The sequence below is a fragment of the Nocardiopsis sp. JB363 genome (genome assembly GCF_900143625.1).
In the GTDB taxonomy this organism is placed as follows: domain Bacteria; phylum Actinomycetota; class Actinomycetes; order Streptosporangiales; family Streptosporangiaceae; genus Nocardiopsis.
The window spans coordinates 57,672-147,608 of record NZ_FRFF01000140.1 but is presented as its reverse complement, the minus strand read 5'-3'; the positions used below and the strand labels follow the sequence as shown (position 1 = coordinate 147,608).

Sequence of the window (89,937 nt, the reverse complement as noted above, 5' to 3'; positions counted from 1 at the left end):
CCCCACAACCCCAAGAAACACGACCCCAAGAAACACAACCCCAGGCGCCCCACCGCTCACACAAGGATTCAATGGCGTCAAGTACCTGGCCGGCGACCGTTCCGGCCCGCTGACCATCGGCGCGTCTTCGGCCGGTTCCTATACGTCATGGCCTGGAGCGTCACCGCGGGAGAGGGACCCCCGCGGCGAACTCGCCGTGGTGCCACAAGGTCACGTGGGTGGTCGGACGGAACCGTCCTCGGTGCACACCCGACCCCCGGAGCATGGCCTGGGTGGCGCGGGATGTGGTGGCGAAGCGGACGAACTCCCCCGCCACCCCCTCCTCCTGGTCGGTCAGGGTGGTGGCGCCCCAGACCCCCGAGGTCCGCACCGGCGGCCCGCACGGGGTCACCAACCTCCGGGCGGCCAGGTCGTGGCCGATCGCGAAACTCAGGGCCAGGCCGATCCCCGAACCCCGCTTGACCTCCTCCAGGGCGGCGGAGTGGCTGGGGAACACCCTCTGCCGGCACTCCGGGACCCCGATGCGCCGCAGCGCCGCCGGGACCAGGCCGGTGCGGTCGAGCGCGGAGGGGCCGAGCATCCAGGGATACTCGCGCAGGCGTTCGGGTTCGATTCGGCCCCGGGACAGGGGGTGATCGGGCGCCACCACGGTGAGCAGTTGGTACTTGAGCACGCGCCGGGACACCATCCCAGCGGCGAGAAGGTCCGTCTCCGGTGGGATCGGGCCGAGCGCGACGTCGACGGCGCGCTCGCCCAGCAGCTCGACGAACCGGTCCGGGGGGTGCGCGCTCAGCTCGACGTCGAGGTCGTCGGCGCGTCCCACGAACAGCTCGATGAGACCCGGCGCGGCGTGTTCGGCGAACAGGGCGGTGACCGCGATCCGCAGCAGTCGGGTGCCATCGCGGGCCCGGCCGACCTCGCGCAGCGTACGGTCCTGGAGTCCGATGAGTTCGACGGCGCGGCTCGCCAGCCGCAGTCCGCCGGGGGTGAGGGACAGCCCGGAGGAGGTGCGGGAGAACAGGCGGTCGTCGAAGAGCTTACGGAGCTTGCCGACGTGCAGGGACACAGCGGCCTCGGAGACGCACAGTTCCTGGGCGGCGCTCTTGACCGAACCGAGGCGGACCACGGCGGAGAACGCTCTGAGCTGGGCGGGGGTCATGGTGGACCCCCGCCAAGGGAGAGTTCTGAGTCGGAGTACGCCGAGAGGGCGGGGCAGGGCGTCCGGTGCCTGGGGGATGGCATGGCGGCCTTTCGGGCGGGGAGTTGAGGTCAAGCTAGGTGACACCCGATTCCCGGACAAGGGTCTTACGCCCCGAAAGGGGCATCCAGTACCAAGAAACCCATCAACCCCACCCGCGCGGCGTTACTCCTTGGACGCCGTGGCGCCCCACCAGATGTTGATGTCGGAGTTGATCGCCCACCGGTCGATGTCACGCAGCTCCTCCTCGGTGAACTCCGTGGAGTCCACCGCCTTGAGGTTCTGCTCCAATTGCTCGACGCTGGACGCCCCGACGAGCGCGGTCGTCACCGTGCGCGGCCCACGGTCGCGCAGCACCCAGGAGATCGCCATCTGCGCCAGGGTCTGACCGCGTTCGAGAGCGATCCGGTTCAATCCCCGCACCCGATCCAGGACCTCGTCGGTGAGCATGTTGTCCCGCCAGCTGGGCCGCCCCACCCCGGCGCGGGAGCCCGGGGGCACCGAACCGTCCAGGTACCGGTCGGTCAGCAACCCCTGGGCCAGCGGGGAGAACGCCACCACGCCCATCTTCTCGTCCGCGGTGGCCTCCAGCAGACCGTCCTCCACCCAGCGGTTGAGCATCGAGTAGGAGGGCTGGTGCACGACCAGGGGCGTGCCGAGGTCGCGCATGATCGCCGCCGCCTTGCGGGTCAGCGAGGGCCCGTAGGAGGAGATGCCCGCGTACATGGCCCGTCCGGACACCACCGCGTGGTGGAGGGCCAGCATGGTCTCCTCCAGCGGGGTGTCCGGGTCGGGCCGGTGGCTGTAGAAGACGTCGACGTAGTCCAGACCCATCCGCGCCAGGGAACGGTCCAGCGAGGACAGCAGGTACTTGCGCGAGCCGCCCTGCTGGTGCGGTCCGGGACCCATGGTCCAGCCGGCCTTGGTGGTGATCACCAACTCGTCCCGGTAGCGGCCCAGGTCCCGGGCCAGGATCCGGCCGAGGTTCTCCTCGGCGCTTCCCGGCGGCGGACCGTAGTTGTTGGCCAGATCCAGGTGGAAGACGCCCAGGTCGAAGGCGCGGCGCAGGATGCGGCGCTGGTTCTCGAAGCTCCGGTCGTTGCCGAAGTTCTGCCACAGTCCCAGCGACAGCCGGGGCAGTCGCAGCCCACTGTCGCCACAGGAGCGGTACTCCAGGTGCTCGTACCGATCCGTGTCCGCCACGTAGGTGTCCAACGTCCGTTCCCCTTCAGCCGTGTCTTCTCAGCGGTGTCTTCTCAGCCGTGTCGTCACTCGTCGATGGTGAGTTCGCCCATCCGGTCCCAGCCCTCGCCCTCCACGACGCGGCTGACGATCTGCGGGGTCTCGGCCAGCAACGGCTTCATCGAGGCCAGCCCGGCCTTGAAGTGGTCACTGCTGACGTGGGCCTCACCGGCGTCGTCCTTGAACGCCTCGACGAGCACGAACTCGTCGTCGCGCTCGACGCTGCGGGACCACTCGAACCACAGGTTGCCGGGCTCGGCCCGGGTGGCCGCGGTGAATTCGGCGACCTCGTCGAGGAACGTGTCCTTGGCCTCGGGCTTGACCCGGTACTTGACGACGATGAGGATCATCGCGCATCTCCTTCTCTGTGTGCCACGGGGCACGTGGTGATGCCGTGCCCGCGGTGCACCACTCTTTCAGAAGCGGCGCGGACGAGGCCCCCACCGGTCGCCCGGTGGGGTGTTCCTCTCGTCACGGCCGGGATCAGGCGCCGCCGAGGGTGGTGCCCGGGATGCGGGTGGCACGCCACTGGCCGTCCTCGGACTCGCGCACCTCCAGGGCTCCGGCGTCCTCGTCGGAGTGGTCGAGGGTGACGGTGGCGATCTCGGTCTCACCGTCCAGGTCGGTACCGACGGTGATCTCGCCGATCTCGATGGACTCGCTGTCGGGGAGGGTCTGCGCGTAGTCGGGGAACGCGGCGACGCAGTCCTCGCCGTCCTCGCTCTGGGCGATGACGGCGGACTGGGCGGCCTCGTCGATGAGGGCGCAGGCCGCGTCGGCGTCGTCGGAGTTCAGCGCCGCGACGAAACCTTCGGCGACGATCTGGGCGGACGCCTCGGCGTCGCCGCCGGCCGCGTCGGCTGCTTCCGCGGCGCCTTCGTCGGGGCTCTCTTCTTCGCCACCGCAGGCGGACAGGGCCAGGGCCAGTGTCAGGGGCAGGGAGCACAATAGGGCGCGTCGCATGGGGGTGCCTTCCGGGAGCGGGTTCGGTCGACCGGGGGTCGGTCTGGGCGCACCATTGTTACCGCATTCACCCGTTCCGTGACTACTCGCGTCCGAGGACCAGGCAGAACACGGATGCCGCTCTCTCCCCGCCCGGATCCGGTCTTGTCCGAGCCCGACCCCTCTGGTGTGATGGACCTCTGGCGCACAGAGCACGCGCGGGCGTGCCCCGAACGGCTCCGCCGTGCGTCCGCGCCGGAGGTGACATGTCGTATCGACTTCGGGAGGGCGCTCCCGACGCCCTCCGTCCCATAGTCCCCGGCCTGGTCGAGGAAGCCTTGGCGGGGATCCGGCGGCGCGCCGAGACCCACTCCGGTCCCTTGGACGCCGAGCACACCGACCAGATCCGGCGCGCGATCGACACCGCCGTGCACGCGTTCCTGGACCGGATTGAACACGGAAGGGACGCCCCCCGACGGGACTCCCTGCTGCGGACCTTCCGGTCCTTCGGGGCGAGCGAGGCCCGGCAGGGCCGCACCCTGGAGTGCCTGCACACGGGTATGCGCACGTCGGCGGCGGTGGCCTGGCGGCGTCTGGCCCGGACCGAGGCGTTGGACCGCGACCACATGGCCACGCTGGGTGAGGCGCTCTTCGTGTTCCAGGAGGAGATCTCCTCGGCCGCGGCCGAGGGGTACGCGCAGGCGCGCGGGGACGGGGTGGAGGCGTTACGGCGCCGACGGTCCCGGCTGTTGGAGGTGTTGTTGGCCGAGACCGGGACCGAACCGGAGCCGGGTGCGTTGTCGACGTTGGCGCGGGCGGCCCGGTGGCGCATGCCGGAACGGGTGGCCGTGGCGTTGCTGTACGAGGACGATCCGGAAGGCGCGGCTCCGATACCGCCACAGGACGTGCTGATGGACCTGGAACGGTTGGAGCCGTGCGCCCTGATCCCCGACCCGGAGGGGCCGGGACGCCTGCGGTCGTTGGAGCGGTCGTTGCGGGGGTTCGGGGCCGTCCTGGGTCCCACGGTGCCTCTGGAGCAGGCGCATGTGTCCCTGGCGCGCGCCAGGGAGCTCGGCGAGTTGGTGCGGTCGGGCGTGCTGCCGGGGGCCGGTGTGCTGCGGTGGGGCGACCATCTGACGGAACTCCTGCTGTCGCGGGACACCGAACTCATGGCGGCGATGACCCGTACCCGACTGGCGCCGTTGGAGGGCATGCGCGAACAGCAGCGGGACCGGATGGCCGACACGTTGCTGGCGTGGTTGGAGTCGGGGTTCAACGCCAACGAGGCGGCCGAACGGTTGCGCGTCCACCCACAGACGGTGCGGTACCGGATGCGGCAGTTGGAGGAGCTGTTCGGCCCCGGCCTGCGGGAACCCGCCGAACGGTTCGGGTTGGAGCTGGTGCTCCGAGCGCGTCGTCTCCTGGGGCCGTCGGGCGCGGAGTAGGTGGGCCCGGCCCGATACTCGGACATACCGAACGGTCGGGATGTTCTCGTCACACCGATGCGCGTACGAGAACACCCCGACCGGGGATCAGCCTCGCGGTGCGAGCGCGCGGATGATGTCCGTCGGGGCCTGGGAGGGCGGCGCGATCGGCGCGATCACCGGGGTGGTCACTCCGGCCTCCACGTAGGCCTCGATCCGCTCGCGGCAGTACTCGGCCGACCCGTGCACGATGAGGTCGTCGACCACCGAGTCGGGGATCGCCGCGAGCGCGCCCTTGCGGTCGCCCTCGTCCCACGCCTTCCACATGGGATCGAGCTCCTCACGACCCAACCACTCGTGGAACGCTCGGTAGACGGGCACGTTCAGGTACGCGGCGATGGCCCGGCGGCCGATCCCCCGAGCGGTGTCGGGGTCGGTGTCGGGGATGGCGAAGATGCGGGCGACGACCTCCTTGTCCGCACCGAACTCGCGGACGATCGGCGCGACGGTGCGCACGTCCTCGGACGAGAGCCAGTTGATGATGGCTCCGTCGCCCTCGCGGCCGGCCAGACGCAGCATGCCCTGGCGCAGCGCGGCGATCAGGATCGGCGGCTGCTCCGGGGGTACGGCGCCGAGGGTGAAGCCCTTGACCTCGAAGGTGTCGTACTCGGCCTTGACCTTCTGGCCGGTGAGCGCCTCGCGCAGGAAGCGGACGGTGTCGCGGACCTTCTTGTAGGGCTCCTCGAAGGGGATGGAGTTCCAGCGCTGCACGATCACGTTGGAGGAAGTGCCGACCCCCAGCGAGAACCGACCCGGTGCGGCGGCGGCCATGGTGGCGGCGCTCATCGCCAGGGTCGCGGGGCCGCGGGTGTAGACGGGCACGATCGCGGTGCCCAGTCGCAGGCTCGGGGCCCACACACTGGCCAGGGCCAGCGGCGTGAACGCGTCGGTGCCGTTGGCCTCGGCCGACCAGGCATCGGTGTAGCCGAGGTCGGGAAGCTCTTCGAAGAGGGCGCGTTGGTCGTGCAGGGGAATGCCCTCGAAGGGGACGGTGATGCCCCAGCGGTCGGTCATGTCGGCTCCTGTTCGTTCGGATGTGGCACGACCGTACAACGCGGCCCCGGCGCGCTCGGCAGGGTGTCCGCCCCTCACGGGGCGTATGTTCGTCGGTACGAACATCCTCGACGACAAGGAGGCCATCACCGTGGCCATGCCACCCTCCCCCTACGACTTCCTGCCCCGGGTCGCCTCGTTCACCGTCACCAGCGACGACGTGACGGACGGGCGGACCCTGCCCAACGCCCAGGTCAGCGGGATCATGGGCGCCGGGGGCGAGGACGTCTCCCCGCATCTGTCCTGGAGCGGGTTCCCCGAGGGGACGCGGAGCTTCGCCGTCACCTGCCTGGACCCGGACGCGCCCACCGCGAGCGGGTTCTGGCACTGGTCGGTGTGCGACATCCCGGTCGAGGTGACCGAATTGGCGGCCGACGCCGGCAATGGTTCCGGTCTGCCGGAAGGGGCCGTGACCCTGCGCAACGACGCCGGGAGCAACCGCTACATCGGTGCCGCCCCGCCCGCCGGGCACGGGCCGCACCGCTACTTCTTCGTGGTGCACGCCGTGGACGTCCCGAGCCTGGGCATCGACTCCTCCGGGAGCCCCGCCTTCCTCGGCTTCAACCTGTTCTCGCACTCGCTGGGCCGCGCGATCGTCACCCCGGTGTACGAGCAGAAGTGACCCGGAACCCCGGGGCCGTGGGGAGGGCGGGGACGCGCGCGGCGCGTCTTCGCCCTCCGGCCTTTCCGCCCTGGGCCGTTGGGTACACGCGCCAGGGGCCCGTCCGGTTCACTCCGCAACCGGATTCGGCCAAACACGAGCTTTGAGAGGCTCCTCCGGTCTAGTCTCGGCCCATCCCCCTCCCGCACCACTTTCGATTCAGAGGGACGTCTGGAAGGGTCTTCGAACCGGTGGCAAAGCAGTCTTCGAGTATCCCGAGGAAACCCACGGTCGTGGTGACGACGGCGGGTTCGGCCCCTACCCCCGGAACCATCCTGCACCTACGCGAACAGGGATTCCGGGTGGTGGCCACCGACGTGGATCCCACCGCGCCGGGCCTGTACCTGGCCGACCGCGGTCACCTGGTGCCGCCGGGCGACAGCGAGGCCTTCCTCCCCCGTATGCGAGAGCTGTGCGCGCTGGAGGAGGCCGTCGCCGTCATCCCCCTGGTGGACGAGGAACTCGTGTGCATGGGCGAACTGGCCGAGGAGGGGATCGAGGTGCTGCTGCCCCGCCCGGACTTCGTCGCGACCTGTCTGGACAAGTACGTGTTGATGCGGCGCCTGGAGGAGGCGGCGATCGGCGTCCCCCGCACCTGGCGGGCCTCGGAGTGGCCCGCCGACGCGGCCGACCACTCCCCCGGCGGACTCATCATCAAGCCGCGCAGCGGCCGCGGCAGCCGCGGGGTCATGGTCATCGACTCGGCGCGTGACATGGCCCGGGCGGTCTCCGAGAGCGGTTACGCCGCCGACGAGCTGATCGTGCAGGAGCGCATCACCGGAGCGGAGTTCACGGTGTCGGTGGTGGTCTGGCGCGACGGCCGGGTGCAGGCGGTGGTGCCCAAGGAAGTCGTGCTCAAGCAGGGCGTCACCAAGTACGCGGTGAGCCGGCGCAACGCGGAGGTGGCGCGCACCTGCCGGGCGATCCAGACGGCGCTGCGCGCCGATGGCCCGTTCAACGTGCAGCTGTGCCTGGACTCCGAGGGCCGCCCGCGGGTGTTCGAGATCAATCCGCGGTTCTCCTCCACGGCGGCGCTGACCGCGGCGGCCGGGGTCGACGAGATCGCCGGGCTGCTACGCCAGGCCGTGGCCGGGGGTCCTGCGCTGACCGACGAGTGGCGGGAGGGGGTGGCCATGGTGCGGCGGTGGAGCGACGAGTTCCTCAGTGAGCGGGAGTTCACCTCGCACGGCATCTCACCGGCCCCACGGACCATCCGAAACGGCGAGGGTTTCTCGTGCCCTCCGGTGATCCCGGTGCGTGCGCGGTGAGCGGCAGGCATCCTCTCTCGGAGGCCGTGGCCGCCGCGGTCACCGAGGTCGGTTCCCTGTTGCGGGACTGGCGCGAGGACCCGTCGGTGCGCAGCGGCGTGTGGGAGGGCAGCCAGTTCAAGGCCGAGGCCGACGCCATGGCCCATCGGGCGCTGTCCCGGCGGCTGACCGCGATCGACGCGCAGATCCCGGTGGTGAGCGAGGAGGACCCGGATTCGTTGTCGGGTCCGCGCCCGCCGAGGTACTGGCTGATCGACCCGATCGACGGCACCGCCAGCTACGTACACGGGTTCGACGGCTATGTCACCCAGGCGGCGTTGATGATCGGAGAGCGGCCCGAGGTGGCGGCCGTGTTCGCCCCGCATCACCAGGTCCTGTACACGGCCGTGCGCGGCCAGGGCGCCCACCGGGACGGGATCGCGCTGCCCCTGTTGGCTCCGTCGCCGCCCGGCCAGGGGGTGCTCACCGACAACACCTCCGAGCCGACGGGGATCGCCCGGCGGGTGTACGACCACTTCGGCTACGGCGAGTACCTGGAGAGCGGCAGTATCTCGTTGAAGCTGTGCCGGATCGCCGAGGGGGTCGCCCACCTGTTCGTCAAGGACGTTCCGGTGCGCGACTGGGACGTGGCCGCGCCCGCGCTGATCCTGTCCGAGGTGGGCGGTCACCTGACCCGGTTGGACGGTGCGCCCTTCACCTATCGGGGGACCTACGAGCACACCGGTCTGGTGGGCGCGGCCGACCCTGTGACCTGCCGCTCGGTGTCCCACTGGTTGCGCTCCTGACCTGCGGCGATATCGCTCCGGGGGCGGTGCTCGAAAAGCACGCGGAATCGGCCCCTTCGCGCTCTTTCGTGGCCGGGGCGCGACACGTAAAGTGTGGTCACCGACTCGCGCCTTTGGGGGTGGGAAGTGGAGACCCAACGTCTGCCGCTGAACCGGATGCGCGCCTCTGACACAGAACGCGACCTCACCATCGACCGTCTGGCGGTGGCCTATTCCGAAGGCCGACTGGACGACGACGAGTACGAGCGCCGAGTGGGCACGGCGCTGATCGCGGTCCGGGTCGGGGAGCTGCGCTCCCTGACCTCTGATCTGCCCGTTCCCATCGTTCCGGTTCCTCCGCCCCGGTTCCACACCGGGCGGGTCCGCGACCCCCGCCCCGAACCCGCGCACCGGCCACGGCGACTGCCGTGGGCGGAGTGGGGTGCGGAATGGCGCTGGTGGGCGGGGGCCGGAGGGGTGCTCACCGGACTGTGGGGCGCCACCAGCCTGCTCGGCGGCGAACTGATGCTGTACTGGCCGCTGGTGCCCTTGGGCATCTGGGCGGCGGTGCTGCTCGCCTCGACGATCTGGCCGGGTGACACCGAGCCGCCCTGCTGAAGTCCCCGAGGTCAGCCGACAGCGTGCAGCCAGCGCACGGGCGCGCCGTCGCCGGCGTAACGGAAGGGTTCGAGTTCCTCGTCCCATGCCCGGCCGATGAGCCGATCGAGTTCGTCGGCCAGGTCGACACCGTCGGCGGCGGCGGTCGCCATGGCCGCGCGCAGTCGGCCCTCGGGGACGAGGACCTCGCCGGCCGCGCTGGTGACGGCGGTGAACACGCCGAGGTTGGGCGTATAGCTGTAGCGGACGCCGTCACCACCTGGTGACGCGTCCTCGGTCACCTCGAAGCGAAGGCGCTGCCACGCGTTCAAGGCCGAGGCCACCGCTCCGGCGGTGCCCGGCTTCCCCTGCCAGTTCAGCTCGGCACGATGGTTGCCGGGAGCGGCCGGTTGAGCGACCCAGTCGAGTTTCACGGGTACTCCAACAACACCCGCGACCGCCCACTCGACGTGTGGGCACAGCGCCGCGGGCGCGGAGTGGACGTACAAGACGCCACGTGCGGACACCGAACCTCCTGATACGAACGAGTGCGCTTCCCCGACGCCCTCGTATCACGAGAAGGTTACATGCCCACCAGCATGCCTTTTGCCCCATTGTGCCCTATAGGCACTCTGGAAACCATCTCGCACACTGGACTTTTCCAGCGTTCCCCACGCGACCCGCACACCCAGCGATTACCGTGTGCCACAGGCGACGACAGGGAGTCCGATCATAGTGGGAGCGGGTGTGCCAGACCAGCCGCGCGGGGACATCCGCCCCGGTGACCCCCGCCGCAATAGGCCATATTCGGGCACTTCAGGGGATGTATCCCCCGCCTCCGAGCCGGTTCCGGCCACTTCCGGCCCCACCCCTCGCCCCGACGCCGAACTCGTGCTCGCCGCCTGCAACGGCGACGCCGGCGCCTGGGAGGAGATCGTGGATCGTCACCTGCCCACCGTGAACCGCATCGCCCGTTCCTACGGGCTGCCCCGACAGGACCGGGAGGACGCGGTACAGACCGTCTGGCTCAACCTCAACCAGCACCTGCCCGGACTGCGCCACCCCCACCTGCTCAGGGCCTGGCTGGGCCGGGTGACCCGCAGCGTGTGCGGGCGCCAACGCGAGCGGCTGCGGCGACTGGTGCCGGTCGACCCGCACCGACTGGCCGGAGGGGCCACCGTCTCCGACGTCGAAGTCGAGTACCTGCGCAAGGAACGCCATGCCGAGCTGCACCGGGCCATCGACGCGCTGGACCCGACCGACCGACGGGTCGCCCGACAGTACCTGGACGACTCCCCCGACGCCGTGCCCCTTTCCCACCGCACCACCGCCAACGAGCGACGGAACCTGTTCCGCCGGTTGCGCCGCTCCCTCGCCACCACCGACCGAACGAAAGGCGTGCGTGACCCGTGAAAGACACAGAACCCGGGCGGAGTGCGGCGCTGGCCGCCTTCGACCGTTCCCTCGACCGGGCACGTACGGCCTGTACCGTCCTCGATTCCACCCCGTCGCGCGACCCGTCCCGTTCCGAGGCCGTCGCCACCACGACGCTGCGCTTCCACCTCGACGGCCTGCGGGTCGACCTGCGGTTGCGGGCGGACGGGGACCTGAGTTCGCTCTCCGGCCTGGTGATCGGCGACTTCGACCACGTGGAGGTGTGTCTGCGCCGCCCCGAGGAGCGTCTACGCCTGTTCGTGAGGGGCGACGGCGCGTTCCACGCCGAAGGGCTTCGTCGAGGCCCCCTGGCGTTGACCATGGAGCGCCCGGACCGGCTCCCCATGGTCACCGACTGGTTCACGATCTGAATAGGGCCGAACCGAAACCGGGTGTGAGCGTGCCCGAACGACGCGCACTCCGCCACCCTTTGTCGTCATAGGTCCGGTTCGGTCCCACCGCGTTCGTCCACAGGTTGGGCGAGGGCACTCCCCCACGGACCGAACCGCTGCTATCACTGGAGACGAACGCCCCACTGGCGAAAGGCAGCCGGACGTGTTGTCCCCCAGCGCGACGCCCGACACCACCGCGATCCTGATCGCCGCCCGCCCCCTCCTGGCCAGAGTCGCCGACGGGGTCCGGCTGGCCCGTGACGGGCGTTTCGAGGACACCGTCACCTTGTTGGAGGACACCCGGAGCCGGCTGCGCGGTCATCCCGCCGAGGACCTGGCCCCGGTGCTCCCGGGGGTACTCACCGATCTGGGCCTGGCCCAGGCCCTGTGCGGTCGCTTCGGCCCGGCGAGGGACCACCTCCACGCGGCACGCGACCTGGCCGAGAGCCGCGGGCTGCCGTTGCTCGGCACGGTCGCCCGACAGAACGAGGGCTGCCTGACCCTGTATCGCGGGGACGCGCCGGGCGCGATCGTGATCTTCCGCGAACTCGTGCCCCTGGTGCCGGCCGACCGGCAGGAGGCACTGCGCGTGGATCTGGCCGAGGCCCTGCTCTCCGAAGGGCAGGTGGAGGAGGCCGGCCGCACCCTGGCCGAAGCGCCCTGGCCGGAGGGGCCGACCGACACCGCCCGCACCCTGTTGGAGGCCAAACTGCGCCTGTTGGAGGGCGACCACCGGGCGGCGTTGGGGCTGTCCCGCCGGGTCCGACGGCACGTCGGCCGTGGTTCGCCCTGGTACGGCCTGACCAACCGATTGGAACGTCTCGCCGAACGCACCCACCGCGTCCGCCCCCTCGAACGTGCCCGCGAGGCGTTGGAGGTCCGCTCGCCCTCCACCACCGTCCCGGTCACGAGCCCGCACGCCACCCGCGCACTCGACGCCCTCGCCGAACGCCTGCCCGCGCCGGCCCTCGTCGGGCCCGGTTCCGGGCGGGCACCCCTACCTGGCACGTGGCTGGGAGCGGGTTTCGGCGACCCTCACGTGATCCAGGCCGGGTTGGAGGGAGCCCTGGCGGTGGGCGACCCGGCGATCGCCCTGGAATGGGCGGAGCTGACCCGCCCGGAGGTCACGCGGGGCACCCTGGTGACGGCGGCCGGTGGAGTGTCCGGGACCGGCCCGGCCGTGCCCCGACCGAGCGCCCCACGGGGCTCGGTGTCGGAAGGACTGTTCGACACCCTGGGCGACCGGGCGTTCGTGCACTTCGCCAGGGTGGCGGACCAGGCCGTCGCCCTGGTGGCGGTGGCGGGTCGGGTGCGCACCGCGTCCCTGGGTCCACTGTTGCGTCTGCGACGGCTCCTGGCCCGGATGCGGCACGAGTGCGAGGCCACACCCGTCGACGGGGCGACACAGGCCTTGGACGCCGTGGACGAGGCCCTGGTGAATCCGGTGCTGGCGCTGACCGGCGAGCGTCCCCTCGTGGTCACCGGCGCCCCCTACCTGGACGACCCGCCCTGGGGGCTGCTGCCGAGCCTGCGCGGACGACCGGTCACGGTGGTCGCCGGGGCGCGCGCCTGGGCACGAGGACGTCCCCCGCGAGGCGGGCGGGTGCTGTTGGCGGCAGCCACCGAACCGGCCGGAGCGGGCGCGGAGGTCCGCGCGCTGTCCGGCACCTACCCGGGCGCCCGGGTGTTGGAGCGGGCCCGGCGGGACCAGGTCCTGGCGGCGCTCACCGACACCGACACGGCCCATCTGGCCGGGCACGGGCACATCGACGAACGTTCGGCGCTGCTGTCCCGGGTGGAACTGGCCGACGGCCCGTTGCTCGCCCGCGACCTGTTGTGGGCGCCAGCTCCGGCGGCGCTGGTCACCCTGGCCACCTGCTGGGGCGGCCGAGGCTTTCTCACACGCTCGCCCGGTGGCTTCGCGGGCACTCTGCTGGCGCTCGGCACGCACACCGTGGTCGCGAGTCCGTTGCCGGTCTCCGACGAACGCACGGGTGCGGCCATGCGCCTGTTCCACCGCGCGTTGGCCGGTGGTGGTGACGTGTCCGAGGCGGTCGCCGACCACCTCGGACACGTGGGCTTTTGCTGCTACGTCGGCTGAGTCACCAGCCGCGCTCGCCCCATTGGGACAAGTGCGGGCGTTCGGCGCCCAACGTGGTGTCCTTGCCGTGGCCGGGGTAGACCCAGGTGTCGTCGGCCAAGGCTCCGAAGACACGCTCGGAGACGTCGCCGAAGAGGACGCGGAAGTCCTCGTCGGACCAGGTCTTGCCGACTCCTCCCGGGAAGAGGCTGTCCCCGGTGAACAGGTGGGTGTGGCCTTCGGGGTCGTCGTAGCGCAGGGCGATCGAACCGGGTGTGTGCCCGCGCAGGTGGATGACGGTGAGCGCACAGTCCCCGACGCGGACCGTGCTGCCGTGGGTGACGGGTTCGTCGACCGACACAGGGAGTTCGTCGGCGTCGTCGGGGTGGGCGACCGTGCGGGCGCCGGTCTGGCCGATGATCTCGGCCAGGGCCTGCCAGTGATCCTGGTGGCGGTGGGTGGTGACCACGCGGGCCAGTCCGTCCTCACCGATCATCTCCAGGATGCGGTCGGGTTCGGCCGCCGCGTCGATGAGGACCGCCTCCCCCGTGGCGCGGCAGCGCAGGAGGTAGGCGTTGTTGTCCATCGGGCCCACGGCCAGCTTGGTGATCGTCAGTTGCGGTAGTTGTCGCAGGTCGGCGGGGCCGCCGACCCTCGTATCTCCGGAGTAGCTCACCCGACCATTGTGGCCTGTCGTGGCGAGCGGACGCACCCAGGTCGGGTTCAGCGCGCCCAGTGCGGGGGGCGTTTTTCGAAGAAGGCCGTGCGTCCTTCGGCGGCGTCCTCCGCGGCGAAGTACTCGGCGGACAGTTCGCCCATGCGGGTGAACGCCTCGCCCCGACGCTCGGGTGCGGCCTGGGCGCCACCGCTCAGCTCACCGACGAGCGCCTTGGTGCGCGACAGCGCGCGGGGCGCCGCCCCGCGCAGTCCTCGCAGGACCGTGTCCACGGTGTCGTCCATCTCCCGGTCGGGCACGGCCTCGGTGATGAGTCCCGCCTCGGCCGCGGCGGAGGCGTCGAACAGTTCACCGGTGAGGAAGTAGCGACTCAGTTGGCGCGAGTGCACGCGCGCGGACACGGGGATCGAGATGATCGCCGGGACGACACCGATGCGCACCTCGGTGAAGGCGAAGGTGGTGCTCTTGGGGGCCAGGGCGATGTCGGCGGCGGCGACCAGTCCGATGCCGCCGGCTCGGGCCGCCCCGTTGAGCACCGCGACGACGGGTTTGGGGCCGCCCATGATCTGTTCGAAGATCTCGGGTAGTTCCGGGGCTGGTTCGACGGGTTCGCCCGCCAGGGTCGCCGCGATCTCCTTGAGGTCGGCGCCGGCGCAGAACACCGGTCCGTTGCCGGTGAGCACGATGGCGCGCACCTCGTCGTCGGCCATGGCGTCGGAGAGGGCCTTGGAGAGGTCGGTGCGCAGCCGGGCGGAGAGCGCGTTGCGGTTGCGTGGGGAGTCGAGGGTGATCGTGGCGATGGCCCGGTCGACGCTCGACCTCACGAGGGGTGCGTCGGGGGTCGCGGACGGCTGGTTCTGGGTCATCGCGAACTGACCTTTCTCGCATCGGTAGGGGTGAAGCCGGTCACCACAGTTGACCGGAACACACGCTAACCGTCCACCCTCGCCCGGCACCACGCAGGCCCCCGTTCGGACACGGGAGAAAGGGCGGGGACACCGTGGTCCCCGCCCCTCAGGGTCGATTCACCGCCCTCGGGCGGCCAGCGACAGGGCGTCGGAGAAGTGCATCATCGCCTGCACCGCCTCGGCGCCGTCGGCCGCTTCGCTGACCCTCAGGGTGAGCGGTTCGGCGGTGATGGCACCGGTGTAGCCGTGGTCCAGCTCGCAGCTCTCGTCGGCGCAGGAAGCCGGTTCCAGGTCGATGTGGGCGACCGCGCTCCAGTTCACCGACAGGTTGACGCTGAGCACCAGCTCGCTGGGGGTGCTCCCCGGCTTGTACTGGGCCGGGTTGGGCACCACCCGGGTCAGCGCCACCGACTGGACGTTGCCCAGCTGGATGCTGTCGGTCGTGGTGGAGGCGTGCGAGGCGCCGCCCGGCTCGGTCGGTGGGTGCTCGTCGGTGTGGCAGACCACCAGTCGGGTCTCGGTCAGCAGCATCACGGTGATGTGCCGCCGCATCTCCATGGCGGGGTCGAAGGTCGCCTCGTGGTGCACGATGAACGCCTTGGCGTCCTCGTCGCCCAGGACGTCGGCGACCGCGTCGATGACCAGGGCGGGGTAGTACCCGCTCCGTTCGATCTCCAGGCGCCAGTCAGTGGGCACGGCACGTGTTTTCCTCATAGCTCTATCCTGCCCCCTTCCGGTGACACTTCGCGACCGTCGACCGAAAAGCGCGGACCACTGCCGGATCAGAACGTCACCCCGCGCAACCTTCGAGGTCCCGAGTCCGGACGCACGTCGGGTGCCTCCCGCAACCACATGCGCGCGCCCAGGACGTGAGCGCCGGTGGCGTTGACGAGCACCGGGTCCAGGTCCACGTAGCCGATCTCGGGGAAGGCCTCCACCAGACGCGAGACCCGGATGAGGAGTTCCTCCAGGGCCTCCACGTTGGGTTGTTCCGCGAGCGAGGTCGCCCCCGCGGGTAGCCCGAACAGCAGTGGGGCGGCGCGGACCGCGTGGATGAGGTCGGCCGCGTCCATGTCGGTCAGCGGCGCCAACCGGAAGGCGCGGTCGTCGAGGAGTTCGGCGGTGACATCGGCCAGCCCGAAGGAGACCACCGACCCGAAGGACTGGTTGTCCCCGGCCCGGATCACCGTGGGCACCCCGGGCGCGGCCAGGCGCTGGACCACCAGGTCGGCGTCGCCGCCGAAGCGGTCGTACAGCGACAGGTAGGCGCTGCGCACGTCCTCGGGGGTGCGCAGGTCCGCGCGGACGAACGCGCCTCCCGCACGAACCCGCAGGTCCGGGGCGTCGGCCTTGACCACCGCCGGGTAGCCCAGCTCGCCCGCCGCGACCACGGCCTCCTCCGCCGAGTCCACCTTGATGTCGGGGTAGACGGCGATGCCGTAGCAGGACAGCAGTTCGTGGGCGTCCTCGCTGGAGATCGCCGTCTCCTCGTCGTAGCGACGCTCGCCGCCGAACCAGGCGATGTCGCCCTTCTCGGCTCCGACCTTGTCCAGGGCCCGGGTGATGACCGCGCGTGCGCGGGCACCTTCGATGTCGGGCAGCTCGGGGTGCCGACCGGGCTTGCGTTCGCGCCACTGGGCGTACCGGGTGGCGTGGGCCAGGGCGCGCACGGCGTCCTCGGGCGCGGGGTAGGAGGGAACCGACCCGTGCAGGGTCTGGCCCTGGTCCCCGACGTGCCTGAGCTCCTCGGGGATGCCCTGTCGGGCCAGGTAGGTGGTGACGATCGGCTTGTCCGATTCCAGGGCCCGGGCACGCAGCACCTTGGCCACGTCGTCACCGATCGGGTGCAGGGCCGGGACGAACACCACCACGACCGAGTGCACGTCGTCGGCGGCCATGGCCGCCTGTAGGGCGCGGTCGAAGTCCTCGGCGGTGGCCTGCGGTCCCAGGTTCACGGGTTCGTGCGGTTTGAGGCCCTGGCGGACGGCGGCGTCCTTGACCAACAGTTCCAGGGAGTCGGAGTTGCCGATGATGCCCACTCGCGGCCCATCGGGCAACGGCTGGTAGGCGAGCATCTGAGCGGCGTCGAACATCTGGGTGATGTCGTCCACGCGCACCACCCCGGCCTGTTGGAACAGGGAGGTGACCGCGTAGTCGGGCAGGGCCAACCCCCCGGCGGCGTGGCCGGTGGGCGTGGTCCGTGCCGAACCACCGCTGCGCACCGCCACGATCGGCTTCTGCTTGGCCAGGCGCCGGGCCAGCCGGGTGAACTTGCGCGGGTTGCCCAGGGACTCCAGGTACTGCAGGACGACCTTGGTGGCCGGGTCCTCCTGCCAGTACTGCATGAGGTCGTTACCGGACACGTCGGCGCGGTTGCCCGCGGACACGAACGTGGACAGTCCCATGCCCCGGTCGGCGACCCGCTGCAGGATGGCGCGACCCAGCGCGCCGGACTGGGAGAAGAAGCCGATGGGACCCGCCGGGGGCAGGTCCGGGGAGAGGGTGGCGTTGAGGGAGACCGACGCGTCGGTGTTGGCGACGCCCAGGCAGTTGGGGCCCACCACGCGCATGCCGGCGGCGCGGGCGGTGCGCACCAGCTCGTCCTGGCGGGCGCGGCCCTCCTGGCCGATCTCACCGAAACCGGAGCTGACCACGACCAGTCCGTGCACGCCCTTCTCGGCGCACTGTTCGACCACGTCGACGACCGTGTCGGCGCGCACCGCCACCACGGCCAGGTCGACCTGGTCGGGGATGTCCAGGACCGACGGGTAGGCGCGCACGCCCACCACGGCCCTGGCCTCGGGGTGGACCGGATAGACGGGTCCCTGGAACTCACCGCCCAGGAGGTTGCGCAGGGCGGTCTGGCCGATGGTGTGCGCGGTCCGGCTCGCACCGATGACCGCGACCGACTCCGGGAAGAGCAGGCGGGCGATGGAACGCGCCTCGGCACGCTGTTCGCGAGCCCGCATGACCTCTCGGGAGTCGTCGGTGGGCTGGAGGTCCAGGGTGAGCCGGATGACCCCCTCGTCGAAGGTCTGCTGAGCGGTGTACCCCGCCTCACGGAAGACGTTGATCATCCGCCGGTTCTCGGGCAGTACGTCGGCGATGAAGCGACGCACCCCGCGTTCGCGGGCGGCCGCTCCGATGTGTTCGAGCATGACCGAGGCCAGGCCACGGCCCTGGTGACCGTCCTCGACCACGAAGGCGACCTCGGCCTCCTCCGGGGCGACCTTGTCGTAACGCACCACGGAGACGAGGGAGTCGGAGATGGTGGCGACCAGCGCCACGCGCTCCTCGTAGTCGACCGTGGTGAAGCGTTCGACGTCGCGGTTGGACAGTTTGGGGTAGGGCGCGAAGAACCGGTAGTAGATCGTCTCCGGCGAGAGCCGGGCGTGGAACTCGCGCAGTAGGTCGGCGTCGTCAGCGGTGATGGGGCGCAGGTGCGCGGTGCCGCCGTCGGTCAGAACGACGTCGGCTTCCCAGTGTTTCGGGTAGGACTGCACGACTGCGAGACTAGACGACAATCGGTCGGATACGGGGAGAGTCCCCGCCCCCCGGCGGAAAACACCGCCCGATCCTCCCGCTGTGGCGGCACTTTCGGACTGGTTCGCACCCGGGTCCGCGTACCCTGATGCGGTGGGTCGTCCGACCCCGACATCGCCTTGGTGACCGTGTGTCCGGGGCGCTGTCAGTTCGTTACCCGCCCCTGATCGTTAAGCTGTTAACGTCGTGCGGGCACAGGTTCTCAACCCTCGGTGGTGGCTGGCGAAATGACTCGAGTGGTCGTGATCGGTGATCTGATGACCGACGCCGTCGCACGCGCGTTCCACCCATTGGCCAGGGGTAGCGATACCCCCGCCTCGGTGGTCATGTACGGCGGCGGTTCCGGGGCGAACATCGCGGCCTGGTTGTCGGTCGAGGGCACCGAGACCACGTTCGTGGGTCGCCGGGGCTCCGACATCACCGGGCGCACCCGCGAGATGGAACTCATGGGCTATGGCCTGGATTCGCGCATGGTCATGGACCCCGAACGCGTCACCGGCCATTGCGTCGTCATGATCACCCACCGCGGTGACCGGACGATGCTCAGCGACCCGGGCGCCAACGCCCGTCTTCAGCCCGAGGACCTGCCCCGCGACGTGTTCGGCCCCGACGGGCACCTGCACGTGTCCGGCTACACGCTGATCAACTCCGACTCGCGCCGCGCGGCCCGGGTGGCCCTGCGCATGGCCCGCGAGAGCGGCATGTCGATCTCGGTGGACGGCGGCTCGCACGCACCACTGGAGCGCGCGGGCGCGGAGGACTTCCTGGAATGGACCACGGGCGCACGGCTGCTATTCGTCAACGTCGACCAGGCCCGGGTGCTCACCGGTCGAGACGAGCCGGAGGCCGCCGCCAAGGTGCTGACCGCCTGGTTCCCCAACGTCGTGATCAAGCTCGGTGAGGACGGCGGCCTGTGGGCGTCCAAGACCCGTGAGGACTGTGTGACCGCCCCGGCCGAACCGGTGGACCCCTCCCCGGGCTCGGTGGGCGCCGGTGACGCGTTCATCGCCGGGTTCCTGCCCGCGTGGTTGGCCGGACGCCATCCCAAGGAGGCGCTGGGTCGCGCCAGCCGTCTGGCCGCCCGCGCCCTGCACCAGCCTGGCGCCCGCCCCGACCTGGGCGAGGGCCGACCGGTCCGAAGAGGCGCCCCCAGAGGCCAGCGCATCCGCTAGAAGAGGTACTGCCAAGGGCCCCGTGGTCGATGACCGCGGGGCCCTTTAACGCGCGCGGGTTCCGATCAGCCGCCGGTGGTGGCCAGGGTGAGCGGCAGCACCTCCGGTGCTCCGGCGCGGCGCAGCAGGGCGGCGCCGACGGTCAGGCTCCAACCGGTGTCGACCACGTCGTCCACCAGCAGCAGCGGGCCCGGGGTGCTCGCCTGGAGTTCGGCCACTCGTTCCTGGAGTTCCGGGCCGGCGACCAGGGACGTGTAGACCTGTTCCAGGCGCATGGCGCTGTTGTGCCGGCGCGGGCCCGGACCGTTGTCGGTCCGGTAGGACAGCGATCCCAGCGGGACCAGCCTGCCGAGCGAGGACAGCCGGGCGGCCAGGTCCCCCACCAGGGTGGGACGGGTGACGGAGGGCATGGCGACCACCCCGACGGGTCGGTTCTCCCAGCCCCAGGTGGCCAGCACCCGGACCACGCCTTGGAGCATCCGTTCGTCCACGGGTTCGTCCGGGGCGTCCTCGGCCAGGACTCGGCGCAGTTCGTTGCCCCAGCCGATGTCGGTGATCCGGCCGAGCGCGCGCCCCTCGCCCGCCCGCAGGTTCTCGGGGATCTTCCCGGACAGGTCCACGCTCAAAGCGGACATGCCGGTGGGCCACTGACGGCGGGGGGCGACGGGCGTGCCCGGGCGGTCCAGGTGGTCGGCGGCGGCCTTACGGCGGCCGGAGTCCACGTCGGTGGTCCAGTATCGGCCGGTGCACACGTCGCAGCGGCCGCACGCGGTGGCCTCGGGGTCGTCGAGCTGGCGGCGGAGGAACTCCATCCGGCAGGTGTCGGTGGCGATGTAGTCGAGCATGGCGCGCTGTTCGCGCTCTCGGGCGGCGCTCACCTGGGCGTAGCGTTCGGTGTCATAGGTCCACGGCCTCCCGGTGCCGACCCAGCCACCGCGTACCCGCTGCACCGCGCCGTCCACGTCCAGCACCTTGAGCATCTGCTCCAAACGGGTGCGGCGCAGGTCCACCCGGGTCTCCAGGTGGGCGACGGACAGGGGTTTCTCGGCCTCGGCGAGTACGGCGAGGGTCTCGCGAACGGTGTCCTCCGGTGGGAAGGACAGCCCGGCGAAGTACTCCCAGATCTGAACGTCCTCGCGGCCCGGAAGCAGCACCACCTCCGCGCGGTCCACGCCACGTCCGGCACGGCCGACCTGCTGGTAATAGGAGATGGGCGACTGTGGGGCGCCCAGGTGCACCACGAACCCGAGGTCGGGTTTGTCGAAGCCCATGCCCAGGGCGCTGGTGGCGACCAGTGCCTTCACCCGGTTGTCCAGGAGCGCGTCCTCGGCGGCACGACGCTCGTCGGGGTCGGTCCGCCCGGTGTAGGCCAGCACCTTCAGGCCCTGTTCGTTGAGGAAGCGGGCGGTCTCCTCGGCGGCGCTGACGGTGAGGGTGTAGACGATCCCCGAACCGGCGATGTCCGGCAGGTGTTCGGCCAGCCAGCTGAGCCTGGCGGTGGGGTCGGGCAGTTCGGCCACACCCAGGCGCAGGCTCTCACGTTCCAGTGGGCCGCGCAGCACGAGGGTGTCGGCCCGTTCGGCGCCGGCCTGGAGCTGTTCGGCGACGTCGTGGGTGACCCGTTCGTTGGCGGTGGCGGTGGTGGCCAACACCGGGACCCCGTCGGGGAGATCGTGCAGCAGGGAGCGGATGCGGCGGTAGTCGGGGCGGAAGTCGTGCCCCCAGTCGGAGACGCAGTGCGCCTCGTCGATGACGACCAGGCCGGCCCCCGCGGCGAGTTCGGGCAGCACCCGGTCCCGGAACTCTGGGTTGTTGAGCCGTTCGGGGCTGACCAGGAGGACGTCGACCCGCCCCTGAGCGACCTCGGCGTAGGTCTGCTCCCAAGCGGTGGTGTTGGTGCTGTTGATGGTGTGGGCCCTGATCCCGGCGCGTTCGGCGGCGGCGATCTGGTTGCGCATCAGGGCCAGCAGTGGGGAGACGATGACGGTCGGTCCAGCGCCCTCGGCCCGGCGCAGGGCCGTGGCCACGAAGTACACCGCCGACTTGCCCCATCCGGTGCGCTGCACCACCAGGGCGCGGCGGTGCTCGGCGACCAGGGCGTGGATGGCGGTCCACTGGTCCTCGCGCAGGCGGGCGGAGTCACCCGCCAGGGCGCGCAGGTGTTCCTCGGCGCGTTCGCGCAGGGCAGTGGTGTCGGTGGTGGGGTCCGCGGGAGTGGCCATGTCCTCTTTGGTACCAGAGCCGGAGGGGACCCGAGTGGTTGTCCACAGGCCGGAGGCGCGGATGTGGGGAGATAGTCACAGTAAGGAAACTTTTCAGTCGTGTGGCATTGCGCTCCCGCGAAGCGTTCCGAACACTGTCCGTCAGGGCTCATGTCTTCCCCGCAATGGGAGCGCTCCCGCTACGTTCGCGCCCCCACCAGAAGCAAGAAAGGCACACGATGGCACACCCCCGCCACCCCGCTCACGCGCGCCCACGCGGCCGCAGGCTCGGCCTGCTCGCCGTCGCCTCGGCGCTCGTGGTCGGCGGTTCCGCCCTCGCGGTCACCGATGTCGTGACCGGCGGCATCATCCCGGTCTCCGCCGAGGCCGCCGAGGTCCCCATCGGCTCCGGCGGCTACACCGACACCCTCCCCGAGGGCTACTCGGGCCCCTCCGATCTGGACGGCAACCCGGTCTCCCCCAAGGTGACCGACGATTTCGAGGGAGCGGCGCCCACCAACGAGTGGTGGTCCTCGCTCATCTTCCAGCGCTACGCCGACAACCCCCACGGTGAGAACCTCTTCGCCCACCCGCTGAGCTATCTGCCGCATTCCGGCGGTCTGGAAATGGGCTACCCCGACTCCCACCAGCTCGTGGGCGACGACCTCAAGTACGAGTACACCGCCGCCACCGACCTCAGCCTCGGCGTGGCCGGGTTGGACTCCCCCGACACCCGCACCGCCGACCACGGCGACTGGACCGTCACCGCCCACTGGGAGGGCGGCGGCTCCACCCTGCGGGTCACCCTCGGCCAGGGCCTGCCCTTCGCCTACGCCGAAACCTCCGGCGGCGCCGCTGAGGTGACCTTCGAAGGCACCCCCGACATCTGGCACGAGGACGGGTCCACCGTCGGCGCGACCGTCAACGGCCGCCACTACGCCCTGTTCTCTCCCTCCGACGCCCCCTGGACCCTTTCGGGCGACACCCTCACCGCCGACACCGGCGACGACGGGTACTACTCCGTGGCCGTCCTGCCCGACCCCGACGACCTGGACACCTTCGCCCCCTACGCGCACTCCGTCGTCACCGACTCGCTCGTCGAGTACGACTACGACGAGAACGCCGCCGCCCTCACCAGCACCTACAGCCTGACGACCGAGGCGCGCGAGGGCGAGGAGACCGGCTCGCTCATGGCGCTCTACCCGCACCAGTGGGCGAACGTCACCGGCGACCTCACCGACCTGACCTACGCCTCACCACGCGGTGAGATGCGCGTGTCCGAGGGCTCGTCCTTCACCACCGAGCTCACCACCCAGGGCATCATGCCCAGCCTGCCCACGGTGGACAGCGCCGACCACGATCGCCTCGCCACACTCATCGACGAGGTCCTGGCGGAGGAGGAACTCTTCCCCGAGCCCGGTGACACCTACTGGGACGGCAAGGCCATGGGGCGGCTGGCCCAGCTCGTGCCCATCGCCGACTCCATCGGCGACACCGAGGCCCGCGACGAACTCCTCGGCCTGGTCAAGGAACGTCTGGAGGACTGGCTGACCGTCGGCGGCACCCGCCAGTTCCACCACGACGCCGAATGGGGCGCCATGCTCGGCTACCCCGACAGCTTCGGCGCCGCCACCGAGCTCAACGACCACGACTTCCACTACGGATACTTCGTCTCCGCGGCCGCCATGGTCGCCCGCTACGACTCCGACTGGGCCGAGGAGGACGCCTGGGGCGGCATGATCCGCCTCCTCATCCGCGACGTCGCCTCCACCGACACCGAGGACGAGATGTTCCCGCGTCTGCGATCCTTCTCCCCCTACGCCGGACACGGCTGGGCCTCCGGCCATGCCGGGTTCGCCGCCGGCAACAACCAGGAGTCCTCCTCCGAGGGCATGCACTTCGCCGCCGCCACCGCCCACTTCGGCGCGCTGACCGGCGACGAGGAACTCCGTGACCTGGGGGTGTACCTGCACACCACGCAGGCCTCCACCATCGCCCGCTACTGGCAGGACCAGGGCGGCGAAACCTTCCCCGAGGACTACCCCGAGGACGTCGTCGGCATGGTCTGGGGCGACGGCGGCGACTACCGCATCTGGTGGGACGGCGGCGACGAGGAGCACTACGGCATCAACTACCTGCCCATCACCGCCGGTTCCCTGTACCTGGGCCACGACCCCGAGCACGCCGGGGCGATCTACGAGTCGCTCGTCGACAAGCTCGGCCGCGAACCCGAGATCTGGCGCGACATCCACTGGGCGCACCGGGCCCTGTCCGATGGGGACGACGCCCTGCGCATGTTCGAGGAGCAGTGGGACACCTACGAACCCGAGGAGGGCGGTTCCAAGCCGCACACCTACCAGTGGGTGTCCACTCTCGCCGAGTTCGGCACCGTGGACGTCTCCGTGACCGCCGACACCGCGCACTACGCGGTCTTCGACAAGTCCGGAACCCGTACCCACACGGCGTTCAACCCGACCTCCGAGACCCTCACCGTCGGTTTCTCCGACGGGACCACCCTGGAGGTCCCCGCCGGCGAAACCGCCGTGACCAGCGGGTAAGGTCCGCTCCGCGACGTTGAGGGTTTTCCGTCCCCGGCCCCGCGCCGGGGGCGGAAAACCCCTCTCCGCGTGATACCGAACCCCATTGAAGTACGACTCACACACGCTCGACCACGCTCCCGTGTACGTTTCAGTCACCGGAGCAGGCCAGAATTACGGACATGGCCCGTACTACTTCCCGCCCCCCCGAGGATCTCGCCGAGAAGATCATCGACATCGACGTCTCCGAGGAGATGCGCGGCAGCTTCCTGGAATACGCGTACTCGGTGATCTATCAACGTGCGCTACCGGACGCACGCGATGGCATGAAGCCGGTTCAACGGCGCATCCTCTACCAAATGAACGAGATGGGTCTGCGGCCCGACCGCGGACACGTCAAGTGCGCCCGTGTGGTCGGGGAGGTGATGGGCCGGCTCCACCCCCACGGCGACTCCGCCATCTACGACGCTTTGGTGCGGCTCAGCCAGTCCTTCGCCATGCGTGTGCCCTTGGTCGACGGCCACGGCAACTTCGGCTCCCTGGGCGGTGACGACGCCCCGGCCGCCATGCGCTACACCGAGGCCCGTCTGGACCGCCCCGCCGAACTGCTGGTGTCCTCCATCGACGAGGACGTCGTCGACTTCAAACCGAACTACGACGGACAGGAGACCGAACCCGAGGTCCTTCCCGCGGCCTTCCCCAACCTCTTGGTCAACGGCACCAGCGGCATCGCCGTGGGCATGGCCACCAACATGGCCCCGCACAACCTCGGCGAGGTCATCGCGGCCGCCCGCCACCTCATCGCGCACCCCGAGGCGGGCCTGGACGAGCTCATGGAGTTCGTTCCCGGCCCCGACCTTCCCACCGGCGGCACCATCGCCGGGCTCGACGGCGTTCGCGACGCCTACCGCAAGGGCCGCGGCACCTTCAAGACGCGCGCGACCGTGTCCATCGAGAAGGTGTCGGCCCGCCGCACCGGCCTGGTCATCACCGAACTCCCCTACAGCGTCGGCCCGGAGAAGGTCGTCGCACGCATCAAGGAACTGGTGCAGTCCAAGAAGCTCCAGGGCATCTCGGACCTGAAGGACCTCACCGACCGCAACCAGGGCCTTCGCCTGGTCATCGAACTCAAGAACGGCTTCAACCCCGAGGCCGTCCTGGAGGAGCTGTACCGGCTCACGCCGATGGAGGAGTCCTTCGGCATCAACAACGTGGCTCTGGTCGACGGTCAGCCGCAGACCTTGGGCCTGCTCGAACTCCTCCAGGTGTACGTCGGCCACCGCCTGGAGGTGGTGCGTCGGCGCAGCGAGTTCCGTCGCAAGAAACGCCGGGAGCGCCTGCACCTGGTCGACGGTCTGGTCGTCGCGCTGCTCGACATCGACCGGGTGATCGCGCTCATCCGTGAGGCCGACGACACCGCGGCCGCTCGTGAGGCCCTCATGGGCGCCTACGAGATGTCCGAGATCCAGGCCCGCTACATCCTCGACACCCCGCTGCGTCGCCTGACCCGCTTCGACCGTCTGGAGCTGGAGACCGAGCGGGAGAAGCTGAACAAGGAGATCGACGAGCTGACGTCGATCCTGGAGTCCGACAAGAAGCTCCGCAAGCTCGTGTCCAAGGAGCTCAACGAGGTCTCCAAGAAGTTCGCCACCCCCCGCCGCACCCAGCTGCGCGAGAGCGACGGCGCCACCCGCTCCGCCGTGATCCCGCTGGAGATGGCCGACCAGCCCTGCCACGTGCTGTTCGGCGTGGAAGGTCGGATCGTCCGCACCAAGGACGGCACGCTGCCCCGCCCGCACGAGGGACTGCGCGTGGCGCACGACACGCTCCACGTGTCGGTGCCCACCACCTCACGCTCGGATGTCGGCCTGGTCACCAGCCTGGGCCGGATGATCCGTGTCCCGGTGGTGGAACTACCGGAACTACCGGAACCACCGGCCCCGCTCGAGGGCGACCAGGACCCGCCCCCGCCCCTGACCCACGGACTGGACGTGGGCGAGTTCGTCGCACTCGACGGCGACGAGACCGTGGTGTCCGTGGTGTCGATGCGGGTCGACGGCCCCGGGTTCGTCGTGGGAACCCTGGGTGGTGTGGTCAAGCGGGTCGCCCCCGACTACCCGCCCAACAAGGACGACTTCGAGATCATCACGCTCAAGGACGACGACCGGATCCTCGGTGTCACCCAGTTGTCCACGGGCGAGGAGGATCTCGCCTTCGTCACCTCCGAGGCGCAGTTGCTGCGTTTCTCCGCCTCGACGGCACGCCCCCAGGGCCGCCTCGCCGGTGGGGTGGCCGGTGTCAAGCTCGCCGAGGACGCCCGCGTATTGTGGTTCGGTGCGGTGCCGAGCCCCGAGGACTCGGTCGTGGTGACCGTGTCCGGTAGCGGTAACGCCCTCGCGGGCACACAGGCCGGATCGGCCAAGGTCACCCCGTTCGAGTCCTACCCCACGAAGGGGCGGGCCACCGGAGGTGTACGCTGCCACCGCTACCTCAAGGGAGAGGACACCCTGCTCTTCGCGTGGGTGGGACGTTCCCCCGCCAGGGCTACGCGTGCGGACGGCAAGCCGGTTCGGCTGCCCGACCTCACCGAGCGGCGGGATGGTTCGGGTGAGGCGCTCACGCGTGCCATCACCACCGTGGGCAGCGGGCAGATCGACTTCGGTATCTCGGCGCCCGACCAGCACGCCTGAGGCCACGTGGGCGCGGGCCGTGCACGGATACTCTCCGTACGCGGCCCGTTCTCCGTGTGCCCATGTACATAGGGAGAAGGAACGCATGAGCGTGAACGAGGACGTCACTCCCCCGGGGCCCTTCGACGACGTGTTCGGCGCCAACGCCGCCTACGTCGAGAACTACTCTTTGGCCGGCCTCAAGCCGCTGGCCGCCCGCGGCCTGGCCCTGGTGACGTGCATGGACTCGCGTATCGAGCCGCTGGAGATGTTGGGTCTGGAACCCGGTGACGCCAAGATCCTGCGGAACGCGGGCGCCCGGGTCACCGATGACACCCTGCGCACCCTGGTCCTGGCCGTGTACCTGCTGGGGGTGGATCGCGTGCTGATCCTGCCGCACACCCGCTGCAAGATGGCGTCCGTGACCGGTGACGACGCGGTCCACGACCACATCATGGAGGACTACGGGGTGGACACCCGCAGCCTGGAGTTCCACACCGACGACGACCAGCTGGGCGCTCTCGGGCACGACCTGGAGCGGATCCGACACCACCCGCTGCTGCCCGACGGCCTGCCGGTGGCCGGCGCGATCTACGACGTGGACACGGGCGGGATCACACCGACGGGGCTCTGACCGACGCCCCTTCCCACCATCCATGTGTCGGGGCCACCAGGACAGGGGATCACTCCAGTGGGCGCGGGGACCACGGCCGCCTCCCGGCACCGGGCCCACGCCCATCCCGTCCACCCCGGCGGGAATACGGTCCCTCCGCGGATCGTCGTGCCCCGCCGCCGGTGTGGCGCGTCGAGAGGAGCACCGTGGCAGAGAGCACCTACGACACCTTCAACCAGGCCCGTATCTTCCTGGAGTTGGGTGACCCGATCTACGCCGCCCGCATCCTGGAGCCCGTGGTGGAGAACGAACCCGGCAGCCTCTCCCTCCTGGAGCTGCTGGGTCGCGCCTACTTCCACTCCGCTCAGCTCAACAGAGCGGAGGCGACCTTCCGTAAACTCATCGAGCTGGACCCGGTGGACAACTGGGCCCACATCGCGCTGGCCCGCACCCTGGAACGGCAGAACCGCCACGAGGAGGCGGCGACCTACAGGCGGATGTACGCGGTGATGTCCGGGGGCTCCCTGGACTGAGTGGACTCCCATGCGGGGCCGGACCCTTCTGTCCGGCCCTTCGTCGTGCGGCTCCGAGCCGAGGGCTAGGCTTCGGTCATGGCTTCCGAACGACCCGACGAGACCCCGGGCGACGACGCTCCGTGGGTCGAGCGATGTTCCGACAGCGCCCGTTCCTGGGCGGACGAGGCGGTCCGCAAGGTGATCGCCGACGACACCCGTTCGGCCGACACGCACTTGCACGTGTTCCCGCTGCCCCCGGAGTGGGGCATCGACCTGTACCTGAAGGACGAGTCGGTGCACCCCACCGGCAGTCTGAAGCACCGGCTGGCGCGGTCACTGTTCCTGTACGGGTTGGCCAACGGTTGGATCACCGAGGGCACCACGATCGTGGAGGCCAGCTCGGGTTCGACGGCGGTCTCGGAGGCCTATTTCGCGCAGCTCCTGGGGCTGGACTTCGTGACGGTGGTACCCCGTAAGACCAGCCCGGAGAAGATCGCGCTCATCGAACGCTACGGGGGCCGCTGCCACTTCGTGGACAACCCGCCGGAGATGTACACCGAGGCGGAACGGCTGGTGGCCGAGAGCGGTGGCCACTACATGGACCAGTTCACCTACGCCGAGCGCGCCACGGACTGGCGGGGCAACAACAACATCGCCGTGTCGATCTTCGAACAGCTGGCGATGGAACGTCATCCCCATCCGGATTGGATCGTGGTGGGCGCCGGCACCGGCGGCACCTCGGCGACCATCGGCCGCTACGTTCGCTATCGGCGGCTCCCCACCCGTCTGGCGGTGGTGGACCCGGAGAACTCGGCGTTCTTCCCCGGGTGGGTGACCGGTGCGCGCGACTACACCACCGGTATGCCGTCGCGGATCGAGGGCATCGGTCGGCCGCGTATGGAGCCCAGCTTCGTCCCGTCGGTGATCGACCTGATGATGCCGGTGCCCGACGCCGCGAGCATCGCCGCGATGCGCCACCTCAACGACCTCACCGGACGCTGCGCGGGCGGTTCCACCGGCACCAATCTGTGGGGGGTGTGGCACCTGATCGCCAGGATGCTCCGGGAGGGCCGCAAGGGCAGTGTGGTCACCCTGATCTGTGACGGCGGCGAACGCTACCAGCACAGCTACTACAACGACGAGTGGGTGTCCGAGAGGGGCCTGGATCCCACCCCGTACCGGGCGGCCATCGACCGTTTCCTCGCCGAGGGCGTGTGGGAGCCGCCCAACACCCCCTGAGGAACCGTCGGAACGACACGGGGCCCGCACCGGAGGTTCTCTCCTCCCGGCGCGGGCCCCGTTCACGCGAGCGGGTCCGTCAGGCGTCGATGCGCTCCAGGTCCAGTTCCTGAGCGCCCTCCTGGATGAACCTGCGACGCGGAGCCACCTCGTTGCCCATCAGCAGGCTGAACACGGACGCGGCCTCCTCGGCCTGCTCCACCCGGATCCGACGCAGGGTGCGGTGGTGCGGGTCCATGGTGGTCTCGGCGAGCTGGTCGGCGTCCATCTCACCCAGACCCTTGTACCGCTGCACCGGTTCCTTCCAGGAGATCTTGCGCTTCTCCAGGTCCAGCACGGTGCGTCGCAGCTCGGCGTCGGAGTAGGTGTAGATGTAGCGGTCCTCGGGCTTGGCCCCGCGCTTCTGCCGCACGTTGGTCAGCTCGATGCGGTGCAGCGGCGGCACGGCCGCGAACACCCGGCCGGCCTCCAGCATGGGGCGCATGTACCGATAGATCAGGGTGAGCAGCAGGCAGCGGATGTGGGCGCCGTCGACGTCGGCGTCGGCCATGAGGATGATCCGGCCGTAACGCGCGGCGTCGATGTCGAAGGTCCGCCCCGAACCGGCCCCGATGACCTGGAGGATCGCGGCGCACTCGGCGTTCTTGAGCATGTCCGCGACCGAGGACTTCTGCACGTTGAGGATCTTGCCCCGAATGGGCAGCAGCGCCTGGAACTCCGAGTCCCGGGCCAGCTTGGCGGTGCCCAGCGCGGAGTCACCCTCGACGATGAACAGCTCGCTGTGCTCCAGCCCCTCGCTGCGACAGTCCACCAGCTTGGCGGGAAGGGCCGAGCTCTCCAGCGCGTTCTTGCGACGCTGGGTCTCACGCTGCTGGCGGGCGGCCAGGCGGGCCTTGGCCGCGCCCACCACCTTCTCCATGACCAGGCGGGCCTTGGCCTTCTCGGTCTTCTTGGTGGAGGTGAGGAACTCGCGCACACCCTGGCCGACCACCTGGGAGACGATCCGGGAGGCCGCGGAGGTGCCCAGGACCTCCTTGGTCTGACCCTCGAACTGGGGTTCGGGGAGGCGCACGGTGACGACCGCGGTGAGCCCCTCCTGGGTGTCGTCCTTGGTGACCGGGTCGTCGCTGTTCTTCAGCAGTTTGGTGGCGCGCAGCTGGTCGTTGACCACCCGGACCAGGGCACGCTCGAAACCGTTGAAGTGGGTGCCGCCCTTGGGGGTGGAGATCACGTTGACGAAGGTGCGCACGTTGGTGTCGTAGCCGGTCCCCCAACGCAGGGCCACGTCCACGTCCAGCTGGCGTTGGACGTCGGCGGGCACCATGTGGCCGGACTCGTCCAATACCGGGACGGTCTCGTTGAAGTGGCCGCTGCCCTGGATGCGCAGGACATCGCTCACGGCGTCGTCGGGGGCCAGGAAGGTACAGAACTCGCTGATCCCACCGTCGAAGCGGAACTCCTCGGTGTAGACGGGTTCGCCCTCGGTCCGCTCGTCGCGCACGGCGATGGTCAGACCCGGCACGAGGAAGGCGGTCTGGCGGGCCCGGTCCAGCAGGTTCTGCCGAATGATCTCGGCTTCCTTGAGGAAGATCTGGTGATCCGGCCAGAAGCGGGTGCGGGTACCGGTGATCTTCTTGGCGACCTTGCGGACCTGCTCCAGTCCGGAGACCGGGGTGAACTCGGCGTCGGGGCCGTCACCGGCGAATCGACCGGCGAGACCGCGGTGGAAGCTGATGGCGTGGGTGTGGCCCTGTCTATCGACCTCGACGTCCACCCGGGCGGACAGGGCGTTGACGACGGAGGCGCCGACGCCGTGCAGACCACCGGAGGCGGTGTAGGAGCCGGAGCCGAACTTTCCGCCCGCGTGGAGCTTGGTCATGATCAGCTCGACACCGGGCAGCCCCGACCTGGGCTCGACGTCCACCGGGATGCCACGGCCGTCGTCGCTGACGGAGACGGAGCCGTCCGTGTGCAGGGTCACGTCGATACGTCCGCAGTAGCCGCCCAGGGCCTCGTCGACGGAGTTGTCGATGATCTCCCACATGCAGTGGGTGAGGCCGCGGCTGTCGGTCGACCCGATGTACATGCCCGGCCGTTTGCGAACCGCTTCGAGGCCCTCGAGGACCGACAGGTGCCGGGCGGAGTAATCCTCGGGGTCGTGGACGGCTGCGGTCAAGGCGGTCACTCGGACATCTCCTGCGTCTTGTGGGCCATCGGGGGCGCTGATGCGGCGTGTGCCCTTTGTAGCGCGCCGCACCGACGGTTGAAGGGGCCAGGTTACGACGGGCGAAGGCCTGTGTCGTGACGCGGGCCGTATGGGTGGGGTCGTGTCTCCCCTAGAAGGGGCGCGTCCTCGACGTCGTCGCCGGGAGCGCTGTGACCGGCTCCACGGACCGACGTCGGGAATCGGTCGGGCCTGCCCCGCGCGAGACTACCACCTCTGACGGTTGCGACCTGGATACGACCGTTTTCCGGGGATAGTCAGGCCCTACCGATGGGTACAAGGAGGAGGAGACAAGGCACCGGAACAGAAAGGCCCCAACCTGCATCTTCCAGACACGAACCGGGCGGATTCCGCTGTCGGCGTACACGGGGTCGGGTTGGGAACGTCTGGGTCGGGTTAAATGTTGTCAGAGGTGACTAACGCCGAGTATTGAGGATGGCGAAGTGACTGGAACCCTTGCCCCCACTCAGCCGCTGACGGCTGCCGACCGTTGCGACCGCTGTGGTGCACAGGCCTACGTCCGGGTACTACTGAACTCCGGCGGTGAACTTCTGTTCTGTGCGCACCACATGCGCAAGCACGACGACTCGATCCGCAAGATCGCCTCGGACATCCAGGACGAGACGAGCAAGCTCACCGAGAGCGAGAACAGCGGCGGGGATGAGCGTTAGCCACAACGAGCATGATTGCGATGACGGCGGCCCCCGAGGGGGCCGCCGTCGTCGTTCATGGGCCCTCAGCCGGTGAGCACCCGGTTGTGGTACCGGGAGACCTCGGTGAAACCGGCGGCCCGGTACAAGCTCAGCGCAGGCCCGTTGTCGGCCACCACGCACAGGTAGGCGTTCCGAGCGCCCTTGTCGTGCGCCCAGCCGAGCAGGTCCCCTAGGACCGCCCTGGCCACGCCCCGCCCTCGGGCCTCCCGGGCGGTGACCATCGCGCAGATCGCCACGGAATCCCCGTCCAGCACCGCGCATCCGCGGCCGTTCCCGCTCTCGTGGACGCCGTAGGCCGCCGTCACCCGGCTCAGGATCCGCACCACACCGCCGACCATCGCCGGGTCGGAGTCGCTCCCGGTGGCCGGCCCCGTCCAACTCTCCGTAGGACGGTCCGTGATCCGCGTGCTTCCGAGGCCTTCGGGCCGCTCATCGAGCTCCCGGGCCAGAACCAGGCTGGGTTCCACGGTCGCGTAACCGTGTTCGGCGAGCCGCTCGTCCACGCCCTCCTGCCCCGGCCACACCTGGACACAGGGGCGCAGCCCTCGCTCCCGATAGAACGCGGTGACCTCCGCCACATCCGCGTCGAGGTCCTCCACCAACGCGCAGTTGGCCCGTTTGGTGACGCCGTCGGCCACCCCGAACCGCCAACCATCACGGGTCTCGACCTCGAACGGGGGCCAGTCCCTGGACACCCGTGCCGCCCAAGCGTGCATGTTCGTTTCCTCACCGGTCGCTGAGCGCCAGATCCTATCCACCGGCCATGAAGCACGATCTAACATGGGCCCGGGTTCCCCCGACATCGACGATCCGGAGAAGAGAAACATCCATGCTCATCCTGCTCCCGCCCTCCGAGGGCAAGGCCACCTCCGGTGACGGTCCGCGCCTGGACCTCGGCGCGCTGACCCTGCCCGGACTGGCCGCGGACCGGGAACGGGTCATGGCGGCGCTCACCGAACTGTGCGCCGGTCCCGAGGACACCGCCCGCGAGGTGCTGGGCCTGTCCGTTTCCCAGACCGACGCGCTCAAGCGCAACCTGGACCTGGCCACCGCGCCCACTCTGCGCGCCGCGGACCTGTACACGGGCGTGCTCTACGACCGTCTGGGGTTGCCCAGGTCGCTCACCGACCACGTCGACCGCGTACGCGAGCGGATCCTGGTGTTCTCCGGACTGTGGGGCGTGGTCGGACCGGACGACCACCTGCCGCCCTACCGGCTCTCCATGGGTGTGAAGCTGCCGTCGACGGGCGGTCTGGGCGCCTACTGGCGCAAGGCGCTCACCGGCCCGCTGGGCGAACTCGCCGAGGGTCGTCTGCTGGTGGACTGCCGATCCGCGTCCTATGCCGCGGCCTTCAAGCCGACCGGCGAGGCCGCCGAACGCACCGTGGCCGTGCGGGTCCTGCGCGAGCGCGAGGTGGACGGCCAGGTGAGGCGTTCGGTGGTCAGCCACATGGCCAAGGCCACCCGCGGGGACATCGCCCGTGTTCTGGTCACCGAGAACGTCGAGGCCCGGACCCCCGAGGAACTGACGGCGGCGCTGCGCGACCTCGGCCACACCGTCGAGCTCCGCCCCGCCGGCAAACCCGGCACCGCACGCACGATGGACGTGGTGGTCCGGGATTAGTGGTGTGCGCTTCGGACAGACCGAAGCGCGCACGAAAACGGACCAGTTGGACTTTATGCCGCACCTACAGTACGTGGGGCAGCATGGGTCCCATCGGATGGAGTTCGGACTCCGTGCGGGGGATGAACAGCCCGGTGCTACGCGAGGGACACGCGGGGGTCGCCACACGCCCGTGAGCGGGCCGGGCAGGAGAAAACGACAGGCGCGCCTTCCCGCGGGAGGGCGCGCCTTCGCTTTTCAGTCCACGGCTGTGGTCCGGTCCTGGGCCGACTGATTAGTCCAGGTAATCGCGGAGCACCTGCGAACGCGACGGGTGACGGAGCTTCGACATCGTCTTGCTCTCGATCTGCCGGATGCGCTCACGGGTGACCCCGTAGACCTTGCCGATCTCGTCTAAAGTCTTGGGCTGACCGTCGGTGAGACCGAAGCGCATGGAGACCACGCCGGCCTCGCGCTCGGAGAGGGTGTCCAGCACCGAGTGCAGCTGCTCCTGAAGCAGGGTGAAGCTGACCGCCTCGCCCGGCTGGATCGCCTCGGAGTCCTCGATGAGGTCACCGAACTCGCTGTCGCCGTCCTCGCCCAGCGGGGTGTGCAGGGAGATCGGCTCGCGGCCGTACTTCTGCACCTCGACGACCTTCTCCGGGGTCATGTCGAGTTCCTTGGCCAGCTCCTCCGGGGTGGGCTCGCGGCCCAGGTCCTGGAGCATCTGCCGCTGCACGCGGGCCAGCTTGTTGATGACCTCGACCATGTGCACCGGGATACGGATGGTGCGGGCCTGGTCGGCCATCGCGCGGGTGATCGCCTGCCGGATCCACCACGTGGCGTACGTGGAGAACTTGAAGCCCTTGGTGTAGTCGAACTTCTCCACCGCGCGGATCAGACCGAGGTTGCCCTCCTGGATCAGGTCCAGGAACAGCATGCCGCGACCGGTGTAGCGCTTGGCCAGGGAGACGACCAGACGCAGGTTCGCCTCCAGCAGGTGCTTCTTGGCGCGGCCACCGTCCTCGGAGATCCACTCCAGCTCGTCACGGAGCTCGAAGGTGAGGACGTCGTCCTCCTCGGAGAGCTTCTCGTCGGCGAACAGGCCGGCCTCGATGCGCTTGGCGAGCTCGACCTCCTGCTCGGCGTTGAGCAGCGGCACCTTACCGATCTGCTTCAGGTAGTCCTTGACCGGGTCCGCGGTGGCACCGGCCGCGACCACCTGAGCGGCGGGGGCGTCGTCGTCATCGTCGTAGAGAACGAAGGAGTCGTCGTCCTTCTTCGGCTTGACCGGGGCGCCGACCGTCTCCGGCTTGGCCGGCTTGGCGGACTCGCTGTCGGAGGTGTCCTCGACCAGCTCCAGCTCGGCGCCGGTGTGTTCGAGGTCGTCGTCCAGACCCTCATCGGAGGCCTCACCGGTGTCCGGTGCCAGCTCCAGGTCCTTCTTGGTGGACTTCTTGGTCGCCGCCTTCTTGGCCGTCGCGGTCTTCTTGGTGGTCGCCTTCTTGGGGGCGGCCGCCTTCTTCGCGGTGGCCTTCTTGGCCGCGGGCTTCTTCTCGGCGTCGCCCTCGGCGGAGTCGACGACGGCGGTGACCGTCTCCGGCTGCTCCTGAGCGGCCGCCGCGGCCCGCGCGGGCTTGGTGGTCGAGCGGGTGGTGGTGGTGCTACTGGACCGAGACGTGGTGGTCTTGCGCCGCGTGGTCTTGCGCCGGGAGGAGGCCGATTCCGGAACCAGAACGGTCACGCCCTCCTTTGCGAGGCTGCGGAGCACCGATTGCGCCTGCGACATCGGGATTTCGGCCTCTTCGAAGGCACGGCGCACGTCCTCGGGCTCAAGGAAGCCCTGGGACCGCCCACGCTCGATCAGCTGCTGAATGACGGGCTCTTGCAGTGACTCGGACTGCTTCGAGCGAGTCGAACTGGCAGATGACACAAACACCTCTCGAACGGACGTGTGGCGAGATTCGTCGGACCCGGTGGTCCGGATGGCCGGGACCGGGCACTGCACCCTCTCCCACCTGCGGCCAGGGATCGTCCCCACTGGACGGGAAGCCGGGATCACCCCCGCTTCATGGGGCGCGGCGGCTTCTTCACTGTAAGCAAAGCAATGGACTTGTTCGTACGGTCTACCGCTCTGACACCGAATCGATCACCGGAAGCTGAACGGCGAGCAGAGTGACATCATCGTCCTGCTCATACCCTTCGAGCATGCTCTCAACAAGGTACTCCAGCATCTGCTGTGGATCGCCCACCACATCGGGCCGGGCCTCAGCCGCCTTCTGGACCAGCTCGTCGAGTCCCGCGTCGACCGATCGTTTGCGGTTCTCAATCAGTCCATCGGAGTAGAGGGCGACGGTGTTACCGGGTTGTACGAAGAATTTGTGGTGGCCCCTCGGTGAGCTGACCCCGAGCGGTGTGTCGGGCTCGGTGTCGAGCAGCGAGGGCCCGGCGTTACCGGCGACCACCAGCGGTGGAAGGTGTCCCGCGTTGCTGAGGTCGAGCTGGCCGGTCACCGGGTCCAGGACGAAATACACCAGGGTTGTCACCTGATCCATTCCCTCCGTGGCCGAGAACATGCGGTCGAGCCCGGTCAGCACGTCGGCCGGTTCGGGCATGGAGAAGGCCAGTGCGCGCAACGCGTTGCGGATCCGGCTCATTCCCGCGGCCGCCGGAATGCCCTTGCCCATGACGTCGCCGAGGACCCCGGCGACACGGCCGTCGGGCAGCGGGAAGGCGTCGTACCAGTCGCCGCCGACCTGCACGTGTTGGGAGCCCGACCGGTAGTAGGCGGCCAGGCGCACGCCGCGCACCTCGGGCAACTCCTCCGGCAGCAGACTGCGCTGGAGCTCCTCGGCGGTGCCGTGTTCGCGTTCGTAGACGATGGCCCGGCCGATGGCCAGGGCGCACTGCCCGGCGAGCGCCTCCAGGAACACGCGTTCCTCGTCGGGGACCTCGCGCGGGGACGTGAAGGAGAAACGCAGGGCGCCGATGGGACGGCCCGCGGCCATCATCGGCAGTGCCACCCAGGCGCGCTCGTCGGTGCGCTCCAAAAGGCCCTCGACCTCGGATGCGTCGTCGAAGAGTGCGCGCAGTTCGGCGGGGCCGGCGGCCAGCCGAGGCAGGCGGTCGGCCACGGCCAGCGACGCGACGTCGGGGTAGTCCAGGGAGAACCCGTTGCGCGGCAGCCCCCGGGAGCCGTCCGCGGAGAGCATGCGCAGACGCAGTCGGTCCCGGTCGAACAGGGCCAGTGAGGTGTGGCCGGCGCCCACCCCGGAGCGACCGATCTCGGACATGGCCTGGACGACCTCCTCGGCGGTGAGCGCCTCGGCCAGGTCGGAGGTGGCCTTCTGCAGCCGGGCGGTGCGCATGGCGGCCTCGCTGAGCTGCTGGTTGAGCCGTTGACGTAGCTCGTCGGCCTCGCGTTCGGTGGTGATGTCGACCAGGGTGCCGACCCACTCGGCGGTCTCGGCGCCGTTCATGACGGGGTTCGCCCGCGCGCGGTAGTGGTCGTAACCACCCGAACGCGTGCGAACGCGGAACATGGCGTCGAAGGGGGTGACGTCCAGGACGGCGTCGTCCCAGGCACGTTCGACGCGGGGGCGGTCGTCGGGATGGACGGAGCCCAGCCAGCCGTGGACGAGGTAGGACTCCAGGTCCTGCCCGGTGAGGGTGCGCCACTGGGGGCAGTCCTCGTGGATCTCGCCGCCGGGGCCCGTCGACCAGATGATCTGGTTTCCGGCCTGGAGCAGGGCGCGCAGGCGCTGTTCGCCTCGGTGCGCGGCGTCCTCGTGGTCACGGGCGGCGATGAGCGCGACGTGTTCGTCACCGCCGGTCGGGTCGTTGACCGGGAACCAGGTGAGGTCCCAGGAGTGCCCTTCGGTGGTGCGGTGACGGCCGCGCACGGCCTGGCCGCTCTCGCGCACCGACGCCAGGGACGTGGTCTGAGCGGCAGCGCCGGAGGTGTCGCCGCCCTCTTCCAGGACCTGACCCGGGGTACGTCCCAGGCAGCGTTCGGGGGTACTGCCGAAGACGGCGGCCATACGCGGATTGATCGATCCGAAGACGTCGTCGGGACCGAGTAGAGCGAATCCGATGGGGGCGTCGGTGAGCAGGGTCTGCACCGCGTCCGGCAGTTCCGACACGTTGATCCGGGGAGGGGGAATGGACGTCTCGGCGCTCAACTACTCGACACCTCCGGAACCATCGGAATCCCCAGCCGGGGCTGTTTTCGGACCGCGTGGTCCCCTGCGCACCGTGCCCGCCACCCGTGTCCGACGACGTCATGGCGCGGGGTGCGCGGCGTCGTTTCCGTTCGGGGGACTCCGCGGCTCCCAGGAGTCACGCTCAATGACTCCTCTCGGCCGCTGTCACGGTTCAAGCATAAGACACGGCCCTCCGCGCGCAACGTCTGTGGTTTCGGGGGACACGGTTGTACACGGAAGGTAAATAGTAGGCCACCGGACGCCGTGCCCACAGCCGACCGGGGGTTTTGCGGGCGTGTTCTCCCATAATTCCAGACGATGGCCGGTTTGCGACGAACTCGCCGAAACAGGATCGTCATATGTCCGAAAAGTCCATTTCGCAGCGTTGGCATGCGGGATGACGGGGCTCGGGTAAACGGTACCTCCCCGAGGTTTTATCAACAGCGTGCCGCGCGAGAGGTTGACAGTCGCTTCAGAACAAGTGGAATAGGTGAAGGTCACCGTCCAGACCATCTTCAGCTAGGGGTGTGAGCAAGAATGCTCCAGACCTTCCCGGTCCAGGATCTCAGTCGGATCTCGGCAAGGCTTCATGACGAGTTCAGCGCGTTGTCCCACCGTTGCGTGGAACGCTGCGTCAGCGACACCTGGAACTGTGCCGAACACCTGGGCATCACGGTCACACCACACCTCGTCGAGCGGGTCGCCCGCGAGCATCTCGAGGCAATGGTGAACTCCGTACCGCCCTCCCGAAAGCCGACGCGGCTCTCGGGAACCACACTGTTCACCGGTCACCGCGCGGTCCCCGAACCGCGCTGACCCGACGAGGGCACCTCCGGCCGCCGGCCGGCATACGCTCGGAGCGTGCCCTCCGCTACGCCCCCACCCACAGGACCCGACGTTCCCGTCGCAGCGTTCGAGGAAATGCTGCGCGCGGCCAGAGCGCTGCTCGCCATGCGCCACCCGCTGGACGCCGAACTGTCCTTCAGCGAACTCCTGGGCTCTTGGTGGGGTCAACGGGTCCCCGGAGTGGACGTGGAACGGCTACTCGGCGAGGGCCTCATCACCCATGCCACGGCCTCCGGAAAACCCGCCGGTCTGGGCGTGCTCGCCGCGATCACCGCGCTGGGCACCTCGGCCACCCAACGCGAACTCGCCGAACAGGGCATGATCGCGCTGCGCGAGCGGGGTCTGAGCGCGCCCGCCTGGGCGACCCAGCTGGGCGAGGTCACCCCCTTGGCCGCCTACGTCAACGGCGACCGTTTCGGCGACACCGACGACGTGGTGTGCGTGTACGGTCGCGACTCCGAAGAACCCGAGCACGCGCTCATCCTCGTGCTGGACCACAACAGCGGCGGCCTGCTGCGCGACGCGTGGGTGACCACCAAGGTGGAGCTGCTCCTGGAGCAGTGCCGTGAACGTGCACGTGCCGATGGCTTCGCCCGGTTCGAGGAATCGACCCTGCCCCAGGCCCGGGCGCTCCTGCTGCGCGCGCTGGAACGGACCGAGGGCGTGGTGACCGGGGAACTCGACAACCCTGTCGGGGTGTCGGCCTCCGATCTCACCGGTGGGTCGCTGGCCGCCCACTTCGCGTTGGCGGCCTCCCGCGTCAAGCGACTGCCCCAGGGCAAGGCCCACCAGCCGATGTGGCGGCGTGACCGCCGCGCGGTCCTGGCGGCCCGCTTCCTCGCCTCGGACGAGGCCGCCGAGCTGTCCGACTCCTACGCCGCCAGCCGGTGCGCGGACCACATCATCACGTACGGCTGCGACGTCGACTCCGGACGTCCGCTGCGCGTCAGCCCCCGCAAGGTCGAGTCGTTCCTGCTGCACTGGCTGCCCGGTCGGGTGGTGCTGCTGCCCGAGGAACAGGAGGCGATGCCGCACGTGCTCGCCGCCTGGGTGCGTTGGGCCGGGGCGCAGAACGGCCTGCCCGACGTCGCCGTGGGCGCCACCATGGACACCGTGTGGGAGACCACCGCGGAGTTCGCCCGCATCTACCGTGACCCCGCCCGTCCCCTCGGGCTGCGTCAGGGGGCGGTGCGCCGGTTGTTGCCCGACGGCGACTTCAGGTCGCTGGCCCGCCGCATGTTCGCGTTCCCCCTGTTGGCCAGTGAATTGATCACCGACGCCCCCGACGAGTTCGATCCGTCGACTTCCCGTGGCCGGCGCGCCCTGCTGCGCCTGGACCACTTCGGCGAGTACGAGGAGGCCCCGCACAGCGGCCGCCACCACTCCACCGGGCAGGACCACTGGTACCGGCCCGTACAGGGCACCGACCCCGAACGCGAGAAGGAGCTGGACCGCCACGAGCGTCTCGCCAAGCGCCTGTGGGACGGCCGTCCCGCCGACCTCTGGGTCGCCGCCCGCAGGTTGCTCGACCGCGGTCTGGACCGTCCCACCGTGCTCGCCCACCTGATCGAGGCCCTGTTCGGCGCCACCGGCGAGAACGATCTCCGCCGCCGCCTCGACGCCCTGTGACCGGGCCGGCGTCGATCAGGCGAGCATGCGGGCCTTGAGGCTCTCGATCGTCGCTCCGGTGAGCTTGAGGCCGCCCGCGACGTAGGCGTCGAAGGACCCGTACTCCTGGTCGACGAGGGCGAACGCGCTGTTCAGGTAGTCCGGCTTGACCCGGGTCATCGGCTGGATGTCCTCCCACGGAAGGCCGCTTTCCTGGGACAACAGGCGCATCCAGTGATCGGTGGCCTCCTGGCGGTCGTTGCTGACCACGTAGTCGGCGACGACGACCTCGCGGTCCACACCCAGGATGGTGAGCAGCACGGCCGCGCCCCAGCCGGTGCGGTCCTTACCGGCGCTGCAGTGGAAGACCAGCGAGGTCGGCCCCTTGGCGGCGCGTTCCACCAGGTCGCGGTAGCCGTCCAAGGCCTCGGTGTCGGTGACCAGCCCGCGGTAGACCTCGTACATGTACTTTTCGGCGGCGCCATCGCCGAAGGCGATACGGGCCTGCTCGGGGTCACCGAACAGGTCGATGAAATTGGCACCGGCCGACTCGGTCCTCTGCACGCCGATCGCCGTGTACTCGGCGCCGTCCGGGATCAGGTCGGGGAGCCGGTCGCGTTCGTGGGAACTGCGCAGGTCGATGAGCTGGCGGATACCGAAGCCGTCGTAGGTGGTCCGCTCCTGCTCGGTGAGGGTGTGCAGCGCGTCGGAGCGGTACAACAACCCATCGCGCACGGTGCGGCCTTCCTTCGTGCGGTGGCCGCCGAGGTCACGGAAGTTGGGGGCACTGGGGAGGAGGAAACCGTCGTTCGTCACGACCGTGACGATACCCACCTCCCCGGCGCCCCACCGCACGGGGTACGACGACCGGACGGATGCCGGTCGCTCGCGGGATCTCAGCCGCGCATGGCCTCGATCTCGGTACCGGCCTCCTTGACGTCCTTGGCGGTGTCCACACCACGCCAGAACCCGTCGATGCGGTAGGCCGTGAGCTTCCCGGCCTCCGCCAACTCGGGAAAGGTCGAGGACTCGTGGTCGCCCTTGGCCGGCAACAGCGAGGTGATGCCGGGTTCGAACAGGTACACGCCCGCGTTGATCCAGACCGGCAGCAGCGGGCTCTGGGTGAACCCCTCGACGCGGTCCTGGTCGTCGACGTCGACGATGCCCCAGGTGGTACGGAACTGCGACAGGGCCAGGGTGGCGAGACCGCCCTTGGCCCGGTGCCGGCGCACCAGTTCGTCCAACGGGAACCAGGTGAGGACGTCTCCGTTCAGGGCGAAGTAGGGGGCCTCGGGGTCGCGCAGTCCGCCGGCGGCGTAGCGCAGGGCGCCCCCGCGGCCGAGCGGCTCGTCCTCCACCAGGAGGGTGATCTCGGGGCCCTCGGTTCGGGCCTCCAGGTGCTCGCGCAGGACCTCGGCCTTGTAGCCGCAGGACACGACGACCTGCTCGACACCGTGCGAGGCCAACCATTCGAGTTGGTAGTCGATGATGGGCCGTCCGGCCACCTCCACCATCGCCTTGGGGCGGGTGTCGGTGTAGGGCCGCAACCGGGTGGCCTGTCCGCCGGCGAGGATCAGTGCCTGCGTGACGGGGGTTTCGCTGGATGCAGATGAGGCGGTCATGTACTGGACAGTAGCAGCCGCCGTTCCAGCGGTTCCTCAGCTCTGTTGGGTGGCGTCGGAGTAGGCCCTGCGCACGTCGTCGCTGGTGATCACGGTCAGCTCGGTGGCGGTGGCCGACTCCCCCAGCTCCTGGGAGACCCGCAGGTCCCGGTGGGAACAGGCCCCCTCGTACAGGGAGCGGGCGAAACGACCGTTGCCCAGCTCGTCGATCCAACCCGCCTCGCACACGTGCGTGAAGATGCTGTGCAGGTCCTCGCGGGCGGTGTCGTCGAAGACGTCTCCGGTGCGCGCGGCCACGGTGTCGGCGATCTCCGAGAGTTCGTCCGCCGAGTACGAGGGGAACCGCACCCGCACGTTGAACCGGGAGGCCAACCCCGCGTTGGAGACCAGGAAACGATCCATCTCGCCGGTGTAGCCCGCCAACACCACCACGAGACGGTCACGGTCGTCCTCGGCACGCTTGAGCAGGGTCTGGATGGCCTCGGCACCGAACGCGTCGCCGCCGCTGTACCCGGGGTTGACGAGCGAATAGGCCTCGTCGACGAACAGCACGCCGCCCAGGGCCCGGTCGATGAGCCGGTTGGTCTTGACCGCCGTGGCACCCAGGTGCTCCCCCACCAGGTCGGCGCGCTGGGCCTCCACGACCTCGGCGCGACCGAGCATCCCCAACGCGGCGAAGACCCGCCCCAGCACGCGCGCCACCGTGGTCTTGCCGGTGCCGGGCGGGCCGGTGAAGACCAGGTGACGCAGCGGCGGCTGGTGCGGCAGGCCCTGCTCCTCGCGCAGGCGGGCCACCCGGAGCTGGGCGACCAGGGAACGCACCTGTTCCTTGACCGGCTCCAGACCGATCATGCCGTCGAGTTCGGCCATGGCCTCCTCCAGGCCGGGCGCCTCACCGAAGCCGGGCAGGCGGGAGGTGAGTTCGGTGTAGGCGGCCTCGACATCGGCCGAGCGCACGGTGACCAGGTCGTCGGCGCTGGGTCGTCGGGGCGCCGGTTCGTCGCCGCCCACCCCCGAGGTGACCACACGCACGTCCCGCGCCTGGCAGCTCTTCTCCACCAGGGAGCGTGCGAAGCGGCCGTTGCCGAGCTCGTCCACCGCCTGGCGTTGGACGGCCTGGTCGTAGCGGCGACGCAGGGTGCGGGCGGCGTCGGCGTCCAGGGAGTCGCCGCGGGCGGCGACGAGGCGCTCGGAGATGCGGAACAGTTCGTCGGCGCTGTAGCCGGGGAAGGTGATGCGGGTGGCGAAGCGCGAGGCCAGACCCGGGTTGGAGGCCAAGAACGCGTCCATCTCCTTGTCGTAGCCGGCGAGCACGATGACCAACCCGTCCCGATCGTCCTCCGCGCGCTTGAGGAGTGTCTGGACCGCCTCGTTGCCGAACCGGTCGGACTGGCCGTCTCCTTCGTTGACCAGCGAATAGGCCTCGTCGATGAAGAGCACCCCGCCCATGGCGCTGTCGATGAGCTCGTTGGTCTTGATCGCGGTCGCACCGAGGTACTCGCCGACCAGGTCGGCGCGCTGGGCCTCCACCACACGGGAGGTGGGCAACAGCCCGAAGGAGTGGAAGATGGTGGCGAGGGTACGGGCGACGCTGGTCTTGCCGGTACCGGGCGGCCCGGAGAAGACCAGGTGGCGCAGGGGGCGCTCGACGGTCAGCCCGGCGTCGGCGCGCAGCCGGGCGGCCTCGATGGAGGCGGCCAACCCCCGCACCTGCTGTTTGACGGGGTCCAGGCCGATCATGTCTTCGAGTTCGGCCAGCGCTTGGTCGACCGGAACGGGTTCCGTGTCCTCCCCGTCGTCGCCCTTGGCGGCGCCACGCTCGGGAGCGTCCGAGGCCCGGCCGCGCAGCGAGGGGGCCTGGGCGGCCGTTCTACCGGACCCGGCGGCCTTGGGTCGGGCACCGCTTCCGCTTCGTTTGCGTTCGTTCTCGCGACTCTCCTTGATGACCTGTTTGGAGGCGAGTAGTCGCCACAGCAGGCAGGCGCCCGCCGCGACGTAGAGCGCGGCGATCCCGGCTCCGCCGGGGAAGGGTTCGATGACCATCCCGAGCAGGGCCACGGAGAATCCGACGATGAGCCCGGCGGTGAGCGACAGCAGAGACGTGTGCCAGACGGGGAATTCCCGAGCGCGCCCCGCGGCCAGGGTCACCAAAAGGGGCAGGGGAAGGACGAGCAGGCCGACGGGTCTGCCCAGCAGGGGGATCTGGAACAGGGGCACGGCGATGGCCAGCCACACCACGCCGACCAGCACGGTGAGGAACGCGTCGAGGGACTTCATCAAGGCGTTGAAGGCGATGAGGGCCAGGATCGTACCGAGCAGGACCGGGAACACCGGCAGGCTCAGCACGAAGGCGAGGATCACGACCACCGTGACCAGGACCAGTGCCGCCACGAGACGGCGGCCCAAGGGGACACGGTGATAGGCCGCGCGTAGGCGCTCCAACCCCGAGGGGGGCGCCGCCCGCGTCGCGGCGGGGCTCGTCTCCCGCGTCATCCATGCCCCTTCCTGCGTGGGGGTCGCCTGGGCGGCCCGGGGGCGGGCCGAGGGTGTGGGCAAGGAACAGCCTTGCCCCATCGGGGGTCGGATGTCCAGTGCGGGCCGGCGTGTCGTGGGCCGGTCGGGTCGAGGTTCAGAACAGGGGCGGGGCACCGTCCGGCACGGTTCGAACCACCCGTAGGTGACTCCAACGGGGCAGGGCGTCCAAGTAGGACCAACTCATCCGATGGTGAGGAGTGGGGCCGGATTCGGCGAGGGTGGCGCGATGGACGGGAGAGGGATAGCCGACGGCCTTCTCGAACCCGTAGCCGGGATGGTCCTCGGCCAGTTCGGCCATGAGCGCGTCCCGTCGGACCTTGGCCAGGATCGCGGCCGCGGCCACGCTGACGCAGGTCAGGTCGCCCTTGACCTGGGTGCGCACCCGCCAGGGGCGACCGATGAAGTCGTGCCTGCCATCGAGGAGAACGGCGTCGGGGCGGGGGTCGAGGCCGTCCAGGGCACGACGACCGGCCCGGTGCAGGGCCTCGGTCATCCCCACCTCGTCGATCTCGGCCGGTGAGGACCAACCGAAGGCGTGGTCGGCGACCCAGGGTTCGATCTCCACGACCAGTTCCCGGCGGCGCTTGGGGGTGAGTCGTTTGGAGTCGGTGAGCCCGGCGGGCGGCTCACCCTCGCCGGGGACTGCGGCGCACACCAGGAGCGGCCCCGCCCAGGCCCCGCGCCCCACCTCGTCCATCCCGGCCACCACTTGGGCGCCCGAGGCGCGAAGTTCGTTCTCCACTTCCAAGGTGGGGGCGGGCGGGGGGCTGGGCTTTCGGGAAGTCGTCGGCACGCGTTCCACCTTAGGGCGTGTTCCGTGCGCCACGAGAGAGACGAAAACCCCGTCGTCGTGGTTTTCCACCGGGTTTTGCACGACCCACCGGCCATGACAGTCGGTCATTGACAGTGACGTTGGGTAGTTTCCGCTTGTCGCCACCGCCGGTCCCCCGGAAGGAATGGACATGCAACAGGGCAGGCCCCGACCCGCTCCCCCGCCACGGGCCCGCAGGAAGCGGCGCCCGGCCCTCGGCACACGCCTCCCGAACGCTCCGCACGTTCCACCCGGGCGCCTGTACGACGTCGCCGCCGCCGTGACCCGTGTGGGCGTGGGCTGGGTGTTCGCCGAGTTCGGGCTGGCCCTACGCGGCCGGGAACACCTGATCGCCGAACGCCTCTCCGACTCCGGACTCACCCCGCTCACCTTTCTCACACCGCTCGTGCCCGCCCTGCTCGTGGCGTTCTCGGTCTCCTTCGCAGTGGGTCTGCTCACACGGCTGACCGGCCCCGCGCTCGCCCTCGCGGCGGTGGTCGGCACGCTCGGGGCGGGCACCGACCACCTGTCGCCGTTCGGCTCTTGGGGGTCGACCGCGCTGGTCACAGCGGTGTGCTTGCTCATGGCCATGGCCGGAGGGCGATGGTCGTGGGACTACCTGGTCCTCGGTGTCCGAGTCCCCGCTTCCCCCCGAAGCGAAGGACGGCCGGTATCGACGACGAGTAGGAAAGCTCCCACTATTTCTCACCGACGCCCCGAACACGCCCCGCCACTGCTCTATCCTGTGGAGCAGGCCGCGCTTCGACGGCCGTATCGACTGTGACGCGGCTCGTTCTCGCCTTTGTGCCGTTACGCCTGCCGCGTCGCATCACCCGGATTCGGTGGGGGGAACGCCATGTCCGCCTCAGCTTCCGGTCCGAACCCTGACGGGTCCGTGGCCAAGCTGATCGAGATCGCGGAGCAACCGACGCTGGGACAGCGCCTGATCGACTGGGCCTCACGTCCACCCGGTCGTCTCTACATCCCGGCCTGTGTTCTGGTCGGTCTCGTCCTGCTCTTCGAGGACAGCGTGCCCGCCGGGCACCTGCCCACGTTCGTCATCGGCCTCGGCGGTGGTCTATTGCTGGCCGGCATGGGCGCACTGCGGCTGGGCATCGCGCTCGCCGTCGCCCGCCCGATGATCCGCCGCTACTGGCTGCGCTGGCTGAGTGCGCCACTGATCGCGTTCGTCGCCTTGGGCCTGTCCGTGGCCGACATTCCGCTGAAGACCCGGGTGAGCGCCTCGACCGACCAGCTCCTGGAACTACGCGAGGACACCGGAGCGGCCACCGCGGTCCCTCGCAACGGCGAGTGGACCGGCATGTACTCGCTGCGCAGCGTGTCCCAGGACGGCGACGTCACCCACTACGGCATCGAGGGCGCCGGCCTGTTCCAGCCCGCCGGGCTGGCCCACAGCACCGAAGAGATCCCCGTCGGGGAATTCGTCCCCGGCCAGGGCTCCCGCATCTACGAGCACGTATCCGACGACTGGTACGTGTGGGTCGATCACTAGGCTCCGTATCCGCCCCGGGGTCCACCCCGGGGCGCCACGGCCCCTGACCCGCACTCCTCGCGCTCGGCCCCACCAGGACTCTTACCCTCCTCTTTGCCGACTCCTGCCCGCGTCCAACCGGACTCTCACCCGGGACCTGTAGACAGGGTGGTATCCCCTGGGGAGCCTCCTTCGGTTCTCTCTCCACTCACCCGAGGAGATGTCCATGCGCGAGTTCGTCCTCACCCTGCACCTACGGCTCCACGACTCCATCACCGCGCTGCGTCGCGCCCACGCCGTCGGTGACGACGACCTGGCGACGTCACAGGCCGGTGAGATCGAGGACCTCGTGGAGATCGCCGCCCGGCACGGAATCGACATCGCCGACTACGCGGCACTGTCTCCCACCGGCTGAGCCGGAGCGGGCCCGGGGAAACGACGAAGGGCCCCGCGGACCGTGGCACTCGACCACGACCGCGAGGCCCTCGCTCGTTCGAGGGAACGACGATCAGCGGCGACGCCCCTGCTTGCCGTACCCCTCACCGCGCTCGAACTGCTGACTCATCGCGCTGTCCTGCTGTTGTTGGTACTCCTCGGACATCTGCTGCTGACGGGAGGCCGCGGCGGCCACCGCGCCCTGCGCAGAATCCAACGCGTCCCGGGCACCCGCGGGCGACATCGTCGAACGCCCGCCCGGAGCGCTGCCCATGACCTGCGGCAACAGCTGAGCGGTGAGCAGCGTCGACAGTGCCGAGGAATCCCCCGAGCCCGCCTCGGTCTGCACCACCACCGGACGCGGAGCCCGCTCGGCCAAGGCCGAGCCGACGTCCAGACGGCGCCGGGCCAGCTCGTACTCCAGTACGGCCCGGTTGTCCCGGTAGGCGGTGGCCAGACGCTCCTGCGCCTTGGCCTCGTTCTCGGCCGCCACCAGGTCCGCGCGACCACGCGTCTCGATCTCGTACCGCACCCGCTGGGCCTCGGTCTCCTGCTCCTCCAACATCTGCGCCACGTCCTTGCGCGCCTTGTTGAGGGAGGCGTTGACCTCGACGATCTTGGCGTCACGGGTCTTCTTGGAACGCTCGATGTCCATGAGCAGGGTGTCGATCCGACGCTTGCGCGTCAGCTCCCACTCCTGCTCGTAGGCGACCAGTTCCTTGGCGACCCGCTCCCGGGTGGCCAGGTGCTGCTGGTACTGGCTGGGCAGCTGTACGTCGGGGATGTTGCAGCCGGTGATGACCACGCCGTACTTGCGCAGCTGATCGTTGAGCAGGCGACGCATGTCCTCCACGTTGGAACCGCGCAGGTCGTAGGCGGACTCGGTGTTCACCATGCGGCTGCGCTGGCGGATGGCGTCCTGCACCGCGCTGGACAGCACCAGGTCGAAGTTGCTCGCCCCGATGGTGGTGACGAACGCGTACGGCTCGTCGATGCGGAACTTCAGGAAGAACTCGATCGACTTCAGCGGCACGTTCTCCCTGGTGGGGCAAGCCAGGACCGGGGCCGTGTAGGGGATCTCGGTCCGGGTGTCCACCACGAAGTCCACACGCGCCCACGGGTGCCACAGGTAGTGACGACCGGGGCCGATGTTCTTCACGAAGGCGCCGTACTTGGTGAGGATGCCGGTGGTGCCCTCCTCGATCTCGACGATCGAACCGCGCCACCACCAAAGGATCGCGGCCGCGATGCTGAGCACACCCACCAGGAGGGTGGGCACGGCCAGCGCCCCATAGATGGTGCCGCTGACACCGCCCGACACCGCGTGGATGGTCATGACCAGCGCCGACAGCAGCGCGAACAGACCGAACCACACCAGGATCATCCAGCGCAGACCACGGTTGTCACGAGGGATGACGACGGGGACGATCGCCCCTTGGTCACCACCGCGCAGCAGGGCCGCGAGGTCGCCCCATGAGGCGAGGGACTCCTTGATGTTGGAGCCGCCACCGGGGTTGAAGGGCTCGCTCATCTACTGACCTCCCGGGTTCTGACCGCCCTGCGACCACGGGGGCAGCGGCGGGTCCTGCGGCGGTGGGGCCTGTTGGTAGGGGGCGCCGGTAGGCGGCGGAACGGCCGCTTCGGGGCCCGCTTCCTGTTCCCCCGGACCGTTCTCGTCGGACAGACGCTCACCGATCGCGTCCTCGCTCACCGACTGACGGATCTCCTCGACCAGGTCCTCACCCGGGTCCTCGGCGTCGTGTACCCGACGCTCACCGGACTCGTCCTCGATGAGATCGTTGATCTCCTGCTGGCGCTGGGCGATGCGCTCGCGGATGTCGCCCAGACGCTCACGGATCTCCGCCATGTCCTCCGCGGAGAAGAGGGCGGTGTCGGCCTGGCCGATGATCTCCTGGGCGATGCGCAGGTAATCGATGCTCGCGGCGTCGCCGGAACCGATGCGCAGGACCTGCGGCAGGCTGTCGGCGACCGACTCCAGCTTGTCCAGGAGGTTCTCCCGGAAGCGGTAGTTGAGGATCTCCGGGGCCTCGGCCGCCGACACGGCACGGATGTCCAGGGCCTGGGCCTGCAACAGCGCGGCGTTGGCGTTCGCCTCGGACTCGGCCTCGACGAAGCGCTGATGAGCCAGCGAACGGGCGCGGTTGGTCTCGCGCTCCAGGGCGGTGTCCATCTGCGCCTGGTACTGGGCGATGTCGGCCTGGATCGCCGACAGCGTCTCGTTGAGGGTGGCGAGCTCCTTGTTCAGGTCGCCCTCGTTCTGCTCCTTGCGCAGCTGCAGCTCGTACTCGAAGGTGTAGGCGTCCTTGGCCACCCGCACCATCTCCGGCGCCGCCAGGTCCATCCGGTACTCCTGGTTGGAGGGCTCGGCGTGGGTGATGTTGGCGCTGGTGAGAACGACGATGCCGCTGAACTGGCGGTTCAGGGAGTCGAGGAGGGCCTGGGTGCTCTCGCCGACCATGTCGTAGATCGCCGAGGCCTCCTGCTCGTAGATGAGGCTTCGGGTGGTCTCGGAGATGGCGTTGTTGAGCTTCTCCTGGAAACCCGGAACCCCGCCCAGGGTGTAGACGAAGTCGACCGCGTTCTCGATCTTGAACTGCACGAACAGGTCGATGGAGGCCTGGACACCGCTCTTGGTGGGCGCGGAGCGGATGGGTGCGTTGAACGGGTACTCACGTCTGGTGTTGACGATGTAGGAGACGCGCTTCCACGGGTTGAGCAGGGTGACCCGACCCGGTTGGAAGAGGTTCTCCATCTTCCCGAAGCGGGTGACGATGGCTTGGGCGCCTTCGGGCACCATCACCATGCCCTGACGCCACCACATGAACGCGCTGATCGCGATGGTGATCAGCCAGTAGTGGACACCGAAGAACGGGTGCAGGAACGGATTGGCGTCGGTCATCACGGCGCTGGGCACCACGAACACGATCGTGCCGACCACACCGAGGATCACCAGGGCGATGGCGGGCAGCATCGTGACGAAGGTGCGCCCACGGGGGATCACCATGGGGCAGATGACGTGGACGGGACCGCCACGGCCCCGCTCGTAGTAGCTGCGGTTGAGCGACTCACCCGCCGTGCTGAGCGAGGTGGTCTTCTGCTCGATGCGGGTGTCGACGGAAGCGCCCTGTTCGCGCGCGGCCACGAAGTCGCGGGGGTCGAGACCGCCGCCCTCCGAGCCCTGCCCGGAACCCCGGTCTCCCTGGCCTGACGCCTGACCCATCGCTTGTTGGGCCGCGTCGGAGACGGCCTGACGCGGATCCGCCCCTTGGGCCACCGCACCGGCCGCACCGCGCACTGTCTGCGCGAACGACATAGGCAAGTACTCCATTCTGGAACTTGAGGGAACTGACGCCTTCGACGCGGCGTACGCCGCCTTGGTTCCAGTTGAGAGCGGGTTTCGCGCGCAGTGAAGGGATAGTGGACAGAACACAAGGGTGCCACGAGCCACAACCGAAACACAGTGCCTGTGGCCAGAGCGTGATGAGTCCTCCGCCTGGTCATTACGCGTGCGCCGCCGGGCGGCCACCTCCGGGCGAGGGGTGACGGTCGAGGCGTGCCTACCCGCCGTGGATGTAGGCCTCCAGCCGGGCGCGGTCGTCCTCCAGGCCGCTGAGCCTGCTCTTGACGAGGTCGCCGATGCTGACGATCCCCACCAGCCGGCCCCCTGAGGTGACCGGCACGTGCCGGAACCGGCGCCGGGTCATGTGTTCGCTGATCTCCTCGACGGTGTCCTCGGTGGTGCAGGTGACCACGTCCGCGGTCATGATGTCCGCGACCGGGGCATCGAGGAGTTCGGATCCGCGCCGATGCAGGTGCCGGACGACGTCACGTTCGGAGACGATGCCGATGAGGGTTTCCTGTCGGGCGACGACGACGGCGCCGATGTCGTGCCGGGCGAGTTCGGTGAGCAGCGACGCGATCGTCGCGTCGGGGGCGATGCTCACCACCTCCGGGCCTTTGGCTCGAAGGATCGTGGATATCAGCATGGGGACCACCTTCCGCTGACTCGCGTGCCGAAGGGTTACCCCGGGTTCCACGCCGACAACCACAGGTATGGACCGGTCCGCCCGCCCCCGGATCACACGCGGACGATCACCACCCGTTCGCCTCTGGGACGTTCCGGCTCCTCGACCAGTGTCTCCAGGTCATTCGGATCACTGGTCAGCAGTACCACCGGACGCGGCTGCCGGAGCGCCGTGACGGCGACGACGGAATCGATCGCGCAGCGGTGTCCGGACAACCCGGTTCGACCGAGGAGCTCACCGGACTCCCGCCCCATCTCCGGTGAGATCGGCACCACCTCGATCCTCGCGAGGACCCGGTGCACACTCGCGTCCCGCGCGCCTCCCCGCAGGACCTCCGTGAGTGTGACGGCGCTGGTGACGACACGTGCTCCCCTGCGGCGCGCGGCCTCCAGATGGGCCCGGGCCTCCTTCGCGCCGGCTGCGACTTCGGACAGGCCCGCGCTGTCGAGCACCAGGGTGCCTTTGGCGCTCACTCGGCGTCCGGCCACAGGCTCTCCGCCTTCTCCACCAGGTCCTCGGGCACTTCACCGTGTTCGGCGTCGAGCGACTCGATCAGCTCGGCCAAGAGATCTTCCTTCAGCCGGCCGGCGACCGCCTCCGTAACGTAACGACTGAACTCACCGTGTCCCACTCGTCGCCGAACCGCGGCGCTGAGGTCTTCGGGCATGGAGACACTGATCTTGCGGGCGCGGCCACCCGGCTTCTCGGGGGGAGCGGGATCCGCCCTCCTCAGGTCTTCGAATGCGGTGAACAGGTGGGACACCTGTTCAGGAGAGAGTTCTCCCTGGATACCCATCACGTTGAGGGCATGTGAGAAGAGCGCTCGCGCTTCCTCTTCCGTCGCTCTGCGACCCGTTTCCATGAGTTCGACTCCCATATGAATGATGCTACCGGCGGTGGTAACTCCCTGCCCGGTGAACGGGAGAACACACCACCGACGTTCGTTCTTCCGGGAAACACGAAGGGGGAGACGGTCGGACCGTCTCCCCCTCAAGGCGCTATGGATCAGCTGCAACCACTGGTGGCGCCGCAGCCCTCACAGGCGTAGCAGCTGCCCGAGGGCCGCATCTTCGTCCCGCAGGTGATGCACAGCGGGGCGTCGGCCATGAAGCCTCCGGAGGCCGGGCTCGGGGCGGCCGGAGCCTCGGGGCGCTCCTCCGCACGCTCCTCCGCGGGACCGGACGGCGCGGCGGACTGGGCGTAGGACTCCACCTGGGTGGCGACCTGGGTCGGGTCCTCCCCGTTCAGCTGCGCCTCACGCTCGGAGGCCGACAGCACCCCCAGGGCGGCCCGCTCCTCGTAGGGCAGGTGGTCCAGGGCCAGCCGGCGGAAGATGTAGTCCACCACCGACTGCGCCATGCGGATGTCCGGGTCGTCGGTCATACCGGCCGGGTCGAAGCGCATGTTGGTGAACTTCTCCACGTAGGTCTCCAACGGGACCCCGTACTGCAGGGCGATGGAGATCGCGATGGAGAAGGCGTCCATGACCCCGGCCAGGGTCGAACCCTGCTTGCCGAGCTTCATGAAGACCTCACCGAGGCCGTCGTCCGGGTAGGAGCCCGCGGTGATGTAGCCCTCGGCACCGCCCACGGAGAACGAAGTGGTCTCGCTGGGCCGCTTCTTGGGCAGTCGGCGGCGCACCGGGCGAGGCGTCTCGGCCACCTCGACCTTCTCGGGCGCGGCCTTCTTCTCACTCGTGCCGGTGGACAGCGGCTGGCCGACCTTGCAGTTGTCGCGGTACACCGCGAGGGCCTTGAGGCCCGACCGCCAGCCCTCGAAGTAGATGTGCTCGAAGTCGGCGACCGTGGCCCCCTCGGGCACGTTCACCGTCTTGGAGATGGCACCGGACAGGAACGGCTGGACCGCCGCCATCATGCGCACGTGACCCATGGGTTCGATGTAGCGGTGCCCCATGGCGCAGTCGAACACCTCGTAGTGCTCGGGGCGCAGCGACGGCGCGTCCACGACGTGGCCGTTCTCGGCGACGAACTCGACGATCGCCTCGTTCTGTTCGTCCTGGTAGCCCAGGTTCTTCAGCGCCCGCGGGATCGCCTGGTTGACGATCCGCATGGAGCCGCCGCCGACCAGCTTCTTGTACTTGACCAGCGAGAAGTCCGGCTCGATCCCCGTGGTGTCGCAGTCCATCATGAAGCCGATGGTTCCGGTGGGCGCGAGCAGCGAGGCCTGGGCGTTGCGCCAGCCGTTGCGCTCGCCGACCTTGAGGCAGTCGGCCCACTGCGCGGTGGCCGCGGTGTGGATGGGCGCCTCCAGGGTGCCCACGGTGCGCAGGTCGTCGTTGGCGGCGGCGTGCTTGCGCATGACCCGCTTGTGAGCCTGCTCGTTGCGCTTGTAGCCGTCGTAGGTGCCCACCACCCCGGCCATCTCGGCGCTGCGACGGTAGGCGGTGCCGGTCATCAGCGAGGAGATGGCCGCGGCCACCGCACGGCCGCCGTCGGAGTCGTAGGCGTGCCCGGTCGCCATGAGCAGCGCGCCCAGGTTGGCGTAACCGATGCCCAGCTGCCGGTAGGCACGGGTGGTCTCACCGATCTTCTCCGTGGGGAAGTCGGCGAAGGTGATGGAGATGTCCATCGCCGTGATGACCAGCTCGGTGAGCCGAGTGAAGTTCTCCACGTCGAAGGAGTCGTCCTCGCGCAGGAACTTCAGCAGGTTGATCGACGCGAGGTTGCACGAGGAGTCGTCCAAGGAGAGGTACTCCGAGCACGGGTTGCTCGCACTGATCCGCCCGCTCTCGGGGTTGGTGTGCCAGTCCTGGATGGTGCCGTCGTACTGGATGCCCGGGTCGGCGCACTCCCAGGCGGCGCGGGCCATGCGCTGGAACAGGTCCTTGGCGTCGACGGTGGCGACGACCTCGCCGGTGGTGCGGGAGGTCAGCCCGAACTCGGAACCGGACTCGACCGCGCGCATGAAGGCGTCGGAGACGCGCACGGAGTTGTTCGCGTTCTGGTACTGGACGCTGAACATGTCATCGCCGCCCAGGTCCACGTCGAACCCGGCGTCGCGCAGGGCACGGATCTTGTGCTCCTCGCGTGCCTTGGTCTCGACGAATTCCTCGATGTCGGGGTGGTCGACGTCCAGCACGACCATCTTGGCGGCCCGGCGGGTCGCGCCACCGGACTTGATCGTCCCGGCGGAGGCGTCGGCGCCGCGCATGAAGGAGACCGGCCCGGAAGCGGTGCCGCCGGAGGACAGCAGTTCCTTGCTGGAGCGGATGCTGGACAGGTTGACCCCCGCACCGGAGCCGCCCTTGAAGATGATCCCCTCTTCCTTGTACCAGTCGAGGATCGACTCCATCGTGTCGTCGACGGACAGGATGAAGCAGGCCGAGACCTGCTGGGAGGAGGTGGTTCCGACGTTGAACCACACCGGTGAGTTGAAGCTGAAGTACTGGTTGGCGAGGGCGTGCTTGAGCTCGTGGTCGAAGATCTCGGCGTCCTCGTCCGAGGCGAAGTACCCGCTCTTGAGGCCGGTCTCGGTGTAGACGCCGACGACGCGGTCGATGAGCTGCTTGAGGCTCCACTCGCGGTCGGGGGCACCGAGCGCACCGCGGAAGTACTTGCTCGCCACGATCTGCGTGGCGTTCATCGACCAGGTGGCGGGGAACTCCACGCCGCGCTGTTCGAAGTTGACGCTGCCGTCACGCCAGTTGGTCATGACGACGTCACGGCGTTCCCATTCGAGGGTGTCGTAGGGGTGGACGCCCTCGGTCGTGAAGACCCGCGAGATCTTCAGCCCCTTGGGGCCCTTCTTCCCCTTACGGCCCGTTGAACCGCTGGTGGTCTCCGTCATGACGCTCCCCGAAGTAGCTGCTGTGCGCGGCCTGCTGTGACCGCGCGGGTTCTTGCTGTCGCTGCGGTCTCGGGCGGTTTCGGTGAACGCCCGGGCCGCTATGAGGCGGTATCGGCTGTGGATCCGGCCGGAGCGGAACCCTCGTCCGGGTCCTCCTCGGACCCGTCCTCGCGGTCGTTCCGCAGGCTGGCGATCTCGGTTTCGAAGTCCGCCAGACTCTCGAAGCCCCGGTAGACGCTGGCGAAGTGCAGGTAGGCGACCTCGTCCAGGTCACGCATCGGGCCGAGGATCGCCAGACCGATCTCGTTGGCCGGCACCTCGGCCACGCCCCGACCTCGGATCTCCTCCTCGACCTGTTGGCCGAGTTTGGCGAGGGCGTCCTCGGAGACGGGCCGCCCCTGGCAGGCCCGGCGTACCCCGGCGATGATCTTGGTCCGGCTGAAGGGTTCGGTGACTCCGGAGCGTTTGGCGACCATGAGCAGGACCGTCTCCTGCGTGGTGAAGCGGCGCTCGCAGACCGGGCAGGAGCGGCGACGTCTGATCGCGGCACCGTCGTCGGTGGACCTGCTGTCGATCACCCTGGTGTCCGGATGACGACAGAACGGACAATGCATCCTGGTTCACCTGCTTCCCTCTACCTACCCGAACCACAACCTTTGACTCTACCTAACCACAACTTCTGGGTGCCTTCCTCACTGGCGACACCAGATGTTGTGGTTGAACTTAGACCTCAGGAGCGTGGGTCGCAACCCGCCCACGGGCGTGTCCCCCAAGTGGGGGCGCGGGGCCCGCCCCGGCCGGGTCAGAGGGCTCGAAACGGCGGGGGGCCGCCTCCCAGGATACGGGGACCGCAGTTCGCGAGCCCCCGTTCGGCGCGCGTTCCACACGTGAGGAATCCCTTGTCGGGCAGGCCTTCCGGAACTTCCCACGACCGCACGGGGCGCATCTCGGGGCCGCCTCGGGGCCACCTCGGGCGAACCACCGGGAAAGCCGTTTTCCGCATTCGGCGGACACCGCCGGGGGAACACGTGTACACACTTAACCGAGGGTCACCGGAAAAGCCCATCGAAAAGGCGAAGTCGTCGACCCCGATCCTCGAACGCTTGTTTGATATCACCGTGTGCAACGACTAATCTTGGCCTTGATTTCACGCCGGTTTCGTCGCCCCTCCCACCATCGGGGCGCTGGGCCCGGCACCGGCCATCCGAACAGGCCCTGACCGAACCGAACGCCGAGGAGGCCCGGCCGTGCCGGAGGACAACACCGAGGTCGTCGACCCCGGAAACACCACCGTTCTTTCCCCCGTGGGCGACACGGGCGGTGCCGTGCCCGAAGCCCCCAAACTGACCGCACGCCAACAAAGCGTTCTCAACTGCATCCAGCGTTATGTGCGCGATCACGGTTTTCCGCCGTCCATCCGAGAGATCGGTGACGCCGTCGGCCTTTCCAGCCCCTCCAGCGTCGCGCACCAGCTCAAGGTGCTCCAGCGCAAGGGCTACCTGCACCGGGACCAGAACCGGCCGCGCGCGGTCGAACTGCGCACCCCCGGGCGGGACACCGCCCAGAGTCTCACCCTCAAGGAGCTCACCGCCGACGCCACCCGGGCCGCCTCGGTACCGCTGATCGGTCGGATCGCCGCCGGTGGTCCGATCCTGGCCGAGGAGTCGGTCGAGGACGTTCTGGCGCTGCCGCGCCAGCTGGTCGGCGAGGGCCGTCTGTTCATGCTGACCGTCGTCGGCGACTCCATGACCGACGCCGCCATCACCGACGGCGACCTCGTGGTGGTCCGCCAGCAGCCCAACGCCGAGAACGGTGACATCGTCGCGGCCATGCTGGACGACGAGGCCACCGTCAAGGTGCTGCGTCGAGGGGACGACGGGCACGTGTGGCTCATGCCTCGCAACGACGCCTACGAGCCCATCAACGGCGACGACGCGACCATCCTCGGCAAGGTCGTCACGGTCATGCGCCGCGTCTGATCCCGGTTCGCGGGATCGGCGAGGCCCGGTGACCGCACCATCCCGGCCGCGCCCACCAGGGCACGGCCGGGGTGGTGCGGGAGGGCACGGCCGATACTCTGAGGGACGTGTCCACTCCTGCCCGCACCCCCGTAGTCTCCGGCCGCCCACGACACCGTGGCCGCTCGGCCGCGGTGGTCGCCGCCCTCACCCTGCTCGTCTCGGCCTGTGGCCCCACCGACGAGAGCCCCGACCCTCCGGGGGTGAGCGGTGCCGAGCGCGAACTCAGCTTCGAGGGCGGCGGGTTCACCGTCGACGGCACGTTCACCTCGCCACGGAGCGATGCCGAGAACGGGGTTCCGGGGGCGCTCATCATCTCCGGAAGCGGTCCCACCGACCGGAACGGCAACAGCGCCGCGCGCCCCGAGGCCGGCACCAACCACAACCTGTCCCGGGTGCTCAGTGCCGCGGGCGTGGCATCCCTTCGCTACGACAAGTTGGGCAGCGGCGACCCCGCCACTTGGGACGACGAGGTGACGGACGCCCTGGAGAAACCGGTCGAACCCGAGGTCTTCGACGCCCAGATGGCCGCCGCGTACACGGAACTGGTCGAGCAGCCGGAGGTCGACCCCGAACGCACGATCGTCGTGGGGCACAGCGAGGGCGCGCTGTTCGCGCTGCGCGCGCACGAAGTGCTCGACGGAGCCGAACCCGCGCTGGTGTTGGCCGCCCCTCCGGGGACGCGCATGCTCGACGTCATCGACCGTCAACTGTCCGAACAGGTCCGGACCGCCGAGGCACAGGGATCGCTCAGTGACAGCCAGGCCGCGCAGACGCTCTCCGACACCCGGATGGCACGCGCCGCGGTGCGGGGCGGGCGGGACCTGCCCGAGGGCGACACCACGGGCTTGTTCACTCCGCAGAACCAGGAGTACCTCGCCTGGATCGACGCCTTCGACCCGCCCGAACTCGCCGCCGGGCTGCCCCCGCGGACCCCGGTCCTGGTGCTCTGGGGCGACGAGGACGCGCAGATCACCCGGGACGAGATCGATCGGTTGATGTCCGGTCTGGAGGGTGCCGAACGGGTGGACCTGGCCGGGATCGACCACGTCCTGCGCGAGTTCGACGACTCGCCCGGTGCGGCCGTGTTGGACGCCGACCGGGAGTTCTCACCCGAGGTGGCACCGGCCGTGACGGAGTTCGTCGACGGTCTGTGGTGAGGCCGTTCAGTCGGTCTGTTCCGCCTCGATGCTCTCGGGTAGTTCCGCCACGACCGATCTGACCAGCTGTTCGGCTTCGGCCGCGGCGTCCTCCCCCTCGACCGATCCGATGGCGTCGTAGTCGGTGGCGGCGGTGTAGCAGGACTCCAGGTAGAGGTTGGAGACGCGTACACCGGTGCAGCCGACCTCGAAAGCTCCGGGCTCCACCCAGGTCAGGGCCTCGTCGCCGAGGTCGTCGAGCGGTCGCGGGTCGTTGCCCGAGGCGGTGGAGGCCAGGGTTTCGGCGGCGATCTCGTCACCGCCCTCGACGGGTGCGGCGACCAGCATGAGCGTGGCCGCGGCCGGGACGGCGGTTCCGCCGTCCTCGGGGGTGGCCCAGCGGCACTGCCAGCCGGCGCCGAAGGTGTCCTGGGCGCTGCCGACGGCCTCCTCGATCTCGGCCTCGTGGTCGGGTACGAGTTCGTCGAGGACCTCGGTCTCCCCGATGGCGCATTCGGGGGCCGCCTCGTAGGCGCCGCGTTCGGCCCCGCCCTGAAGCAGGTACCAGATCAGCCCTCCGGCGACCGCGAGCACCACCAGGACGAGTGCCATGAGGAGGACGACGGCGAAGGTCCGGCTCTGCGGCGGAGGCGTCCCCGGATCGGTCTCGTAGGTACCGCTCACAGGGTCTCACCGATTCGGGTCGCGATCTCCACGGCGGTGTCGCGGGCGTCGTCGAAGGCGATGGGATCGCCGTCGGACTCACCGGTGTAGGAGACCCGCACGAGCAGGTTGGTGGTGTGGAAGGCGAGTTCGGCGGTGCCGGGGAGTTGCCCCTGCCAGACCTCGGCGCCGGCGGTGCCGGGTAGTTCCAAGGGTTCGCCCCGGGCGGGCGCCACGGCCTGGTGGGCCCGGGTCGCCGCCTCGTCGCCGGTGACGATGGGCTCGGCGGAGGCGTCGGTGAAGCGGGCGGACAGGTCCACGCGCAGGATCGCCCGGTCGCCTTCGGTCGCCCCGGCGGTGCTCCACACGCACACCGTGTTCTCCCCGCCGTTCAGGGGGCCCTGGTCGTCGGACTCCAGGACCGCCCCGGGCAGTGCCTCGGTGAGGGTGTCCTCGGGGACCGCGGCGCAGCCGGGGGAGGCGGTGTGGGTGTCGTCGCCACCGGGTACGTCGGGGTCGTCCGCGGCCGCCCACAGACCGCCGCCGATGGCCGCCGCGGAGACCACCACCCCGCCCACGGCGATGATCGACGCCCGCACCCACGGTCGGTGCAGGGCTCGACCGTCCTTCGAAGAGCCCACCGGGCCACCGCCTCCCCTAAGTGTGTTGCGCACAACGGTAGAGGGCGGTGGACGCGGCCGCGACCATCGCCCCCGTCGGGTGTGTCAGCCGACGACGATGTTGACGAGCTTGGGCGCCCGGACGATGACCTTGCGCACCGTCTTGTCGCCGATGAAGCTCTGAGCCTTCTCCGAGGCCAGGGCCAGGCGCTCCAGTTCGGCGGGGTCGATGTCGGGGGACACCGAGAGCTTGTCCCGGACCTTGCTCTGCACCTGGACGACACAGGTGACCGACTCCCGCACCAGCAGTGCCGGGTCGGCCTCGCGCCAGTGGCCGACCGCGACGCTGCCGGTGTACCCGAGCTTCTCCCAGCCCTCCTCGGCCACGTAGGGGGCGAACAGGGACAGGGCGATGGCCACGAACTCCGCGGCCTCGCGGACGGCCGGGTCGGCGGCGCCGGGGCCGGAGTCGATGGCCTTGCGGGCGGCCGAGACCAGCTCCATGCAGCGGGCGATGGCCACGTTGAAGCGCTTGTCCTCGATCAGGGCGGTGATCTGGTCGATGGAGCGGTGGGTGGCGCGACGCAGCTCGGTGTCGCCCTTGGTGAAGTCCACGCCGGGCTCGGTGGCGGTGCCGGCCTCGTGCATGACGCGGTAGGCGCGGTTGAGGAACTTCATGGCGGCGTGGGGCGACACGTCGGCCCAGTCGACGTCCTCCTCCGGCGGGGAGGCGAACAGCATGGTCAGGCGGACCGCGTCGACGCCGTACGCGTCGATCTCCTGGCCGAGGTCGACGCCGTTGCCCAGCGACTTGGACATGGCCCGGCCCTGGTTGATGACCTGGCCCTGGTTGGTCAGACGGGCGAAGGGCTCGGTGAAGTCGAGCATGCCCATGTCGTGCAGGACCTTGGTGAAGAACCGCGCGTACAGCAGGTGCAGGGTGGCGTGTTCCTTACCGCCGATGTAGTGGTCGACGGGCCCCCACTTGTTGACCGCATCGGTGTCGAAGGGGGCGGTGTCCAGACGCGGGGAGCAGTAGCGCCACGGGTACCAGGACGAGTCCACGAAGGTGTCCATGGTGTCGGTGTCGCGCTCGGCGGGCCCACCGCACGAGGGGCAGTCCACGTTCACCCAGTCCTTGGCGGCGGCCAGCGGGGAGACGCCCTTGGGCGCCAGTTCGGCGCCCTTCAGCTCGGGCAGGGTGACCGGCAGCTGCTCATCGGGAACGGCGACCTCGCCGCAGGCCGGGCAGTGGACGATCGGGATGGGGGTGCCCCAGTAGCGCTGGCGGGACAGCAGCCAGTCGCGCAGGCGGAAGTTGACGGTGGCCTCACCCGTGCCGCGCTCGGCCAGCACCTCGATGATGCGTTCGATGGCCTCGGTCTTGGCCAGGCCGTCCAGGGGGCCGGAATCGCGCAGGGTGCCCTCGCCCGCGGTGGCCACACCGGTCTCGACCGGGTCGGGCTCACCGGTCTCGACGACGACCCGCACGGGCAGGTCGAAGGCCAGGGCGAAGTCCAGGTCGCGCTGGTCGTGGGCGGGCACCGCCATGATGGCGCCGTGGCCGTAGCCGGCCAGGACGTAGTCGGCGGCCCAGACGGGCATGCGCTCGCCGTTGACCGGATTGACGGCGTAGCGACCCAGGAAGACACCGGTCTTGGGGCGCTCGGTGGTCTGGCGCTCGATGTCGGAGAGCTTGGAGACGTCGGAGCGGTAGGCCTCGAAGGCCTCACGCCGCTCGGGCGCGCACAGCTCCTCGGCCAGGTCGGCGTCGGCGGCCACCACGAAGAAGGTGGCCCCGTACAGGGTGTCGGGCCGGGTCGTGTAGACGCTGACCGGCTCGTCACGGCCCTCGATCTCGAAGCGCACGTCGGCGCCGGTGGAGCGGCCGATCCAGTTGCGCTGCATGGCCAGGATCTCGTCCGGCCAGCGGCCGTTGTCCAGCTGGTCCATGTCGTCCAGCAGCCGCTGGGCGTACTCGGTGATCTTGAAGTACCACTGGTTCAGGGCACGGCGCTCGACGTCGGAGCCGCAGCGCTCGCACTTGCCCTGGATGACCTGCTCGTTGGCCAGCACGGTCTGGTCCTTGGGGCACCAGTTGACCAGCCCGTCCTTGCGGTAGGCCAGACCCCGGTCGAAGAACCGGGTGAACAGCCACTGGTTCCACTTGAAGTACTCGGGGTCGCTGGTGTGGATACGGCGGGACCAGTCCACGCCCACCCCGTAGTGGGCCATCGAGGCGGCCTGTGTCTCGATGTTGGCGTAGGTCCACTTCGCCGGGTGGGAGTTGTTCTTGATGGCGGCGTTCTCGGCGGGCAGACCGAAGGAGTCCCAACCGACCGGGTGCAGGACGTTGTCCCCGCGCTGGAGGCGGTAGCGACCGATGACGTCGCCGATGGCGTAGGCCTCGGCGTGTCCCATGTGCAGGTCACCGGAGGGGTAGGCGAACATGTCCACGATGAAGGAACGGGGCCGGTCGTCGGCGGAATCCTCGCTCGCCTGGAACGGGAGTTCGGCGGCCCAGCGCGCCTGCCACTTGTCCTGGAGGGCGCGGGCGTCGTAAGTGTCGCCCGTGGTCTGGTCGCCGTCTACCGCTGTCATCGCTCAGTGTTCCCTTGGCCGTTTCCTGGTGTGTCGACTTCAGGTTAGCGGCTGGCGGGTCCCTTCGAGGACCGGTTTTCCGGGTGGCCGCGAACCCGTCCATCAGGGAGCGTGAAGTGGGGATCGGTGGATTTACGGGTCCCATGCCTCTCCACACCGACCGCCCGGTTTGTTACTCTGCCGTTCAGTGGCGCAGAACACACGACGCAGGTCATGCCTGCTGTTCGTCGCACCTGTTCCCTCAACGACCTGCCGCGGGAGGCCCCCATGTTCAACCTGTCCACGCTCTTGGAGGACGGTGCTCGTTCCGCTCCGGAGAAGGAGTGTCTGGTCTTCGGCGACACACGTCTGAACTACGCGATCACCGACATGATCGCGAACCAGGTCGCGAACCTGCTCGTGTCCCGTGGGATCGAGCCGGGCGACCGGGTGGCCCTGGCCAGCCCGAACCTGCCCTACTTCCCGTTCGTGTACTTCGGCGCGCTCAAGGCCGGAGCCGTGGTCGTCCCGCTGAACGTGCTGCTCACCCCGCGTGAGATCGCCTACCACCTGGAGGACTCCGGGGCCAAGGCCCTGCTCTCGTTCACCGGCTCGCCCGAACTCCCGCTGGGCGACCGTGCCTTCGAGGCCTTCGGCCAGGTGGACACCTGTGAGTTCTTCATCGACATGCCGGCCGCGGCGGGCGCCACCGAGTCCACCATCGAGGGCGCCGAGACCATCTGGGCGGCCCTGAACGGTCAGCCGGGCACGTTCGAGACCGTTCAGCGCGACGGTGACGACACGGCCGTCATCATCTACACCAGTGGAACCACCGGTCGACCCAAGGGCGCCGAGCTCAGTCACACCAACCTGATGATGAACGCGGTGGTCTCCTCCGGGCTGGTCAACCCCCACCCGGACGGGCGGGACGTGTCCCTGGTCGTGCTGCCGCTGTTCCACATCTTCGGCCAGACGGTCATGCTCAACGCCGTCCTGTACCGACACGGCACGATGGTGCTGCTGCCGCGTTTCGAGGGCGGCCAGGCCCTGGAGCTCATGCAGAAGGAGGGCGTCACCGGTTTCGCGGGTGTGCCCACCATGTACTGGGGTCTGCTCAACTCCGCCCGGTCCGCCGAGGCCGGCGAGTACGACCTGGAACAGATCGCGGACAACGTCGTCGACGCGGTCTCGGGTGGTTCGGCGCTGCCGGCCCAGCTGGCGGAGGACTTCACCAAGCTCTTCGGGGTGGGCATCAAGGAGGGCTACGGGCTGTCCGAGACCTCGCCCGTGGCCTCGTTCAACAACCCCAATACCGGTGCCAAGACCGGCTCCATCGGCCGCCCGGTGTGGGGTGTGGAGATGAAGCTGATCGACCCCGAGTGGAACGAGGTCGTCAAGGAGGGCGAGGAGGACCCGGTCGGTGAGATCGCGGTCCGCGGCCACCTGATCATGAAGGGCTACCACAATCGCCCCGAGACCAACGCCGAGGTCATCAAGAACGGCTGGTTCCGTACCGGGGACGTCGCCCGCCGCGACGACGACGGTTTCTACTTCATCATCGACCGGTCCAAGGACATGATCATCCGCGGTGGGTTCAACGTGTACCCGCGTGAGGTCGAGGAGGTCCTGATGACCCACGAGGCGATCAGCCTGGCCGCCGTGGTGGGTGTCCCCCACGAGACCCACGGCGAGGAGATCAAGGCGTTCGTGATCCTCAAGGAGGGCGCCGAGACCACCGCCGAGGACCTGACCGCCTTCGCCCGGGAGAGACTGGCCGCCTACAAGTACCCGCGTCAGATCGAGCTCCGCGACGAACTGCCGATGACCTCCACCGGCAAGATCCTCAAGCGCGAGCTGCGCGAAGGCTGATCCCGCCGCACGTTCGAGGGCCGCTCCCTTCGCGGGGGCGGCCCTCGACGCGAGCGTCCCGGGGCGCTCAGCCCTTGACGGCGCCCTGCACCAGTCCGGCCACCAACCAGCGCTGGACCAGGATGAAGAACACCATCACCGGGATGGTGATGATCGTGGAGGCCGCCATGACGTGCCCCCAGTCGTTGGCGTACTGGCCGAAGAACTGGCGCAGCCCGACCGCGACCGTGTAGTTCTCGCTCTGGGTCATGAAGGTCATCGCCAGCACGAACTCGTTCCAGGCCACGATGAAGGAGAAGATGGCGGTCGCCACCAGCCCCGGTGCCACCAGAGGGAACAGCACCTTCCAGAACATCTGCGGCCAGGAGGCGCCGTCGATGTAGGCGGCCTCCTCCACTTCCTTGGGTACCGCCGCCACGAACCCGCGCATCATCCAGATCGCCAGGGGCAGCGACAGCGCCACGTAGGCGACCGCCAGACCCAGCACCGTGTTGAGCATCTGCAGGTCACGCACCTGCATGAACAACGGGATGACCAGCGCCTCCAACGGCACCATCTGCACGATGAGCACCAGGACCAGCACGGCCGTGCGGAACCGGAAGCGGAACCGACCCACGGCGACCGCCGCCAGCATCGCGAGGACGCAGGCGATGGCCACGGTGATCCCGGCGACCGTCAACGAGTTGCGCAGGTACAGGAGGAAGTTGGCCTCCACCAGCACGTACCTGAAGTTCTCGAAGGTGAAGGAGGTCGGCAGCAGCGCGCCCGCGCCGGATGTGGCGCTTTCGGAGAACGCGCTGACCAGCATGAAGTAGACCGGGAACAGGGTGAAGAACAGCAGGAGGGAGATCCCCGCCGCCTTGGCGATGACGCGGCCCAGACGCAGGGAGTTCCCTCGCTTGCGGGCCTCCCGCACCCGTGCGTCCCAGTCGGTCTCGTGCCGTTCGTCCACGGTCCCGGAGCTACCGGAGTTAGAGGTGACCAACGGACCTCCTTTGACGGCGATGGTCCCGAGACGCCCCCGCGGCGGCCGGGTACGTACTCGTGGGACATGGCCTAGAATCCCCCTCGTTCCCGAGGGTGAAGACGGTGAGGAGAGACGTGTGGATGGTTCCGCGGGGCTCTCCCCCACCGAAGTGATCGCGGCGTGGATCCCGCACGACGCCAGGTTCCGCGCGAGCGCCGTCCGGCACGCCCGCCGCGACCCCGGCGGGCGGCGGCTGCACTCGTACGTGGACGGGCTCGTCAATCGGGGCAACGACGACGGTCGGCCGCTGGACGAGGACGCCCTGCGGACCATGGTCGCCGTCCGTGAGGATCTGGAGCGACGCTCCCTCGCCTCGGTGGACTGGCGAGTGGTGCGCGAGCGTCTGATCGAGGGTCTGGGCTGAGGGCGGGGCCGGGCGAAGGGCTCCCCGGTTCGGCTGAGGCCTCATCGCAGTTCCTCCTCACGGAACAACGCGCGCAGGTAGACGACGGTCACTCCCAGGAGCAACAGCGTGAGCATGACGGCGATGGCCGAGCCCATACCGAAGTCGTTCTGGCCGAAGGACCGCACGTAGGACCACACGCCCAGGTTGAGCATCTGGGAGCCGCCGACGTCGCCGCCGGGCATCAGGTAGATCTGTGCGAACACCTTGAAGTCCCAGATGGTGGACAGCACCGTCACCACCGCGAACACCGGGCGCAGTGTGGGGAACGTGACGTGCCAGAAGCGCTTCCACGCGCCGGCGCCGTCGATGCGGGCCGCCTCGTACAACTCCTTGGGCACGGTGAGCAGTCCTGCCAGCACCGTCACGGCCACGAACGGGAAACCGCTGTGCACGATGTTGAGGGTGACGATGGCGTAGAACCAGAACCGGTCGGCGAACCAGTTGTAGCCGCCGGGGTCGACCACGCCCATCTGCATGAGCGCTTGGGCGACCACGCCGTGGTCGACGTCGAAGATCCAGATCCACACGTAGGTGCCGCTGACCGCGGGCATCGCCCAGGCCACCATGATGCAGGAGACGACGATGATCCTGGTGACGGGTCGCAGCGTGGACAGTAGCAGGGCGACCAGCGTGCCGAGCACGACCGTCGTCACCACCGCGACCAGGGCGAACGTCACCGTGTTGACCAGTACGACCTGCCACAGGTACGGGTCGGTCAGCAGCGTGACGTAGTTGGACAGTCCGATGAAGTCGGACTCCCCGGAGACGAGGTTGCGCAGCTTGAAGTCCCGGAAGGACAGCCACACGATTCGCCCGATGGGCAGGAGCAGCAGGACTCCGATGACGCCCAGTGGCGGTACCAGTAGGACCCACGGCAGGAGGGCGCGCCGCCCCCGCATACTCAGGAGCGGCGCGCGCTTCGACCGCCGTTGGGTCGATGTGGAACTCAATTGCCCTCGTTGAGGATGTTCTCGATGGTCTCGGCGGCGGCCTCGGTCGCCTCCTCGACGGTGGCGTTACCGTTCAGGATGTCCTGCTGCATCTTGACGATCACACCCTCTGCTTCGACCTGCGACCAGGCGGGGACGGCCGGGGTGCTCTTGCCGGCCTCCAGCAGCTGGGTCGCGAACGGTTGCACGAGCGGGTCCTCGGACTCGGCGTAGCCCTCGATCTCCGCCACGCCGGCGGGGAAGAAGCCGCTCTCCTCGCCCCAGCGCTCGAAGTACTCCCCGTTGGTGAGGAGATCGACGTACTGCCAGGCCGCCTCTTCGTTGCCGGTGCCCTCGAACACCGACAGCAGCGAGCCGCCGGCGAAGGACTCGGTGTACCCGTCCTCCTGGCCGGGCAGCACGAAGACGCCGAGGTCGCCCTCCAGGTCGGGGTTGTTCTCGATGATGGCCTTGGGGTTGGAGCTGTTGGAGATCGCCATGATGGCCTGCTCGTCGGAGAGCGCCTCCATGACGTCGATCTCGTTCCAGTTGACCGCGCCAGTGGTGGACAGGTCGTCCTCCAGGGCCAAGTCGGTGAAGAACTCGACCCCGGCCCGCCCTTCCGGCGAGTCGATGGTGGAGCTCCAGGTGCCGTCGGCCTCCTCTACGGCGACCTCGCCGCCACCGCCCCAGATCCACGGCATGACCGAGTACTGGGCGTCACCGGGCACCGGGAAGGCGATCATGTCCTCCTCCGTCTCAGCGAGGTCGAGCGCGGTCTCACGCATCTCGTCCCAGTTCGCCGGCTCCTCGTGGCCGTGCTCCTCGAAGATGTCCTTGCGGTAGATGATCGAGCGGATCGACGCGTACCAGGGCACCCCGTAGGCGGCGTCGTCGATGACGCCCATCTCGTACATCTCCCGCTGGAAGCGGGAGGGGTCGTCGATGTAGCCGGACACGTCGTGCAGGACGCCGGCGTCGGCGTACTCCGGCGTGAAGGTGGTGCCCAGCTCCACGACGTCGGGCAGGGTGTCACCGGCGATGGCGGTGGAGATCTTGTCCTGGGCGTCCTGCCAGGGCACGAACTCGACCTCGACGCTGATTCCGTTCTCTTCTTCGAAGGCCGTCCCGACCTCGTCGAAGAAGGATGAGGCGTCAGGATTGGTGCCCTCCATGATCCACACCTGAAGGGTGTCGGTATCACCTCCGCCGTCACCATCACCGCCGCCGCAGGCCGTGGCCGCGAGCACCAGGGCGAGTGTGGCCGCGGGGAGGGGAAGGTACTCGTGTACTCGTCTGCGTGCCATCGGCTCGCCTCCCGCTTTCGTTCGAGGGTCCCTGAGGTTTGGTAGGAAACCTACGTAATTAACGCCGACTTGTGAAGTAAACCACTGTCACTTGTGTCTGAGCTGTTAGGGAGGGCCTCGGCGCCGGCCTCTCACTCGCTCAGGCCGGCGACCTGACGCAGGGTGGAGACCAGTTCGGCGCGCTTGTAGACCGCCAGGCCGATCGCGGCGCTGAACGCGGCGAGCATGTGGACGTAGACCATGGGATCTCCCCTGGTGAAGCGCTCGGCGGTCTCCTCCTCCCCCACCGAGTGCGCCTCCCAGGCGGTGGAGACCGCGAACTCCAGCTCCGGTGGGAGCATCTCGGCGACGGTGCGGGCCACCGCCTCACGTGAGTCTGCGGGCTTCCAGAGCACACCGGTGGTCTGGACCCGGCGGCTGAGGAACGCCGCGATCACCTTCAGCTCGGACAGGACGCTCTCGGAGTCGTCGGTGGCGTGGGGGATCAGACGATCCAGCTCTTCACTGTTGTGATCCACGTACGCGCCGACCAGCGCGATGGCGGTCTCCTTGACGTGGACCGGCAGATCGGGGCCGGGGCCGGATTCGGGAACGGGTTCGGGGGCGTGGTCGTCGGAGGACACTGCGGGTCCCTTCGCGGCTGCTGGTACTGGACGCTGACCATGATGCCGCCTGGCCGTACTCGTTCGGGGCAGGTGAGGGGACGGGGGTGTCCGCGCGCCGCGAACACCCCGTCGGCCCGAAGGACCCGACCCGTCAGAAGACGGGCCGCAACGGCATGTGAGAGGCCGTGCCGTCCTGCTTCACTCCCAGGATCTGGTGGAGCTGCACGACGTCACGCTCGAACCCGAGGACACATCCGGCCATGTACAGGCGCCAGACCCGGGCGGTGCCCGCACCGACCTCGCGGACCGCCTCGTCCCAGTTGCGCTCCAGGTTCTCGCCCCAATGGCGCAGGGTCAGGGCGTAGTGTTCGCGCAGGTTCTCCTGGTGGCGGATCTCGAACCCGCTGTCGTTCATGGCGGTCTGGATCCGGCCGGGGCCCTCCAGCTCGCCGTCGGGGAACACGTAGCGGTTGATCACGCCCTTGGTGTTCATCGGTCGCAGGTCGTTGCGCGACCGGGTGATGCAGTGGTTGAGCAGCCGGCCGCCCGGCACCAGCTTGTCGTTGAGCGACGAGAAGTAGGCACCCAGGTTCCTCGACCCGATGTGCTCGGTCAGCCCGATGGAGCTGATCCGGTCGAAGCTGCCGTCGGGCACGTCCCGGTAGTCCATGTGGCGGATCTCGGCCAGCTCGGTCAGACCCTCTTGGGCGATCTTCTTGGCGCCCCACTCGGCCTGTTCCTTGGACAGGGTCACCCCGATCGCCCGTACTCCGTGCTCGCGGGCGGCGTGACGGACCATGCCGCCCCACCCGCAACCCACGTCGAGCAGGTCCATGCCCTTCTCCAGACCGAGCTTGCGGGCCACCAGGTCGTACTTGCGGAACTGGGCGCTCTCCAACGCCCCGTCGGCGGCGCCCACCCGGTCCAGACCGGCGTCCTCGTCGTCGAAGACCGCACAGGTGTAGGTCATGGACGGGCCCAAGACCAGCTTGTAGAACTTGTTGGAGACGTCGTAGTGGTGGTGGATGACCTCGGCGTCGCGTTCCTTGGAGTGGCGCATCCCCCGACCGAGCAGGGTCCTGCGCCGCATCTCCTCGGGTGGCGGGGCGACCCGATTGACGAACTTGACCCATCCGACGGAACGGACGATGTTCACGAGGTCGCGCGCGGACACGTTGACGCCCTCGGCGAAGGCGAAGTCCGCCATGCGTCTGATCGCGGTGTACATGTCACCCTCGACTTCGAGGTGACCGGAGACGTAGGCGCGGGTCAGGCCTATCGCATTGGGTGACTGTGCGAGGTGGTTGACGGCGACCGGGGTGCGCACGTGCAGTGTCACGTCGCTGTTCGGGTCGCCCGCGGAGCTTCCGTCGTAGGCGGTGAACCGGATCGGCGCGTTCGGTCCCACGACACGCTCGAAGATCTCTGCAAGCCGCATTGTGCGTCCTTCCTCCTCACGGATGCGGCCCGACCCGCGGGTCGCGTCCCGATGGTGGTGTCCAGTTGCTCAGCGATTGCGTACGCACTTGGCGTACAGGTCCAACAGCCGACCCCGTGGGTCGTAGGTCTCCTTGAGGTCGCGGTAGGCGGAACCGTTGTACAGGGCCCAGAACTCGTCCTCGGAGTAGAACGCGTCCGAGTAGAGGGACTTGTGCCCGCCGAGCCGCGCGACCTCCTCCTCCACCCGACGGTTGTGGTGGGCGTGCCGCTGGCCCGGTTTCATGTCGACCATCCCCCAGAACCCGAAGTTCACGTAGAGGCGATCGTTCTCCAACGGGTAGAGCGGCCACACGTGCTCGCCGTCGGGTGTGTCCGGGCGGCGTGGTTCGCGCAGGCGAATCGGGCACATCCACACCGGGTTCATGCCGACCTCGGAGTGGAAGAAGTCCAGGAACTCGGCGCCGTGCTCGACGCCCACCTCGATGTCCTGGATGAGCGGTTCCTGTGGGCGGCGTCCCCGGTAGTGGTTGAGCAACCGGGAGAAGTCGCTGCGTCGGTCCCAGGCGACCAGACGGCGGTAGACGTCGGAGCGCTTGAGGGAGCGCGGCCACAGCGGCCGTACCAACGGGTTCTGGGTGCCGAAGGCGCGGGAGCACCAGAACCAGTCGGTGTCCCAGCGCCACAGGTAGTCGTGGAGGGTGAGGTAGTCGCCGGGTCCGTCCCCCGCGTAGCGCGGGATGGACCGGTAGTAGATGTCGTTGCCCGTGTAGTCACTGGTCCAGGGGGCCTGATCGGTGAACCGGGCCAGGGTCAGGTACAGCTCGTCGGGGCCGAAGGCCACCCCGTCCACGAAGTCGACCCGGTCACCGTCGTGTTCGGCGGCCGCGCTGATCCGGGCCAGGACGTCCATCGCCTCGGCCGCGTCGGAGAAACGCAGGTGGCGCAGGTGCACGTACGGGGAGACCAGTTCGAGTTCGATGCGCAGTCGCAGGCTGTACCCGAGCGTTCCGTAGGAGTTGGGAAAACCGTGGAACAGGTCGCTGTGGGCGTTGTCGCGGGTGGCGATCACGACCTCGCCGGATCCGGTGAGGATCTCCATCTCCTGGACGGACTCGTGCGGGAGCCCATTGCGGAACGAGGACGACTCGATGCCCAGCCCCGTGACGGCCCCGCCCAGGGTGATGGTGCGCAACTGCGGCACCACCAGGGGCATGAGTCCGTGCGGCAGGGTGGCGGCGACGAGTTCCTCGTAGGTGGTCATGGCGCCGACGTCGGCCAGACGTTCGACGGGGTCGATGGAGATGACCCCGGAGAACGCGGACACGTCGAGGGCCGGAGCGGAGGAGGGTTCCCGGAACCGGAAGAGGTTGGATGTGGGTTTGGCCAGGCGGACCGGAGCGTCCGCGGGCAACGCCCGATAGTCCCTGCTCAGCCGTTGGACCGCCGCGACGTGTTCGGGGAGGGCCGTGTCGGGGCCGGCGTCGCCGAAGGTCCTGTGCTGCGGAGTCGTACCGGGCTGTTCACGGGTCATACCGGCCTTCCTGACGGTTCGCGAGGCTCAGCGTGGGTCGGCCGGGACCGGTCTCGTTGTGCGCCGGGACGGGCCGACCTCTCTGTTCTATCCACCGGTGACGGTTCCGTGCCACCCCATTTCGGTACGTGTCCTACCCATTCCCGGCCGCTTCCGGTCAGGTTCGGGAAACCCCGCCGGGACACCCCCGGGCACCTGGCGTGATGGCATGATCACCGGAAGGGCGGCATAGGATTCGGATCCGTGCGCATCGCTCTCGTTGACTCCGGTATCGGCATGCTCTCCACCGCGGCCGCCCTGCGCGCGGCCCGCCCCGACGCCGACCTGTACCTGTCCATGGACCCGGACCACATGCCCTGGGGACGTCGTACCCCGGACCAGGTGATCCGGCGTGCCCTGGCCGGGGCGGATACCGCCGCCCGGGCCGCCGCCGAGGACGGTGGCGACCTGGACGCCGTGGTGGTGCCGTGCAATACCGCGTCGGTGCACGGTCTGGGCGCGCTGCGCGCCGAGTTCGAGCCGCGGATACCGGTGATCGGGACGGTGCCGGCGATCAAGCCGGCCGCCGCGGCGGGCACACCCATCGCGGTGTGGTCCACCGAGGTCACCACCCGCAGCGCCTACCAGCGCGGTCTGGTGGAGAACTTCGCCAAGGGTGTGGAGGTGACCCCGGTCGCCTGCGTCGGGCTGGCCGAGGCCGTGGAGTCGGCGGACCCCGGTCGCATCGCCGAGGCGGTGGAATACGCGGCGGGACTGACCCCGCCACAGGTGCGCGGGGTGGTGCTGGGCTGCACCCACTACGACCTGGTGGGTACGCGGATCTCCGAGGCGCTGGGTGGCCGCGCCACGTTGTTCACGGCCGCCGACGCGGTGGCCGCCCAGGCGCTGCGCCGGATCGGCGCGATGGAGCGTCCAGCCGGGGGCTCGGGCCGGGTCCGGGTGTCGGCCAGTGGCCGACCGGCGCACCTGCCCGCGGAGGCGTTGACCTATCCGGCGGGCAGGGCCCTGTCGGACGAGGCCTCCGCGAGTCGTACTTTTCGGGACCTTCGCTAGCGCTTCGGTGCGTGGTGCACAAGACGGAACCCGGCGGGTTCCGAGGCGAGGCCCGGCTCGTTCAGAGCGGCTCGTATCCGCCCGCGGCCTGAGCCAACCGACGCTCGCCCTCGGGGACGCGGTAGACCCCCTCCACCAGGGTGGGGTCGGAAGCCGGCACCGGGGCGCCCGGGTCCGAAGGTGCGCCATGACCCATCGGAACCTGTTGCGGGCCGGTCGGCACACGCTGGGGTCCACTCAGCGGGTCCTGGGGGCCGCTCTCGCCATCGGGTGCCCGGTGCGCGCCTCGCACCGGGGACGCCGGGGTCACCGGGGTCACCGGGGCCGACGCCGCGGATGGAGCCGCGGGTACCGGCTCCGGCGAAGCCGACCGCACACGCTCGCCCTGGGTGGGCAGGGCGCCGGCGGCCAGGGTGCGGACCAGGTCGCGCACCCCGCCGGTGTCGTTGTCGTGCAGCAGGGTCTCCAACAGCGACAGGGCGGCGCGCTGGTCACCGGGCTGTTCGCGAACGTGCCGCCACTGCGGCTCGGTGGCGGCGTCGGAGAGCATGAGCGTGCGCCCCACCTGTCCCAGCGCGCTCAACAGCGCGGAGTCGTGCGGCAGCGCGGCCAACGCCACGTTGACCTGTTCGGCCTGCTCCTCGGGGTCGACGTCCTCGGCGGGCTGGGCGCGCAGGAACTCCAGGATGTTCGAGGCCGGGGCCAGCGGCCTGATCGGGTTCATCCCGCGCACCATCGCGCGCGCCTCCGTCAGGTCACCACTGATCTCCTCGGCGGCGCCGAGTTCGGTGATGAGACGTTCGGCCCGCAGCGCCGAGCACTCGGCGACCCAGTGGGCGCCCCTTCCTCCGGCCAGGCGGGTGGCGGTCAGCGCCATCTCCGCACCGCGACGCGGCGCCCCCACCCGTTCGAAGTAGCGCGACCAGGTGGTCACCCGTGCCCCGAGCCGCCAGTCGTTGCGCACGCTCCCCTGACAGACCAGGTTCTCCACGGCCTCGGCCCAGATCGGACGCAGGTTCGGGCAGGCCTCCGCCTCGTCGACGGTCGGCAGCAGCGCGATGGCCTTACGGGCGTCGCACAGACCCAGGCGGGCCAGCCAGGACAACAGCCGGGCACGTTCGAAACGGATGGCGCGCACCAGCGCGGGACGGCGCGGGTTCGCGGCGCCGCGCCCCTCACCCAGTTCGAGTTCGGCCTCCATCCGGTCCAGGGCGTCCAGGGCATCGGTGTGCTTGTCCTGGTGCCGCAACGCCCTGACCAGAGCGAACACCCCTTCGGAGCCGAGCAGGGCCGGTCCGGTGGCGGTGTGTTCGTAGCGGCGCAGTTCCGCCTCGGCCCGGTCCGCCTGTTCCTCGTCGATGAGCAGGTGGACCCGGGCCAGGGTGAACGCCGGCCAGGCCGGGGTGTCCTCCCAGCCGGACAGACTGCGGGCGGAGAGCAACTCACGCCGGATCTGTGTGGTCCCCCTGGAATCGATGTTGGCGTGGCAGCGCACCAGCGAGGCCAGCGCGGAGACCGGCATCGGTCCGTGTTCGTGCGGGCCGGGTTCGTCCCGAACGACCGCCCGGGCCTGGTCGAGTGCGCGGTGCCCCTCACCGAGCGCACCCACCCGTACCGCCAACGGCCAGTGCGCCAAAAAGAACAACGTGGGTGGTCCGAACACCCCCGGTACCGCGGCCTCCTGGTTCCCGGCCTCGGCGACCAGACGTCTTGCGACGCGCATCGCCGACCGTGCCGAGGCCTCCACCTTGACGGCGTCCCCCGCTTCGGCGAGCTGCGGCAGTCGGGTCACCGCCTCGGCCAGTTCATCCTGTCCCGTGGCGCGCAGTCGGCGTGCTGTCTCCCCCGCCCAAATCCACATCGGCATGTCTTTCTCCCCCTGACTGAGCCGTGTGCCAACAGAACGTAGCAGCGTGGTAACCGAGCTGTCCGGAAAACACGTGAAACCGGTGCAGCTTGGGCACTCCAAGGCCCATTCACTCGTTGTTCCGGTGGATAGACTCGCTGCCAAGCCGGCGAGAAGCGGGAACGCGAACATGCACTGAGGGGACATGCCGCCGATGGGATGGCGAGACCGGTTCGGACTTCGCAAGGCCAATCGCAAGGGAAAGGCCCGGTTCGACCGGGCCTCCGAGGACTCCGACATCAAGGCATTGATCGAGTTCACCAAGAGCAAGGTCGGGGTGGAGTTCTTCGTCGAACCCGAGACCTTCGCCACCCGGACGACCGCGGTCGCGGTCGCCACCGACGGTGAGTGGATCCGGCGCCGCTGCGGATCCCCCGACGTCATCCGCAAGGTCGCCAAGGACCTGGCCACCCCCGCCTACGACGTGCAGATCGTCGGCTACCCCCAGCGGATGCGGGACTGGACCGCGCGCAACAAGCGCGGGCTGTCCATGGACGAGTGAGCCCTCGGGGACCCGCCGGCCGAGCGTGAGTCCGGACACCCCGAAGTCCACCGTGACCCACCCGAAACCCGTCGTCCGGTCATTTTGGGCATTGATGACGACTCCTTGCCGCGACTTCCTCCTCGAACGGGTTCCCTAACGGGCTCCATCCGTCGCATACTCACCTGGGAGGGGGGACTCTGATGAAGCAGGAACTCACTGCCTTGTGTTGCGAATGCGGCATGGTTCGAGAGGTGAGCGAGTACCGGAGCGTCGGTGAGGCACAGTCCGCCTATGGACTGGCCCGCTGCGTGGTCTGGCGCAAGTGCCGTACGTGCGGCTACCGCACGTACCACGCCTACCTGCGTCCCGACGAGGAGCGCGACGAGCTGGAGGACGCCCTACGACTCGACGGGGCGTTGGCCGCCGAGGCCCTCGAAGAGGAGGTGGAACAACTCCGATTGTGCGGGGTCGAGATCGGGCACGCCACGGTCCCGGCCATCTGGGACGGCCAGTCCGTGGGCATGGTGACCCAACGGCTCACCGACCAGGCCTACTCGATCGTCCTCGACCCGGAGGCCTCCGTGGTCTCCCGGCTCAAGCTCATCGACATGATGTGGAACGAGCTCTTGGTCGGCGATCACGACGAGCGCTGGCACATCCACGAGCCCGAGGACGACTCCCCCGGCTACGCGGTCCGATTGTTCGGTTACCGCACACGCGGCTGAACCGATCGCGAAGGTGACGGCCGGGCACCGAAGGTGCCCGGCCTCCTTCATGCCGCGGGTTCGGTCTCGGCGGCGTCGGCCTTCTCCGCCAACCGTCGCAGCGCGGCTCGGGCCACCTCCGGATCGGCGGTGCCCCAGTACGGGGGCAAAGACGAGCGCAGGAACCCGCTATAGCCCGCCGTGGCCAGGCGTGGGTCCAGCACGGCGATCACCCCTCGATCATCGGTGGAGCGCAACAGCCGCCCGGTTCCCTGGGCCAACAGCAGTGCGGCGTGAGTGGCCGACACCGCCAGGAACCCGTTGCCACCGTGCGCGGAGATGGCGCGCTGGCGGGCCGAGGCGAGCGGGTCGTCGGGGCGGGGGAACGGAATCCGGTCCACGATGACCAGCTGCAACGACGGTCCGGGGACGTCGACGCCCTGCCACAGGGACAGGGTGCCGAACAGGCAGGAGCGTTCGTCCTCGCTGAAGCGGCGCACCAACTGTCCGGTGGAGTCCTCGCCCTGGCACAGGATGGTCTGATCCAGGCGTTCACGGAGTTCGTCGGTGGCCTGTTGGGCGGCCCGCATGGACGAGAACAATCCCAGGGCACGCCCGTCGGAGGCTTCGATGAGCCCGGCGATCTCGTCCAGGTACTCCTTGGAGAGTCCGTCGCGTCCGGGTTTGGGCAGATGGCGGGCGACGTAGAGGATGCCGGTGCGGGCGTGCTCGAAGGGTGAGCCGACGTCGAGTGCGCGCCAGCGGGGTTCACCGGCGGCTCGGTGCGGACCGTCGCCACCGGAGTCCTCCGACGCGTCGATCTCGTCCGCGGTGTCGGTTTCGACGTCCTCGGTGTCCTCCCCGTCGATCGCGGCGCCCACGACGGTGCGCGGGGCGGGTTCCACCGGTGGGACCGGGGCGGGGGTCCGCCCGGCCGCGAGGTCCGCGGCCTCCTCGGCCACCTCGCGGCCCAGCCCCCACTGTCGGGCCAGAGCGGTGAAATCGCCGCCCAGGGTGAGGGTGGCGGAGGTGAGCACGACGGTGCGGTCACCGAAGAGCTTCTCGCGCAGCAGTCCGCCCACGCCGAGCGGGGCGACACTGAGCGACGGCGGCTTGGCGGGCGCCTTGTTCAGCCAGACCACCTCGGTGCGGTCGCGCAGCGGCGGTTCGTAGGCCTCCAGGATCCGCACCGCCGCCTCGCGCACCTCCCCTAGGGCGGCCAGGGCCAGTTTGCGGTCGGAGGCCATGTCGGGTTCGAGTTCGCCCGGGTTGGGGCCGATCGCGGTGACACAGGCGGCCGATGCGTCACGGACGGCGGCGACCGCGCCGGCCAGCCCTTCGTCGATGTGGTCCAAGCGGCCCTCGCCGACCTCGGTGAACATCAGGGCCAGACCGTCCCCGCACTCGGTGAGCCGTTCACCGATACCGGGTTCGACCAGGCGGGCCGCGCGCTTGGCGGCGACGGACACGGCCCGTTCGCTCAGTACGCCGGTGGCCACCGAGGTGGCGCGGTCGACGAGTTCGTGCGCCTCGTCGATCATGATCGTGTCGTGCTCGGGCATGAGGTGGTAGCCCTGCGCCATGTCGATGGAGAGCATGGCGTGGTTGGTGACCACCACGTCGACGCCGGTGGTGGCCTCACGGGCGAACTCGGCGAAGCACTCCTGGCCGAAGGCGCACACCCGCGCGCCCATGCACTCGTTACCTCCCACGGACACCTGGCGCCAGGCGAGGTCGCCGACACCGGGGACGAGTTCGTCGCGGTCACCGGTGACGGTCTCCTCGGCCCACTCGTGCAGGCGGGCCACCTGGCGGCCCACGGACGACAGTTGCCTGGGGTCGAAGAGCTCGGAGCCCTCGGCCTCCTCGTCCACCCCGGTCTGGAGACGGTGCCGGCACAGGTAGTTGCGTCGGCCCTTGAGCACCGCGAACGTGGGTTCGCGTGGCAGCAGTGGGGCGATCGCGGCGGCCAGTCGTGGCAGGTCCCGATCGATGAGCTGGTTCTGTAGCGCGATGGTGGCCGTGGAGACGACCACCGGCTTCTTGGTCGCCATCGCGCGTCTGACGGCGGGTACCAGGTACGCCAAGGACTTACCGGTGCCGGTACCGGCCTGGACCACCAGGTGTTCGCGTTGTTCGACGGCCGTGGCCACTGCCTCGGCCATGGTCTGTTGTCCCTCTCGGCTGCTGCCGCCCAAAGCCTTGACGGCCGCGCCCAGCAGGGTGGGGATGTCGGGGAGATCTGCCACGCGTCGACATTACCCGGCCGGGGAGACAGATTCGGCGTTGTCCACAGGGCCGGTCCCGGGCCGCCGACGACGGACGCTCCGGGACCGTGGATACGGGTCAGCGCAAGGAGCGCAGGACCTCCTCCAGTTTGTCCATGGACTGTTCCATCCCGGACTCCATACCGGAGGCGAGCATCCCGTCGCGGTCCTCCACCGACTGGTACAGGGCCACGGCCTCGTACCTGGTGCGTCCGTCCACCTCGGTCAGGGTGAGGGTCTCCAGGGAGACATGGCCCGGCATGCCCTCGAACTCGAAGGTGCGCACGAGCCGCTCGGGTTCCCGGACGTCGTGGTGCACTCCGCGGAAGGCGTAGACCGCGCCGTCGGGCGCCTTCTCACTGATCCGCCACGGGGTGCCGGTGCGCACCTCGGTCGGATCGACCTCGGTGGTGGTGGCGTCCAGGCCGAACCAGCGTCCGACGAGTTCGGGGTCGGTGATCGCGCGCCAGACCCGCTCGCGCGGGGCGTCGAAGGTCCGGGTGATGAGGACGTCCTGACGTCCGGGTTCGGCGACGACCTTGAGGTCACTCATGGTTGCTCTCTCCCTCGATCCTGCGTAGTTCCTCGTCCAGGCGGGTGAAGCGTTCCTCCCACCGGTCCCGGTAGCGGTCGACCCACCGGTCGACCTCCTCCAGCGGCGCGGGCTCCAGCCGGCAGGGACGCCATTGGGCGTCACGCCCGCGGGTGATGAGTCCGGCCCTCTCCAGGACCTTCAGGTGTTTGGAGACCGCTTGAAGACTCATGTCGAACGGTTCCGCCAGTTCGTTGACGGTGGCTTCGCCTCCGGCCAGACGGGCGAGAATCTCCCGACGGGTCGGGTCCGCCAACGCGGCGAACGTGAGGCTGAGCGGATCGTCCGCCATACTCGTATTCAACCTTCCAGTTAATCAACCACTAGGTTGATTATGCGGCCGAGGCGTGCCCCGGTCAAGGGGCACCGTGCTCCTTTTCCAGGTCAGCCCTGGCGGACCCCGCGAGGGTCCCTCACCGCGGTGTCCACACCGGCGTCGGCCAGTTCGTCCAGTTCGGCCGCGAAGAGCCTCCGGGCGGCGTCACTGAACCCGGAGACCTTCTCCAACTCGACCGTCACCGTCCTCACCCGGGCGTCGTCGATCGCCTCGGCCAACCGCGACACCACCTGTTCGGCGGCGAGGAAGTCGATCTCCCCGCACAGGCGCACGTCGAGCGTGCCGCCCGAGCGGGTCACGCTGTGCATCGGGGACGGCGGTTCCGCGGGTGTCTGGAGCATGTGCAGGTCGTAGTCGTCGGAGAGCCGTTCCAGGGCCGCCACCCCGCGCACGCTGTTGCCCGCGTCGTCCAGGGGCGGACTGAACACCCCGACCCCGAACGCTCCCGGCGCGGACGCCAGGATGCCACCGCTCACCCCGCTCTTGGCCGGGATGCCCACACGCAGGCCCCATTCCCCCGCCCGGTCGTACATGCCGCAACTCGTCATGATCGACAGAGTGTGCCGCGCCGTGAGCTGGGACACCACCCGTTCCCCGGTGATCGGGTTGACCCCGCCCACGGCCAGGGTCGCGGCCATGACGGCCAGGTCCATCACCGTCACGCTCAACGAGCACTGGCGGAAGTAGTCCTGCACGGCGTCCTCCACCGGGCCGACCAACACTCCCCCGGACAGGCTGAGGTAGCCCAGGGCCCGGTTGCGGTGCCCGGCCTCCGACTCGGACCGGTGCACCCCCTCGTCCACCGTCAGCTCCCGCCCGGCGAAGGCCGACAGCACCGACCGGATGTGCTCGAAGCGCACCCCCTGTTCCCCGGCGCCCACCAGGGAGGTCGTCACGATCGCGCCCGCGTTGATCATCGGGTTCTCCGGGCGACCCCGTTCGTCGAGGCTGATCGCGTTGAAGGGCTCCCCACTGGGTTCGGCCCCCACGTGCTCGTGCACGTCGTCCAGGCCGCGTTCCTCCACCGCGAGCGCGTAGACGAACGGCTTGGAGATCGACTGCATGGTGAAGAGCCGGTCCGACTCCCCCACCGCGTAGACGCGGCCGTGCGGGCTGACCGCGGCGACCCCGAAGGTGTCGGGGTCGGCGTGGGCGAGTTCGGGGATGTAGTCGGCCACATCGCCGCCCGACATGCCCGCGACCTCTGCCTGTATCTTCTCCAGGACGCCGACGACGGGGCTGTCGTCCTCCATGGCCCGGTGGGCTTCGGTGTCGCGGGAGTATCCGTTCACGGGGTGGTCCATGTGATCAGTCTAGGAAGACCCGCGCCCCGTTTCCGTGTCGACCATGCGGGTCCGGCGCCCCATCGGGGCGGGGAGCAGGAGAGTGAAGCGGGTGCCGCCGTCGGGCCCCAGGGGCGAGGTGAGCCGAACACCCCCGTAGGCCTGGGCCACCTGCCCGACGATCGCCAACCCGATCCCGGTGCCGCCGGCGCGGTGGTGGTAGCGCTCGAAGACCGATTCGCGTTCGGCCGGGTCGATCCCCGGCCCCTCATCGGTGACGGACAGCAGGGTGCCCTCTTCGGCGGCGGTGACCTCCACCCTGACGGGGCGGCCGGGCGGTGAGTGTCGGACGGCGTTCTCCACCAGTGCGGTCAGCGCACGCTCCACCGAGGGGCCGTCCACACCGAGCCGGAGCCGATCGGGGGCCACCACGTCGAGGGTCGCCCCGGGGGTGGCCGCGCTTTGCTGGTCGAGAACCCGGGCCACGATCACCACGAGGTCGTTGTCGACCTGGCCGGTGACGCTCTCCCTGGCGCGGGCGTCGGCGAGCAGATCCTCGACGGTACGACGCAGGCGTTCGACCTGCCTTCGCTCGCGCAGAGCCGCGGACCGGTACTCGTCGAGGGTCGTGTCGGGGTGGGCGAGGACGACCTCGGCGTTGGCCGCCAGCGCCGCCAAAGGTGTACGTAGCGCGTGGCCGGTGTCCTCGATCAGGCGCCGCTGGTTGGACGAGGCCTCGGCCAACCGGTCCAGCATCCGGTCGAACCCATCGCCCAGGGCCTGCACCTCGGTGGCGGCACCGGTCAACCGGATCCGCCGGTCGAGCGACCCCTGTTGAATGTCGTCGGCCAGGGCGGTGATGTCGGAGAGCGGACGTACCGCGCGGCCCGACCACCACCAGGCTCCCGCGATCGCGGGGAGGACGAGCAGCAGCGCGGTGACCGGGATCCACGGCGAGAGCCCGGTTTCGGTGGTCACGGTCCGAACGGTCTCCCCCTCGGGGCCGACGTGCACGTCCACCGTCTCCTCCACCGCCAGGACCACCGAGAACAGCACGGCCATCGGAACCAGCATGAAGACGACTCCGACCAGGGTCAGACGAGCGCGCAACGACTTCACGGGAGGTCCCCGAACCGGTAGCCCACCCCGCGCAGGGTGGTGATGGGCGGTGGATCGCCGAGTTTGCTCCGCAGCCGGCTGAGGATCACGCGAACACTGCCGGTGAAGGGGTCGGCGTTGGCGTCCCAGCAGTGTTCGAGGAGGTCCTCGGTGGAAACGACCTCGCCCCGGTGCGTCGCGAGGTAGCGCAGGACGGCGAACTCGCGGCCGGTGAGCCCGAGGTCGCGACCATCTCGGTGGGCTCGGTGGGCCACGGGGTCGAGCCGGACGTCGCCGGCGCCGATCTCCCCCGGTTCCCGGTCCCGGCGACGTGAGAGGGCCCGGACCCGGGCGGCGAGTTCGGCGACACTGAACGGTTTGACCAGGTAGTCGTCGGCCCCGGCGTCGAGTCCGGCGATGCGGTCGGCCACGGCGTCGCGTGCGGTCAGCACCAGCACCCGACCGGGCCGGCGCAGGCCCTCCTCCCGCATCCTGCGCCACAGGTCGAGGCCGTCGCCATCGGGCAACCCCAGGTCGAGGCAGGCGACGTCGTAGTCGGTGACGCACAGGTACTCGGTGGCCTCCGCCAGGGAACCGGCCAGGTCCACGGCGAGGTGTTCTCGGCGTAGACCCACCGCGACGACCTCGGCGAGGTCCTCGTCGTCCTCGATCAGCAGTACACGCATCGCTCCCCCTCACCACACATGGTGGGTGTCGAAGAGTGTTCCGGCCAGCCTCGTGGCCAATTCCTCGTCGCTTTCCCGGGCGGAGTCGGTGGCGAGGTAGAGCACGACGTCGTCCTCGGGGAACCAGAGCAGTTCGGCGTAGGAGACCCCGTCGCCACCGTTGTGGGTGACCAGTGGGGTGTCGAACCCGGTCGTGGCCAGGACCCAGCCGTAGCCGTAGTGGGTGCCGCCGCCCTCGTCGACGTGGGGCGCGAGCATCCGATCGCGTCCGGCGACCTCCCCGTCGGCCAGTGCTCGGATCCAGCGGTGCATGTCGTGGGCGGTGGACAGCAGGCCCCCGTTACCGCGCAGGTTCCAGTAGGGGTCGCCGTCGTACCCGGTGTCGTGGAGGCCGGCCGGTTCGAACAGGGCGGTGCGCAGGTACTCCTCGTAGGTGAGTCCGGTGACCGTCTCGACGACCGCGGCGAGCAGGCTGTACCCCACGTTCGAGTAGCCGTACTCCCCCGGCTCCCGTTCCAGCGGGGTCGACGCGACGCGTTCCACATAGGCGTCCCGGCCGATGGGTTCGGTGTCCGGGCCCAGGGAGTCGGGCAACCCGGTCGTGTGCGTGAGCGCCTGGTGCAGGGTGAGGTCGGCCTTGTCCGACGGCAGGCCGTCCAGGTGGTCGCCGAGGCGGTCGTCGACGGAGAGCAGTCCGTCCTCCTCCAGGGCGAGCACGGCCGCGGCGGTGAACTGCTTGGTGAGGGAACCGATGTCGAGCCGGGCGTCGGGTTCGTGTCCCATGCCCTCGACCGTGACCTCACCGCCGACGTCGACGAGCACCACCCCGGTGAACCCGTCGTCATCGGCCTGTCGCATCACCTCCCCCGCCCGTGCGGGGTCCGCCTCCGCCGTGCAGGCGGTGAGCGACAGGAGCAGGACGAGGGTGGCCGTCACGACCCGTGTTCCGTTCATACCGACATGGTGCGAGGGGCTGTGTCAACCGAACCTCAACGGCCTACTCTGACCGCATGAGCGAGCGAGTGGACCGTGCCGAACGTCGGATCAAGGCCTCCCGCCCGAAGGTGTACCGGGCCTTGGTGGACCCGGAGAGCCTCGTGGAGTGGTTGCCTCCCGAGGGCATGACGGGCCGATTCGAACGCTTCGACCCCTCCGGGTATCGGATGATACTGACCTACCGCGATCCCGGACATGGAAAGTCCTCGCGGGACACCGACGTCGTGGAGACGGAGTTCGTGGAGCAGGTCCCGGATGAGCGGGTCGTGCAGCGGATCGTGTTCGACGCCCCGGACCCGGCCTTCGCGGGCACCATGACGATGAGCTGGCTGCTGTCCGACGCCGACGGGGACACACTGGTGGTCGTCGAGGCCAGGGACGTCCCGCCTGGCATCTCCCCGAGCGACCACGAGGCGGGATTGGCGTCGTCGCTGGCCGGTCTGGCCGCCCACCTCACCGGCTGATCCCACCGAGGTCCTTGCCCCTTGTCTCGGCCACACCTTCATGCGTACGGTGTACCCACCAGATGAGTACACCGTACCCATCATGGCGCGATCAAGGAGGAACACCGTGCGGATCCACCCACCGAAAGCACTGTTCGGCATGCTCGACGGATACCGACCGATCACCAACCTGCTCGGGGCGGGCGACCCCAACGTGCACCGGATCGACGACCGGTGGTGGATGTTCTTCGGCGGGTTCCAGCGCGACTTCCGCAACAACCTGTTCAGCGCGACCCTGCCCCCGGGCGCCCGACTCGACGACGGCGCTGAGTGGCGGATCACCACCGACTCCTCCGCGCCCCACAGGGCGCTGCCGCTGGTCCCGCAACCACCGAAGGGCACCTGGGACCATCACGGCCTGCACGAACCCTGCTACGTCCGCGGGGTGGGGGCCGACGGGCTCCCCCGTGAGCGCGTCTACTACACCGGGCGCCGTTCGCGCCGGGTCCAAGGCAACGACGCACCGTTCGCGATCGGGCTCCTCGAACGAACCGGCGACGGCTGGCGGCGTCATCCCGACCCCGTCGTGGAAGGCGACGCCCGCAACCCCAGCGCGCTGGGCCCGAAGGTCGTGTACGCGGACGGGCGTTGGCGGATGTGGTTCCGGGCCACCCCGGGAGAACCGGCCAAGGGCGAGCGGCCCGTCTCCGCCATCCACTACACCGAGAGCCGCGACGGAATCGACGGTTGGACCGAGCCCCGCGTGTTCCACCCGGCCTCGGCCGGTTTCTCCCACGCGTACGTGCGGCGGGGCGACGGACGCTGCGAGATGCTGCTGAGCACGAGCCCCAACCTCTACGGCGAGACCCACTACCCCGAGCAGGGACTGTGGCTGAGCGTGTCCGACACACCGAGCGGCGACGTCGACGACTGGTCGGTTCCCCGACCCCTGCTGCGCGCGAGCGAGGGACCGACCTGGCTGCGGAACGGATTCTTCGGTTCGAGTCTGTGCGCCGAGGACGAGCACACCCGGCACGCCTACTTCACCGGGGTGAACGAGTCCCGGAACTGGGCCGTCCTCGCCCTCGAACGGCTCGCCGCGCTCAGACGCCCTCCGGTCCCGGCACCCTTCCACTTCACCATCGGTCACTTCCGGATCACCGGGGTCAGCCCGGGAGCACCAGTGGCGGAACGAGGTAGATGATCTCGATGGCCTCATAGATCGCACCGACCACGAACAGCGCCAGGGCGGGCAGGCTCAGCCAACCGACCAGCCGAAGCCCGCGGACGTACCCCTGACGGCGGTTGCCGGCGCCGACCGACTCCGGGCGCAGCCAGGCCTTCCCCAGGACGTAGGCGGCGAGCATGACCAGGGCGTAGGCCTGGAACTCGATGAGGATCGTCAGGGAGTGCGGGATGAGGATCTTCGCCGTGATCGCGTCGACCGGAGCGAGGGTCACACCGAATTCGAACGCCCGGTAGGTGAACAGGACGAGCCCGGCGAAGGGCACGATCATCGAGGGCAACAGGATCGTCAGCAGCGCGACCGTCAGCACGTTGACCGCGAAGATGGTCAGGCCGAACAGCCAGGCATTACCGAGCAGGGTCCCCACCAGGTCCGCCGTCCCGTCCTCCTCCATGGACCCGATGCTGGCGGCGTTCAGCTCGGGGAAGAGCAGTGCCGCCCCCATGCCGAGGAAGAACAGGACGTACAGGATCACGTTCATCACGAGGTAGGCGCGAAGGTTCGCGCGGATGATCCGGAAGGGTTCGCGTAGTGCTCGCATGTGTTGTGCTCCATGGTCGTGTCGTCGGGCGGACTTCGGGTTCGTTTCACCGGTAGTCCAGACCATGACCTCGGGGCAGGGTCAAACCCCGGTTACGCGTTGCCGTCCAGTAGCGCGTTCCAGCGCAGCCTCGTGGCCCGTTCGACGGCGGCCGTCGAGGCACAGAGAGCGAGCACGGCGTTGAGCCCGATGGGCAGGTCGAGGGGCGAGATGAAGGTCCCCAGTCGTTGGGCCACCGGAGGCACCGCGGTGAGCGCTTCGACGATCTGGAGGAGCACGAGGGAACCCGAGATGACGAGCGTGATCAGCGACAGGGTTCCGATCAAGCGGCTGAACACCGGGTGTTCACGGTCGAGACGGGCACGGCGCCCCTCCGCGGAACGCTCGTCGGGTACGAGCCGGCGAGCGGGACCTCCTTCGATGACGTAGTGGCAGCGTTTGAGGCCGAAGGACGTGGGCACCACTTCGATGGTTCCTCCCTCCACGGGAAAGGCCGCGGGGAGTTTGGAGCGGGCGTGGTGCACACCATCACGGTAGAGGTGGGCCTTGCCATTGCCGTCGTCCGTCAGAACCCGCTGCCAGTAGGGGACGTCGACGGCGTAGACCACCGGGCGACCCTCACTGTCCGAGGGAAGGTAGAACAGGGCGCGGGAAAGCATGTGCCACCACCGGAAGCGTTTCAGCGAACGCCCGTTGCCGGCCTTGATCGGATTCGGGTTCCGGACCATTGAGGGCTCCCCAGCCTGGTGTGAAAGTCAGCGGCCTCGTGGACTCCCCACGACGGCTCCGCCCCCATCCGACACCCTGCCCCAAGGGCAGGGTCAAGCATTTGACCGTGCCCCCAGGGCAGGGTGTCGGATGGGGGCGGCACGAAGGAGGTCTCACATGGCGTGGAGCACGCGGCAACTCGCCGAACTCGCCGACACCACGGTGAAGGCCGTGCGGTACTACCACCAGATCGGGTTGTTGGACGTGCCCGAGCGCACGGCGAACGGCTACAAGCAGTACGAGGTCTCGCACCTGATCCGTCTGCTCCAGATCAAGCGGTTGAGCGACCTGGGGATCCCGTTGTCGGAGGTATCGGCGATGGAGCGTGCGGACGAGGCGCCCGATGAGGCGATCCGCGTGTTGGACGCGGAGCTGGAGGCGACCGTCACCCGGCTCAACCGTGTCCGGGAGGAACTGGCGCTCATCCTGCGCCACCGGGCCCCGGCCTACGTACCCTCCGCCTTCGCTCCGATCTCCCGGACCTTCTCCGAACGACAGCGGTCGTTGCTGATGGTCTATTCGAGCGTTCTCAGCGAGGAGGCCCTGTCGGGGCTTCGTGACATGCTCGGCGAACCGAATGACTTGGACGAGGAGTTCGAGGGGTTGCCGCCGGACGCGGACCAGACCACGATCGACCGTCTCGCCTCGCGCATGCTGCCGATGGTCCGAGACTCTCGCGAGCGGCATCCGTGGGCGGAGGCCCCGGCGGCGGACGCACCGGGCGGCACACGACAGGCCGAACAGACGATGGCCGAGGCGATGATGCAGCTGTACAACCCCGCCCAGCTGCGGGTGCTGAAGCGCTTGCACGACCTGCTCACGGAGACCGACCCCGGCCCGCCGAGCCGAACCCCGAGATGAAACGACAAAGGCGACCCGGCGAGGCGGCCGAAGGCCGCCGAGCAGGATCGCCCAGAGTCTCGGGGGCCTGGGGGTCGCCCCCCAGAAGAAACGACAAAGGCGACCCGGCGAGGCGGTCGAAGGCCGCCGAGCAGGATCGCCCTGAGTCTTGTGGAGCTATGGGGATTCGAACCCCAGACCTCCTCCATGCCATGGAGGCGCGCTACCGACTGCGCCATAGCCCCGTGAAGCTGTGCTTTGAAGTCTAACGGATGTGCGGGGGTGGATCGGACGTGTTTCGGCGCACGTGGGTGTGCGGGGGTGGTGTCCCTACCACGACACGTCCTCGCCCGGCCCGCCGGAATCCCGGCCGGACCGGAGTTCTATCCTGAAGGGGAGAGGCGGTGTCATGTCCGAGAACCCCCAGGTGAGAGCACTGCTGCGGTGGGAGGAGCACGGGGCGCCGTGGCGCGTGGTCGAGCAGACCCCCGCCCGTGCCACCGTGTCCCTGCTGACCTGTGACGACGGCACCGAGGTAGAGCGTCTGATCTCCTCGGATCCAGAGTTCCTGGCCCTGGTCGCCCGCCAGGCGGCGGACCCGGAGTCAGGCTCCGTCTGAACCCGCCCGGGCGCGAACGAGTTCGTCCCCGTGTTCGACCGCCCAGTCGGCCAGTGCCGACAGGGCCGGTAGCAGGCTGTGCCCGAGCGGGGTGAGGCTGTACTCGACGCTCGGTGGCACGGTGGGAAATACCTCTCTGTGGATCAGACCGTCCGTTTCAAGGCTCCGGAGCGTCCGTGTGAGCATCCGCTGACTGATGCCCTCGATCTCACGGTGGAGTCGATTGAATCGGCGCGGTCCTCTCCCCAGCAGGACCAGGAGCAGCAGAGTCCACTTGTCCCCCACCCTGCGCAGGGTGACGGTGACCGGACATTCCTCGTACTCCTGTGCCGGGACCGGGTCGGGAAGTTCCTCGGTCACGACAGAGGGCACATCCGTGTGCGTATCGGTCATGAAAGTGCCTTCTTCCCTCCGTCGACGGGGTTGCCGAGAATCGTAGTGCCCACCCGCACCTCCCACTCTGGAGCAGCCATGGTGACCGCACGACGCCCCCGCACCCTCGTGGTCAGCGGTGGCACCGACGGCATGGGACGCGCGTTGGCCCTGGCCCGGGCCGCCCTCGGCGACCACGTGGTCGCGATCGGCAGCGACCCGGGGAAAGGCACGCGCCTCATCGAGCAGGCCCCGCCAGGGCGGGTCGAGTTCCTGAGGGCGGACCTGAGCACCGTCGCCGGCACCCGCGAGGCGATCACCCGGATCACCACTGACCACGAGCACGTGGACGCCCTCGTTCTGTTCGCCAACCGCCAATCCCCCACCCGAACGATGACCCCCGAAGGCCTGGAGCGTACGTTCGCGCTCTACTACCTGAGTCGGTACCTGCTCTGCCACGGTTTGACCCCGGCACTGGCCCGCGCACCGGCCCCGGTCATCGTCAACGTCGCCGGCGTAGGCATGACCAAGGGCGGGATCCACTGGAACGACCCGCATTTGGAACGCGGATACGGCATGGTGACGGCCCAGCTCCAGGCCGGTCGGGCCAACGATCTCTTGGGGGTGGACCACGCCCGCCGCCATGGCGAACGAGTGCCCCAGATGCTCTATCACCCCGGTTTCACCCGAAGCGGCGACCTGACACCCCTGGCACCGCCCCTACGTCTGGTGCTCAAGGCGATGGCGCTGCTCGCGGCCCGTCCGGTGGAAAAGGCCATCGCTCCGATCCACGGTTTCGTCGACAGTCCGCCCTCCCGGCCCCTGACCGCGATCGATCGAAGCCGGCGATTGCCACTGGACCTGCCCACTCTCGACCCGGGCGACGCAACCAGGCTCAGCGAGCTGACGGAGGCCCTCCTAGTCGGCCTGGCCCCGGGGACTCCCCCGTGAGAAACGACAAAGGCGACCCGGCGAGCGCGTTCACGCGCGAGCAGGATCGCCCTGAGTCTTGTGGAGCTATGGGGATTCGAACCCCAGACCTCCTCCATGCCATGGAGGCGCGCTACCGACTGCGCCATAGCCCCTGGTCTGCCGGGCGGTTTCCCCGCTCGGCATGTGAGTACTCTACCGGATTTCAAGGGTGGGTCGAACCGGGGTCAAACGTTGGTCGTCCTCCCGGTGTCGACCCGGAGGCCGGGTCGGATCCCGGCCCTTCGTCATGGTCGGGGTTCGCGGCCGACCGCCTTGACGAGGGACAGCAGGCACATGTTGTGCGATTCGAAGGCGGGCACCTTCGCGACGGTGGTGTAGGTCCAGCCGGCGTAGAGGGTGGCCCACAGGTGCTGCTGGGCCCACAGGGGCGTGATGCGCGGGTCGATGGTGCCGTCCTCGTGGCCGCGTTCGATGAGTTCGTAGAGCGCGAGGTCGCTGGGGCCGCACTCCTCCTCGTCGTGTTCAGCGGCCATCTCCTCACCGCCGACGGAGAGCATGATGACCTTGATCAGCCCGAAGTACTCGGAGACCAGGCGCGAGAAGGCCTCGATGGCCGTGCCTTCGGTGGTGCGGGCGCGTGCGGTGGCCTCGTCGGCGAGTTCGTTGGCGTAGCCCTCCAGGGCCGCGACGAGGTCGGCGCGTTCGGGGAAGTAGCGCTGCAGGGTGCTGCGGGCGACCCCCGCCCGGGTGGCGACCTGTGACAGCGGGGCAGCCCGGTTCTCCGCCAGGACGTCGACGGCGGTCTCCAGGATCGCGCGGCGCGTGCGCGCGCGGGTCCTCGTCTCTTCCTCTGCGGGAGCGCTCTTCACCATGTCTTCATCCTAGAGGGATCGGTACTTGGTTGACAATAATCGGTCATTCATGACCTAATTCAGACCATGTCTGATCCTTCCTCGATATCCGATTCCCGATCCTCGCCCTCCCCTGAGCCACGCTTCGCTCAGCTACGGGTGCTCTGGTCCTTCATCCGGCCGCATCGGCGCAAGCTCCTGCTCGGCCTCGTACTGGCCCTGCTGGGTTCGGCCCTGGAACTGGCCAACCCGATGGTGATCAAGCTGGTCCTGGACACGGTGTCCGACGCCGGCAGCCTGGCGACGCCGGTGACGATCCTGTTGTGCCTGTTCGTCAGCGGCATGGTGTTCGGGCTGTGGCACTGGATCGTGCTGGGCACGGTCGCGGAGAAGGTCGTGCTGGACGCGCGCACGTCCCTGGTGCGCCGCTACTTCGGGGCGGCGATGCAGCCGCTGTCCAAGCGCCCTTCCGGTGAGCTCGTCACCCGGGCCACCTCCGACACCGTCCTGCTGCGCGAGGCCGCCTCCAGCAGTGTGATCAGCCTGATCAACGGTGGTGTCCTGCTGGTGGGAACACTCATCATGATGGGCGTGCTGGACATGGTCCTGCTCGGGGTCACCGTCATCGCGGTGACCATCGTCACGGTCCTGT

Annotated in this window: 81 protein-coding genes and 2 tRNA genes (1 of these 83 cut by a window edge); 34 read left to right on the top strand and 49 right to left on the bottom strand. The window is 69.3% G+C overall.

All coding sequences use genetic code 11. From position 1 onward, the window contains the following. Positions 1-160: 160 nt before the first annotated feature. The 4 genes from BQ8420_RS23055 to BQ8420_RS23040 all read right to left on the bottom strand — a co-directional run bounded on the left by BQ8420_RS23055 (position 161) and on the right by BQ8420_RS23040 (position 3,403). Positions 161-1,159 carry a LysR family transcriptional regulator gene (locus BQ8420_RS23055; protein ID WP_087101238.1) on the bottom strand — a complete coding sequence of 333 codons (999 nt, stop codon included), beginning with the start codon at positions 1,157-1,159 and terminating at the stop codon, positions 161-163. 204 nt (positions 1,160-1,363) lie between these two features. Then, on the bottom strand, positions 1,364-2,413 hold the full coding sequence (locus BQ8420_RS23050) for an aldo/keto reductase (RefSeq protein WP_087101237.1): 1,050 nt from the start codon (positions 2,411-2,413) through the stop codon (positions 1,364-1,366). Positions 2,414-2,466: 53 nt separating this feature from the next. Further along, entirely contained in the window at positions 2,467-2,790 is a 324-nt protein-coding gene (locus tag BQ8420_RS23045) for a putative quinol monooxygenase (RefSeq protein WP_087101236.1), read from the bottom strand. Between the two features lie 133 nt (positions 2,791-2,923). After that, complete coding sequence (locus BQ8420_RS23040) at positions 2,924-3,403, bottom strand: lumazine-binding domain protein (RefSeq protein WP_087101235.1); 480 nt, start codon at positions 3,401-3,403, stop codon at positions 2,924-2,926. A gap of 245 nt (positions 3,404-3,648) precedes the next feature. Here BQ8420_RS23040 and BQ8420_RS23035 point away from each other — a divergent pair, with 245 nt between their 5' ends. Continuing rightward, complete coding sequence (locus BQ8420_RS23035; protein ID WP_087101234.1) at positions 3,649-4,827, top strand: CdaR family transcriptional regulator; 1,179 nt, start codon at positions 3,649-3,651, stop codon at positions 4,825-4,827. An 87-nt stretch (positions 4,828-4,914) separates the two neighbouring features. On the opposite strand, the gene BQ8420_RS23030 is transcribed toward BQ8420_RS23035, so the two are convergent. After that, positions 4,915-5,880 (bottom strand): LLM class F420-dependent oxidoreductase, encoded by a 966-nt coding sequence (locus BQ8420_RS23030; RefSeq protein ID WP_087101233.1) that lies wholly within the window; start codon positions 5,878-5,880, stop codon positions 4,915-4,917. A gap of 130 nt (positions 5,881-6,010) precedes the next feature. Here BQ8420_RS23030 and BQ8420_RS23025 point away from each other — a divergent pair, with 130 nt between their 5' ends. From BQ8420_RS23025 to BQ8420_RS23010, 4 genes are all read left to right on the top strand, one after another. Continuing rightward, the gene (locus BQ8420_RS23025) at positions 6,011-6,541 is read left to right on the top strand and encodes a YbhB/YbcL family Raf kinase inhibitor-like protein (RefSeq protein ID WP_087101261.1); all 531 of its coding nucleotides are present in this window, start codon (positions 6,011-6,013) and stop codon (positions 6,539-6,541) included. A gap of 272 nt (positions 6,542-6,813) precedes the next feature. Continuing rightward, positions 6,814-7,848, top strand: coding sequence for an ATP-grasp domain-containing protein (locus BQ8420_RS23020; protein ID WP_087101232.1), 1,035 nt, complete (start codon positions 6,814-6,816; stop codon positions 7,846-7,848). After that, positions 7,845-8,633, top strand: coding sequence for a 3'(2'),5'-bisphosphate nucleotidase CysQ (locus BQ8420_RS23015; RefSeq protein ID WP_087101260.1), 789 nt, complete (start codon positions 7,845-7,847; stop codon positions 8,631-8,633). Before BQ8420_RS23020 ends, BQ8420_RS23015 begins: the two co-directional genes overlap by 4 nt. A gap of 126 nt (positions 8,634-8,759) precedes the next feature. Next, complete coding sequence (locus BQ8420_RS23010) at positions 8,760-9,230, top strand: DUF1707 domain-containing protein (RefSeq protein ID WP_087101259.1); 471 nt, start codon at positions 8,760-8,762, stop codon at positions 9,228-9,230. An 11-nt stretch (positions 9,231-9,241) separates the two neighbouring features. Here BQ8420_RS23010 and BQ8420_RS23005 read toward each other — a convergent pair whose 3' ends face one another. Then, a complete protein-coding gene (locus BQ8420_RS23005; RefSeq protein ID WP_087101231.1) occupies positions 9,242-9,736 on the bottom strand; it encodes a DUF3145 domain-containing protein in 495 nt (164 codons plus the stop codon). 220 nt (positions 9,737-9,956) lie between these two features. On the opposite strand from BQ8420_RS23005, the gene BQ8420_RS23000 reads away from it, so the two are divergent. From BQ8420_RS23000 to BQ8420_RS22990, 3 genes are all read left to right on the top strand, one after another. Beyond that, the gene (locus BQ8420_RS23000; protein ID WP_369825534.1) at positions 9,957-10,622 is read left to right on the top strand and encodes an RNA polymerase sigma factor; all 666 of its coding nucleotides are present in this window, start codon (positions 9,957-9,959) and stop codon (positions 10,620-10,622) included. Further along, positions 10,619-11,014 (top strand): hypothetical protein, encoded by a 396-nt coding sequence (locus tag BQ8420_RS22995; RefSeq protein WP_087101230.1) that lies wholly within the window; start codon positions 10,619-10,621, stop codon positions 11,012-11,014. Before BQ8420_RS23000 ends, BQ8420_RS22995 begins: the two co-directional genes overlap by 4 nt. A gap of 184 nt (positions 11,015-11,198) precedes the next feature. Next, on the top strand, positions 11,199-13,136 hold the full coding sequence (locus BQ8420_RS22990; RefSeq protein WP_235006430.1) for a CHAT domain-containing protein: 1,938 nt from the start codon (positions 11,199-11,201) through the stop codon (positions 13,134-13,136). Between the two features lies 1 nt (position 13,137). Here BQ8420_RS22990 and BQ8420_RS22985 read toward each other — a convergent pair whose 3' ends face one another. The 4 genes from BQ8420_RS22985 to BQ8420_RS22970 all read right to left on the bottom strand — a co-directional run bounded on the left by BQ8420_RS22985 (position 13,138) and on the right by BQ8420_RS22970 (position 18,202). Next, positions 13,138-13,791, bottom strand: coding sequence for an MBL fold metallo-hydrolase (locus BQ8420_RS22985; protein WP_087101229.1), 654 nt, complete (start codon positions 13,789-13,791; stop codon positions 13,138-13,140). Positions 13,792-13,838: 47 nt separating this feature from the next. After that, entirely contained in the window at positions 13,839-14,657 is an 819-nt protein-coding gene (locus tag BQ8420_RS22980) for an enoyl-CoA hydratase-related protein (RefSeq protein WP_087101228.1), read from the bottom strand. A 159-nt stretch (positions 14,658-14,816) separates the two neighbouring features. Further along, positions 14,817-15,395: a DUF5998 family protein gene (locus BQ8420_RS22975; protein ID WP_087101227.1), complete on the bottom strand. Its 579-nt coding sequence runs from the start codon at positions 15,393-15,395 to the stop codon at positions 14,817-14,819. Between the two features lie 86 nt (positions 15,396-15,481). After that, complete coding sequence (locus tag BQ8420_RS22970) at positions 15,482-18,202, bottom strand: GNAT family N-acetyltransferase (protein ID WP_087101226.1); 2,721 nt, start codon at positions 18,200-18,202, stop codon at positions 15,482-15,484. A gap of 276 nt (positions 18,203-18,478) precedes the next feature. On the opposite strand from BQ8420_RS22970, the gene BQ8420_RS22965 reads away from it, so the two are divergent. Continuing rightward, positions 18,479-19,414, top strand: a complete 936-nt coding sequence (locus BQ8420_RS22965) for a carbohydrate kinase family protein (RefSeq protein ID WP_087101225.1) — start codon at positions 18,479-18,481, stop codon at positions 19,412-19,414. Positions 19,415-19,479: 65 nt separating this feature from the next. Here the strand turns inward: BQ8420_RS22965 and BQ8420_RS22960 are convergent, their stop codons facing one another. Continuing rightward, positions 19,480-21,636, bottom strand: coding sequence for a RecQ family ATP-dependent DNA helicase (locus tag BQ8420_RS22960; RefSeq protein ID WP_087101224.1), 2,157 nt, complete (start codon positions 21,634-21,636; stop codon positions 19,480-19,482). 218 nt (positions 21,637-21,854) lie between these two features. Here BQ8420_RS22960 and BQ8420_RS22955 point away from each other — a divergent pair, with 218 nt between their 5' ends. The 5 genes from BQ8420_RS22955 (at position 21,855) to BQ8420_RS22935 (ending at position 29,188) form a co-directional block, all read left to right on the top strand. Continuing rightward, complete coding sequence (locus tag BQ8420_RS22955) at positions 21,855-24,173, top strand: glycosyl hydrolase (protein WP_087101223.1); 2,319 nt, start codon at positions 21,855-21,857, stop codon at positions 24,171-24,173. Positions 24,174-24,334: 161 nt separating this feature from the next. Then, complete coding sequence (locus BQ8420_RS22950; protein ID WP_087101222.1) at positions 24,335-26,842, top strand: DNA topoisomerase (ATP-hydrolyzing) subunit A; 2,508 nt, start codon at positions 24,335-24,337, stop codon at positions 26,840-26,842. 85 nt (positions 26,843-26,927) lie between these two features. Further along, positions 26,928-27,455, top strand: a complete 528-nt coding sequence (locus BQ8420_RS22945) for a carbonic anhydrase (protein WP_087101221.1) — start codon at positions 26,928-26,930, stop codon at positions 27,453-27,455. A 185-nt stretch (positions 27,456-27,640) separates the two neighbouring features. Then, the gene (locus BQ8420_RS22940) at positions 27,641-27,967 is read left to right on the top strand and encodes a tetratricopeptide repeat protein (RefSeq protein ID WP_087101220.1); all 327 of its coding nucleotides are present in this window, start codon (positions 27,641-27,643) and stop codon (positions 27,965-27,967) included. 78 nt (positions 27,968-28,045) lie between these two features. After that, a complete protein-coding gene (locus BQ8420_RS22935; protein WP_087101219.1) occupies positions 28,046-29,188 on the top strand; it encodes a PLP-dependent cysteine synthase family protein in 1,143 nt (380 codons plus the stop codon). 79 nt (positions 29,189-29,267) lie between these two features. Here the strand turns inward: BQ8420_RS22935 and BQ8420_RS22930 are convergent, their stop codons facing one another. Further along, complete coding sequence (locus BQ8420_RS22930) at positions 29,268-31,373, bottom strand: type IIA DNA topoisomerase subunit B (RefSeq protein WP_087101218.1); 2,106 nt, start codon at positions 31,371-31,373, stop codon at positions 29,268-29,270. 482 nt (positions 31,374-31,855) lie between these two features. Between BQ8420_RS22930 and BQ8420_RS22925 the strand changes: the two genes are divergently transcribed. Next, on the top strand, positions 31,856-32,083 hold the full coding sequence (locus tag BQ8420_RS22925) for a hypothetical protein (RefSeq protein ID WP_067603379.1): 228 nt from the start codon (positions 31,856-31,858) through the stop codon (positions 32,081-32,083). 65 nt (positions 32,084-32,148) lie between these two features. Here BQ8420_RS22925 and BQ8420_RS22920 read toward each other — a convergent pair whose 3' ends face one another. After that, positions 32,149-32,841 carry a GNAT family N-acetyltransferase gene (locus BQ8420_RS22920; protein ID WP_200816056.1) on the bottom strand — a complete coding sequence of 231 codons (693 nt, stop codon included), beginning with the start codon at positions 32,839-32,841 and terminating at the stop codon, positions 32,149-32,151. Positions 32,842-32,954: 113 nt separating this feature from the next. Between BQ8420_RS22920 and yaaA the strand changes: the two genes are divergently transcribed. Beyond that, positions 32,955-33,749 carry a peroxide stress protein YaaA gene (gene yaaA / locus BQ8420_RS22915; protein ID WP_087101217.1) on the top strand — a complete coding sequence of 265 codons (795 nt, stop codon included), beginning with the start codon at positions 32,955-32,957 and terminating at the stop codon, positions 33,747-33,749. A 274-nt stretch (positions 33,750-34,023) separates the two neighbouring features. Here yaaA and BQ8420_RS22910 read toward each other — a convergent pair whose 3' ends face one another. Further along, complete coding sequence (locus BQ8420_RS22910; RefSeq protein ID WP_087101216.1) at positions 34,024-35,661, bottom strand: RNA polymerase sigma factor; 1,638 nt, start codon at positions 35,659-35,661, stop codon at positions 34,024-34,026. Between the two features lie 193 nt (positions 35,662-35,854). Continuing rightward, positions 35,855-37,909 carry a SpoIIE family protein phosphatase gene (locus BQ8420_RS22905; RefSeq protein WP_200816055.1) on the bottom strand — a complete coding sequence of 685 codons (2,055 nt, stop codon included), beginning with the start codon at positions 37,907-37,909 and terminating at the stop codon, positions 35,855-35,857. Between the two features lie 558 nt (positions 37,910-38,467). Between BQ8420_RS22905 and BQ8420_RS32885 the strand changes: the two genes are divergently transcribed. Next, positions 38,468-38,746: a hypothetical protein gene (locus BQ8420_RS32885; protein ID WP_087101215.1), complete on the top strand. Its 279-nt coding sequence runs from the start codon at positions 38,468-38,470 to the stop codon at positions 38,744-38,746. 105 nt (positions 38,747-38,851) lie between these two features. Continuing rightward, positions 38,852-40,405 carry a hypothetical protein gene (locus tag BQ8420_RS22895; RefSeq protein WP_087101214.1) on the top strand — a complete coding sequence of 518 codons (1,554 nt, stop codon included), beginning with the start codon at positions 38,852-38,854 and terminating at the stop codon, positions 40,403-40,405. 15 nt (positions 40,406-40,420) lie between these two features. Here the strand turns inward: BQ8420_RS22895 and BQ8420_RS22890 are convergent, their stop codons facing one another. The 4 genes from BQ8420_RS22890 to BQ8420_RS22875 all read right to left on the bottom strand — a co-directional run bounded on the left by BQ8420_RS22890 (position 40,421) and on the right by BQ8420_RS22875 (position 45,334). Continuing rightward, on the bottom strand, positions 40,421-41,218 hold the full coding sequence (locus BQ8420_RS22890) for a tyrosine-protein phosphatase (RefSeq protein WP_087101254.1): 798 nt from the start codon (positions 41,216-41,218) through the stop codon (positions 40,421-40,423). A gap of 62 nt (positions 41,219-41,280) precedes the next feature. Beyond that, positions 41,281-42,006 carry a nucleotidyltransferase family protein gene (locus tag BQ8420_RS22885; protein WP_087101213.1) on the bottom strand — a complete coding sequence of 242 codons (726 nt, stop codon included), beginning with the start codon at positions 42,004-42,006 and terminating at the stop codon, positions 41,281-41,283. Positions 42,007-42,042: 36 nt separating this feature from the next. Further along, on the bottom strand, positions 42,043-44,499 hold the full coding sequence (locus BQ8420_RS22880) for an AAA family ATPase (RefSeq protein ID WP_087101212.1): 2,457 nt from the start codon (positions 44,497-44,499) through the stop codon (positions 42,043-42,045). Positions 44,500-44,635: 136 nt separating this feature from the next. Then, positions 44,636-45,334 carry a ribonuclease HII gene (locus tag BQ8420_RS22875; RefSeq protein WP_087101253.1) on the bottom strand — a complete coding sequence of 233 codons (699 nt, stop codon included), beginning with the start codon at positions 45,332-45,334 and terminating at the stop codon, positions 44,636-44,638. Positions 45,335-45,503: 169 nt separating this feature from the next. Here BQ8420_RS22875 and BQ8420_RS22870 point away from each other — a divergent pair, with 169 nt between their 5' ends. The 3 genes from BQ8420_RS22870 to BQ8420_RS22860 all read left to right on the top strand — a co-directional run bounded on the left by BQ8420_RS22870 (position 45,504) and on the right by BQ8420_RS22860 (position 47,259). Then, positions 45,504-46,136 (top strand): DoxX family protein, encoded by a 633-nt coding sequence (locus BQ8420_RS22870; RefSeq protein WP_087101211.1) that lies wholly within the window; start codon positions 45,504-45,506, stop codon positions 46,134-46,136. 72 nt (positions 46,137-46,208) lie between these two features. Next, positions 46,209-46,865: a hypothetical protein gene (locus BQ8420_RS22865; RefSeq protein WP_087101210.1), complete on the top strand. Its 657-nt coding sequence runs from the start codon at positions 46,209-46,211 to the stop codon at positions 46,863-46,865. 205 nt (positions 46,866-47,070) lie between these two features. Then, complete coding sequence (locus tag BQ8420_RS22860) at positions 47,071-47,259, top strand: hypothetical protein (RefSeq protein ID WP_087101209.1); 189 nt, start codon at positions 47,071-47,073, stop codon at positions 47,257-47,259. A gap of 93 nt (positions 47,260-47,352) precedes the next feature. Here the strand turns inward: BQ8420_RS22860 and BQ8420_RS22855 are convergent, their stop codons facing one another. From BQ8420_RS22855 to nrdR, 7 genes are all read right to left on the bottom strand, one after another. After that, a complete protein-coding gene (locus BQ8420_RS22855; RefSeq protein ID WP_087101208.1) occupies positions 47,353-48,810 on the bottom strand; it encodes an SPFH domain-containing protein in 1,458 nt (485 codons plus the stop codon). Then, a complete protein-coding gene (locus BQ8420_RS22850; RefSeq protein WP_087101207.1) occupies positions 48,811-50,613 on the bottom strand; it encodes an SPFH domain-containing protein in 1,803 nt (600 codons plus the stop codon). Positions 50,614-50,857: 244 nt separating this feature from the next. Then, positions 50,858-51,286, bottom strand: a complete 429-nt coding sequence (locus BQ8420_RS22845) for a CBS domain-containing protein (protein WP_087101206.1) — start codon at positions 51,284-51,286, stop codon at positions 50,858-50,860. Positions 51,287-51,378: 92 nt separating this feature from the next. Then, complete coding sequence (locus BQ8420_RS22840) at positions 51,379-51,813, bottom strand: type II toxin-antitoxin system VapC family toxin (RefSeq protein ID WP_143847494.1); 435 nt, start codon at positions 51,811-51,813, stop codon at positions 51,379-51,381. After that, entirely contained in the window at positions 51,795-52,202 is a 408-nt protein-coding gene (locus tag BQ8420_RS32435) for a hypothetical protein (RefSeq protein WP_200816054.1), read from the bottom strand. Before BQ8420_RS32435 ends, BQ8420_RS22840 begins: the two co-directional genes overlap by 19 nt. A gap of 128 nt (positions 52,203-52,330) precedes the next feature. Continuing rightward, a complete protein-coding gene (locus BQ8420_RS22830) occupies positions 52,331-55,132 on the bottom strand; it encodes a vitamin B12-dependent ribonucleotide reductase (RefSeq protein WP_087101205.1) in 2,802 nt (933 codons plus the stop codon). Between the two features lie 98 nt (positions 55,133-55,230). Beyond that, the gene (gene nrdR, locus BQ8420_RS22825; protein WP_087101204.1) at positions 55,231-55,746 is read right to left on the bottom strand and encodes a transcriptional regulator NrdR; all 516 of its coding nucleotides are present in this window, start codon (positions 55,744-55,746) and stop codon (positions 55,231-55,233) included. A gap of 690 nt (positions 55,747-56,436) precedes the next feature. On the opposite strand from nrdR, the gene lexA reads away from it, so the two are divergent. After that, complete coding sequence (lexA, locus tag BQ8420_RS22820) at positions 56,437-57,111, top strand: transcriptional repressor LexA (protein WP_235006433.1); 675 nt, start codon at positions 56,437-56,439, stop codon at positions 57,109-57,111. A 107-nt stretch (positions 57,112-57,218) separates the two neighbouring features. Beyond that, a complete protein-coding gene (locus tag BQ8420_RS22815; protein WP_369825533.1) occupies positions 57,219-58,310 on the top strand; it encodes an alpha/beta hydrolase family protein in 1,092 nt (363 codons plus the stop codon). A 6-nt stretch (positions 58,311-58,316) separates the two neighbouring features. Here BQ8420_RS22815 and BQ8420_RS22810 read toward each other — a convergent pair whose 3' ends face one another. The 3 genes from BQ8420_RS22810 to leuS all read right to left on the bottom strand — a co-directional run bounded on the left by BQ8420_RS22810 (position 58,317) and on the right by leuS (position 62,173). Then, complete coding sequence (locus BQ8420_RS22810; RefSeq protein ID WP_087101201.1) at positions 58,317-58,973, bottom strand: hypothetical protein; 657 nt, start codon at positions 58,971-58,973, stop codon at positions 58,317-58,319. Further along, entirely contained in the window at positions 58,970-59,593 is a 624-nt protein-coding gene (locus BQ8420_RS22805; protein WP_235006429.1) for a hypothetical protein, read from the bottom strand. Before BQ8420_RS22805 ends, BQ8420_RS22810 begins: the two co-directional genes overlap by 4 nt. Positions 59,594-59,677: 84 nt before the next feature. Then, positions 59,678-62,173, bottom strand: coding sequence for a leucine--tRNA ligase (gene leuS, locus BQ8420_RS22800; RefSeq protein ID WP_087101200.1), 2,496 nt, complete (start codon positions 62,171-62,173; stop codon positions 59,678-59,680). Positions 62,174-62,440: 267 nt separating this feature from the next. On the opposite strand from leuS, the gene BQ8420_RS22795 reads away from it, so the two are divergent. Beyond that, positions 62,441-64,021: a long-chain fatty acid--CoA ligase gene (locus tag BQ8420_RS22795; protein ID WP_087101199.1), complete on the top strand. Its 1,581-nt coding sequence runs from the start codon at positions 62,441-62,443 to the stop codon at positions 64,019-64,021. Between the two features lie 67 nt (positions 64,022-64,088). On the opposite strand, the gene BQ8420_RS22790 is transcribed toward BQ8420_RS22795, so the two are convergent. Continuing rightward, positions 64,089-64,829: a carbohydrate ABC transporter permease gene (locus BQ8420_RS22790; RefSeq protein WP_369825535.1), complete on the bottom strand. Its 741-nt coding sequence runs from the start codon at positions 64,827-64,829 to the stop codon at positions 64,089-64,091. A gap of 295 nt (positions 64,830-65,124) precedes the next feature. On the opposite strand from BQ8420_RS22790, the gene BQ8420_RS22785 reads away from it, so the two are divergent. Continuing rightward, complete coding sequence (locus BQ8420_RS22785; RefSeq protein ID WP_087101198.1) at positions 65,125-65,412, top strand: hypothetical protein; 288 nt, start codon at positions 65,125-65,127, stop codon at positions 65,410-65,412. Between the two features lie 41 nt (positions 65,413-65,453). Here the strand turns inward: BQ8420_RS22785 and BQ8420_RS22780 are convergent, their stop codons facing one another. The 5 genes from BQ8420_RS22780 to BQ8420_RS22760 all read right to left on the bottom strand — a co-directional run bounded on the left by BQ8420_RS22780 (position 65,454) and on the right by BQ8420_RS22760 (position 71,266). Continuing rightward, complete coding sequence (locus BQ8420_RS22780; protein ID WP_087101197.1) at positions 65,454-66,353, bottom strand: carbohydrate ABC transporter permease; 900 nt, start codon at positions 66,351-66,353, stop codon at positions 65,454-65,456. 47 nt (positions 66,354-66,400) lie between these two features. Then, the gene (locus tag BQ8420_RS22775) at positions 66,401-67,690 is read right to left on the bottom strand and encodes a sugar ABC transporter substrate-binding protein (protein WP_087101196.1); all 1,290 of its coding nucleotides are present in this window, start codon (positions 67,688-67,690) and stop codon (positions 66,401-66,403) included. 131 nt (positions 67,691-67,821) lie between these two features. Then, on the bottom strand, positions 67,822-68,313 hold the full coding sequence (locus tag BQ8420_RS22770) for a hypothetical protein (protein ID WP_087101195.1): 492 nt from the start codon (positions 68,311-68,313) through the stop codon (positions 67,822-67,824). Positions 68,314-68,446: 133 nt separating this feature from the next. Next, positions 68,447-69,733: a cyclopropane-fatty-acyl-phospholipid synthase family protein gene (locus BQ8420_RS22765; RefSeq protein ID WP_087101194.1), complete on the bottom strand. Its 1,287-nt coding sequence runs from the start codon at positions 69,731-69,733 to the stop codon at positions 68,447-68,449. 69 nt (positions 69,734-69,802) lie between these two features. Beyond that, on the bottom strand, positions 69,803-71,266 hold the full coding sequence (locus BQ8420_RS22760; protein WP_087101193.1) for an FAD-binding oxidoreductase: 1,464 nt from the start codon (positions 71,264-71,266) through the stop codon (positions 69,803-69,805). A 243-nt stretch (positions 71,267-71,509) separates the two neighbouring features. Between BQ8420_RS22760 and BQ8420_RS22755 the strand changes: the two genes are divergently transcribed. Continuing rightward, on the top strand, positions 71,510-72,319 hold the full coding sequence (locus BQ8420_RS22755; RefSeq protein WP_087101192.1) for a glutamate racemase: 810 nt from the start codon (positions 71,510-71,512) through the stop codon (positions 72,317-72,319). A 61-nt stretch (positions 72,320-72,380) separates the two neighbouring features. On the opposite strand, the gene BQ8420_RS22750 is transcribed toward BQ8420_RS22755, so the two are convergent. Next, positions 72,381-74,186 (bottom strand): hypothetical protein, encoded by a 1,806-nt coding sequence (locus tag BQ8420_RS22750; RefSeq protein ID WP_235006428.1) that lies wholly within the window; start codon positions 74,184-74,186, stop codon positions 72,381-72,383. Between the two features lie 193 nt (positions 74,187-74,379). Here BQ8420_RS22750 and BQ8420_RS22745 point away from each other — a divergent pair, with 193 nt between their 5' ends. Next, positions 74,380-74,727: a hypothetical protein gene (locus BQ8420_RS22745; RefSeq protein ID WP_087101248.1), complete on the top strand. Its 348-nt coding sequence runs from the start codon at positions 74,380-74,382 to the stop codon at positions 74,725-74,727. Positions 74,728-74,909: 182 nt separating this feature from the next. Then, the gene (locus tag BQ8420_RS22740) at positions 74,910-75,434 is read left to right on the top strand and encodes a DUF6315 family protein (protein ID WP_087101191.1); all 525 of its coding nucleotides are present in this window, start codon (positions 74,910-74,912) and stop codon (positions 75,432-75,434) included. 47 nt (positions 75,435-75,481) lie between these two features. Here the strand turns inward: BQ8420_RS22740 and BQ8420_RS22735 are convergent, their stop codons facing one another. The 7 genes from BQ8420_RS22735 to BQ8420_RS22705 all read right to left on the bottom strand — a co-directional run bounded on the left by BQ8420_RS22735 (position 75,482) and on the right by BQ8420_RS22705 (position 82,630). Beyond that, positions 75,482-77,662 carry an ATP-dependent DNA helicase gene (locus BQ8420_RS22735; RefSeq protein ID WP_087101190.1) on the bottom strand — a complete coding sequence of 727 codons (2,181 nt, stop codon included), beginning with the start codon at positions 77,660-77,662 and terminating at the stop codon, positions 75,482-75,484. Positions 77,663-77,759: 97 nt separating this feature from the next. Next, positions 77,760-78,233 (bottom strand): SRPBCC family protein, encoded by a 474-nt coding sequence (locus BQ8420_RS22730; protein ID WP_087101189.1) that lies wholly within the window; start codon positions 78,231-78,233, stop codon positions 77,760-77,762. Beyond that, positions 78,226-78,564: a helix-turn-helix transcriptional regulator gene (locus BQ8420_RS22725; RefSeq protein ID WP_087101188.1), complete on the bottom strand. Its 339-nt coding sequence runs from the start codon at positions 78,562-78,564 to the stop codon at positions 78,226-78,228. Before BQ8420_RS22725 ends, BQ8420_RS22730 begins: the two co-directional genes overlap by 8 nt. Before the next feature lie 92 nt (positions 78,565-78,656). Further along, a complete protein-coding gene (gene glsA / locus BQ8420_RS22720) occupies positions 78,657-79,913 on the bottom strand; it encodes a glutaminase A (RefSeq protein ID WP_087101187.1) in 1,257 nt (418 codons plus the stop codon). A gap of 9 nt (positions 79,914-79,922) precedes the next feature. Next, the gene (locus BQ8420_RS22715; RefSeq protein WP_087101186.1) at positions 79,923-81,011 is read right to left on the bottom strand and encodes a HAMP domain-containing sensor histidine kinase; all 1,089 of its coding nucleotides are present in this window, start codon (positions 81,009-81,011) and stop codon (positions 79,923-79,925) included. Further along, positions 81,008-81,676, bottom strand: a complete 669-nt coding sequence (locus BQ8420_RS22710) for a response regulator transcription factor (protein ID WP_087101185.1) — start codon at positions 81,674-81,676, stop codon at positions 81,008-81,010. Before BQ8420_RS22710 ends, BQ8420_RS22715 begins: the two co-directional genes overlap by 4 nt. A gap of 9 nt (positions 81,677-81,685) precedes the next feature. Further along, positions 81,686-82,630, bottom strand: a complete 945-nt coding sequence (locus tag BQ8420_RS22705; RefSeq protein WP_087101184.1) for a serine hydrolase — start codon at positions 82,628-82,630, stop codon at positions 81,686-81,688. A gap of 56 nt (positions 82,631-82,686) precedes the next feature. On the opposite strand from BQ8420_RS22705, the gene BQ8420_RS22700 reads away from it, so the two are divergent. Continuing rightward, positions 82,687-83,136: an SRPBCC domain-containing protein gene (locus BQ8420_RS22700; RefSeq protein ID WP_087101183.1), complete on the top strand. Its 450-nt coding sequence runs from the start codon at positions 82,687-82,689 to the stop codon at positions 83,134-83,136. A gap of 106 nt (positions 83,137-83,242) precedes the next feature. Then, on the top strand, positions 83,243-84,319 hold the full coding sequence (locus BQ8420_RS22695) for a hypothetical protein (protein WP_087101182.1): 1,077 nt from the start codon (positions 83,243-83,245) through the stop codon (positions 84,317-84,319). On the opposite strand, the gene BQ8420_RS22690 is transcribed toward BQ8420_RS22695, so the two are convergent. Both BQ8420_RS22690 and BQ8420_RS22685 read right to left on the bottom strand, forming a co-directional pair. After that, a complete protein-coding gene (locus BQ8420_RS22690) occupies positions 84,282-84,902 on the bottom strand; it encodes a stage II sporulation protein M (RefSeq protein WP_087101181.1) in 621 nt (206 codons plus the stop codon). The genes BQ8420_RS22695 and BQ8420_RS22690 overlap by 38 nt on opposite strands. A 92-nt stretch (positions 84,903-84,994) precedes the next feature. Next, on the bottom strand, positions 84,995-85,630 hold the full coding sequence (locus BQ8420_RS22685; protein WP_087101180.1) for a hypothetical protein: 636 nt from the start codon (positions 85,628-85,630) through the stop codon (positions 84,995-84,997). Positions 85,631-85,787: 157 nt separating this feature from the next. On the opposite strand from BQ8420_RS22685, the gene BQ8420_RS22680 reads away from it, so the two are divergent. Continuing rightward, on the top strand, positions 85,788-86,531 hold the full coding sequence (locus tag BQ8420_RS22680; RefSeq protein ID WP_087101179.1) for a MerR family transcriptional regulator: 744 nt from the start codon (positions 85,788-85,790) through the stop codon (positions 86,529-86,531). Positions 86,532-86,682: 151 nt separating this feature from the next. On the opposite strand, the gene BQ8420_RS22675 is transcribed toward BQ8420_RS22680, so the two are convergent. After that, positions 86,683-86,755 (bottom strand) — tRNA-Ala (locus BQ8420_RS22675). Between the two features lie 164 nt (positions 86,756-86,919). Here BQ8420_RS22675 and BQ8420_RS22670 point away from each other — a divergent pair. After that, positions 86,920-87,129 (top strand): hypothetical protein, encoded by a 210-nt coding sequence (locus BQ8420_RS22670; protein WP_087101178.1) that lies wholly within the window; start codon positions 86,920-86,922, stop codon positions 87,127-87,129. Here BQ8420_RS22670 and BQ8420_RS22665 read toward each other — a convergent pair. Further along, positions 87,115-87,522, bottom strand: coding sequence for a helix-turn-helix domain-containing protein (locus tag BQ8420_RS22665; RefSeq protein WP_087101177.1), 408 nt, complete (start codon positions 87,520-87,522; stop codon positions 87,115-87,117). The two genes, BQ8420_RS22670 and BQ8420_RS22665, sit on opposite strands and share 15 nt — an antisense overlap. 78 nt (positions 87,523-87,600) lie before the next feature. Here BQ8420_RS22665 and BQ8420_RS22660 point away from each other — a divergent pair, with 78 nt between their 5' ends. Further along, positions 87,601-88,452 carry an SDR family NAD(P)-dependent oxidoreductase gene (locus BQ8420_RS22660; protein WP_087101176.1) on the top strand — a complete coding sequence of 284 codons (852 nt, stop codon included), beginning with the start codon at positions 87,601-87,603 and terminating at the stop codon, positions 88,450-88,452. 61 nt (positions 88,453-88,513) lie between these two features. On the opposite strand, the gene BQ8420_RS22655 is transcribed toward BQ8420_RS22660, so the two are convergent. Beyond that, a tRNA-Ala gene (locus tag BQ8420_RS22655) sits at positions 88,514-88,586 on the bottom strand. A gap of 132 nt (positions 88,587-88,718) precedes the next feature. Next, positions 88,719-89,306 (bottom strand): TetR/AcrR family transcriptional regulator, encoded by a 588-nt coding sequence (locus tag BQ8420_RS22650; RefSeq protein ID WP_143847492.1) that lies wholly within the window; start codon positions 89,304-89,306, stop codon positions 88,719-88,721. A gap of 138 nt (positions 89,307-89,444) precedes the next feature. Here BQ8420_RS22650 and BQ8420_RS22645 point away from each other — a divergent pair, with 138 nt between their 5' ends. Beyond that, positions 89,445-89,937 carry the 5' end (the start) of an ABC transporter ATP-binding protein gene (locus BQ8420_RS22645; protein WP_087101175.1) on the top strand. 1,325 nt of this gene lie beyond the right edge of the window, so the window shows 493 of its 1,818 coding nt (coding positions 1-493); it begins with the start codon at positions 89,445-89,447; the stop codon falls past the right edge of the window.

Excerpts from the sequence above, each read along its gene's own strand:
- BQ8420_RS22690 (WP_087101181.1), bottom strand. The coding sequence starts at position 84,902 with ATGCGAGCACTACGCGAACCCTTCCGGATCATCCGCGCGAACCTTCGC.
- BQ8420_RS22980 (WP_087101228.1), bottom strand. The coding sequence starts at position 14,657 with ATGACCCAGAACCAGCCGTCCGCGACCCCCGACGCACCCCTCGTGAGG.
- BQ8420_RS22960 (WP_087101224.1), bottom strand. The coding sequence starts at position 21,636 with ATGGCCACTCCCGCGGACCCCACCACCGACACCACTGCCCTGCGCGAA.
- BQ8420_RS22660 (WP_087101176.1), top strand. The coding sequence starts at position 87,601 with ATGGTGACCGCACGACGCCCCCGCACCCTCGTGGTCAGCGGTGGCACC.
- BQ8420_RS32435 (WP_200816054.1), bottom strand. The coding sequence starts at position 52,202 with ATGGGAGTCGAACTCATGGAAACGGGTCGCAGAGCGACGGAAGAGGAA.
- BQ8420_RS22680 (WP_087101179.1), top strand. The coding sequence starts at position 85,788 with ATGGCGTGGAGCACGCGGCAACTCGCCGAACTCGCCGACACCACGGTG.
- BQ8420_RS22740 (WP_087101191.1), top strand. The coding sequence starts at position 74,910 with ATGAAGCAGGAACTCACTGCCTTGTGTTGCGAATGCGGCATGGTTCGA.
- yaaA (WP_087101217.1), top strand. The coding sequence starts at position 32,955 with ATGCTCATCCTGCTCCCGCCCTCCGAGGGCAAGGCCACCTCCGGTGAC.
- BQ8420_RS22670 (WP_087101178.1), top strand. The coding sequence starts at position 86,920 with ATGTCCGAGAACCCCCAGGTGAGAGCACTGCTGCGGTGGGAGGAGCAC.
- BQ8420_RS22700 (WP_087101183.1), top strand. The coding sequence starts at position 82,687 with ATGAGCGAGCGAGTGGACCGTGCCGAACGTCGGATCAAGGCCTCCCGC.
- BQ8420_RS22730 (WP_087101189.1), bottom strand. The coding sequence starts at position 78,233 with ATGAGTGACCTCAAGGTCGTCGCCGAACCCGGACGTCAGGACGTCCTC.
- BQ8420_RS22790 (WP_369825535.1), bottom strand. The coding sequence starts at position 64,829 with ATGCTGGTCAGCGCGTTCTCCGAAAGCGCCACATCCGGCGCGGGCGCG.
- BQ8420_RS22885 (WP_087101213.1), bottom strand. The coding sequence starts at position 42,006 with ATGACCGCCTCATCTGCATCCAGCGAAACCCCCGTCACGCAGGCACTG.
- BQ8420_RS22880 (WP_087101212.1), bottom strand. The coding sequence starts at position 44,499 with ATGACGCGGGAGACGAGCCCCGCCGCGACGCGGGCGGCGCCCCCCTCG.
- BQ8420_RS22945 (WP_087101221.1), top strand. The coding sequence starts at position 26,928 with ATGAGCGTGAACGAGGACGTCACTCCCCCGGGGCCCTTCGACGACGTG.
- BQ8420_RS22865 (WP_087101210.1), top strand. The coding sequence starts at position 46,209 with ATGTCCGCCTCAGCTTCCGGTCCGAACCCTGACGGGTCCGTGGCCAAG.
- BQ8420_RS22705 (WP_087101184.1), bottom strand. The coding sequence starts at position 82,630 with ATGAACGGAACACGGGTCGTGACGGCCACCCTCGTCCTGCTCCTGTCG.
- BQ8420_RS23055 (WP_087101238.1), bottom strand. The coding sequence starts at position 1,159 with ATGACCCCCGCCCAGCTCAGAGCGTTCTCCGCCGTGGTCCGCCTCGGT.
- BQ8420_RS23030 (WP_087101233.1), bottom strand. The coding sequence starts at position 5,880 with ATGACCGACCGCTGGGGCATCACCGTCCCCTTCGAGGGCATTCCCCTG.
- BQ8420_RS22745 (WP_087101248.1), top strand. The coding sequence starts at position 74,380 with ATGGGATGGCGAGACCGGTTCGGACTTCGCAAGGCCAATCGCAAGGGA.
- BQ8420_RS22850 (WP_087101207.1), bottom strand. The coding sequence starts at position 50,613 with ATGTCGTTCGCGCAGACAGTGCGCGGTGCGGCCGGTGCGGTGGCCCAA.
- BQ8420_RS22860 (WP_087101209.1), top strand. The coding sequence starts at position 47,071 with ATGCGCGAGTTCGTCCTCACCCTGCACCTACGGCTCCACGACTCCATC.
- BQ8420_RS22920 (WP_200816056.1), bottom strand. The coding sequence starts at position 32,841 with ATGCACGCTTGGGCGGCACGGGTGTCCAGGGACTGGCCCCCGTTCGAG.
- BQ8420_RS22765 (WP_087101194.1), bottom strand. The coding sequence starts at position 69,733 with ATGCGGCTTGCAGAGATCTTCGAGCGTGTCGTGGGACCGAACGCGCCG.
- BQ8420_RS23035 (WP_087101234.1), top strand. The coding sequence starts at position 3,649 with ATGTCGTATCGACTTCGGGAGGGCGCTCCCGACGCCCTCCGTCCCATA.
- BQ8420_RS22845 (WP_087101206.1), bottom strand. The coding sequence starts at position 51,286 with ATGCTGATATCCACGATCCTTCGAGCCAAAGGCCCGGAGGTGGTGAGC.
- glsA (WP_087101187.1), bottom strand. The coding sequence starts at position 79,913 with ATGGACCACCCCGTGAACGGATACTCCCGCGACACCGAAGCCCACCGG.
- BQ8420_RS22895 (WP_087101214.1), top strand. The coding sequence starts at position 38,852 with ATGCTGCGCGCGGCCAGAGCGCTGCTCGCCATGCGCCACCCGCTGGAC.
- BQ8420_RS22750 (WP_235006428.1), bottom strand. The coding sequence starts at position 74,186 with ATGCCGATGTGGATTTGGGCGGGGGAGACAGCACGCCGACTGCGCGCC.
- BQ8420_RS22775 (WP_087101196.1), bottom strand. The coding sequence starts at position 67,690 with ATGGCACGCAGACGAGTACACGAGTACCTTCCCCTCCCCGCGGCCACA.
- BQ8420_RS22665 (WP_087101177.1), bottom strand. The coding sequence starts at position 87,522 with ATGACCGATACGCACACGGATGTGCCCTCTGTCGTGACCGAGGAACTT.
- BQ8420_RS22855 (WP_087101208.1), bottom strand. The coding sequence starts at position 48,810 with ATGAGCGAGCCCTTCAACCCCGGTGGCGGCTCCAACATCAAGGAGTCC.
- BQ8420_RS22795 (WP_087101199.1), top strand. The coding sequence starts at position 62,441 with ATGTTCAACCTGTCCACGCTCTTGGAGGACGGTGCTCGTTCCGCTCCG.
- BQ8420_RS22830 (WP_087101205.1), bottom strand. The coding sequence starts at position 55,132 with ATGACGGAGACCACCAGCGGTTCAACGGGCCGTAAGGGGAAGAAGGGC.
- BQ8420_RS22725 (WP_087101188.1), bottom strand. The coding sequence starts at position 78,564 with ATGGCGGACGATCCGCTCAGCCTCACGTTCGCCGCGTTGGCGGACCCG.
- nrdR (WP_087101204.1), bottom strand. The coding sequence starts at position 55,746 with ATGCATTGTCCGTTCTGTCGTCATCCGGACACCAGGGTGATCGACAGC.
- BQ8420_RS23045 (WP_087101236.1), bottom strand. The coding sequence starts at position 2,790 with ATGATCCTCATCGTCGTCAAGTACCGGGTCAAGCCCGAGGCCAAGGAC.
- BQ8420_RS23040 (WP_087101235.1), bottom strand. The coding sequence starts at position 3,403 with ATGCGACGCGCCCTATTGTGCTCCCTGCCCCTGACACTGGCCCTGGCC.
- BQ8420_RS32885 (WP_087101215.1), top strand. The coding sequence starts at position 38,468 with ATGCTCCAGACCTTCCCGGTCCAGGATCTCAGTCGGATCTCGGCAAGG.
- BQ8420_RS22650 (WP_143847492.1), bottom strand. The coding sequence starts at position 89,306 with ATGGTGAAGAGCGCTCCCGCAGAGGAAGAGACGAGGACCCGCGCGCGC.
- BQ8420_RS22780 (WP_087101197.1), bottom strand. The coding sequence starts at position 66,353 with ATGCGGGGGCGGCGCGCCCTCCTGCCGTGGGTCCTACTGGTACCGCCA.
- BQ8420_RS22685 (WP_087101180.1), bottom strand. The coding sequence starts at position 85,630 with ATGGTCCGGAACCCGAATCCGATCAAGGCCGGCAACGGGCGTTCGCTG.
- BQ8420_RS22950 (WP_087101222.1), top strand. The coding sequence starts at position 24,335 with ATGGCCCGTACTACTTCCCGCCCCCCCGAGGATCTCGCCGAGAAGATC.
- BQ8420_RS22760 (WP_087101193.1), bottom strand. The coding sequence starts at position 71,266 with ATGACCCGTGAACAGCCCGGTACGACTCCGCAGCACAGGACCTTCGGC.
- BQ8420_RS22870 (WP_087101211.1), top strand. The coding sequence starts at position 45,504 with ATGCAACAGGGCAGGCCCCGACCCGCTCCCCCGCCACGGGCCCGCAGG.
- BQ8420_RS22935 (WP_087101219.1), top strand. The coding sequence starts at position 28,046 with ATGGCTTCCGAACGACCCGACGAGACCCCGGGCGACGACGCTCCGTGG.
- leuS (WP_087101200.1), bottom strand. The coding sequence starts at position 62,173 with ATGACAGCGGTAGACGGCGACCAGACCACGGGCGACACTTACGACGCC.
- BQ8420_RS22710 (WP_087101185.1), bottom strand. The coding sequence starts at position 81,676 with ATGCGTGTACTGCTGATCGAGGACGACGAGGACCTCGCCGAGGTCGTC.
- BQ8420_RS22955 (WP_087101223.1), top strand. The coding sequence starts at position 21,855 with ATGGCACACCCCCGCCACCCCGCTCACGCGCGCCCACGCGGCCGCAGG.